At 68.8% G+C, this 110,496-nt stretch carries 113 protein-coding genes, 1 pseudogene and 1 riboswitch (2 of these 115 running past the window's edge); of the genes and pseudogenes, 66 read left to right on the top strand and 48 right to left on the bottom strand.

Features of this window, described 5'->3' with window-relative positions; genetic code table 11:
- Positions 1–586: the 5' portion of a LysE/ArgO family amino acid transporter gene (locus ACXC9Q_RS12235; protein ID WP_457056592.1), read on the bottom strand. The gene continues 11 nt to the left of window position 1, outside the view; only the first 586 of its 597 coding nucleotides appear in the window; it begins with the start codon at positions 584–586; its stop codon lies beyond the left edge, outside the window.
- 73 nt (positions 587–659) lie between these two features.
- Here ACXC9Q_RS12235 and ACXC9Q_RS12230 point away from each other — a divergent pair, with 73 nt between their 5' ends.
- Positions 660–1,547 (top strand): LysR family transcriptional regulator ArgP, encoded by an 888-nt coding sequence (locus ACXC9Q_RS12230; protein ID WP_457056591.1) that lies wholly within the window; start codon positions 660–662, stop codon positions 1,545–1,547.
- 36 nt (positions 1,548–1,583) lie between these two features.
- Here the strand turns inward: ACXC9Q_RS12230 and ACXC9Q_RS12225 are convergent, their stop codons facing one another.
- Both ACXC9Q_RS12225 and ACXC9Q_RS12220 read right to left on the bottom strand, forming a co-directional pair.
- A complete protein-coding gene (locus ACXC9Q_RS12225) occupies positions 1,584–2,429 on the bottom strand; it encodes an SCO6745 family protein (RefSeq protein ID WP_457056590.1) in 846 nt (281 codons plus the stop codon).
- The gene (locus tag ACXC9Q_RS12220; protein WP_457056589.1) at positions 2,426–2,932 is read right to left on the bottom strand and encodes an N-acetyltransferase family protein; all 507 of its coding nucleotides are present in this window, start codon (positions 2,930–2,932) and stop codon (positions 2,426–2,428) included. Before ACXC9Q_RS12220 ends, ACXC9Q_RS12225 begins: the two co-directional genes overlap by 4 nt.
- A gap of 64 nt (positions 2,933–2,996) precedes the next feature.
- Between ACXC9Q_RS12220 and ACXC9Q_RS12215 the strand changes: the two genes are divergently transcribed.
- Positions 2,997–4,103, top strand: a complete 1,107-nt coding sequence (locus tag ACXC9Q_RS12215) for a calcium:proton antiporter (RefSeq protein ID WP_457056588.1) — start codon at positions 2,997–2,999, stop codon at positions 4,101–4,103.
- On the opposite strand, the gene ACXC9Q_RS12210 is transcribed toward ACXC9Q_RS12215, so the two are convergent.
- The 3 genes from ACXC9Q_RS12210 to ACXC9Q_RS12200 all read right to left on the bottom strand — a co-directional run bounded on the left by ACXC9Q_RS12210 (position 4,078) and on the right by ACXC9Q_RS12200 (position 7,063).
- Positions 4,078–5,520: an ankyrin repeat domain-containing protein gene (locus ACXC9Q_RS12210; protein WP_457056587.1), complete on the bottom strand. Its 1,443-nt coding sequence runs from the start codon at positions 5,518–5,520 to the stop codon at positions 4,078–4,080. The genes ACXC9Q_RS12215 and ACXC9Q_RS12210 overlap by 26 nt on opposite strands.
- Before the next feature lie 145 nt (positions 5,521–5,665).
- Complete coding sequence (locus ACXC9Q_RS12205; RefSeq protein WP_457056586.1) at positions 5,666–6,022, bottom strand: YybH family protein; 357 nt, start codon at positions 6,020–6,022, stop codon at positions 5,666–5,668.
- Positions 6,023–6,025: 3 nt separating this feature from the next.
- Positions 6,026–7,063 carry an amidohydrolase family protein gene (locus ACXC9Q_RS12200; protein ID WP_457056585.1) on the bottom strand — a complete coding sequence of 346 codons (1,038 nt, stop codon included), beginning with the start codon at positions 7,061–7,063 and terminating at the stop codon, positions 6,026–6,028.
- 120 nt (positions 7,064–7,183) lie between these two features.
- Between ACXC9Q_RS12200 and ACXC9Q_RS12195 the strand changes: the two genes are divergently transcribed.
- From ACXC9Q_RS12195 to ACXC9Q_RS12185, 3 genes are read left to right on the top strand one after another with little or no spacing between them, the layout of a single operon-like run.
- On the top strand, positions 7,184–7,609 hold the full coding sequence (locus ACXC9Q_RS12195; RefSeq protein WP_457056584.1) for a hypothetical protein: 426 nt from the start codon (positions 7,184–7,186) through the stop codon (positions 7,607–7,609).
- A 3-nt stretch (positions 7,610–7,612) separates the two neighbouring features.
- Positions 7,613–8,023: a thiol-disulfide oxidoreductase DCC family protein gene (locus ACXC9Q_RS12190; protein ID WP_457056583.1), complete on the top strand. Its 411-nt coding sequence runs from the start codon at positions 7,613–7,615 to the stop codon at positions 8,021–8,023.
- Positions 7,995–8,663 (top strand): TetR family transcriptional regulator, encoded by a 669-nt coding sequence (locus tag ACXC9Q_RS12185; protein ID WP_457056582.1) that lies wholly within the window; start codon positions 7,995–7,997, stop codon positions 8,661–8,663. The genes ACXC9Q_RS12190 and ACXC9Q_RS12185 overlap by 29 nt, the downstream gene beginning before the upstream one ends.
- Before the next feature lie 3 nt (positions 8,664–8,666).
- Here ACXC9Q_RS12185 and ACXC9Q_RS12180 read toward each other — a convergent pair whose 3' ends face one another.
- The gene (locus tag ACXC9Q_RS12180) at positions 8,667–9,176 is read right to left on the bottom strand and encodes a DinB family protein (RefSeq protein ID WP_457056581.1); all 510 of its coding nucleotides are present in this window, start codon (positions 9,174–9,176) and stop codon (positions 8,667–8,669) included.
- A gap of 205 nt (positions 9,177–9,381) precedes the next feature.
- On the opposite strand from ACXC9Q_RS12180, the gene ACXC9Q_RS12175 reads away from it, so the two are divergent.
- The 4 genes from ACXC9Q_RS12175 to ACXC9Q_RS12160 all read left to right on the top strand — a co-directional run bounded on the left by ACXC9Q_RS12175 (position 9,382) and on the right by ACXC9Q_RS12160 (position 14,014).
- The gene (locus ACXC9Q_RS12175; RefSeq protein ID WP_457056580.1) at positions 9,382–11,082 is read left to right on the top strand and encodes a DEAD/DEAH box helicase; all 1,701 of its coding nucleotides are present in this window, start codon (positions 9,382–9,384) and stop codon (positions 11,080–11,082) included.
- A gap of 160 nt (positions 11,083–11,242) precedes the next feature.
- Positions 11,243–12,151: a phosphotriesterase family protein gene (locus tag ACXC9Q_RS12170; protein ID WP_457056579.1), complete on the top strand. Its 909-nt coding sequence runs from the start codon at positions 11,243–11,245 to the stop codon at positions 12,149–12,151.
- A gap of 67 nt (positions 12,152–12,218) precedes the next feature.
- Positions 12,219–12,587, top strand: a complete 369-nt coding sequence (locus ACXC9Q_RS12165; RefSeq protein WP_457056578.1) for a DUF1304 domain-containing protein — start codon at positions 12,219–12,221, stop codon at positions 12,585–12,587.
- A 44-nt stretch (positions 12,588–12,631) separates the two neighbouring features.
- The gene (locus ACXC9Q_RS12160) at positions 12,632–14,014 is read left to right on the top strand and encodes an MFS transporter (protein WP_457056577.1); all 1,383 of its coding nucleotides are present in this window, start codon (positions 12,632–12,634) and stop codon (positions 14,012–14,014) included.
- Here ACXC9Q_RS12160 and ACXC9Q_RS12155 read toward each other — a convergent pair.
- Positions 14,011–14,652 (bottom strand): LysE family translocator, encoded by a 642-nt coding sequence (locus ACXC9Q_RS12155; protein ID WP_457056576.1) that lies wholly within the window; start codon positions 14,650–14,652, stop codon positions 14,011–14,013. The two genes, ACXC9Q_RS12160 and ACXC9Q_RS12155, sit on opposite strands and share 4 nt — an antisense overlap.
- A 139-nt stretch (positions 14,653–14,791) precedes the next feature.
- Positions 14,792–14,857, top strand: a riboswitch (cobalamin riboswitch).
- Positions 14,858–14,909: 52 nt separating this feature from the next.
- Here ACXC9Q_RS12155 and ACXC9Q_RS12150 point away from each other — a divergent pair.
- From ACXC9Q_RS12150 to ACXC9Q_RS12125, 6 genes are all read left to right on the top strand, one after another.
- On the top strand, positions 14,910–15,107 hold the full coding sequence (locus tag ACXC9Q_RS12150) for a CbtB domain-containing protein (protein ID WP_328524673.1): 198 nt from the start codon (positions 14,910–14,912) through the stop codon (positions 15,105–15,107).
- Between the two features lie 6 nt (positions 15,108–15,113).
- Complete coding sequence (locus ACXC9Q_RS12145; RefSeq protein WP_457056575.1) at positions 15,114–15,866, top strand: CbtA family protein; 753 nt, start codon at positions 15,114–15,116, stop codon at positions 15,864–15,866.
- Positions 15,863–16,447 (top strand): histidine phosphatase family protein, encoded by a 585-nt coding sequence (locus tag ACXC9Q_RS12140; protein ID WP_457056574.1) that lies wholly within the window; start codon positions 15,863–15,865, stop codon positions 16,445–16,447. Before ACXC9Q_RS12145 ends, ACXC9Q_RS12140 begins: the two co-directional genes overlap by 4 nt.
- Before the next feature lie 63 nt (positions 16,448–16,510).
- Positions 16,511–17,800 (top strand): alpha/beta hydrolase, encoded by a 1,290-nt coding sequence (locus tag ACXC9Q_RS12135; protein WP_457056573.1) that lies wholly within the window; start codon positions 16,511–16,513, stop codon positions 17,798–17,800.
- A complete protein-coding gene (locus ACXC9Q_RS12130) occupies positions 17,797–18,177 on the top strand; it encodes a hypothetical protein (protein ID WP_457056572.1) in 381 nt (126 codons plus the stop codon). The genes ACXC9Q_RS12135 and ACXC9Q_RS12130 overlap by 4 nt, the downstream gene beginning before the upstream one ends.
- Positions 18,178–18,230: 53 nt before the next feature.
- Positions 18,231–18,614 carry a hypothetical protein gene (locus ACXC9Q_RS12125; RefSeq protein WP_328524668.1) on the top strand — a complete coding sequence of 128 codons (384 nt, stop codon included), beginning with the start codon at positions 18,231–18,233 and terminating at the stop codon, positions 18,612–18,614.
- A gap of 85 nt (positions 18,615–18,699) precedes the next feature.
- On the opposite strand, the gene ACXC9Q_RS12120 is transcribed toward ACXC9Q_RS12125, so the two are convergent.
- The 4 genes from ACXC9Q_RS12120 to ACXC9Q_RS12105 are packed head-to-tail and all read right to left on the bottom strand — an operon-like array spanning position 18,700 to position 21,293.
- Positions 18,700–19,077 carry a VOC family protein gene (locus ACXC9Q_RS12120; RefSeq protein WP_457056571.1) on the bottom strand — a complete coding sequence of 126 codons (378 nt, stop codon included), beginning with the start codon at positions 19,075–19,077 and terminating at the stop codon, positions 18,700–18,702.
- A 9-nt stretch (positions 19,078–19,086) separates the two neighbouring features.
- The gene (locus ACXC9Q_RS12115) at positions 19,087–19,683 is read right to left on the bottom strand and encodes a class I SAM-dependent methyltransferase (protein ID WP_457056570.1); all 597 of its coding nucleotides are present in this window, start codon (positions 19,681–19,683) and stop codon (positions 19,087–19,089) included.
- A 34-nt stretch (positions 19,684–19,717) separates the two neighbouring features.
- Positions 19,718–20,566 (bottom strand): fumarylacetoacetate hydrolase family protein, encoded by an 849-nt coding sequence (locus ACXC9Q_RS12110; RefSeq protein ID WP_457056569.1) that lies wholly within the window; start codon positions 20,564–20,566, stop codon positions 19,718–19,720.
- 31 nt (positions 20,567–20,597) lie between these two features.
- Positions 20,598–21,293, bottom strand: coding sequence for a GntR family transcriptional regulator (locus tag ACXC9Q_RS12105; RefSeq protein WP_328524664.1), 696 nt, complete (start codon positions 21,291–21,293; stop codon positions 20,598–20,600).
- 121 nt (positions 21,294–21,414) lie between these two features.
- Between ACXC9Q_RS12105 and ACXC9Q_RS12100 the strand changes: the two genes are divergently transcribed.
- Positions 21,415–22,539: a mandelate racemase/muconate lactonizing enzyme family protein gene (locus tag ACXC9Q_RS12100; protein ID WP_457056568.1), complete on the top strand. Its 1,125-nt coding sequence runs from the start codon at positions 21,415–21,417 to the stop codon at positions 22,537–22,539.
- Positions 22,540–22,544: 5 nt separating this feature from the next.
- Entirely contained in the window at positions 22,545–23,384 is an 840-nt protein-coding gene (locus tag ACXC9Q_RS12095) for an amidohydrolase family protein (protein ID WP_457056567.1), read from the top strand.
- Here the strand turns inward: ACXC9Q_RS12095 and ACXC9Q_RS12090 are convergent.
- Positions 23,381–24,277: a helix-turn-helix transcriptional regulator gene (locus ACXC9Q_RS12090; protein ID WP_457056566.1), complete on the bottom strand. Its 897-nt coding sequence runs from the start codon at positions 24,275–24,277 to the stop codon at positions 23,381–23,383. The genes ACXC9Q_RS12095 and ACXC9Q_RS12090 overlap by 4 nt on opposite strands.
- Positions 24,278–24,408: 131 nt before the next feature.
- On the opposite strand from ACXC9Q_RS12090, the gene ACXC9Q_RS12085 reads away from it, so the two are divergent.
- Positions 24,409–25,245, top strand: coding sequence for an SDR family oxidoreductase (locus ACXC9Q_RS12085; RefSeq protein ID WP_457056565.1), 837 nt, complete (start codon positions 24,409–24,411; stop codon positions 25,243–25,245).
- A 36-nt stretch (positions 25,246–25,281) separates the two neighbouring features.
- Here ACXC9Q_RS12085 and ACXC9Q_RS12080 read toward each other — a convergent pair whose 3' ends face one another.
- Positions 25,282–26,382: a DNA polymerase IV gene (locus ACXC9Q_RS12080; protein WP_457056564.1), complete on the bottom strand. Its 1,101-nt coding sequence runs from the start codon at positions 26,380–26,382 to the stop codon at positions 25,282–25,284.
- 43 nt (positions 26,383–26,425) lie between these two features.
- The gene (locus ACXC9Q_RS12075) at positions 26,426–26,890 is read right to left on the bottom strand and encodes an N-acetyltransferase family protein (RefSeq protein ID WP_457056563.1); all 465 of its coding nucleotides are present in this window, start codon (positions 26,888–26,890) and stop codon (positions 26,426–26,428) included.
- Positions 26,891–27,023: 133 nt separating this feature from the next.
- On the opposite strand from ACXC9Q_RS12075, the gene ACXC9Q_RS12070 reads away from it, so the two are divergent.
- The 3 genes from ACXC9Q_RS12070 to ACXC9Q_RS12060 are packed head-to-tail and all read left to right on the top strand — an operon-like array spanning position 27,024 to position 28,558.
- Positions 27,024–27,338, top strand: coding sequence for a WhiB family transcriptional regulator (locus tag ACXC9Q_RS12070; RefSeq protein WP_457056562.1), 315 nt, complete (start codon positions 27,024–27,026; stop codon positions 27,336–27,338).
- A 9-nt stretch (positions 27,339–27,347) separates the two neighbouring features.
- Positions 27,348–27,761, top strand: a complete 414-nt coding sequence (locus ACXC9Q_RS12065) for a PaaI family thioesterase (RefSeq protein WP_457056561.1) — start codon at positions 27,348–27,350, stop codon at positions 27,759–27,761.
- Positions 27,758–28,558 carry an NAD-dependent epimerase/dehydratase family protein gene (locus tag ACXC9Q_RS12060; protein WP_457056560.1) on the top strand — a complete coding sequence of 267 codons (801 nt, stop codon included), beginning with the start codon at positions 27,758–27,760 and terminating at the stop codon, positions 28,556–28,558. The genes ACXC9Q_RS12065 and ACXC9Q_RS12060 overlap by 4 nt, the downstream gene beginning before the upstream one ends.
- 15 nt (positions 28,559–28,573) lie before the next feature.
- Here the strand turns inward: ACXC9Q_RS12060 and ACXC9Q_RS12055 are convergent, their stop codons facing one another.
- Together ACXC9Q_RS12055 and ACXC9Q_RS12050 are read right to left on the bottom strand one after the other, a co-directional pair.
- Positions 28,574–28,888 (bottom strand): TFIIB-type zinc ribbon-containing protein, encoded by a 315-nt coding sequence (locus ACXC9Q_RS12055; RefSeq protein ID WP_457056559.1) that lies wholly within the window; start codon positions 28,886–28,888, stop codon positions 28,574–28,576.
- A gap of 80 nt (positions 28,889–28,968) precedes the next feature.
- Positions 28,969–30,876, bottom strand: coding sequence for a penicillin-binding transpeptidase domain-containing protein (locus ACXC9Q_RS12050; RefSeq protein WP_457056558.1), 1,908 nt, complete (start codon positions 30,874–30,876; stop codon positions 28,969–28,971).
- A gap of 245 nt (positions 30,877–31,121) precedes the next feature.
- Between ACXC9Q_RS12050 and ACXC9Q_RS12045 the strand changes: the two genes are divergently transcribed.
- Positions 31,122–31,451 (top strand): L-rhamnose mutarotase, encoded by a 330-nt coding sequence (locus ACXC9Q_RS12045; protein WP_457056557.1) that lies wholly within the window; start codon positions 31,122–31,124, stop codon positions 31,449–31,451.
- Here the strand turns inward: ACXC9Q_RS12045 and ACXC9Q_RS12040 are convergent.
- The 4 genes from ACXC9Q_RS12040 to ACXC9Q_RS12025 form a co-directional block, all read right to left on the bottom strand.
- Positions 31,448–32,155: a pirin family protein gene (locus ACXC9Q_RS12040; RefSeq protein ID WP_457056556.1), complete on the bottom strand. Its 708-nt coding sequence runs from the start codon at positions 32,153–32,155 to the stop codon at positions 31,448–31,450. The genes ACXC9Q_RS12045 and ACXC9Q_RS12040 overlap by 4 nt on opposite strands.
- Before the next feature lie 67 nt (positions 32,156–32,222).
- Positions 32,223–33,647: a trypsin-like peptidase domain-containing protein gene (locus ACXC9Q_RS12035; protein ID WP_457056555.1), complete on the bottom strand. Its 1,425-nt coding sequence runs from the start codon at positions 33,645–33,647 to the stop codon at positions 32,223–32,225.
- A 101-nt stretch (positions 33,648–33,748) separates the two neighbouring features.
- On the bottom strand, positions 33,749–35,383 hold the full coding sequence (locus tag ACXC9Q_RS12030) for a sensor histidine kinase (RefSeq protein WP_457056554.1): 1,635 nt from the start codon (positions 35,381–35,383) through the stop codon (positions 33,749–33,751).
- On the bottom strand, positions 35,380–36,072 hold the full coding sequence (locus ACXC9Q_RS12025) for a response regulator transcription factor (protein WP_328524647.1): 693 nt from the start codon (positions 36,070–36,072) through the stop codon (positions 35,380–35,382). Before ACXC9Q_RS12025 ends, ACXC9Q_RS12030 begins: the two co-directional genes overlap by 4 nt.
- 139 nt (positions 36,073–36,211) lie before the next feature.
- On the opposite strand from ACXC9Q_RS12025, the gene ACXC9Q_RS12020 reads away from it, so the two are divergent.
- Complete coding sequence (locus ACXC9Q_RS12020; protein WP_457056553.1) at positions 36,212–37,213, top strand: acetamidase/formamidase family protein; 1,002 nt, start codon at positions 36,212–36,214, stop codon at positions 37,211–37,213.
- On the opposite strand, the gene ACXC9Q_RS12015 is transcribed toward ACXC9Q_RS12020, so the two are convergent.
- Positions 37,206–38,180, bottom strand: coding sequence for a TIGR03560 family F420-dependent LLM class oxidoreductase (locus tag ACXC9Q_RS12015; RefSeq protein ID WP_457056552.1), 975 nt, complete (start codon positions 38,178–38,180; stop codon positions 37,206–37,208). The two genes, ACXC9Q_RS12020 and ACXC9Q_RS12015, sit on opposite strands and share 8 nt — an antisense overlap.
- On the bottom strand, positions 38,177–39,088 hold the full coding sequence (locus tag ACXC9Q_RS12010) for a DMT family transporter (protein WP_457056551.1): 912 nt from the start codon (positions 39,086–39,088) through the stop codon (positions 38,177–38,179). Before ACXC9Q_RS12010 ends, ACXC9Q_RS12015 begins: the two co-directional genes overlap by 4 nt.
- Before the next feature lie 62 nt (positions 39,089–39,150).
- Between ACXC9Q_RS12010 and ACXC9Q_RS12005 the strand changes: the two genes are divergently transcribed.
- Both ACXC9Q_RS12005 and ACXC9Q_RS12000 read left to right on the top strand, forming a co-directional pair.
- Positions 39,151–39,642 carry an Lrp/AsnC family transcriptional regulator gene (locus ACXC9Q_RS12005; protein WP_457056550.1) on the top strand — a complete coding sequence of 164 codons (492 nt, stop codon included), beginning with the start codon at positions 39,151–39,153 and terminating at the stop codon, positions 39,640–39,642.
- A gap of 90 nt (positions 39,643–39,732) precedes the next feature.
- Positions 39,733–40,944 (top strand): pyrophosphate--fructose-6-phosphate 1-phosphotransferase, encoded by a 1,212-nt coding sequence (locus ACXC9Q_RS12000; RefSeq protein WP_457056549.1) that lies wholly within the window; start codon positions 39,733–39,735, stop codon positions 40,942–40,944.
- Here ACXC9Q_RS12000 and ACXC9Q_RS11995 read toward each other — a convergent pair.
- Positions 40,941–41,363, bottom strand: a complete 423-nt coding sequence (locus ACXC9Q_RS11995) for a low molecular weight protein-tyrosine-phosphatase (protein ID WP_457056548.1) — start codon at positions 41,361–41,363, stop codon at positions 40,941–40,943. The two genes, ACXC9Q_RS12000 and ACXC9Q_RS11995, sit on opposite strands and share 4 nt — an antisense overlap.
- Position 41,364: 1 nt before the next feature.
- Positions 41,365–41,751 (bottom strand): phage holin family protein, encoded by a 387-nt coding sequence (locus ACXC9Q_RS11990; RefSeq protein WP_457056547.1) that lies wholly within the window; start codon positions 41,749–41,751, stop codon positions 41,365–41,367.
- A gap of 138 nt (positions 41,752–41,889) precedes the next feature.
- Between ACXC9Q_RS11990 and ACXC9Q_RS11985 the strand changes: the two genes are divergently transcribed.
- The 8 genes from ACXC9Q_RS11985 to ACXC9Q_RS11950 are packed head-to-tail and all read left to right on the top strand — an operon-like array spanning position 41,890 to position 50,811.
- Positions 41,890–43,062, top strand: coding sequence for a DUF4185 domain-containing protein (locus tag ACXC9Q_RS11985; protein WP_457056546.1), 1,173 nt, complete (start codon positions 41,890–41,892; stop codon positions 43,060–43,062).
- The gene (locus ACXC9Q_RS11980) at positions 43,059–43,766 is read left to right on the top strand and encodes a FadR/GntR family transcriptional regulator (RefSeq protein WP_457056545.1); all 708 of its coding nucleotides are present in this window, start codon (positions 43,059–43,061) and stop codon (positions 43,764–43,766) included. The genes ACXC9Q_RS11985 and ACXC9Q_RS11980 overlap by 4 nt, the downstream gene beginning before the upstream one ends.
- Positions 43,767–43,783: 17 nt before the next feature.
- Positions 43,784–45,073: an ABC transporter substrate-binding protein gene (locus ACXC9Q_RS11975; RefSeq protein WP_457056544.1), complete on the top strand. Its 1,290-nt coding sequence runs from the start codon at positions 43,784–43,786 to the stop codon at positions 45,071–45,073.
- A complete protein-coding gene (locus ACXC9Q_RS11970; protein WP_457056543.1) occupies positions 45,070–45,996 on the top strand; it encodes a carbohydrate ABC transporter permease in 927 nt (308 codons plus the stop codon). The genes ACXC9Q_RS11975 and ACXC9Q_RS11970 overlap by 4 nt, the downstream gene beginning before the upstream one ends.
- Positions 45,983–46,792 carry a carbohydrate ABC transporter permease gene (locus tag ACXC9Q_RS11965; protein WP_457056542.1) on the top strand — a complete coding sequence of 270 codons (810 nt, stop codon included), beginning with the start codon at positions 45,983–45,985 and terminating at the stop codon, positions 46,790–46,792. Before ACXC9Q_RS11970 ends, ACXC9Q_RS11965 begins: the two co-directional genes overlap by 14 nt.
- A 10-nt stretch (positions 46,793–46,802) precedes the next feature.
- Entirely contained in the window at positions 46,803–47,564 is a 762-nt protein-coding gene (locus tag ACXC9Q_RS11960) for an SDR family NAD(P)-dependent oxidoreductase (RefSeq protein ID WP_457056541.1), read from the top strand.
- Positions 47,561–48,775, top strand: a complete 1,215-nt coding sequence (locus ACXC9Q_RS11955) for an enolase C-terminal domain-like protein (protein ID WP_457056540.1) — start codon at positions 47,561–47,563, stop codon at positions 48,773–48,775. The genes ACXC9Q_RS11960 and ACXC9Q_RS11955 overlap by 4 nt, the downstream gene beginning before the upstream one ends.
- The gene (locus ACXC9Q_RS11950; protein WP_457056539.1) at positions 48,772–50,811 is read left to right on the top strand and encodes a hypothetical protein; all 2,040 of its coding nucleotides are present in this window, start codon (positions 48,772–48,774) and stop codon (positions 50,809–50,811) included. The genes ACXC9Q_RS11955 and ACXC9Q_RS11950 overlap by 4 nt, the downstream gene beginning before the upstream one ends.
- A 127-nt stretch (positions 50,812–50,938) precedes the next feature.
- On the opposite strand, the gene ACXC9Q_RS11945 is transcribed toward ACXC9Q_RS11950, so the two are convergent.
- On the bottom strand, positions 50,939–51,607 hold the full coding sequence (locus ACXC9Q_RS11945) for a GntR family transcriptional regulator (RefSeq protein ID WP_457056538.1): 669 nt from the start codon (positions 51,605–51,607) through the stop codon (positions 50,939–50,941).
- A 182-nt stretch (positions 51,608–51,789) separates the two neighbouring features.
- On the opposite strand from ACXC9Q_RS11945, the gene ACXC9Q_RS11940 reads away from it, so the two are divergent.
- Positions 51,790–53,394 carry a phage tail tip lysozyme gene (locus tag ACXC9Q_RS11940; protein ID WP_457056537.1) on the top strand — a complete coding sequence of 535 codons (1,605 nt, stop codon included), beginning with the start codon at positions 51,790–51,792 and terminating at the stop codon, positions 53,392–53,394.
- A gap of 13 nt (positions 53,395–53,407) precedes the next feature.
- Positions 53,408–54,025 (top strand): PEGA domain-containing protein, encoded by a 618-nt coding sequence (locus ACXC9Q_RS11935; protein WP_457056536.1) that lies wholly within the window; start codon positions 53,408–53,410, stop codon positions 54,023–54,025.
- A 1,015-nt stretch (positions 54,026–55,040) separates the two neighbouring features.
- Here the strand turns inward: ACXC9Q_RS11935 and ACXC9Q_RS11930 are convergent.
- Positions 55,041–55,913, bottom strand: a complete 873-nt coding sequence (locus ACXC9Q_RS11930; protein ID WP_457056535.1) for a dimethylarginine dimethylaminohydrolase family protein — start codon at positions 55,911–55,913, stop codon at positions 55,041–55,043.
- A 242-nt stretch (positions 55,914–56,155) separates the two neighbouring features.
- Between ACXC9Q_RS11930 and hisC the strand changes: the two genes are divergently transcribed.
- Both hisC and ACXC9Q_RS11920 read left to right on the top strand, forming a co-directional pair.
- Entirely contained in the window at positions 56,156–57,235 is a 1,080-nt protein-coding gene (gene hisC / locus ACXC9Q_RS11925) for a histidinol-phosphate transaminase (RefSeq protein WP_457056534.1), read from the top strand.
- Positions 57,232–57,954, top strand: coding sequence for an SDR family NAD(P)-dependent oxidoreductase (locus ACXC9Q_RS11920; protein ID WP_457056533.1), 723 nt, complete (start codon positions 57,232–57,234; stop codon positions 57,952–57,954). Before hisC ends, ACXC9Q_RS11920 begins: the two co-directional genes overlap by 4 nt.
- 177 nt (positions 57,955–58,131) lie before the next feature.
- Here ACXC9Q_RS11920 and ACXC9Q_RS11915 read toward each other — a convergent pair whose 3' ends face one another.
- Positions 58,132–58,722, bottom strand: a complete 591-nt coding sequence (locus ACXC9Q_RS11915) for a hypothetical protein (RefSeq protein WP_328524625.1) — start codon at positions 58,720–58,722, stop codon at positions 58,132–58,134.
- Positions 58,723–59,215: 493 nt separating this feature from the next.
- Complete coding sequence (locus ACXC9Q_RS11910) at positions 59,216–60,160, bottom strand: EamA family transporter (protein ID WP_457056532.1); 945 nt, start codon at positions 60,158–60,160, stop codon at positions 59,216–59,218.
- A 517-nt stretch (positions 60,161–60,677) separates the two neighbouring features.
- On the opposite strand from ACXC9Q_RS11910, the gene pdhA reads away from it, so the two are divergent.
- The 5 genes from pdhA (at position 60,678) to ACXC9Q_RS11885 (ending at position 65,740) form a co-directional block, all read left to right on the top strand.
- Positions 60,678–61,841: a pyruvate dehydrogenase (acetyl-transferring) E1 component subunit alpha gene (gene pdhA, locus ACXC9Q_RS11905; RefSeq protein ID WP_457056531.1), complete on the top strand. Its 1,164-nt coding sequence runs from the start codon at positions 60,678–60,680 to the stop codon at positions 61,839–61,841.
- A 3-nt stretch (positions 61,842–61,844) separates the two neighbouring features.
- On the top strand, positions 61,845–62,822 hold the full coding sequence (locus tag ACXC9Q_RS11900; protein WP_329482888.1) for an alpha-ketoacid dehydrogenase subunit beta: 978 nt from the start codon (positions 61,845–61,847) through the stop codon (positions 62,820–62,822).
- On the top strand, positions 62,822–64,249 hold the full coding sequence (locus ACXC9Q_RS11895) for a dihydrolipoamide acetyltransferase family protein (RefSeq protein ID WP_457056530.1): 1,428 nt from the start codon (positions 62,822–62,824) through the stop codon (positions 64,247–64,249). Before ACXC9Q_RS11900 ends, ACXC9Q_RS11895 begins: the two co-directional genes overlap by 1 nt.
- Before the next feature lie 91 nt (positions 64,250–64,340).
- Positions 64,341–64,778, top strand: a complete 438-nt coding sequence (locus tag ACXC9Q_RS11890) for a MerR family transcriptional regulator (RefSeq protein ID WP_457056529.1) — start codon at positions 64,341–64,343, stop codon at positions 64,776–64,778.
- Complete coding sequence (locus tag ACXC9Q_RS11885) at positions 64,775–65,740, top strand: NAD-dependent epimerase/dehydratase family protein (RefSeq protein WP_457056528.1); 966 nt, start codon at positions 64,775–64,777, stop codon at positions 65,738–65,740. Before ACXC9Q_RS11890 ends, ACXC9Q_RS11885 begins: the two co-directional genes overlap by 4 nt.
- 35 nt (positions 65,741–65,775) lie before the next feature.
- Here ACXC9Q_RS11885 and ACXC9Q_RS11880 read toward each other — a convergent pair whose 3' ends face one another.
- A complete protein-coding gene (locus ACXC9Q_RS11880) occupies positions 65,776–66,522 on the bottom strand; it encodes a DUF899 family protein (protein ID WP_457056527.1) in 747 nt (248 codons plus the stop codon).
- Between the two features lie 141 nt (positions 66,523–66,663).
- Here ACXC9Q_RS11880 and ACXC9Q_RS11875 point away from each other — a divergent pair, with 141 nt between their 5' ends.
- The gene (locus ACXC9Q_RS11875; protein ID WP_457056526.1) at positions 66,664–67,572 is read left to right on the top strand and encodes an RNA polymerase subunit sigma-70; all 909 of its coding nucleotides are present in this window, start codon (positions 66,664–66,666) and stop codon (positions 67,570–67,572) included.
- A gap of 117 nt (positions 67,573–67,689) precedes the next feature.
- Complete coding sequence (locus ACXC9Q_RS11870) at positions 67,690–68,511, top strand: EamA family transporter (RefSeq protein WP_457056770.1); 822 nt, start codon at positions 67,690–67,692, stop codon at positions 68,509–68,511.
- Here ACXC9Q_RS11870 and ACXC9Q_RS11865 read toward each other — a convergent pair.
- Positions 68,508–69,308, bottom strand: a complete 801-nt coding sequence (locus ACXC9Q_RS11865) for a methyltransferase family protein (protein ID WP_457056525.1) — start codon at positions 69,306–69,308, stop codon at positions 68,508–68,510. The genes ACXC9Q_RS11870 and ACXC9Q_RS11865 overlap by 4 nt on opposite strands.
- A gap of 49 nt (positions 69,309–69,357) precedes the next feature.
- On the bottom strand, positions 69,358–70,389 hold the full coding sequence (locus tag ACXC9Q_RS11860; RefSeq protein ID WP_457056524.1) for an alpha/beta fold hydrolase: 1,032 nt from the start codon (positions 70,387–70,389) through the stop codon (positions 69,358–69,360).
- A gap of 176 nt (positions 70,390–70,565) precedes the next feature.
- Between ACXC9Q_RS11860 and ACXC9Q_RS11855 the strand changes: the two genes are divergently transcribed.
- Positions 70,566–71,609 (top strand): hypothetical protein, encoded by a 1,044-nt coding sequence (locus ACXC9Q_RS11855; RefSeq protein ID WP_457056523.1) that lies wholly within the window; start codon positions 70,566–70,568, stop codon positions 71,607–71,609.
- A gap of 86 nt (positions 71,610–71,695) precedes the next feature.
- On the opposite strand, the gene ACXC9Q_RS11850 is transcribed toward ACXC9Q_RS11855, so the two are convergent.
- Entirely contained in the window at positions 71,696–72,481 is a 786-nt protein-coding gene (locus tag ACXC9Q_RS11850; protein ID WP_457056522.1) for an alpha/beta fold hydrolase, read from the bottom strand.
- A 175-nt stretch (positions 72,482–72,656) separates the two neighbouring features.
- On the opposite strand from ACXC9Q_RS11850, the gene ACXC9Q_RS11845 reads away from it, so the two are divergent.
- Complete coding sequence (locus ACXC9Q_RS11845) at positions 72,657–73,031, top strand: alpha-isopropylmalate synthase regulatory domain-containing protein (protein WP_457056521.1); 375 nt, start codon at positions 72,657–72,659, stop codon at positions 73,029–73,031.
- Positions 73,032–73,294: 263 nt separating this feature from the next.
- Entirely contained in the window at positions 73,295–73,861 is a 567-nt protein-coding gene (locus ACXC9Q_RS11840) for a hypothetical protein (RefSeq protein WP_457056520.1), read from the top strand.
- A gap of 78 nt (positions 73,862–73,939) precedes the next feature.
- Here ACXC9Q_RS11840 and ACXC9Q_RS11835 read toward each other — a convergent pair whose 3' ends face one another.
- Complete coding sequence (locus ACXC9Q_RS11835) at positions 73,940–75,403, bottom strand: S8 family peptidase (protein ID WP_457056519.1); 1,464 nt, start codon at positions 75,401–75,403, stop codon at positions 73,940–73,942.
- A gap of 281 nt (positions 75,404–75,684) precedes the next feature.
- Here ACXC9Q_RS11835 and ACXC9Q_RS11830 point away from each other — a divergent pair, with 281 nt between their 5' ends.
- From ACXC9Q_RS11830 to ACXC9Q_RS11810, 5 genes are all read left to right on the top strand, one after another.
- On the top strand, positions 75,685–76,422 hold the full coding sequence (locus tag ACXC9Q_RS11830) for a GntR family transcriptional regulator (RefSeq protein WP_457056518.1): 738 nt from the start codon (positions 75,685–75,687) through the stop codon (positions 76,420–76,422).
- Positions 76,419–77,735 (top strand): MFS transporter, encoded by a 1,317-nt coding sequence (locus ACXC9Q_RS11825; protein ID WP_328524610.1) that lies wholly within the window; start codon positions 76,419–76,421, stop codon positions 77,733–77,735. The genes ACXC9Q_RS11830 and ACXC9Q_RS11825 overlap by 4 nt, the downstream gene beginning before the upstream one ends.
- Before the next feature lie 99 nt (positions 77,736–77,834).
- Positions 77,835–78,824 carry an ATP-binding cassette domain-containing protein gene (locus ACXC9Q_RS11820; RefSeq protein WP_457056517.1) on the top strand — a complete coding sequence of 330 codons (990 nt, stop codon included), beginning with the start codon at positions 77,835–77,837 and terminating at the stop codon, positions 78,822–78,824.
- Positions 78,821–79,636, top strand: a complete 816-nt coding sequence (locus tag ACXC9Q_RS11815) for an ABC transporter permease (protein ID WP_457056516.1) — start codon at positions 78,821–78,823, stop codon at positions 79,634–79,636. The genes ACXC9Q_RS11820 and ACXC9Q_RS11815 overlap by 4 nt, the downstream gene beginning before the upstream one ends.
- Positions 79,637–79,706: 70 nt before the next feature.
- Positions 79,707–80,150 carry a VOC family protein gene (locus tag ACXC9Q_RS11810; protein ID WP_457056515.1) on the top strand — a complete coding sequence of 148 codons (444 nt, stop codon included), beginning with the start codon at positions 79,707–79,709 and terminating at the stop codon, positions 80,148–80,150.
- A 4-nt stretch (positions 80,151–80,154) separates the two neighbouring features.
- Here ACXC9Q_RS11810 and ACXC9Q_RS11805 read toward each other — a convergent pair whose 3' ends face one another.
- Positions 80,155–81,507, bottom strand: coding sequence for a serine hydrolase domain-containing protein (locus ACXC9Q_RS11805; protein ID WP_457056514.1), 1,353 nt, complete (start codon positions 81,505–81,507; stop codon positions 80,155–80,157).
- Positions 81,508–81,592: 85 nt separating this feature from the next.
- Here ACXC9Q_RS11805 and ACXC9Q_RS11800 point away from each other — a divergent pair, with 85 nt between their 5' ends.
- Positions 81,593–84,826 (top strand): BTAD domain-containing putative transcriptional regulator, encoded by a 3,234-nt coding sequence (locus tag ACXC9Q_RS11800; RefSeq protein ID WP_457056513.1) that lies wholly within the window; start codon positions 81,593–81,595, stop codon positions 84,824–84,826.
- 6 nt (positions 84,827–84,832) lie between these two features.
- Here ACXC9Q_RS11800 and ACXC9Q_RS11795 read toward each other — a convergent pair whose 3' ends face one another.
- The 4 genes from ACXC9Q_RS11795 to ACXC9Q_RS11780 form a co-directional block, all read right to left on the bottom strand.
- Positions 84,833–85,459: a TetR/AcrR family transcriptional regulator gene (locus tag ACXC9Q_RS11795; protein ID WP_457056512.1), complete on the bottom strand. Its 627-nt coding sequence runs from the start codon at positions 85,457–85,459 to the stop codon at positions 84,833–84,835.
- Between the two features lie 71 nt (positions 85,460–85,530).
- A complete protein-coding gene (locus tag ACXC9Q_RS11790) occupies positions 85,531–85,734 on the bottom strand; it encodes a hypothetical protein (protein ID WP_457056511.1) in 204 nt (67 codons plus the stop codon).
- Between the two features lie 49 nt (positions 85,735–85,783).
- Positions 85,784–86,296 (bottom strand): DinB family protein, encoded by a 513-nt coding sequence (locus ACXC9Q_RS11785; protein WP_457056510.1) that lies wholly within the window; start codon positions 86,294–86,296, stop codon positions 85,784–85,786.
- Positions 86,293–86,826 carry a DinB family protein gene (locus tag ACXC9Q_RS11780; protein WP_457056509.1) on the bottom strand — a complete coding sequence of 178 codons (534 nt, stop codon included), beginning with the start codon at positions 86,824–86,826 and terminating at the stop codon, positions 86,293–86,295. Before ACXC9Q_RS11780 ends, ACXC9Q_RS11785 begins: the two co-directional genes overlap by 4 nt.
- A gap of 264 nt (positions 86,827–87,090) precedes the next feature.
- Between ACXC9Q_RS11780 and ACXC9Q_RS11775 the strand changes: the two genes are divergently transcribed.
- Positions 87,091–87,780, top strand: coding sequence for a DUF433 domain-containing protein (locus ACXC9Q_RS11775; RefSeq protein WP_457056508.1), 690 nt, complete (start codon positions 87,091–87,093; stop codon positions 87,778–87,780).
- Between the two features lie 112 nt (positions 87,781–87,892).
- On the opposite strand, the gene paaK is transcribed toward ACXC9Q_RS11775, so the two are convergent.
- The 3 genes from paaK to paaI are packed head-to-tail and all read right to left on the bottom strand — an operon-like array spanning position 87,893 to position 90,832.
- The gene (paaK, locus tag ACXC9Q_RS11770; RefSeq protein ID WP_457056507.1) at positions 87,893–89,194 is read right to left on the bottom strand and encodes a phenylacetate--CoA ligase PaaK; all 1,302 of its coding nucleotides are present in this window, start codon (positions 89,192–89,194) and stop codon (positions 87,893–87,895) included.
- A gap of 10 nt (positions 89,195–89,204) precedes the next feature.
- Positions 89,205–90,407, bottom strand: a complete 1,203-nt coding sequence (pcaF, locus tag ACXC9Q_RS11765; RefSeq protein ID WP_457056506.1) for a 3-oxoadipyl-CoA thiolase — start codon at positions 90,405–90,407, stop codon at positions 89,205–89,207.
- On the bottom strand, positions 90,404–90,832 hold the full coding sequence (gene paaI, locus ACXC9Q_RS11760; protein ID WP_457056505.1) for a hydroxyphenylacetyl-CoA thioesterase PaaI: 429 nt from the start codon (positions 90,830–90,832) through the stop codon (positions 90,404–90,406). The genes pcaF and paaI overlap by 4 nt, the downstream gene beginning before the upstream one ends.
- 101 nt (positions 90,833–90,933) lie before the next feature.
- Between paaI and paaN the strand changes: the two genes are divergently transcribed.
- The 9 genes from paaN to ACXC9Q_RS11715 all read left to right on the top strand — a co-directional run bounded on the left by paaN (position 90,934) and on the right by ACXC9Q_RS11715 (position 102,496).
- Positions 90,934–92,613 (top strand): phenylacetic acid degradation protein PaaN, encoded by a 1,680-nt coding sequence (gene paaN / locus ACXC9Q_RS11755; protein WP_457056504.1) that lies wholly within the window; start codon positions 90,934–90,936, stop codon positions 92,611–92,613.
- Entirely contained in the window at positions 92,606–93,988 is a 1,383-nt protein-coding gene (locus tag ACXC9Q_RS11750) for a serine hydrolase domain-containing protein (RefSeq protein ID WP_457056503.1), read from the top strand. Before paaN ends, ACXC9Q_RS11750 begins: the two co-directional genes overlap by 8 nt.
- Positions 93,989–94,001: 13 nt before the next feature.
- On the top strand, positions 94,002–94,520 hold the full coding sequence (locus ACXC9Q_RS11745; protein WP_457056502.1) for a flavin reductase family protein: 519 nt from the start codon (positions 94,002–94,004) through the stop codon (positions 94,518–94,520).
- A gap of 27 nt (positions 94,521–94,547) precedes the next feature.
- Positions 94,548–95,579 (top strand): zinc-dependent alcohol dehydrogenase family protein, encoded by a 1,032-nt coding sequence (locus ACXC9Q_RS11740; RefSeq protein WP_457056501.1) that lies wholly within the window; start codon positions 94,548–94,550, stop codon positions 95,577–95,579.
- Between the two features lie 198 nt (positions 95,580–95,777).
- Positions 95,778–97,061 carry an ABC transporter substrate-binding protein gene (locus ACXC9Q_RS11735; protein ID WP_457056500.1) on the top strand — a complete coding sequence of 428 codons (1,284 nt, stop codon included), beginning with the start codon at positions 95,778–95,780 and terminating at the stop codon, positions 97,059–97,061.
- A 43-nt stretch (positions 97,062–97,104) separates the two neighbouring features.
- On the top strand, positions 97,105–98,004 hold the full coding sequence (locus ACXC9Q_RS11730; protein WP_457056499.1) for a carbohydrate ABC transporter permease: 900 nt from the start codon (positions 97,105–97,107) through the stop codon (positions 98,002–98,004).
- Positions 98,001–98,894, top strand: a complete 894-nt coding sequence (locus tag ACXC9Q_RS11725; protein WP_457056498.1) for a carbohydrate ABC transporter permease — start codon at positions 98,001–98,003, stop codon at positions 98,892–98,894. Before ACXC9Q_RS11730 ends, ACXC9Q_RS11725 begins: the two co-directional genes overlap by 4 nt.
- A 138-nt stretch (positions 98,895–99,032) precedes the next feature.
- On the top strand, positions 99,033–100,667 hold the full coding sequence (locus tag ACXC9Q_RS11720; protein WP_457056497.1) for a hypothetical protein: 1,635 nt from the start codon (positions 99,033–99,035) through the stop codon (positions 100,665–100,667).
- Positions 100,668–100,714: 47 nt separating this feature from the next.
- Positions 100,715–102,496 (top strand): NHL domain-containing thioredoxin family protein, encoded by a 1,782-nt coding sequence (locus tag ACXC9Q_RS11715; protein ID WP_457056496.1) that lies wholly within the window; start codon positions 100,715–100,717, stop codon positions 102,494–102,496.
- A gap of 3 nt (positions 102,497–102,499) precedes the next feature.
- On the opposite strand, the gene ACXC9Q_RS11710 is transcribed toward ACXC9Q_RS11715, so the two are convergent.
- The 3 genes from ACXC9Q_RS11710 to ACXC9Q_RS11700 all read right to left on the bottom strand — a co-directional run bounded on the left by ACXC9Q_RS11710 (position 102,500) and on the right by ACXC9Q_RS11700 (position 105,958).
- Positions 102,500–102,748, bottom strand: a complete 249-nt coding sequence (locus tag ACXC9Q_RS11710; RefSeq protein WP_457056495.1) for a DUF6458 family protein — start codon at positions 102,746–102,748, stop codon at positions 102,500–102,502.
- A 206-nt stretch (positions 102,749–102,954) separates the two neighbouring features.
- Positions 102,955–103,728: a DUF4097 family beta strand repeat-containing protein gene (locus tag ACXC9Q_RS11705; RefSeq protein WP_457056494.1), complete on the bottom strand. Its 774-nt coding sequence runs from the start codon at positions 103,726–103,728 to the stop codon at positions 102,955–102,957.
- A gap of 370 nt (positions 103,729–104,098) precedes the next feature.
- Entirely contained in the window at positions 104,099–105,958 is a 1,860-nt protein-coding gene (locus ACXC9Q_RS11700) for an acyl-CoA dehydrogenase (RefSeq protein ID WP_457056493.1), read from the bottom strand.
- A 94-nt stretch (positions 105,959–106,052) separates the two neighbouring features.
- Between ACXC9Q_RS11700 and ACXC9Q_RS11695 the strand changes: the two genes are divergently transcribed.
- Both ACXC9Q_RS11695 and ACXC9Q_RS11690 read left to right on the top strand, forming a co-directional pair.
- The gene (locus ACXC9Q_RS11695; RefSeq protein ID WP_457056492.1) at positions 106,053–106,568 is read left to right on the top strand and encodes a histidine phosphatase family protein; all 516 of its coding nucleotides are present in this window, start codon (positions 106,053–106,055) and stop codon (positions 106,566–106,568) included.
- 91 nt (positions 106,569–106,659) lie between these two features.
- Positions 106,660–106,947 carry a hypothetical protein gene (locus ACXC9Q_RS11690; RefSeq protein WP_457056491.1) on the top strand — a complete coding sequence of 96 codons (288 nt, stop codon included), beginning with the start codon at positions 106,660–106,662 and terminating at the stop codon, positions 106,945–106,947.
- Between the two features lie 106 nt (positions 106,948–107,053).
- Here ACXC9Q_RS11690 and ACXC9Q_RS11685 read toward each other — a convergent pair whose 3' ends face one another.
- The 3 genes and pseudogenes from ACXC9Q_RS11685 to ACXC9Q_RS11675 all read right to left on the bottom strand — a co-directional run.
- Positions 107,054–107,968, bottom strand: coding sequence for an endo-beta-N-acetylglucosaminidase H (locus ACXC9Q_RS11685; protein ID WP_457056490.1), 915 nt, complete (start codon positions 107,966–107,968; stop codon positions 107,054–107,056).
- 158 nt (positions 107,969–108,126) lie between these two features.
- Complete coding sequence (locus tag ACXC9Q_RS11680; RefSeq protein ID WP_457056489.1) at positions 108,127–108,933, bottom strand: hypothetical protein; 807 nt, start codon at positions 108,931–108,933, stop codon at positions 108,127–108,129.
- Positions 108,930–109,406: pseudogene (locus tag ACXC9Q_RS11675) on the bottom strand (SigE family RNA polymerase sigma factor); the annotation flags it as partial. The pseudogene ACXC9Q_RS11675 and the gene ACXC9Q_RS11680, both read right to left, overlap by 4 nt.
- Before the next feature lie 179 nt (positions 109,407–109,585).
- Between ACXC9Q_RS11675 and ACXC9Q_RS11670 the strand changes: the two are divergent.
- Positions 109,586–110,496 carry the 5' portion of an MFS transporter gene (locus tag ACXC9Q_RS11670; RefSeq protein WP_457056488.1) on the top strand. Its footprint extends 385 nt past the window's final position, so the window shows 911 of its 1,296 coding nt (coding positions 1–911); the start codon lies at positions 109,586–109,588; its stop codon lies off the right edge, out of view.

Below are 110,496 nucleotides of genomic sequence, written 5' to 3'. Positions count from 1 at the left end.
GCATCCAGGTCGCCAGGGCGGTCATGAGGAGGGCTATGGCGGAGTCGAGGAGTTGCCAGGCGCGGGGGCGGGCGAAGATCGGGGAGAGGTTGCGGGAGAAGAAGCCCAGGGAGAAGAACCAGGTGAAGCTGGCGGTGACGGCGCCGAGGCCGTAGAGCCAGCGGCCGTCGGCGCCGCGTTGGTTGGCGAGGGAGCCGAGGAGGACCACGGTGTCGAGGTAGACGTGTGGGTTGAGGTAGGTGAAGCCGAGGCAGGTCAGTACGACGCTGCGCAGTGCGGCGGGAGCGTGGTCGGCTTGGCTGATGGATCCCGGGTTGAGTGCTCGCCGAGCAGCGAAGACGGCGTACGTGTAGAGGAAGGCGGCGCCGCCGTACTTCGCGAGGTCGAGGGCCAACTGGCTGCGGGTGAGCAGCGCGCCGAGGCCGGCGATGCCGCTGGAGATGAGGAGCGCGTCGGACAGCGCGCAGGTGAGGACCACCGGCAGGACGTGTTCACGGCGCAGGCCCTGACGGAGCACGAAGGCGTTCTGGGCGCCGATCGCGACGATCAGGGTCAAGGACGTGGCAAAGCCGGCCAGGAGGGGCATGCCCCGACGGTAGGCAGTAGCAGTCCGGTCAGACCAGCTAAAGATTCTGAAGCACCATTAGGATTGCTTCATCATGCAGTTCGACTCCGCGCAGCTCGAGACGTTCGCGGCTGTCGTCGACGAAGGTAGTTTCGACGCGGCCGCGAAGCGCCTGCGGCTCACGCCGTCCGCGGTCAGTCAGCGGATCAAGGCGCTGGAGAGCCGCCTCGGCCAGGTCGCGGTGATGCGGGGCAAGCCCGCGAGACCGACCGAGGCCGGCGAGGCGCTGCTCCGGCTCGCCCGCCAGGTCTCGTTGCTCGAATTGGAGGCGATCGCGGCCGTCCGTGGCACCGTCGACGCACTCCGGCTCCCGATCGCGGTGAACGCGGACTCCCTCAACAACTGGTTCCTGCCGGCGATGCTCGACCTGTCCCAGAACCACGACGCCAGGTTCCTGGTCCACCAGGAGGACGAGGAACACTCCGCCGAGTTTCTCCGCAACGGCACTGTCCTGGCCGCGGTCACGGCCGATCCGCGGCCCGTCCGGGGCTGCCGCGTCGTACCGCTCGGCAAGATGCGGTATCTGCCGGTCGCCACCCCGGAGTACGCCGAACGCTGGCTGACCGGCAAGCCACTTCCCGACGCGCTCGCCGAGGCGCCGATGATGGTGTTCAACGCCAAGGACGTGCTCCAGCACCGCCTGATCCGCAAGATCACCCGGCGGAGGCTCGACCCGCCGACGCATGCGGTCCCGGCGCCCGGCGCGTTCCACCAGGCGGTCCGGATCGGTCTCGGCTGGGGCATGATCGAGGACGAGGTCGCCGAACCCGAGCTGGCCGCCGGCCGTCTGGTAGATGTTGCCCCAGGCAAGTACATCGATGTGCCGCTGTACTGGCAGCACTGGAAGCTAGAGTCCGGCATCCTCGACGCGCTCACGGCCGCGGTACTGCGGGCCGCTGCGGCTGGTCTTCGTACGTCCTGAGCTCGATCGCGTGGCCCACCCTCAGCGGCTCAAGGGTTAGTCCCAGCGCATTGCCATCGGGTTGTCCTGCGGGATGAAACCCGCGGACATCAGCTGGGCGCTGAGTGGGTGCACCATGTCGTGCAGCTCGGCGGTCAGGTCGTCGCCCAGAGCTCGCCAACCCTGGTCGGCCAGCCGATCCGTGGTGTCTTCGACCTCCTGCCGCAAGGCTCGTCCGGCGTCGGTGAGCGCGCCCGTGGAGTCGAGCACGCCGCGACCGCGCAGGTCGTCCTCGGCAGCGGCCCAGTCCTCGTCGCTCCACCGCCGGTTGACCTGGAAGACCTCCTTCGACGGTCCGCCGGCGGCTGAGATCGTCAGGCATGCCTGGCACGGACTGAGTCCCGCGCCGACGAGCGCCGCGACATGACCGTCGCCGCGAGACTCCCGCAGGATCGTGGTTGCCTGCCACAACACCAGATGTGGTTCGTCCGGCCACTCCAGCGCGGCGTTGGCCGCTGCCATCGGTCGCCCGCTGACGGGCGCCAGTTCGGCCGCCCGACGAGCAACATCGGCCGCGCGGTCGAACGACGTCCCTGGAAAGAGGCGTCGTACGGCGGCGTCCACCGCCTGCAATCGCGCGTCGAGCAACTGTGCGGGTGTCGCGTGGTCCCACGCGTCCGGCAGAGCGCGCGCCACCATCGCTGGATGGAAGCTGTAGAACAGGGCGGCGACGAGGTCAGGGCCGACCGGGCCGAGCGGTGCTGCCCGGCAGCCGAAGTAGCTCATCCAGCCACCCTTCAGGCCGAGCGCGTCGGTCGCCTGCTTGGTCTCCGGTGAGAAGTACGTGATCGCGTGATACGGCTCGAGCGCCTTCCACATCCGCCGAGCCCGGCTGTCCGTCATAGCAAAGGGCGGTACATCACATGGAGGCCGACGTAACCGAGTTTGGGGTGGTCGAATGCCTCGGGGACGGTGCCGGCGACGCGGAAGCCGAGTGACTGCCAGAGGTGCACGGCCGGCTCGTTCGTCTCCACCACCGCGTTGAACTGGATCGACCGAAAGCCCGAGCGCTCGGCCCACGCGATCATGTCCTCGCACAGCAGCCGCCCGACTCCCTTGCCACGGGCGGCGCCGTCGACCACGAAGCTCGCGCTCGCGACGTGCGCGCCGGGGCCTGGGCGGTTCGGGTACATGTTGGCGCTGCCGAGAACGGTGCCGTCGGCATCGACCGCGACCGTGGTCCGGCTCAGCGCCGCACTCGACGGTGACATCCAGAGCGCTCGCGCCTGCTCCTCGGTCAGCTCCGGGTCATAGGTATATGTCTCCCGCGCGGCGACGATCTCGTGGAAGAAGGGCCAGATGGCCGCCCAGTCATCGGCGGTCGCGATTCTGATCTGCACAGTCATGATGCGAGAAGCATCACCCGTGGCTCTCCGGTTGCCAAGCGCATTCCCGATAGACTGCCTGAGGATGACAAACACCGTGATCCAAGGGCTGCCGCGCTGGAGTCTGGCCGTGCCCCCGCTCGCCTTCGTCGTCCTGCTGCTGACCTGGCATCGTGACCTGGGCGTGGCGCTGCTGATCCTGGTCTGCGCCGGTCTCGGCGCGGCGGTGATCGCCGCCGTCCATCATGCCGAAGTGGTTGCCCATCGGGTCGGCGAACCGTTCGGCACGCTGATCCTCGCGCTCGCCGTGACGGTGATCGAGGTCGCACTGATCGTCACCCTGATGGTGCCCGGTGGCGTGAAGGCCGCGACCCTCGCGCGGGACACCGTGTTCGCCGCGGTGATGATCACCTGCAACGGCATCCTCGGTCTGTCTCTCGTTGTCGGCTCGCTGCGGCACGGCACCCAGGAGTTCCGCGTCCGTGCGTCCAGCAGTGCGCTCGCGGTGATGACCGCCCTGGTCACGCTGAGCCTGGTGCTGCCGACGTTCACCACGAGCGCGCCCGGTCCGCAGTTCAGTCCGGCCCAGCTGGCGTTCGCCGGGGTGACGTCCTTGGTGATGTACGGCGTGTTCGTCTTCGTGCAGACCGTTCGGCACCGGGACTACTTCCTCCCGGTCCCGTCGTCGGATGCGGTCGAGGAGGATGAGGACGGTACGCACGCGACGGCGCCGAGTGGACAGGTCGCGCTGCTCAGCCTCGGGCTGCTGTTCGTCTGCCTCATCTCGGTGGTGGGTCTGGCCAAGACGGTGTCGCCCAGCCTGGAGTCGGCGGTGGAATCGGCCGGCGCGCCGGTGGCTGTCGTCGGTGTCGCGATCGCGTTGCTGGTCCTGCTGCCGGAGACGGCTGCCGCAGTCCGCGCCGCACTGCGCAACCGCCTCCAGAACAGCTTCAACCTCGCCCTCGGGTCAGCCCTCGCGAGCATCGGCCTGACCATCCCGGCGATCGCGGTCGCGTCCATCTGGCTGAGCGGACCGCTCGTGCTGGGGCTCGGTGGCACGGAGATAGTGCTGTTCGCGCTCACGGTCGTGACCAGCATCCTCACCCTCGCCACCGGCCGGGCCACCCTGCTTCAGGGTGCCGTCCACCTGATGGTGTTCAGCGCGTTCATCTTCCTTGCGATAAGCCCCTGAGGTAGTCGGCGACCGCCTGCTGCTGACCGTGTTCGGCCCAGCCCAGCGCGTTCCCGCCGTACGACGGATCCCGCAGCTCGGGATCGGCCCCGAGCTCGACCAGCTTCTTCACCGTGTCCAGGTGGCCGTGGATCGCGGCCTGATGGATCGGTGCGGACATCGCGACGACGTTCAGGTCGAAGCCGAGGCGCTGGAGCGGCTCGAGTGCCCCCGATCGGCCGATCTCGGCGGCTCGGATCGGGAGGTACGGGTTGCGCCGGATCGCCCGTGCGACCAGCTCGGGGCCGGCCGCCGGCGTCTCCCCGCGCATGATCGCGGCGAAGAGTTCATGGACCTCGTCCACCGGCGCCGCACCACGCGCGCGGAGCAGGTCGGCGATCTCGGTGTATCCCAGAACGGTGGCGAACTCGTACGCGCGATGACCGTGGAAACCGGGATGCCTGGTACCGCGCCCGTCCGGATCGGTACCTTGGGCAAGGACCAGCTCGACCCGATGCAGCAGGCCCGCGGATGACGCGAACACCAGTTCGTCCTCCAGCAGCTCCCGTGGCGTCGGGTGGGCGGTCGTCATCCGCTCGTGCCACGGACCACCGTCGCCCCGACCCAGCCCGTACTCGAGCAGGAGCTCCAGGTGCACATCGTCGTACGGCGGGGGACACCCGGGACCGCAGTTGTACATGGTCTGGCTGTCGTTCGGATCGGCGCCGGTGTCGAGCAGGAGCCGGGCGAGCTCGACCCGGTCGCGATGCGGTGGTTGATCGCCTTCACCACGGCCGAACGCGCCGGTCAGTGCGGTGAACGGCGACGGCATGCCCTGCCACAGATAGCCCGCGTTGGGGTCGGCGCCATGCTCGAGGAACAGCCTCGCGATGTCCACTTGATGCGGCACGTCGAGTCGCCCGTACGTGATGTAGAGCAACGGCTGCCAGCGGTAGGGGCCGCCTTCTTCCCTTGCCTGCCAGGGATCCACGGCGAGCACCTCGCGGACGGTGTCCAACTCGCCGGCCACCGCCAGCGTGTAGATGTTGCTCCGGGCAACATCCGGGAACTGCTCCAGCAACTGCTCTGCGGACCGCTGCCGGGCCGGGTCGTCCTGTCCGTAATGCAGTGTCGAGAGTCGCAGGAACTCGTCGGCGCGTTGCTCCGGGGTGTCGAGCGGTCCGCCGATCTCCTGGCGGTGGGGGGAGCGGCTGTACTGGTCGACCAGCTCCAGATGGCGGACGATCCGGGGCCAGCTGGGGAAGCCGTAACTGCGGGCGATCACCAGCTGGGCGTCGGCCAGAGTCTGCACGGGATGGAACTCGGTGGCCAGCGCCACGGCGTCCGGGTCGGCATCGCGGACCTGCTTGAGCAGCGTCTTCGCCTGCTTGCGCAGGTGGTCCAGGTGCGGGTCGTTCGGAAGATTCCGGGTCGGCATCGCGACCTCCTCTCTACGAGCCTGCTGTCCGCGTCGTCAGGCGAGAAAGGAGGTGAACACAGCTCACACAGCTTCGTGAACAGGTGGGCTGAGCCCTTCCCGCGGACCGGTGGCACCCTGCGTGCCTACCCGGAAGCCTAACCGACTAAGGCTTTTCCATCCACCACTCGACGAACTCATGGGCCTGATCGTGGTCCAGCCGGATCACCCACAGGTTGCTGAACTCGCCCGGCGGATCGGTCAGGTACGTCGTCCAGCCGCGCACGAACCCGACTCCGTCGCCGAAGCCGAGCACCTCGTACTCGAACACCGTCTCGCCCGGAGCGTCCGCGACCTCCAGCCAGGCCTGCACGATCGCGTCCCGGCCCAGCACCGGCTCCTCGTCGGGTCGCCGGTACCACGCGGCGTCCTCGGTCCACAGCGCGGCGATGTCAGCCGGGTCGTTGCTCTCCCAGGCCTTCCGGTACTTCGCGACCCACTTGTCCAGGCTCTTCTCCCGCATAGGTCATCGGATCCGTCGGTGCTGGAGGACGACCGCGGCCGGCGTGGCGAGGACCTCGGGGTGCTCGCGCGGGTCCGCGTCGTACGTGACGAGGTTGCCGTCGCCGGACAGACCGAGGAAGTCCTGTGCTCCGGTGGATGCGGCCACGAGGGCCTGATCGACCGTCAGGCCGTGCTTCACCAGCAAGTCGATTTCGCCGGCTACGGTCCCGACGACGTCGGACCCGGTCAGCACACGGACGCCGTACCGATCGGCGAGCTGGAGCATGGACGTGAGGTACTCCGACCTGGCCTGGCGCCGCTTGTCCTGCTCAGGCGTGGCGTCCGGCCTTGGCCCGACGGATGCGCACAGTGTTGGCGTCCACGCACCGGCTCGGGCGCCGAGTGTCTCCAGGTCCTGTTCGGTGATCGACGTACCGTGCTCGATCGAGTCGACCCCGACGCGGACCAGGTCGCTGACGATCTCGGTGTTGGTGTGCGCCGCGACCCGGGCGCCGCGGGAGTGGGCGAGTTCGACCACGGCTTCGACCAGTGCGGTCTCGTAGGTCTGCTCCATCGGGCTGTCCCGGATCGGGCCGTCCTGGCCGACGGCCGGGAAATCGCCGATGAGCTTCAGCCAGGTCGCACCGTCGTCCAGCTCGGCGCCGACCGCTGCCAGCAGGTCCTCCGGCTGCACCGGCTCGTGCATGCGCGGAAAGTACCGCCCGCGTGGCGCGAGGAACCGCCCGGCCGCCAGGACAACCGGCCGGCTGTCGTCCTGGGTGGCCGCCAGCTTCAGAGTGACCGTCCGGTCGCCGCCGACGTCACGCACTGCGCTCACCCCGGCGGCGGCGAGTTCCTCGAGCCGCTCGCCCGCGAAGTCGGACCCGAACAACCGGGGCCCGAGGTCGTCCGTCCCGACGGTCAGGTGACAGTGCGAGTCCACCAGCCCCGGTACGCCGAACCGCCCGGGCAGCACGTCCGTGGCACCGGACCGGCCGAACTCGAGCCGGGCGGTGTCGCCGGCCGGGAGGACGGTCCCTTCGAACACCCAGGTCGTCATGGTGGTCATCCTGCCGCACCGGAGATCCACGTCACGTCGGCGGCTACTTGAACATGTTCAAAAGATCGGCGTACGCTCGCCGCGAGACAGAGTTGAACGTGTTCAAGAAGAGGGGACGAGATGACGATGACCGTGACGACGTACCTGATCTACCTGCTGATCGCGGTGCCGCTGACGATCTGGGTGGCCCGGACGCTCAGCCGGAACGGACGGATCTTCCTGGTCGACGTGTTCCACGGCAACGAGGACTTCGCCGACGCGGTGAACCGGCTGCTCGTGGTCGGCTTCTACCTGGTCAACCTGGGATTCGTGACGCTGTTCCTGCGCGCCGACAAGGTCGTCGTCGACGCCCGCGGAGTCTTCGACCAGCTGAGCGTGAAGCTCGGGTTCGTGATGCTGGTGCTCGGCGGGCTGCACCTGACGAACGTCTGGATCTTCAACAAGATCCGCAACCGCAGCCAGCTCCAGGCCATGACCACTCCGCCGGTCCCGCCGAACGACGTCGTCCAGGTCGGCGCCGAGCAGCCGACGCCGTACGGCTACTGAGCCATGCGCGAGCTGACCGTTCTGTACGACGCGCAGTGTCCACTGTGCCGCCGCTTCAAGGACTGGCTGGCGGCGCAGCGACCGGCGCCGAACGGGCAGGGAGGGGTGGTGCGTCTGCGGTTCGTCGCGGCGGGGTCGACGTACGCGCGGGCGCTCTACCCCCAACTGGACCACGAGGCGACGCTGCGCGAGGTGACGGTGGTCGCCGACGACGGGTCCGTGTACGTCGGCGACCGCGCGTGGATCGTGTGTCTGTGGGCCACGGGGGAGCACAGGCACACCGCCGTACGGCTGGCGAGTCCGGTGCTGCGGCCGGTGGCGCGGGCGATCGTCCAGGCGGCCGCGGGACTGCGGCGCTCGAGTGGAGGTGACTACGCTGACCGATGTGACGGACAGTGCGACCGCCAAGGGTGAGCAGACTCGGGAGCTGATCCTGTCCACGGCGCTGCGGTTGTTCCGCGAGCAGGGGTACGGGAAGACGACGATGCGGGCGATCGCCACCGAGGCGGGCGTCTCGGTCGGCAACGCGTACTACTACTACGGCTCCAAAGAGCATCTGATGCAGGCGTACTACGATCACCTGCAGGAGCAGCACCGCGAGGCCGTCGAGTCGATCCTGGCGTCGGAGAAGGCGTTCGTGCCGCGGATGACCGGCGTACTGCGGACCTGGCTCGACGTGGCCGCGCCGTACCACGAATTCGCCGGCACCTTCTTCAAGACGGCGGCTGATCCGAAGAGTCCGCTCTCGCCGTTCAGCGCGGAGTCCCGGCCGGCGCGGGAGGCGAGCGTCGACGTCTTCCGCCGGGTCGTCGAGGGTTCTGACCTGAAGCTGCCGGCCGACCTGAAGGCGGAACTACCCGAACTCCTATGGCTCATGGAGATGGGCATCGTGCTCTTCTGGGTCCACGACGACAGCGAGGACCTGCGCCGCACCAAAGCCCTGATCGACCGCTCAGTCCCTCTGGTCGACCGCCTGCTCCGCCTGACCCGCATCCCCGGCGTCCGCGGGGTCGTGAACGACATCGTCGGCCTGATCCGCGCAATCCGCCCGTGAGAGCTACTCGCCGGTGAGGCCGTCCAGGCGTTCGCGGAGGAGGTCGGCGTGGCCGTTGTGGCGGGCGTATTCCTCGATCATGTGGATGTAGAGGTAGCGCACCGAGTAGTCGCCCTCGTGGCCCGGGCGGACGAACGTGTCGTCGAGGGTGTAGCGGGCGGCGATCTCGTCGGAGGTCTTGACGATCTGCCGGAAATCCTCGAGGTCCCGTTCGGCCTGTGCCGGGTCGGCGAGGTCGAAGTCACCGTCGGGATGCTCGGCGGTCCAGAACTTCGGCTCGGCGGGGAATTGGGCCAGCGCGCGGTGGAACCAGTACTTCTCGACCTCGGACAGGTGCCGGACCAGTCCGATCAGCGACATGCTGGACGGATCCACACTGCGCTCCACCAGTTGTTCACTGGTCAGTCCGGAGACCTTCCACAGCAGTGTGCCGCGGTGGAAGTCGAGGAAACCCTGCAGAAGTTCGCGTTCACCCGCGGCGGTGGCCGGATCCACCCGGAACTGTGTCGTCACGAGCAGAACCTAGCGGTGTGACGAGCGTCCTGTGAATATCCATCGGGGTGTTGGCCCCCGGTGCCGTAGACTGTCGGTGACGGCCCGCCCAGTTCTGCCTCGGGCCGGTGAGCGCAAACACATTGCGCCAGCAGTCGACCACCACGCGCCGCGGCCGCAAACGGCCGCGCCGGGCAGGACGACCCCCGAACTTTTGGAGTACCAGATGGCGGTCCGCCGCCCCACGTCCACATCCACGCAATCCGCCCAACCGCAATCCACCGCCGCATCGCGTCCGCGCCGCCGGCGCCGTTCCGGTGACCGCCGCAACGGATCCTCCGCCGCGGCGCTCTTCAGTCCACCCGCTGAGACCGGCCGACAGGCGAAGGTTGCTGTCAGCAACAACACGTCGTACGACGAGGTCGACGAGATGGTTGTCCCCGACAACCTTACGTTCGCCGACCTCGGCGTGCCCGAGACGCTGGTCACCGCGCTGTCGGCGACCGGGGTGACGAAGCCGTTCCCGATCCAGGCGGCCACGCTGCCGGATTCCCTGGCCGGCAAGGACGTTCTCGGCCGCGGCCGGACGGGATCGGGGAAGACCTACGCGTTCGTCCTGCCGGTGCTGGCTCGTCTCGCATCCGGCCGCGGGAAGCGTCGGGCGAACCACCCCCGCGCGCTGATCCTCGCGCCGACTCGCGAGCTCGCGACCCAGATCCAGGCGTCGATCACGCCGCTCGCGGACGCGCTCGGCCTGCGCTCGATGACGGTCTTCGGCGGCGTCGGCCACGGCCCGCAGATCACCGGTCTGCGGAAGGGTGCCGACATCGTCGTCGCCTGCCCGGGCCGGCTCGAGGATCATGTCCAGGCCGGTCACGCGAAGCTCGACGCGGTAGAGATCACCGTGCTCGACGAGGCCGATCACATGGCCGATCTCGGCTTCCTGCCCGCCGTCCGCCGGATTCTCGAGGCGACCCCGTCCAGCGCCCAGCGGCTGCTGTTCTCGGCCACGCTGGACGCCGGCGTCAACGTCCTCGTGCAGCGATTCATGACCACGCCGGTCACGCACAGTGTCGACTCGGCGCAGTCGCCGGTCTCGCTCATGACCCATCACGTGCTGCACGTCCAGCCCGACACCCGGCTCCCGGTGCTCGTCGACCTGACCGCCGCGCCCGGGCGTTCGCTGGTCTTCACCAGGACGAAGTACGGCGCCAAGGCGCTGACCAAGAAGCTGATCGCCCAGGGCGTGCCGGCGGTCGAGCTGCACGGCAACCTCTCCCAGGGCGCCCGCACGCGAAACCTGGAGGCCTTCTCCGACGGTACGGCGAAGACCCTCGTCGCCACCGACATCGCGGCCCGCGGGATCCACGTCGACGACATCGCGCTGGTGATCCACGCCGATCCGCCGATCGAGCACAAGGCCTACCTGCACCGCTCCGGACGGACCGCCCGCGCCGGTGCCGAGGGCACGGTCGTCACGTTGATGACCGACGACCAGGTCCGCGACGTCCGCGACCTCACCCGCAAGGCCGGCATCGCCCCGAAGGTCACCAAGCTCGGCACCGGCGACCCGCTGCTGACCGAGCTGGCCCCCGGCGAGCGGACCTTCGTCGAGCCGGCCGTCAAGGCCGTCCAGCCGGAGCGACTCGCGAGCTCGACCGGTCCCGGATCGGGCCGGGGCGGCCGTCGCCGTCGCGCCTCGGGCTCCGCTCAGCCGGCAACCGAGCAGCGGCCGAACCAAGGCCGTTCTGCCCAGGCATCCCGCGCGACGGGTGGCTCGCGGGGCTCCGGCCGCGCCAAGTCCCGCGCAGGCTCGGGCGGTTCGAAGACCTACACCACGAGCACTCCGGGATCGGCCGCCCGTCCGGCCGGTGCCGCAGCGTTCTCCGCCGGCTCCCGGGCCGGCAGCTCCCGACGCGGTCGCTGACTCACCGCGTTGAGCTGACCCACTGCAGGCGTTGAAAGGCCCAGTCACTCCGACTGGGCCTTTCGCGCGCGGTGGGCCCGAACGCGGCCGCGGGTGACGCCTTAGCCCGTTACGTTGGTAACGGTTCGGCCGTTACGGCAAGTTGCGACGAGGAGGCATCGTGATTCGGACTGTGCTGGGGGATCTGCGGCCGCAGGCGCTCGGGGTGACCGACTCCCACGATCATCTCTTCTTTCGTTCGGCGGTTCTGCCCGGGCAGGAGCTGGATGACGAAGGCGCGGCGGTGGCGGAGGTGCGTGCTTTCGCAGCGGCCGGTGGGCAGGCGGTCGTGCAGTGGACGCCGCACGGACTAGGGCGCCGGGCCAAGTTGTTGCCCGGGATCTCAAGCAGCACAGGGGTTTCGCTGATTGCGGCGACCGGACTGCATCGGCGTGAGCACTACCCGGAGGGATTCGTCGACGGCGTGCGGGCTCGGCTGGCCGAGATCTTCGTCCGCGAGCTGACCGTTGGCATGGGCAACAGTTCGGTCCGCGCCGGACTGATCAAGGTGGCCGGCGGATTCCATGTCCTGGACGCGCACGCCGAGCTCGTGATGCGGGCGGCGGCCGAGGCGCATCACGCGACCGGCGCGCCGATCGCGGTCCATCACGAACTCGGATCCGCGGCGGACGCCGTACTGGATCTCCTTGTCGACAAGCTCGACGTACCTCCGTCGGCGGTGATCCTCGGGCATCTGAATCGGTTCCCGGATCTCCGTGGTCAGCTCGAATTGGCCGAGCGGGGTGCGTGGCTGGCGTTCGACGGGCCGTCGCGGGCGAATCACGCGACTGATCCTCGATTGCTGGACTGCCTGGCCGCGCTGGTCGACGCGGGGTACGCCGACCGGCTGCTGCTCGGCGGTGACACCACGACCGCCAAGGCCCGCGGCGCGACCGGTGAAGGACCCGGCATCCCTTATCTCCTCACTCACCTCCGGCCCCGGATCGCGCGCCACCTCGGCGCCGACGTCGCGCACGCGATCTTCACCGCCAACCCAGCCCGTGCCTTCGCCGCCGATTGGCGAGCCTGACCAACCCACGAGATTGCGTCGGGCGGGTTGCGGGGCCGGGCGGCCGGCTCGGCGGTACGGTTCGCGCATGAGCGTGATCGCGCAGATTTTCGTGGTTGTGGCCGGGCTGTTCCACGTCGCGGTGTTCGCCCTGGAGAGCCTGCTGTTCAGCAGGCCGAGCACGTACAAACGGTTCCTGGTGAAGGATGAGGCGGAGGCGGCGGCTGCCCGGCCGTGGGCGTTCAACCAGGGGTTCTACAACCTGTTCCTGGCGATCGGCGCGCTCGGCGGTCTGATCTGGGGTGGCGACAAAGGCCACGCGATCGCGCTGTTCGCGTGTGCCTGCATGGCGGGCGCCGGCCTCGTGCTGGTCGCCTCCGACCGCCGGATGGTCCGTGCCGCCGCCGCCCAGGCCATCCCGCCGATCCTCGCGCTGGTCCTCGCCGCCGTTGTCTGAGTGCGCTTGACTTAAAGTCCACTTGATGCCCGAGGGTTCTCGGCATGACCACCACTGCCGAACCCGAGGCCGACCAGACCACCGACTCCGGCGGCGTACTCTCGCCGAGGTACCGGGCCTTGACGGTCGGGATGGTTGCGCTGATCACCCTGGTCGCGTTCGAGTCCCTCGCGGTCACGACCGCGATGCCGACGGTCGCCGAGGCGCTCGACGGGCTCAGCCTGTACGCGCTGGCGTTCGGCGGCCCGCTGGCGTCCGGCGTCGTCGCGATGGTTGTCTCCGGCACCTGGAGTGATCTGAAGGGCCCGACTCGTCCGCTCTGGCACGGGACCGCCTGGTTCCTGGGCGGTCTGATCATCGCCGGAATCGCGCCGTCCATGGAGGTTCTGGTCGCGGGCCGCATCATCCAGGGCTTCGGCTCCGGCCTGCTGACGGTCGCCCTGTACGTCGTCGTCGGGCAGCTGTACCCGGCCCGGCTGCGCCCGCGGATCTTCGCCGCGTTCGCGACCGGCTGGGTCGTCCCGTCCCTCGTCGGGCCCGCGATCGCCGGCCTGATCGTCGAACACGCGAGTTGGCGGATCGTGTTCCTCGCCGTACCCGCGATCGCGATCCCGGCCGCGCTCGTGATGCGGCCCGGTTTGGCCCACGGAGCTGCGCACGAGGCGCGCGAGGGACGGCTGTGGGACAAGCGAGCCATGTGGGCGATCGCAGCGGCGGTCGGGGTCGGCCTTCTGCACTACGGCGGCCAACAGCGCGGCGTACTCCAGGTTGTTCTGCTGGTGATCGGCTTGGCCGGCGTGGTCGCGTTCGCCCCACGGCTTCTGCCGAGCGGGACGTTCACGCTCGGACGCGGCCTGCCATCGGTGGTCGCGCTGCGGGGTTTGGTGGCCGCTGCCGGATTCGGCGCCGAGGTGTTCCTGCCGCTGATGCTGACCCGGGAGCGCGGTCTGTCCCCCGCCCTCGCGGGTCTGGTGCTGACCGTCAGCGCCCTGAGCTGGACCGCCGCCTCCTGGTACCGCGGCCGCCCGAAGCAGCCGTTCTCCCACTCGGTGTTCCTGCAGGCCGGCATGGTCTCGATCCTGCTCGGCATCGCCACCGCGACCCTGACCCTCAACGACAACGTCCCGGTGCTGGTCGGCATCCTCGGCTGGAGCCTCACCGGCCTCGGCATGGGCACGGTCTTCCCGACCTTATCGGTGCTGACCCTGGAGTACTCCGAGCGCGACGAGCAGGGCGCCAACAGCTCCGCCGCGCAGCTGAGCGACTCGTTGTCCACAGCAACGGTCCTGGCCGTCGGCGGATCGCTGTTCGCCGCGCTCGAGCCGCACTCGGCGGTGACGGCGTACCTGGTCGCGTTCGGGCTCCCGGCGGCGCTCGCGCTGATCGGCGTCCAGGCGGGCCGGCGGACCGCGCGCGCCGCGAGCTAGTCCTTGGACCCCGTCACGGCGATGCTCACGCCGAGGCCGATGATCATCAGGCCGCCGGTGCCGCCGACCATTTCGAGCCGGCGCGGCGAGCGGGCGAACCACTCGCGGGCGGTGCCGGCGACGACCGCCCAGACGCTGTCGGAGCAGAGCGCGATCAGGATGAAGATCAGGCCGAGGACGAGGATCTGGGCCCAGGCCGGGCTGCTCGCGCCCTTGTCCACGAACTGCGGCAGCACGGCGGCGAAGAAGACCGCGGTCTTGGCGTTGGTGACCCCGACCAGGAACCCCTGCCGGAGCGTCCGGCGGGTGTTGCCCGGCTTCACGCCACTCGTCATCGCCTCGACCAGCGACTTCCGGGTCCGGAACGCGTGCACGCCGAGATAGATCAGGTACGCCGCGCCCGCCAGCTTCACCACGGTCAGGGCGATGGCGCTGGCCGCGATCAGGGTGCCGAGGCCGAGCGAGACCAGACCGAGCAGCACCGAGGCGCCGATGGTGTTGCCGACCATCGTCAGCACGGCCTCGCGGCGCCCGACCGCGAGCGCCCGGCCGACGATGAACAGCACACTCGGCCCGGGCACGACGATGATGATGAACGCGGTGATCGCGAACGCGATCAGGTGGTGAGCGGACGGCATTTCCTCAGAGTAAGTGCGACGCGGTCGCGCCGCACTACCCCTGTCCACCGGGTGGGATAGATCACCGCCACGCCGCCATCCGTTGACCGGCCAGTCCAGCGGCCTCTACGGTTCGGGGGACAACCTGCGGTGCCATGAGGGAAGCCGGTGCAAGTCCGGCACGGCCGCGCCACTGTGAGCGAGCTCTGCTCGTGAGTCAGGACGCTCGGGCACCAGCAGCCTTTCGATGGGGACGCGCACTTCCCCAGGAGGTTCAGATGGCAGCTCCTGCCCGCTCGGTCGCCGTACCGGCTCTCTCCCCCCGGCTCCTCGCCGTCGCGCTGCTCAGCGTCGGCCTGATGCTCCTGCTCGCCTACCTGGTCGGGTTCGACCAGGGCGCGGTCTCCCAGTCCGGGATGTACCTGCACGAGCTGATGCACGACGGGCGCCACCTGCTCGGCGTGCCCTGCCACTAGATCCCTATGCGCACCTTCGGATCGCTCCTGGTGCGCGGACTGATCGTCGGACTCTTCGCCGGCCTGCTGGCCGGGACCTTCGCGTACGTGATGGGTGAACCGCGTGTCGACGCGGCCATCGCGATCGAAGAGGCCGGTGCCGCGCACACTCATGACCATGGCGACGGCGCCGAGCCTGCCGCCGAAGAGAAGCCGCTCGTCAGCCGTGAAGGCCAGAAGGCCGGCTTGTTCCTCGCCACCAGCCTGTACGGCGTGGCCCTCGGCGGCATGTTCGCCGTCGGCTTCACGCTGCTCCGCCGCAAGCTCCGCACCGGGAACGACGCGTACGCCGCGCTCGGCCTGGCCGCGGCCGGCTTCGTCGGGATCGTGCTGGTCCCGTTCCTCAAATACCCACCGAACCCACCCGCGGTCGGTAATCCGGACACGATCACCCGGCGGACCGTGACCTACCTGCTGACGCTGGTGATCGGCCTCCTCGCGGTCTGGGCCGGCGTCGCCGCATCGCGCTGGGCCGCCCGGTACGGCGAACTCGCCCGGCTCGGCGGCGGGGTGATCGCGTTCCTCGTGACGATCGTGGCGGCGTACCTGATCCTGCCTCGTATCAACGAGGTTCCGGAGACGTTCCCCGCTACGCTGCTGTGGCAGTTCCGGTTCGCCTCGCTCGGTACGCAGGCGACGCTGTGGCTCCTGCTCGGCTTCGGGTACGCCGCCACGGTGGACGACCGCCGGCTGACTCGACAGAAGGTGGTCGCCGCTTGACGGAATTGAATACCTTCCCCGCCCCACCACCCCGGTCACTGACACTGATCGCGCATGCCTTGACACCCGCGCTGCGTGGACTCGTGCTCGGCGGCGACGCCGAACCGGATCCGGCGAGTGTCGAGGCTGCCCGCGGACTGAAGCTCACAGCCGATGCCGTGTACGCCGGCCCCGAGCGGGCCGCCGTACGCACCGCCGAGGCGCTCGGGCTGACCCCGGTCGTCGAGCCGGTCCTGCGGGACCGCGAGTACGGCGACTGGGCCGGCCGCGACCTCGAGGAGTTGCTCGCGGCGGATCCGGAGCGGGTGTCGGCGTGGCTCGAGCGTCCGCACACCGCGACCCCGGGTGGCGAGACCGAGAACGACGTGATCGCGCGGGTCGCGGACTGGCTCGGGGATCTCGATCAGCTGACCGGCGATCGCCGTACGGTCGTCGCCGTCCTCCACCCCGCGGTGGTGCGGGCGATCGTGCTGTACGTCCTCGATGCGCCCGCCGAGTCGCTCCGGCACGTGGACGTCCGTCCGCTGGCCACGGTCAACCTCTCCCATCACACAGGATCCTGGTCACTGGCCTTCCACTGACTTACTCTCTGCGGTTAACAGGCAACCGCTTGTGTGGATACCTCCTGGGGACCGAGGGACGCCATGACCGTGGCCGACCAACTCGACCTGCTGATCCGTCGTACCCGGGATCTGCCGCACCAAAAGGCAGTCCAGGAGGTCCGGGACTACTTCCGCGCCTTGCCGGCGGCCTCCGCTCGCGCACTCGCCGAGAACCCGCCCGAGCAGCTCAGCGCGCTGGACGGCGCCCCGCTGCAGTTACGGTACGACGCCAGCCGCGTGATCCTGCTCGCGGCGCAGCAGCGGCTACGGGACGCGGTCGAGGGCGGTGAGTCCACGCCCGAGCAGCGCAAGCGGCTCGACACCGTGAGCGAGATGCTGCGGCCGGTCCGGAAGGGCCTGGACGTCGATGCCGCCGGCAACCGCATCGAGGTGTTCGGATCGCGGCAGTTCCTGTCCGTGGACGTCGAGGGTCAGGGCCGGATGATCGAGGTCCTCGGCGACCTCGAGACCGCCCGCAACGTGGTCGTGCTGATCCCGGGACTGGGCAACGACCTGGACGGCGTACGCGCGCAGATGGACCGGGCGCAGCAGCTCAAGAACCAGGTCGGCCGGAATACGGCTGTGGTGGTGTGGAAGGGCTACGACGCACCGCTCACCCTGGAAGACGCGATGTCCAAGGAGCCCGCGCGGGCGGCCTTGCCGCGGCTGTCGCGCTTCGAAGCCGGTGTCGAGGTGGTCAAGGCGCCGTCTGCGGAGACGACGTTCATCGGGAACAGCTATGGGTCGCTCGTGCTCGGCCAGGCGCTGATGGAAGGCGTCGACGGGCGGCTGTCGGATGGGGTGAGTCCCGACCGGGCGGTGCTGGTCGGGTGTCCCGGCATCGACCCGAGCGTGACGTTGGGGGCGCAGATCACACCGCCGGGGACCAGCCTGTACGTCGCTCGCGCGAAGGGCGACTACATCTCCTACCTGCAGGAGCACGGTCCCGATCCGGCCGACTTTCCGGACGTGTTCCGGTTCGAGACCGAGCGCGGCGACGTCCACGTCCGCGGGCACATGAGCTACTTCGAGCTCAACAGCGAGTCCTTGCGGAACCTCGGCCGGATCGGCCGCGGCGAGCTGGGCGCGGTCACCGCGGCGGTTCGGACAACGGCGAAGCAGGAGAGCCGGGTGCTGCCCGGGATCTCCTGGTCGGAGCCGCTGCGTAGGGTGGCTCAGACACCGGCGGCGGTGCCGCTCGCGAAGGTGTTCGACGGCGTGATGGCGCTGAAGAAGATCAGTTCAGGACCCAAGGGCCAGCCCCCCGACGGCCCCAGGGACCGCCGGACCGGCGGTGGCCCGGCCCGCCAACCGGAAGGACCTGCTCGATGACGCTGACCCAGGCCCGGGACTTCCTCCGGGCGGAACTGCTGGCCGTGGCGGCCGTCGCCGTACCCGGTCTGGACGGAGTGGTCACGCACGACCCAGGCCCGGTGAACCCGCGGGCCATGTCGGACGGGCGCGGGCCGGCCACCATCTGCTCGATCACCGTGGAGACCGGCGATCCGGCCGTCGTCGACCCGGCGGGACAGGTCGCGGCCGCGGCCACCGCGCTGACGACGCGCGGGTGGAAGACCGAAATCGCTCCGGTGGAGGGCGGCCATCACAGCCTCGCCGCCCGGCGGGACGGGTACGAGGTCGCGGTGCACGGCTGGGACGGCGACTGGCGGCTGACGCTGGCCGGCGAGACCCCGGAGATCACGGACTAGCGAATCGCGGCAATGCGTCGCGAGAGTTGCCGCCAAGGTGTATGACGGGGGATGTGACGCTCACCGAAGCCCGCAACTTCCTCCGGTCGGAACTGCTCACGGTCGCCGCCACGGTGGTGCCTGGCCAGAAACCGGCGGTCACGCAGGACGTCGGGCCGTCGGGCCAGGGTGCGCTGTCGGACGACCGCGGACCGGAGTCGGTCTGCACGATCACGGTCGAGACCGGCGACCCGGCGACACCTGATGCGGAGGCCCAGTTCGGCTTCGCCGCCGAAACCCTCGAGGGCCGCGGCTGGAAGGTCGAGCTCACTCCGGTCGCCGACGGCCACCACCACCTCACCGCCCGCCGCAACGGCTACGACCTCACGGTCGACGCCCGCACCACCGACTGGCGCCTGACCTTCACCGGCCAGACGCCGTACGTCGACGACCTCTAGCCGTACACCCCCGGGCCGGTGGGTCGGCGAACGCCCACCGGGCCCGCGGACGGCGAGGTCCGCACGACCTCCCTGGGGATGCGGGCTAGCTGGTGGCGGCGCGTTCGGCGGCGCTGCGGAGGACGCAGAACTCGTTGCCTTCCGGGTCGTGCATGACGACGAAGCCGGTGCCGTCGGGGTTGCGGCGGTCGTGGGCGATGGTGGCGCCCAGCGTCAGCAACCACTCGACCTCGGCGTCCCGAGTTCCGTCCGGCTCGAGGTCGAGGTGGACCCGGTTCTTGGCGGCCTTCTCGTCGTTGTTCTGCTCGAACAGGAGCTTCACCGAGTCCGCGACGACCGCGGCGTACGGCTCGCCGGGATGGTCGTCGTCGGGCCGCTCGGCCTTCAGCACCTGCAGCCAGAAGCCGGCCAGCTCATAGGGGTCGTGGGCATCGAACGTCACCGTTCGCACGTGGGAAGTCATGCGCCAACCCTACTTCCGGAAGAGCAGGCGGTCCTGCGGAACTTCACCATCCAGGTACGGCGTGAAGCCGGCGGCGACCGCGATCTCGGTGAGCCCCTCGGCTTGCCACCGATGGACGTAGAGATCCATCGGGAGACCGCCGTACCCGGACGTCTTGTGGGTGGACTCGTCGCCGACGTGAAAGCCCATCAGCAGGACCCCGCCGGCGGCCAGCACGCGGTGGAACTCGGCAAACGCCTGCGGTACGACGTCGCGCGGCAGGTGGATGATCGACCACCAGGACACGACCCCGCCGAGCTCACCGTCGGCCAGTTCCAGGGCCGTCATCGAGCCGACCCGGAAGTCCAGCTCCGGGTGGTCCCGTCGGGCGACATCGATCATCCCCGGGGACAGGTCGATCCCGGTCACTTTCAGACCGCGCGCGGCCAGCAGGCCGGTCGTTCGGCCGGGCCCGCACCCGACGTCAAGCACCGGACGGCCACCGGCCAGCTCGGCGAACAGGTCGAAACCCTCGGACTCCCAGTCCGCGCCGTCCTGCACGAGGTCGGCGTACGCAGTGGCGACGGTGTCGTAGGAGCTGCGAATGTTGCCCAGGTGGTCAGTCACCCGGCCGACCCTAGAGCCGGCCGGGGACAGTTTTTCAGGCCTTGCCGAGGGTCTGCCGCTGGCGGCCGAGCCCCTGGATCTCGAGTTCCATCGTGTCGCCGGGAGCCAGGTACGGGAACCGGCCGGACAGCGCGACGCCCTCCGGGGTGCCGGTGTTCACGATGTCGCCGGGGCTGAGCACCATGTACTGCGAGAGGTCGCGGATCAGCGCCGCCGCGGAGAAGACCATGTCCCGGGTGTTCGAGTCCTGCCGCGCCTCGCCGTTCACCCAGGACTTCAGGTCGAGGTTGTCGGGGTCGACCTCATCGGCCGGGACCAGCGCCGGGCCGAGCGGGTTGAACGTCTCGCAGCACTTGCCCTTGGACCACTGCCCGCCGGACTCATCGAGCTGGAAGGCACGCTCGGACACGTCGTTCGAGACCGCGTAGCCGGCGATGCAGGCCAGCGCTTCCTCGTCGGTCTCGACGTACCGGGCCTGCTTGCCGATGATGACGGCGAGCTCGACCTCCCAGTCGGTCTTCGTCGAGCCGCGCGGGACGAGCACCTCGTCGTCCGGGCCGACGACGGTGTTCGGGTGCTTGAAGAACACGATCGGCTGCTCCGGCGGCTCGGAGCCGGACTCGGCCGCGTGGGCGGCGTAGTTCATGCCGATGCAGACCACCGCGCCCGGCCGGGCGATCGGGGCGCCGATCCGCAGGCCCTCGACGTCGGCTACCGGCAGGTCGCCGGCCTCGAGGGCGGCGCGAGCCCGGGCGACACCGTCCGCGGCGAGGAACGCCCCGTCGATGTCGGCGGTGATCGAGCTCAGGTCGTGAACGGTGCCGTCGGCGGCGCGCACGTACGGGCGCTCCTCGCCGACCGCGCCGAGGCGCAGCAGTTCCACAGATGTCTCCCTGGCGGTCTGGTGACGGTGTCTAGTCCTGGTCGAAGATGGGCCGCAGCCGGGCCCGGGAGGCCTCGATGTGCGCCCGCATCGCCGCGGCCGCGTCCTCCGGATCGCCCTTGCGGACCGCGGTCACGATCGTCTTGTGCTCCCGCAACGCCTTCGTCGCGATGCCGCCACCGTAGTACAGCCGGAACAGGTGCAGGTGGCAGTGTGTCCGCTGGAAGGACAGCCGGGCCGTCTCGTTGCGGGACAGCTCCAGCACCAGGTCGTGGAAGCGCTGGTCGTGCGCCGCCATCGCCCGGTAGCTCTCGTACGCCGGCCGGTCCGGTACGTCGGTGTAGCTCAGCATCTCCGCCTTGAGCCGGGCCAGGTCGTCGGCGCCGGCCCGCTCGGCGGCGCGGCCGGCCGCCCACGGCTCGACGTGCAGGCGGTACTCGAACAGGTCGTCGAACTCGGCCAGGGTCAACCGGGACGACACCCGGTAGCCGCGCAGCGGTTCCTTGATCACCAGCCCGTCGGACTCCAGCCGGGCCAGCGACTCCCGGATCGGGGTCTGCGAGATGCCCAGCTCACGGGTCAGCGCGTCGATGTTCAGCCGGGTGCCCGGCTCGACCACGCTGTCCATGATCAGGCCCTTGACCGTTTCGTAGACATCGTCGCTCAGCACCTGCCGCTGAGGCAGCCGGGCGAGCTGCCCCGCCAGACCCACATGCGCATCCGTCACGTGTCGCTCCTCCCAGAGCCATTCTGCCCGACCCGCATCGTTACCTGGACGAGTCTTGACGGGTCCAGTGTGAACGGGCAGCATCAGGTACGCAATATCCTATAGGATCTGGAGCCGCCCCATGACCGCGTCGCCCCTCCGGACCCCCCTTCCGGCGAGTACGGCGATTATCCGCGCCGAGGCCTACCTGGTCGACCTGGAGGTCGAGACGGTCCGCACCGACGCGGTCCAGTCGTTCCTCAAGCAGGAGACCATCTTCGTGTCGGTGGAGACCGCGGACGGGCTGACCGGCCTCGGGTACTCCTACACGATCGGCACCGGCGGCACCGCCGTACTGGCGTTGCTGCGGGACCATCTGCTGCCCCGCCTCGTCGGTGCGGACGCCCGGAACGTCGAGGCGCTCTGGTCGGACCTGTTCTGGTCGACCCACGCGACCACGGTCGGTGCGATCACGTCGCTCGCGCTCGCGGCCGTCGACACGGCGTTGTGGGATCTGCGCTGTCTGCGGGCGGGTGAACCGCTGTGGCGGTTGGCCGGTGGATATCGGCAGCGGGTGCCGCTCTACGACACCGAGGGCGGCTGGCTGCATCTGACAATTGACGAGCTGGTTGCGGGCGCGCTCGCGTCGCAGAAGGCGGGCTGGCCCGGGGTCAAGCTCAAGGTCGGCAAGCCACGGGTCCACGAGGATCTGGAGCGACTGCAGGCGGTTCGGGACGCGGTCGGGCCGGCGCTCGACATCATGGTCGATGCGAACCAGTCGATGACGTATCCGGAGGCTCGCCGGCGAGCTGCGGCGTTCGAAGCGATTGATCTGTCATGGCTCGAGGAGCCGTTGCCGGCCGACGATGTGACCGGGCACGTGCGGTTGGCGGAGTCCACCTCGATTCCGATCGCGGTGGGTGAGTCGCTGTACTCCGTCTCACAGTTCCGGGAGTACGCCGCGTCGGGCGCTGCCGGGATCGTCCAGGTGGACGTGGCCCGGGTCGGCGGGATCACGCCGTGGCTGAAGGTCGCGCATCTGGCCGAGGCGTTCAACCTCGAGGTGTGCCCGCATTTCCTGATGGAGCTGCATGTCAGCCTGACGGCCGCCGTACCCAACGGCCGGTATGTGGAGCACATCCCGCAGTTGCGGGCGATCACGTCGTCCGAGATGGCGATCGTGGACGGGCATGCGGTGGCGCCGGACTCGCCGGGGCTGGGCATCGACTGGAATCAGGACGCGATCGACGATCGGAGGGTTGGATGAGTGGCATGACTCGAGTCGACGCCCATCACCACATCTGGGACCTGACGGTCCGCGAGCAAACCTGGATGGTCGGGGCCGCGCTCGACCCGATCCGGCGCAACTACTCCATGGACGATCTGGCGCCGCGAGCCGCGGCCGCCGGTGTCACCTCCACCGTCCTGGTTCAGACCGTGGGCCTGGTCGAGGAGACCGCCGAGTTCCTGGAAGTTGCCGCCAGCAATAATCTGGTGGCGGGTGTGGTCGGCTGGGTGGACCTCACCGCGGACGACGTCGCCACCGCGCTGGACGGCCTGCGCTCGCGTCCGGACGGCGCCTATCTGAAGGCGATCCGCCACCAGGTCCACGACGAGCCGGACGTCGACTGGCTCCTGCGCCCGGACGTCCAGCGCGGCCTGGCCGCCGTCGCCGACGCCGGCCTGGCCTACGACCTGCTCACCAAGACCCCGCACCTCTCCGCCGCGATCCAGACCGCCCGCAACCTCCCCCAGCTGAACTTCGTGGTCGACCACATCTCCAAGCCCGTGATCGGCGAGCCGCTGGAGCCCTGGGCCACCCAACTCCGCGAGCTGGCCGCCCTGCCCAACGTCACCTGCAAACTCTCCGGCATGGTCACCGAAGCCTGCTGGACCGACTGGAAACCCGCCGACCTCCAGCCGTACGCCGACGTCGTCCTGGACGCCTTCGGCCCGGACCGGGTGATGTTCGGCTCCGACTGGCCCGTCTGCCTCCTGGCCGCCTCCTACGCCGAGGTGGTCGAAACAGCCGAGACCCTCACAGCCTCCTTGACCCCCACAGAACGCGAAGCAGTCTTCGCCACCACCGCCACCAACACCTACAAGCTCTAGCTGGGCTCGAGGTCGGCGGTGGTGGCGGACCAGCTGGCGAGGAGGGTGAGGGCGTCGTCGGAGGGGGAGCCGGGCTCGGCGGTGTAGGTGAGGAGGCTTTGGTTCGGGTCGGAGGCCAGGGGGAAGGACTCGAAGGGGAGGTCGAGGTCTCCGACGACGGGGTGGTGGAGGAGTTTCCTGCCGGTGGTGTGGATCCGGACGTCGTGGGCGGCCCAGCGGAGCCTGAACTCCTCGCTGCGGGTGGACAGCTCGCCGATCAGATCCGAGGTCCGGCGGTCGTACGGATCCCGGCCGACCTCGGCACGGAGTAGTGCGACGGTGTCGTTGGCGACCTGGTCCCAAGCGCGGAAGAACTCGGTCGCCTGCGGGTCGAGGAAGACGAACCGGGCGTTGTTGGGCGGCCTGACGGGTCCGGCGTACGCGGGCGAGAACAGCGCCGCCCCGAGGGCGTTGGCGGCCAGGATGTCCAGGCGTCCGCTCAGTACGAACGCCGGGGTGCCGATCATCGAGTCCAGGACGCGCTGGACGGTGGGACGGATCGGCTGGGCGGCGGGTCGGCGGCGTGGTGGTCGGGTCTTGCCGGCGGTGCGGAGCAGGTCGAGTAGGTGTGCCCGCTCGGCTTCGTCGAGCTGTAGTGCGTGTGCGAGACCGTCGATCACGCTGTCGGAGACGCCGATCGCGGTGCCGCGCTCGAGCCGGGTGTAGTACTCGGTCGAGATCCCGGCGAGCAGAGCGACCTCCTCCCGGCGCAGTCCCACGACCCGTCGGCGGGCTCCGCCGTACACCGGTAGCCCGGCCTGTTCGGGGCTGATCCGGCCTCGCCGCGTGGTCAGGAACTCCCGGATCTCCGAGCGCACGTCGCCTCGGATGTCGCGGTCGTTCCTGCCGGTCATGTTCACCACTGTACGAGCGCCTCCGCGGAGTTGGGGGTCCCTCTCAGTACCCCTCGAACAGGGTCTCCCCGCCATCCGCGCCGACTGGTTTCGTGGGGATCACTACATCAACGAGAGGGAAGTTCACGAGCATGACTGACAAGAAGGTTTGGTTCATCACCGGCGCCGGGCGCGGTCTGGGCGTGGACATCGCCACTGCCGCACTGGCCGCCGGTCATGCCGTCGTCGCCACCGGACGCAGCGCCGAGCGGGTGAGCTCCGCCCTCGGCGCGTACGACGATCTCCTCGTCGTCACGCTGGACGTGACCGATCCGGCCGGCATCCAGGACGCCGTCCGCGCGGCAACGGATCGCTTCGGCCATATCGACGTACTGGTCAACAATGCGGGCAACTTCAACGCCGGGTTCTTCGAGGAGCTCAGCGCCGAGGACTTCCGGGCGCAGATCGAGACCACGTTGTTCGGTCCGGTCGAGGTCACTCGCGCTGTCCTTCCGGTGATGCGCGCTCAGCGTTCAGGCCTGGTCGTCACGATCTCCTCGACCGCGGGGATCGCCGGCCAGGAGTTCTGTACGGCGTACGCCGCGTCGAAGTTCGGCGTCGAGGGGTGGATGGAGTCGCTGACCCCAGAGGTTGCGCCGTTCGGGATCCGCACGATGCTCGTCGAGCCCGGCTTCTTCCGGACCGAGCTGCTGAGCCCCGAGTCGACCAAGTACGCCGAGGCAACCATCGACGACTACGCCGAGCGCACCCGGGAGACCGTCGCGGGCTGGAAGAGCATGGACGGCCGGCAGGGCGGCGATCCGGCCAAGCTCGCGAACGCGCTCGTGCGGCTCGCGGACGAGGACGAGCCTCCACTGCGCTTCATGGCCGGCGCCGACGCTGTCGCGACTGTCGAGCAGAAGGCCAACACCCTTCTGGCCCAGGCCGACGCGTACCGCGAGCTGTCGAGCGATCTAGCCCACGCCTGACAGGGCCGATCCCAAGTCTCTGACCGGCCCAGCCGGCTACGCCTGATCGGCCGGCGGGGCGAACTCGACGCGGACGCCGAGGAGGCGGATGGGGCGGCGGAGTTCGAATTTGTCGAGGAGGGCCTGGGCGGTGGTGGCGACGACCTCGGGGTCCTGGGTGATTTCGGGGAGTTTGCGGCTCTTGATCGGGGTGTAGAAGCTGATGAAGCGGACCTTCACCCAGATGCGTTGGATCGTGCGGCCCTCGGCGACGACGTCCCGGGTCACGTGGATGGCGATGCGGCGGAGTTCCTTCTCCACGTCGGCTCGGTCGACCAGGTCCTCGGGGAAGGTTTCCTCACGGCTGCGGGAGACGGGCTCGCGGGGTACGTCGGTCACCTCGGTGTCGCCGAGTCCCCGGCCGAGGGCGGCGTACCAGGCGCCCATCTTCGGCCCGAAGCGCTTGCGGAGGACGTCGAGGTCGGCGGCGGCCAGGTCGGCGACGGTGAAGACGCCGAGCTCGTTGAGGTTCCGCTCCATCCGGCTGCCGATGCCCCACAGTTCCCGGACCGGCCGGTGGTCCATCACCTCCCGCCAGTTCGCGCCGGTCAGCCGATAGACGCCGGGCACCTCGATAGGTGCGTCGGTCGTACTCGCGCCCTCGAAAGGCGCGGCGTGGGAACGCGCGTGCTTCGCGAAGGTGGTGGCCAGCTTGGCGCGGGTCTTGTTGTCGCCGATGCCGACCGAACAAGTCAGGCTCGTCCGGGCCTGCACGGCCGCGCGCAGGTCGGCGGCGAGCTGCTCGGGATCGTCGGTCTCCGCGCCGACGAAGCACTCGTCCCAGCCCCAAACCTCGACTACCACGGGGAACGAGCGCAGCGTGTCCATCACCTCGGTCGACGCCGCGTCGTAGGCGGCCGGATCGGACGGCAGGAAGACCGCCTGCGGGCACTTCTTGTACGCCGCCCGCACCGGCATCCCCGAGTGCACGCCGTACTCGCGCGCCTCGTACGACGCGGTCGCGACCACCTGCCGTGGTTGCGTCGGATCGCCAGATCCACCGACCACCACCGGCAACCCGCGCAGCTCAGGTCGGCGCCGGATCTCCACAGCCGCGATGAACTGATCCATGTCCACGTGCAGGATCCACCAGCTCATCACCACTCCCCGGAGTCGACAACCCAGCGTAACGGTGGCTGCGTCAGAGTTCCTTGCGCATCTGCTGAGAGGTGACGATGTAGCCGAGGGACTCGTAGAGGTGGATGGCGGTGGAGTTGTCGCCGAAGACGTTGAGGTCCAGTTGGCTGTAGCCGAGCCGGCGGCACTCGTCCTCGCAGGCGAGCATGATCGCGCGGCCGTAGCCCTTGCCCCGGTGGTCGGCGTCGACCTCGATGCCGTAGATGAACGCGCCCCGCGTCCTGGTGTTGATCCACAAGCTCCCGACCGGCTCGTCACCGGCGCAGGCCAGCCAGATCAGGTGATTGTCGGTGCTGTGGCCCTTCGGCAGCAGCCTGTCGGTCTCGCGGTAGGCGAACTCGAGTGCCCCGGCCGGATCCAGCCCCTGGGCCGGGCCGATGCCGGACGCGAACGACGCGGCGGCGCCGTCCCTCCACCTCGCGAACTCGGAGTCGGTGATCGGGCGAAGGGTCACCAGTGGCGTGGTCACGTGCTGACGATAGTCCGCTCGAGGGGTTTGCCGACGGGTACCGGGACAAGTGGCCGCGGTTGTAGACCCAGCCGCGGTGAAATCGATCGATGCCGAGGTGCCTGACCATGACAGCACTGCCGAAATCCCAGCCATGAGGCGTCGCAAACCGCCCGCCGGCGCGGTGAGCAAGGCCCCGGCCGGCCTGCCGTCGCCCCTGATCGAGAACTGGGCCTGGCAGGATCACGCCGCCTGTGTGGACGTCGACCCTGAGCTGTTCTTCGCCGCCGAGTCCGAGCGCGGCCCCCGCAAGCACGCCCGCGAGGTGGTCGCCAAGTCACTGTGCAAGACCTGCCCGGTACGGCGCGAGTGCCGCGAGCACGCCTTTGTCGTCGGGGAGACGTACGGCGTCTGGGGCGGCACCACCGAGGAGGAACGCGAGCCCGCCCTGCAAGCCCGGCGTCAGTAATCTGTCGGCATGGAGCTGACCTTTGAGCTGGCCGAGAAAGTACTCGCGGCACAGCCGTTCAGTGTGCTGTTGGGAGCCCGGCTGACCGCGTTCGGTGCGGGCGGAGCCACGCTCGAGCTGGACATCCGCGACGACCTCCGGCAGCAGAACGGCTACCTGCACGGCGGCGTCCTCGGTTACGCGGCCGACAACGCGATCACGTTCGCGGCCGGTACGGCGCTCGGCCCCGAGGTGCTCACCGGCGGCTTCACGATTAGCTACCTCCGCCCGGCCCAGGGCACCGTCCTCCGGGCCGAGGCGATGGTCGCCCACGCGGGCAGCCGCCAGGCGACCTGCACCTGCGAGTTGTCGGTCGTCGACGAAGCCGGCGCCACCACCCTGTGCGCGATCGCGCAGGGCACAGTCATCGCCCTGCGCCGATGACGACCCGTGTCCTCGTCACGGGAGCGAGCGGGTACGTCGGCTCCCGGCTGACGCCCCACCTCCGGGCGGCTGGATGTTCGGTGATCGCGTTCGGCCGGTCCCGATCTCGCGATGCCGACGTCAGCAGGGCGGGAAGCTTCACCAGCCCCACTGACCTCGCACTGCTCGATGATCTGCCCATCGACGTCGTTGTCCATCTCGCCGGAGTGACTGGCGCAGCGACCGAGGCCGATGCCATCCAGGTCAACGTGGAGGGAACCCGTCTGCTGCTCCGGACCATGATCGACCGGGGCGTCAGGAGGTTCGTCGTGGCGAGTTCGATCGCGGCCGCGGGCTGCCTCACCGAGGACTTCCTGCCGCAGACATTGCCGATCCCCGCCGGCCATCCCTGCCAGTCCGCGAATCCCTATGGATTCTCGAAGTACCTGGTCGAGGAACTGGCCCGGTACTTCGTCCGGACCGATGACGCCCTGGAGCTCGACCTGTACCGGATCGGCGTGGTCGTCGACGAACCGCATCATCAGGTGGACCTGTCGTCCGTGCGTCTCCCGTTCTGCCAGTTGGGTACAGTCCCGGTCGGCACGGTCGTGGAACGCCTCGCCGGCGCAATCCTTGCGCCTCGGGGTCCGGGCGCTCGGGTCGAGAACCTGGTGTCCCCCGAAATCCCGTCGCAGTACCCGACGATCGAGACTCTGACCGCTGTGCTCGGAGCACGGGTCAGCAGCCTGGACCTGAGCGCGTATCGCCGCCCCGGGAATCATCGGGCCGGGCTGTGGGCCGTACCCGAGGGACGCTGAACGGCCCAACCCGTCTCAGTCGAAGAGCTCCTCGAAGAAGGACTTCTTCTTCTTGCGGCTGTGCTGATTCCCGTACCGCGGGTCGTACTTGCGGTCGTCGTCGTAGCGGCGGTCGTCGTCGTACCGGCGGTCGTCGTACCGTTGCTTCTCCTCGTATCGCGGTTGCTGCTGCGGTGGCGCGTTGTAGCGCAACTCCGCATCCACGAGTCGCTCCAGCTCACCCCGGTCGAGGAAGATCCCGCGGCACTCGCCGCATTGGTCGACGGTCACACCACTGCGCTCGTACGTCCGCATAGCGCCCCGGCACTTAGGACATGTCAGGCTCTCCATCCAGGAACCCTAAGTGACGAAATCCCCGCAATCCGGCCCTTTCAGGCAACTCTCAGGAACTTCAGAGCACAACTCTCAGGTCACTTGAAGCGGGTGAGGAAGTTCTTCACGATCGGGCCGGCTGCGTGGGAGCCGGATTCGCCGCCTTCGACGATGACCGCGAAGGCCACGTCGCCGCGATAGCCGGCCATCCACGCGTTGGTGACGACCTTGCCGCCCTGGACGAGCTCGGCGGTGCCGGTCTTGGCGGCGACGGCGCCGTTGCCGGCCAGGACCTTCGCGGTACCGTCGGTGACCGTCGTCCGCATGAACGTCCGCAGCGAGGCGACCGTTGCCGCGGGCAACGGAGAGGCGGCGGGACCGGCCGCGTCCTTGTCCGGCACCAGGACCGGCTTCATCGCCGTACCGTGGTCGACCGTGGCAGCGATCAGCGAGACGGCCAGCGGGCTCGCGGTGACAGTGCCCTGGCCGATCATCGACGCGGCCTCGGCGACGTCGTCCTTGGGTGCCGGCACCTGACCGCCGTACGCCGAGATCGACAACCCGAGGTCGCGGCCGATCCCGAACATCGCCGCGGTCTTCGTCATCGCGTCCTTCGGCAGCCGGGCGTGCTGCGAGATGAACGCGGTGTTGCAGGACTCGTTGAACGCCTTCTGCATCGTGCCCGCGCCGTACGCCGCCAGGCCGTCGTAGTTCTTGAACGTCTTGCCGAAGACGTTGATCGTGTTCGTGCACGGCAGCGCGGTCGCCGCGGTCTCACCGCTGCCCAGCAACGCGGCCGAGGTGACGATCTTGAACGTCGACCCGGGCGCGTACTGACCCTGGAAAGCGCGGTTGTAGCTGGCCACCGTCGGCCCGTTCGCGGCGGCCAGGATCTGGCCCGTCGAAGCTTGGACGGCGACCAGCGACGCCGGCAGCTTGCTTGTCGCCAGCGCGGCCTCGGCGTACCGCTGCATGTTCGCGTCGAGGGTGGTCTTGACCGGCTTCCCGGCGGTGCCCTTCTGGCTGAAGACCGTCTTGATCGTCAGCTTGGTCTTCCCGTCCCGCAAGGCGACGGTGCCGCCCGGCGTCCCGGCGAGCTGCTGCTGGAACGCGTACTGCAGCCCGGTCGTCCCGACCTGGTCCTGCGCCGAAGCGGTCGGGCCGGCGTTCTTCAGGGTGTCCGCGGTCGCCGTCTTCATGGTGCCGAGGATCGACCGGGCGAACGTCGCGGTCTCCGGCAGCGACTGCGTGCCACCCATCGTCAGCACGCCGGGCAGCTTGCCCATGGTGGTGCGCAGCGCCTCCCACTGCTCGGACCGGATCGTGATCGCGTCGACGAACTGGCCGGTCGGCGCCGCCTTCGCGCGGGCGGCGAGCTTCGCGCCGTCCACCTGGAGGTTCTTGGTGAAGGCGGCGTACGTCGCAGGCGTCGCCACGTTGCCGGAGGCGACCCCGACGATGACGACCTGGCGGTTCGCGGTCAGGGCGACGCCGTTGCGGTCCAGGATCGAGGCGCGGGCGGGCAGTGCGCGGACCCGCTTGAGGTAGTTCGCGTCACCGAGCCCGGGGTAGATGGTGTCGCCGGAGGCCTTGATCTTCCACACGTCGGCGGTCTTCACGGCGGTCGCCGTACTGGTCCACTTCATCGCGCCGATGCCGCGGAGCTGGGCCTCGACGGCGAGGTCCTGCGTGCAGTTGCTGCCGTCGCTGCACTTCGGGTCGCCCTGCGGTGCCACCGTGACGGTGCTCGCGACCAGCGCGGTGTCCACGTCGTCGAGCCGCTTGCCGAACACCGTCGGATTGTCGGTGAGCGCGCCCGCCGCGTCCGGCTTCCCGTCCGGCGCCCACGCCTTCACCCAGGCGTCGGCGAACTCCTTGATCACCGCCGCGGAGGCCTGCTTCTCGTCGTTCGGGTCCGGCTTGCCGTCGGCGCCGGCCTTCTTTCCGGAGCAACCGGCGGTGATCAGCAGACTACTCAGGCAGACGATGGCAGTGGTTCGCTTCACGTTCCCAACTCTCGCACGACGACGGATGGACACCGGGCACAGTCTTCGGCGTGTGCCTTACAGGCACGAGGGCGAAACTACTCAACGCACCCAAGTACGACGCGGGGCGGGCGGCTGGAGTTGGCATCGGATCGCGAAATCGCCTGATCAGGCAGGTGGATCGCCGCGATGAATCAGAGTCAAGAGCCTGCGCGAATCGTGGGCTCGGCAACCGATTGCTCACTCCCGGCGTATTCTGCAGCCTTGTGACCCGCCTTGCTCTGCACAGCCGCCTGATCCCCGGTACCGAAGAGGCCTACGAGATCGAGCACGCTCGTGTCTGGCCGGAACTGATCATCGCGATGCACGCCGCCGGCATCAGCGACTGGTCCATCTGGCGCAGTGGCCGAGATCTGTTCCACCTGGTCGTGTCCGACGACTTCGAGGCCGCTGTCGCGCAGTTGAAGAACGACCCGGTCGACCAGCGCTGGCAGCAGCACATGAGCCAGTTCGTCGAGGGCTTCGCCCAGAACCCGGAAGGCGTCGCCGGCCAGTCCCTGCGCCATGTCTGGACCATGAGCGAGCAGACCGACTAGCCGGACATCTCCCACACCAGCAGCTCGGCGCCATCTGCGCCGGCCGTGATACGTCGCCCGTCGGAGTCGGTCAGGCGTGCGGCGTCCGCCGTACCGAGATCGCCGGCGCCCTCGAGGCTCGCCGTCCCCAGGGCGACGAAGAGATGCACGTACGGCGCTGCCGGGAGGGCGACCGCTTGGCCGGGAGCGAGGCGGGCGACTGACATCCCGGCGGAGTGCTGGTTGATGCGGATTGCGGTACTGGCCGCGTGCTGAGGGAGGCCGGAGGCGATGGGGATGAGCTCGCCGGTGGTGAGGTCGACCTCGGCCTGCTGGTAGGAGGGTGGCAGGTCGAAGCGGTCCGGGCGGACCCACATCTGCACGTAGTGGACCGGATCGCCGGCGTCGTTCCATTCGGAGTGCTGGATGCCGGAGCCGGCGCTCATCCGCTGGGCCAGGCCAGGGTGGACGACGCCGCTGTTCCCTTCCGAATCGCGGTGCGCCAAGGCACCCCGCAGTACCCAGGTCACGATCTCAAGGTCCTGGTGCGGATGCGTCTCAAACCCGGTGCCTGGGGCAACCGTCTCGTCATTGTGCGCGAGCAGGAATCCGAACCCGATGTTCCCCGGATCGTAGTGCGGTCCGAACGAGAACGAGTGCCACGACTCCAGCCACTCACTCGACGTCCGGAACCGCTCGTCCGCCCGCTGGATGTCCATGCTCATGACACCTAGTAAAAGGGACTGCGCCGCTCGGTGGGCGGCGCAGTCCCGGATCGTGGGTGGTGGGTGGTCAGCCGGTCGGGTTGCCGTTGTCGGAGCCGAGGGTGGCGGTGATCGACTGGGTCTGGCCGTTCCGGGTGATGGTGAGCTTCACCTGATCGCCCGGGCGGTGCGAACGGACCGCGGCGACCAACGCGTCCCCTGACGCGATCGCCTTGCCGTCTACAGCGGTCACCACATCACCCGCGTGCAGACCGGCCTTGTCCGCCGCACCGCCGGACGTGACCTCGCCGAGGCGTGCCCCGTTCGAGAGCCCGTCGGAGGACTGCGCGTCGCCGACCTGGACGCCGAGCCGCGCATGCGTGGCCTTGCCCTTGGCCACCAGCTCGTCGATGATCGGCTTGGCCTGGTCGATCGGGATAGCGAAGCCCAGGCCGATGTTGCCGCCTTCGGATTGTCCCGATCCGCCGGCGGTTTTGATCGCGCTGTTGATTCCGACCACCTGGCCGGCGAGGTCGATCAGGGCGCCGCCCGAGTTGCCCGGGTTGATCGCGGCGTCCGTCTGGATTGCTGGGAAGACTGTCGTGCTGTCCTGCTGCGCGTCGCCTGACGTCACCGGACGGTTCAGCGCCGAGACGATGCCGCTCGTCACGGTCGCCTCCAGGCCGAACGGCGAGCCGATCGCGACCACGCCCTGCCCGACCGCGAGCTTGTCGCTCGAACCCAGCTTCGCCGGGGTCAGGTCGGTCGCGGAGGCGTGGATCACGGCCAGGTCGGTGAGCGGGTCGGTGCCCTTGATCGTGGCCGGTACAGTCCGGCCGTCGTTCAGCATGACCGAGATGGTCGCGCCGCTGCCGGCGCCGGCCACCACGTGGTTGTTGGTGACGATCAGGCCGTCCTTGCTGATCACGATGCCGGACCCGGTCGCCTCACCCTGCGAGGTGGCGACCGCGATCTTCACCACGCTCGGCAGCACCTTCGCGGCGGCGCTCTGCACCGAGCCGTCCGGCGCCGAGGCGGGTGCCGCCTGGTTGCCGTTCAGCGGGGCTGTCACCGACGGGGTGTTGGAGGTGGAGTCGTTGGTCGCCGAGTACACCGCGGCGCCGCCGACACCACCCGCGGTGCCGACCAGCAGGGCGGTCAGCGCCACCAGGGCGAGGCCACGCCGCTTCGGCTTCTCCGGTGCGGGGGACGCGGGCTGCGGACCATAGGGCCAGTTCGGGCCCGGCGGCGTCCCCTGATGCGCCCCCGGCCCGAACTGCGGGTAAGCACTCCCAGGTGCCGGGTGCTGTCCCGATCCCTGCGGCGGCCGCGGCTGCCCGCCCTGTGGCGCGAATTGCTGCTGCTGGTGCTGCCCGTAGCCACCCATCGGAAGCTGCTGGGTCCGCTCCTGCGGACTCGCGCCGTACGACGGGTTCTGGCTCCCCGGCGTCGAACCCTGCTCGGGATTCGACCCAGGCTGGTTCTGCGGCAGCTGCTGTGGGTTTTCGTTCATGAGGAGTACTTTGACGGCCCGACCTGAGAGGGCCCTGAAGATCCGCTCGGAGCAGTCGAAGAACTCCATGAAGATCCTCTGAAGGATCGGTCAGGAAGTCTTCAGCGAGTCTGCGTCGCGGCGTGCGGGAGCCACAGCGTGAACTGCGCTCCGGCGCCGGGGACGTTGCGGGCGTAGATCATCCCGCCGTGCTGCTCCGCCGCGTGCTTCACGATCGCGAGCCCGAGACCCGATCCGGGCCGGCTGCGCGCCTCACTGGACCGGTAGAACCGCTCGAACACGTGCGGCAGATCCGGCTCGGCGATCCCCGGTCCGGAATCGGTCACCGTGAGTACGCCGTCCTGCAGCCGGACCGTGACGTGGCCGACGGGCTGTCCGTCGCCGCGCGGCGTGACACCCTCCGGCACGCTGTACTTCGCCGCGTTGTCGAGGAGATTCATCACGGCGCGGCCGAGCAGCCGCTCGTCACCCCACACCGGGAACGGGGTCAGCTGGACGTCCCACTCCAGCCCCGGCGCGCGACGCCGTACCTTGATCACCGCGTCCTGCACGACGTTGGACAGCTCGATCAGCTCCGCGTTCCGCACCTGCGGGGTGTCGCGGGCCAGCTCGGTCAGGTCGCCGATCAGCGTGGTCAGCTCGTCCATCTGCGCCCGGACGTCGTCCAGCAACTGCTGCCGGTCCTCCGGTTTGAGGCCACCGCGCTTGTCCGCCTGGGCGAGCAGGTCGAGGTTGGTCCGGATGCTGGTGAGCGGCGTCCGCAACTCGTGTCCCGCGTCACCCACCAGTCGTCGTTGCCGGTCCTGAGAGCGCGCCAGTGCCGCGAGCATCGCATTGAATGCTTGCGCCAACCGCGAGATCTCGTCAGACCCGGTGACGGGGATCGGCTTCAGATCCTCGGTCCGCGCCACATGCTCGGCTGCCCCGGTCAGCCGGGCCAGCGGCCGGAGGCCGGACCGGGCGACGGCGTTGCCGGCCAGCGCGGCGCCGATGACACCGATCAGGCCGAAGGCCCACAGCACGATGCCGAGGTTGTGCAACGTCTGGTCGATCGGCCCCAGCGACTGCGCGACGACCAGCGCCGACGGCTGCAGGAGGCTCGGGTCGGCCTGGCAGTCGACGTTGGCGACATTGGGCGGACAGTAGCGAGCCGGTACGGCGACGACCCGGAAATGTGATCCGTTCCGGACGCCGACGGTCCGCAGGCTGGCGTCGCCGCCCTGGGACCGGGCGATGTCGATCTCGTTCTGCCCCATCGGCGGGAGCACGCTGTGCTCGGCGCCGAACGTCTGCCCGTCCGCAGTGATCATGCCGACCTGGATGTCGCTCAGTCCGAGCGCGTCGGGCGGGATCTTCTCCAGGACGGTGAGGTTGGTCAGGACGCCTTTCTGGGCGGCCTGTCCGGCCCGCAGAATCAGGCTGTCGTCCAGGTTCTGGTACATCTGCTGGCGCACGGTGACGTACGCCGCGACACTCACGATCGCCACCGCGAGGGCGACCGCGACCGCGGCGAGCAGGGTGACCCGGGCATGCAAGCTCAGCTGGTGGAGTTTTTCGTTCCACCAGCTCTGGGTCCGGGCAGCCGTCGCGGCGACCCGGTTCCCGTTGCCATTGGCAACAGGTTTGTCCGGGGCCGGTGGCTGGAGCCCGGCCGGTGCCGGTTCGTGCGGAGCCGACGCGGCCTGCTGTGGTTGGCCGGCGTACGACGGGAAGTCGTCGGGGTATTGCCTACTCACGGCGGGGTGTCCCTCAGGACGTAGCCGATGCCGCGGACGGTGTGGATCAGGCGGGGCAGGTCGTTCACCTCGGTCTTGCGGCGCAGATAGCCGATGTAGACCTCGAGGGAGTTGGCGGTGGTCGGGAAGTCGTAGCCCCAGACGGCGTCCAGGATGACCGCACGCTCGAGCACCCGGCGCGGGTTGCGGATCAGCAGCTCGAGCAGGGAGAACTCGGTCCGGGTCAGCGGGATCGCGACGTCGCCGCGGTGCACCTCGTGCGCGTCCACGTCGACCACGAGGTCGGCGTACTGCAGGACCTCGCCGCGCTGGCCGCCTTCGCCGGGCGTGCTGCTGCGGCGCAGGAGGGCGCGCAGCCGGGCGAGCAGCTCCTCGAGCGCGAACGGCTTGGTCAGGTAGTCGTCGCCGCCGGCGTCCAGGCCGTCGACCCGGTCCGCGACCGCGTCCCGCGCGGTCAGCACCAGGATCGGAATGTTGTTGCCCGCGGCCCGCAGGGCCTTGGTGGTCTCGAGGCCGTCCAGCCGGGGCATCATCACGTCCATCACCACGACATCGGGCTCGACGTTGCCGATCACCGCGAGCGCCTCGGCGCCGTCGGCCGCGGTCACGACCTCGAAGTCGTTGAACTCCAGCGAACGGCGCAGCGAATCGCGGACCGCCCGGTCGTCGTCCACCACCAGTACCCGCATCGCGCGCTCCCGCTCCACCTGAGTCCGGACAGCCCGATCTGACCATCCGCGTGTCGACATTAGGCCGTCTCTTTGAGAATCGCCTGAGAACCCGCTGATCGCTACCCAATACATCGTGGACACCTTAGGTTGAGCAGTCGTGGACGTCCTCGAGTACACCCCTGAGCCCGACGACTTCGCCTGGACCTTCGGTGGAGTCCCTCCCGTCCGCCGGGTCAAGCCCGGCACCGCGCTGCGGTTGTGGACCGAGGATGCGTACTGCGGCACCCTTCGCAGCACCGCGGATCTCGCCAGCGCCTCGCTGACGATGCCGTTCGTGAACCCCCAGACCGGCCCGTTCTACGTCGAGGGCGCGGAGCCTGGGGACACCCTGGTGCTGCACTTCGTCGAGCTCACGCCGGCCCGGACCTGGGGTGTGTCCACGACCATCCCGTTCTTCGGCGGCCTGACGAGCACCGACAAGACGGCCACGCTGCAGGATCCGCTGCCGGAGCGGACCTGGGTCTACGAGGTCGACTCCGACAAGCAGACGGTCGGGTTCCACGCCCAGAGCAGCGGGTTGGAGCTCGCGCTGCCGCTGGAGCCGATGCTGGGCACTGTCGGGCTCGCGCCCGCTGCGTTCGAGGCTCGGTCGTCGCTGGTGCCGGATGTGTTCGGCGGCAACATGGACACACCGGAGATGCGCGCGGGCGCGACCTGTTACCTCAAGGTCAACGTCGAGGGCGCGCTGTTCTCGATCGGTGACGGCCACTACCGCCAGGGCGAGGGCGAGTCCTGCGGGACCGCGGTCGAGGGCGCGATGAACGTCGTACTGATCGTCGAGCTGCTGAAGACGCCCGGACCGACGTGGCCGCGGATCGAGAACGACGACTACCTCGCCGTGGTCGGGTCGAGCCGTCCGCTCGAGGACGCGTGGCGGGCTGGTCAGGTCGACATGGTCGGCTGGCTCGGTTCGCTGTACGGACTGGACAAGCTGGACGCCTACCAGCTGTTGAGCCAGATCAGCGAGGTCCCACTGGCCAACGTCGTCGACGTCAACTACAGCGTGGTCACCAAGGTCCCGAAGCGCCTGCTACCGGCGACGACCGTGTACGACGGCATCCACGAGCACCTGCGCTCTGCGGCCGCCTCGCTCAGCTGAACGCGGGTACGACGTCCTCCGCGAACCGCTGCATTGGCTCGTGGTCGTACGCGACGCCGGGGATGTACGCGAGGACATACTCGATCCCTGCCTCGGCCAACTGCTCCACGTGCTCGGTGAGCTGCTTCGTCGTCATGACCTCGGCCAGTGCGCCAGGCGTCCCGCCGGCACCGATCTCGGCGAACTCGTCCAGGCTGTAGCGCCCCCGCGCCTTGGCGGTCGCGACGCCCGGATCCGCGCCGGCCTCGACCGGGAAGACGTTGAGACTGGTCGACTTCACGATGTCGTCGTAGTCGCGGCCGACCTCGTCGCAGTGCCGCCGGAGGATGGCGAGCTTGCGCTGGATGACGTCGACGCGACCGGTGCCGACGTTGCAGGCGTCGCCGTACCGTGCGACCAGCCGCAGCGTGACCCGCTCGCCACCGCCACCGATCCACAGCTTCGGCTTGCGACGCGGCTCGACGATCGGCTTGTCGACCGAGTGGTACGTGCCGTTGAAGACGACGTCGTCCTCGGTCCACAGCCGGTGGATCAGCTCGACCGACTCGGCGAACGACCCCATCCGGTCCTTGAGTTCGGTCCAGGGGTAGCCGTACGCCTTCCACTCGTGCTCGTACCAGCCCGCGCCGATCCCGGCGTACAGGCGGCCGTGGCTGGCGACGTCGACGGTGGACGCGATCTTCGCGTACAGCGCCGGGTTGCGGTAGCCGTTGCAGCCGACCATCTGGCCGATGTTCACCCGCTGGGTGTCGCGGGCCAGCGCGGCCGTGGCCGTCCACGCCTCGAACACCGTCTCGCGGACCGGCTCGGGAACCGTGTGGAAGTGGTCGAACAGCCAGATCGAGTCCCAGGGACCGGCATCGGCGGCGCGCGCGACAGCCGTCATCGCCTCCCACTTCTCGACCGGGTCGTCGAGCTCGACCAGGTCCATCCGCCAGCCTTGCGGAACGAACACTCCGAACCTCATCGACTGCTCCTTCGGGTACGACGGGAGATCGCCACTCCGGTGAGGCACAACGCGCCACCGGCGAGGGCGAGGAGAGCGGGGGTTTCGCCGAGGAAGAGCCAGCCGAGGACGATGGCGATCACCGGGACCGCGTACACCGTGGCGCCCATCTTGCCGGCGCTGGTCCGCCGGAGGGCGAAGGCCCAGGTGGTGAAACCGAGCGCGGTCGGGAAGGCGCCGAGGTAGATCACCCACCAGATCGTCGCGCCGTCCGCGGTCCGGAGTTCGTCGATGAGCCGCGGGGCGAACGGGAGGCACACGATCGCGCCGATCGTGCACCCGAGCCAGGTCACCTGGGCCGCGGGGAGCCGGCTGAGCAGCGGCTTCTGCGTCACCACTCCGACGGCGTACGAGATGGCGGCGGTGACGCACAGGATCACGCCCCACGTCTCGGCGCGGCCGGTGGAGGTCGCGATGCCGATCAGCAGGACGCCGCCGAACGCGACCAGGCTGCCGATCACCACCTGGCGGGGGAAGCCTTCGCCGAGGGTGAGCCCGGCGAGCAAGGCGATCAGCAGTGGGGCGATGTGGATCAGCATGGCCGCGGTGCCGGCCTCGAGACGGCGTTCGGCCTCGTTCAGGGCGAGGTTGTAGACGCCGAACCAGAGCAGACCGAAGACCAGCAGCGGCAACCAGTCCCGCTTGGCCGGCCACTGGCGTTCGGCCGGGTTCTGCCGGCGGCGGATCAGGAGGAACACGCCGAGGAGGACACTGCCGACCCCCAGACGGGCCAGCGACATGGCGCCGGCGGAGAACTCCCGGCCGCCGTGCCGGATGGCGACGAAGGAGGAGGCCCACACCAGCACAGTCACACCGGCCGCGCCGGTCGCCAGCAGGCTCTTGGCCGGAGCTTCCACGATGGTTGTCACGTGACTACCCTAGGAACCGAATCTGCGGTTTCCCATGGCGATATGAGTTGAAGAAGGTCCTGATGGTTGCCGGAACGAACGCAGAAGGCGTGCACTACCTTCAAACTGAAAAGCTTGTGCTCGACGAGCTCAACCTGCGTCTGCTGACGGAGCTGACGGCAGACCCGCGGCTGCGGACCACGGAGCTGGCTCGGCGGCTCGGGGTCTCGGCTCCGACCGTGCGCGAGCGCGTCACCCGGCTGGAGGAATCCGGGGTGATCCGCGGTTACCGGCTCGAGGTGGACCCGGCGGCGCTCGGGCTACCGGTCGCCGCGTGGGTGCGGCTGCGGCCTGGTCCGGGGCAGATCCCGAGGATCATCGCGCTGGCCGAGCGGACGCCGGAAGTCGTCGAGTGCCACCGGATCTCCGGCGAGGACTGCTTCCTGATGCGGGTCCAGGTGGCTGCCATCGCCGGCCTGGAGGAAGTCCTCGACAAGTTCCTCGTCCACGGCCAGACCACCAGCTCTTTCATCGTCTCCACCCCGGTACCCCCACGCCCGGTGCCACTGAAGTGAACCCCCCAACCACCTCCAGGAGTGGTCTGCATCACTAGTCTGGGAGCGACTTCAGTGACACTTCAGAGGACGTCTGGAAGGACCCTGCCCATGGCTGCCGACACGTCTGTCCGCAGAGTTGCCCTGCTCACCGCCGGCGGGCTCGCGCCCTGCCTGTCGTCCGCCGTCGGCGGGCTGATCGAGCGCTACACCGAGGTGGCGCCCGACGTGGAGATCATCGCGTATCTGAACGGGTACCACGGCCTGCTCAGCGGCCGGTTCCTCGAGGTGACGCCCGAGGTCCGCGCGAAGGCGTCCCTGCTGCACAAGTTCGGCGGCAGCCCGATCGGCAACAGCCGGGTCAAGCTGACCAACACCGCCGACCTGGTGAAGCGCGGTCTGATCCAGGACGGCCAGAACGCGCTCCAGGTCGCGGCCGAGCGACTGGTCGCCGACGGTGTCGACGTCCTGCACACCATCGGTGGCGACGACACCAACACCACCGCCGCGGACCTGGCGGCGTACCTGCACGAGCACGACTACGACCTGACCGTGGTCGGCCTGCCGAAGACGATCGACAACGACGTGATCCCGATCCGGCAGAGTCTCGGCGCCTGGACCGCGGCCGACCAGGGCGCGCTGTTCGCCCGCAACATCATCGGCGAGCACAGCTCGAACCCCCGGATGCTGATCGTCCACGAGGTGATGGGCCGCAACTGCGGATGGTTGACCGCGGCAACGGCCCGGTCGTACCGCGCGTGGCTGGGCGAGCAGGACTGGAACCCGGGCATCGGCCTGGACCAGGCCGGCTGGGACGTGCACGCGGTCTACGTGCCAGAGGCAACGATCGACCTGGACGCCGAGGCTGACCGGCTGCGCAAGGTGATGGACGAGAACGACTGTGTCACCATCTTCCTGTCCGAGGGCGCCGGCGTACCGTCGATCGTGGCCGAGATGGAGGCCCGCGGCGAGGAGGTCGGCCGGGACCCGTTCGGGCACGTGAAGCTGGACACGATCAACCCGGGCGCCTGGTTCGCCAAGCAGTTCGCGGAGCGGATCGGCGCGGAGAAGACGATGGTGCAGAAGAGCGGCTACTTCAGCCGCTCGGCCGCGGCAGGAGACCGCGACCTCGCGCTGATCAAGGAGTGCACCGACTACGCGGTCGACGCCGCGCTGCGCGGTGAGAGCGGCGTCGTCGGTCACGACGAGGAGCGGGGCGACGAACTGCGCGCGATCGAGTTCCCGCGGATCGCCGGCGGCAAGGAGTTCGACCCGAACGTCGACTGGTTCGTCGCACTGAAGGCCGAGATCGGCCAGAGCTAGCCGCGGAGGCGGCCGACCCACTGGTCGGCCGCCTTCTCGATCTGCGCGAGGACCTCGTCGAAGCCCTCCTCGTCGCCGTAGTACGGATCGGGTACGTCGTCCTCCGCGAACAGCTGGGCTTCGCCCGCTCCACTCAGCGCGGCCAAGTGACCCGAGTCCATCGCCAGCACGAGATCGCGCTCGGCGAACCACCCGGGCTGGAACTGACGGGCCCGATGCGTGCTCCCGTCGTACCCGCGCCGTCGCAACGCCGCCGCGGCCCGCGGGTCCATCGGGTCGCCGGTATGCCACCCGCCGGTCCCCGAACTGGTGACCTGGACATCGTCGATCCCCGCCTCGGCGAGCTTCGCGCGCAGCACGACCTCGCCGATCGGCGACCGGCAGATGTTCCCGGAGCAGACGATCTCGACCCGCCTCACGTCACTTGATCTCCGCCTTCTCCGGGAGTACGGCGTTCAGCAGGATGCCGACGACGGTGATGATCAGGGAGCCGAGCAACGCGGACCAGAAGCCGTCGACGTGGAACTGCACGTCCAGCTTGCCGGTGATCCACGACGTGAGTAGCAGCATCACCGCGTTGATGACGAAGAGGAACAGGCCCAGCGTCAGGGCGATGAACACGCACGACAACAACTGCAGGATCGGCTTCACGAAGGCGTTCACCACGCCGAAGATCGCGGCGACGACCAGCAGCGTGAGGATCCGCCGTCCGGTGGTCGCACCCTCCAGGGTGATCCCGCCGATGGCCCAGGTCGCGATCGCCAGGGCGACCGCGTTGGCGAGCAGTCTGATGACCAAGTTCTTCATGCCGCCGATCCTGCCATCCCGCCGGTAGCGTCACGCCCCCGTACGCGCCCTGATCCGACCCTGAGTCTTGACAGACTAATGACCAAGTGATCTGATCATTTTCGTTCGTGAGGTCAGTGAGTGCCGGAGGAGGCCAGGGTGGGAGCCAAGAAATCACGCCGTTGGGGTGTGGTCGTGGCGCTGGGTGCCGCGGCTGCCGTGATCGCTACAGCGCCGACGGCGTCAGCCGGTCAGCCTGCAGTTGAACCCGCGGGCGCCGCCCAGGACTGCAACACCGTCCGGACCAACTGGACCGCGACCGCCCAACCGCACGCCGCGCCCGAGGGATTGCTGAACGCCTACAGCAACACCGGCAAGGGCTGGACCGGCGCGGACAGCACGTACTCGGTCCCCCTGTCCGGTGGGCGGACCGCGTGGATCTTCTCGGACACGTTCCTCGGTCCGGTGAACCCGGACGGCAGCCGGCCGACCACGACGCCGTTCATCAACAACTCGTTCGTCATCCAGTCCGGCGGCACGCTGAAGACCGTCACCGGCGGTACGGCGACCAACCCGACAGCGCTCGTACCACCGCCGTCCAACGGCTGGTACTGGGTCGGTGCCGCGCAGACCAGTGGCGCCGGCCGCAACCTCGATGTCGTCGCCCTGCGGTTCGAGCGGACCGGCACGGGCCAGTGGGACTGGCACTGGGCCAGCAACTACCTCGCCCGGTTCGACAGCAAGACGTTCAAGCTGCGCAGCCTCAAGCCGCTCCCGTCGGCCGCCAACGTGCAATGGTCCGGCTGGTTGCTGCGCGACGGCGGCTACACCTACATCTACGGCGTCGAGGACCTGAGTGCCTCGAAGTACGAGCACGTCGCGCGAGTCCGCGGTGACGACCTGACTGCGAAGCCCTGGGAGTACTGGACCGGGTCCGGTTGGTCGGCAGACGAGACTGCCTCGGCTCGCGTGCTCGAAGGCGTCGCCAACGAGCACAGTGTGACCCGCTGGGGTGACGGCTACGTGCTGGTCACGCATGACACGACCGAGCTGTTCAGCAAGCGAGTCCTCGGGTATTTCTCCTGCTCGCCGACCGGTCCGTTCGTGAAGCCGGTCGAGCTCTACCAGACCCCGGAGACCGGCGCGACCGGCAGCTACGGCAATGCCAACATCATCACGTACAACTCCCACGACCACCCGGACCTGCGCCGCGGCAACACGCTCCTGGTCAGCTACAACGTCAACAGCCTCGACGCCAACACCGATCTGTACGCCGACGTGAGCATCTACCGCCCGCGGTTCGTCGGCGTCACCTTGACGGCCGCACCATGAGTGCGTCGGGTGGCGTCGTACGCCGGAGTCTCCTGGACGATCTGGCGACCTCGATGCTGGCTCTGATCGCCGATCGGAAGTTGTCGTCCGGCGACCAGTTCGAGTCGGTCCGGTCACTCGCCGACCGGTTCAAGGTCGCCGTACCGACAATCCGGGAAGCACTCCGGCGGCTGGAGGCCACCGGAGCTGTGGAGCTCCGGCACGGATCCGGCGTGTACGTCGGCCCGCACGTCGGCCGGCTGATTCTGGCCAACCCACTTGCCCCGGTGCCATCAGCCGACCGCCTGGTCGAGCTGCTCCAGGCGCGCGCCTTGATCGAGCCACCGGTCGCTGCACTGGCCGCACGGGTCCGCGACGAGGCCGCACTGGAGCAGATGGGCCGGGATCTCGCCACGGCGGCCGAGCTGATCGCATCCGGCGACCATGCCCAGCTCGCCGAGGTCAACATGGACTTCCACCGCTCCCTGGCGCAGGCGTCCGGGAACGCGACGCTGGCCGAGGTGGTCGAGTCCGTCACCGTCGTGAACGTCCGGGAGCAGCTGGAGATCCTGCACATCCACGGCGACCGGCAGACCGACCTGGACGAGCACCGCGCCATCTACGACGCGGTCCGTGCCGGCGACATCGAGCTGGCCGAACGACTCACGCACGAGCACCTCGACGGAGTCCTTGCCGTCATCAACGAACGAATTCAGCACCCCTGAAGCTGAAAGGACGCACCATGCAACGCATCAACCGGAAGGCGCTGACCGCCCTGGCGGTGGCCGGCGCGCTCGCATTGTCCGCCTGTGGAGGCGGAGGAGGAGCCGGTGCCGCCAAGGGCGAGGACAAGCCGGTCGACTCGCTGAAGTTCTACAACGACAAGGGTGGCTGGAAGGACGCTTTCACCCAGGTCGGCGCGGCCAGCAAGAAGGACATCGGGGTCGGCATGGAGCCGGTCGGGTACTCCGACTCCAACACCTACACCGCGTTCATCCGGTCCTCGTTCCGGACCAAGGAGAAGGCGGACCTGTTCACCTGGCACACCGGCAAGGAGCTTCAGGATCTGGTGGACCAGAAGCTCGTGGCCGAGACCACCGACCAGTGGACCAAGGCGGTTGCTGACGGCAACATCCCGGAGCAGCTCAAGCAGTACTTCACCTACGACAACAAGCAGTACTGCGTCCCGCTGAACGCCGGCTACTGGGTGATGTACTACAACAAGGCCGTCTTCAAGAAGGCCGGGATCACCCAGACCCCGAAGACCTGGCCGGAGCTGCTCGCCGTCGCCGACAAGGTGAAGGCGGCCGGGGTGAAGCCGTTCTACCAGACCAACATCCTGTTCTCGTTCGTCTGGTTCGAGACCCTGCTGGCCGGCAAGGACCCGGACCTGTACGACGCCCTCGCCACCGGCAAGGCGAAGTACACCGACCCGGGCGTGGTCGAGGTGATGAACGAGTGGAAGAAGATGATCGACGCCGGCTACTTCAGCGACCCGGGCTCGAAGACCGAGCCGCAGGCACAGCTGAAGAACGGCGACGTGGCGATGATCAACTTCGGCACCTGGTTCAGCGGCAACCTGAACACGCTGAAGATGAAGGCCGGCACCGACTACGACTTCTTCGTGATCCCGAACGTGAACGCAGGCCTGCCGAAGACCTCGATGATCTTCGAAACCGGACCGGTTTGCTCGGCCGCTGCCAGTGATCACGCCTCCACGGTGAAGAAGTGGACCGACTGGTGGGTCACGCCGCAGGCGCAGACCGCCTGGGCGAACTCGCGCGGCGACCTCTCGTTCAACCCGAAGGCCGAGGTCAAGGACCCGGGCCTGGCGACGCTGAACAAGGACGTCGGCGGTGACGGCAGTGCTAGTTACCGGCTGATCAACCGCTGGTTCGAGGCGACGCCGGTGCCGGTCGCGAACAAGGCGCTCGAGGTGTTCGGCGCGTTCGTCACCAAGCCAGGTGACCCGATGCCAGGCCTGCAGAAGATCCAGGCCGAGGCGGACGCGTACTGGGCCAAGCAGAAGTGACTTCCCTGATGGAGCGGCCGACGGCCACTCGCAAGGTGAGTGCCGAGCGGTCGGCGCGGACCGGCGCCCGGACGGCGCCGCTGTTCGGCCTGCCGGCCGCCGGCGTGGTCGCGCTGCTGCTGTACCTGCCGTTCCTGTGGACGACGTACGTCAGCTTCACCGACTACGACGGCCTCGCCTCGCCAGTGTGGTCGGGGCTGACGAACTACAAGGCAATGTTCAGTGACCCGGACCTGGTGGGGGCGCTGATCAACACGCTGCTGTGGGTCGTCGGCATGGTGACTCTGCCCGTCGTGCTTGGGCTGCTGATCGCTGTGATGACGTACGGGCACAGGTGGGGCACGTGGCTGCGGTTGCCGTTCCTGCTGCCGTACGCGATCTCCGGTGTGGCCGTCGGGGTCATCTGGGGATTCGTACTGCAGCCGGACGGCGCGCTGGGGCAGGCGCTCGGGTTCTTCGGCCTGCCTGGTGCGCACACCGGCTGGTTGCAGGCCGGTCCGGGCAACACGCTGATGATGATCGTGGCCGTCACCTGGCAGGCCGCCGGTGTGAACGCGCTGCTGTTCGTGGTCGGGCTGCAGTCCATCCCGGGCGAGCCGCTGGAGGCCGCGCGGCTGGATGGTGCGGAGGGCTTCCGGCTCTTCTGGCACCACCTGTGGCCGCAGCTCCGGCCGATCACCACAGTCGTCATCGGACTGTCCATCGTGGGAAGCCTCAAGACCTTCGACGTGGTCTGGGTGATGACGCAGGGCGGTCCTGGTACGTCGTCGGAGACGCTGGCGTTGTCGATGTACAAGGAGACCTTCGTGCTCAACGACTACGGACAGGGCGCGGCGATCGCGTTGTTCCTGAGCCTGGTCACGTTTGCCGCGTCGATCCTCTATCTGCGCTACCAACTGGGGGAGTCGCGTGAGCAGGGTTAAGACTCCGATCCTCGTCGTACTGGGGCTGATCTGGCTCGCGCCGGTCTATCTCCTGATCGTCAACGCCTCCAAGTCGGTCGACGGGTACGACGCGAAGACGGTGTGGAAGCCGGGTGGGTTCGCGCTGTTCGCCAACTTCGGGGACGCGTGGAGCAAGGCAGCGCTCGGTGACACGCTGGTGGCGACGACGATGTACAGCGTGATCGCGCCCGTGCTCGCGGTGCTGATCGGCGCCGCGGCCGGCTACGCGATCGTCGTACTGCGGCTGAAGCGCGGGTTCCTGTGGTTCGTGTTCATCTTCGGCGGGACGATCTTCCCGTTGCAGATGATCCTGATGCCGCTGTTCTCCGGGTACGCCAACTCCGGCCTCTACGACACCCGGCTCGGGATGATCATCGTGTACACGGCGATCAGCGTGCCGTTCTCGGCGTTCGTGATGCGCAACTTCTTCACCGGCATCGCCCGCAGCGTCTTCGAGGCGGCGGTGGTCGACGGAGGCGGTCCGTTCCGGATCTTCCGGAGCATCTACCTCCCGATGGCGGGGTCCGCGCTGGCCGCGATCTTCATCCTGCAGGCCACCTTCGTCTGGAACGACCTTCTGCTGGGCCTCACGCTCAGCCAGTCCGACTCGGTCCGCCCGATCATGCCCGCCCTCACTGGTCTGCAGAGCACGTACGGCGGCGCCGCGCTACCGACCGTGCTGGCGGGCGGTCTGCTGGTCTCGCTGCCCACAGTGATCTTGTTCCTCGCCGCACAACGCTTCTTCTCCCGAGGCCTCGCCTTGGGTCAGTTCTGAGAGGACTTATATGAGTAGCCGCACAGTCGTCGTCACCGGTGGCGCCGCCGGGATCGGACGAGGTGCTGTCGAACGCTTCGTGCAAGCCGGTGACGACGTAGTCGCACTTGACCGAGACGCCGATGCTTTGGCTGGGCTCGAGAAGGAGCTCGGGGTCCGTGGGATCGCTGTGGACGTCGGAGATCGGGAGGCACTTGCGTCGGCCGCGCAGGAGGTCGACCGGGTCGACGCGCTCGTCTGCGCCGCGGGGATCCAGCGGTACGGGACAGTGGTGGACACCTCGTGGTCGGTCTACGACGAGGTGATGGCGGTCAACGTCGGTGGCGTGTTCTTCGCGTGTCAGGCGTTCGTGCCGTTGATCCCGCGAGGTGGCAGCGTCGTGGTGGTCGCGTCGGTGCAGGCGTATGCGGCGCAGAAGAGTGTCGCGGCGTACTCGATGGGCAAGGGTGCGTTGCTGTCGCTCGTGCGGGCGATGGCGGTGGACCACGCTCCCGAAGGGATCCGCGTCAATGCGGTCTGCCCGGGCTCGGTGGACACCCCGATGCTGCGGACCTCGGCCGCACAGTTCGGCGGCGGGCGGTCGACTGACGAGGTCGTCGCCGAGTGGGGCCGGTCGCATCCGCTCGGCCGGGTCGCGACTCCGGGAGAAGTTGCCGAGGTCATCCACTTCCTCGCGTCGCCCGCCGCTGCGTTCGTGACCGGAGCTGATGTGAAGGTGGACGGTGGATTGACCGCCGGGCTGCCCGTCGTACTGCCGGAGGACGCGAAGTGAAGATTGTCGACATCCGCGCCACGACCGTGACGATGCCGCTCGAGGCGCCGTTGCGGCACAGCAACGGCGCGCATTGGGGCCGCTTCGTCCGGACCGTCGTCGAGGTCGAGGCCGACAACGGGCTGATCGGCCTCGGCGAGATGGGTGGCGGCGGCCAGAGCGCCGAGGCCGCGGTCACCGGGCTCAAGTCGTACCTGGTGGGCCATGATCCGGCCCGCACCGAGGCGCTGCGCTGGATGCTCGCCAACCCGACCGCGAGCCTGTACAACAACCGGACCCAGCTGCTGGCCGCGATCGAGTTCGCCTGTCTTGATCTGCAGGGCCGCGAGCTCGGGGTTCCCGTGCACGAGCTGCTCGGCGGCAAGGTCCGCGACCGCGTACCGTTCGCCAGCTACCTGTTCTTCCGCCACCCGGCCGACGACGGCACCGGTGAGATCCGGACGGCCGAGCAACTCGTCAAGCACGCTCGGGAGCTCGTCGACGAGCACGGGTTCAGCGTGCACAAGCTGAAGGGTGGCGTCTTCCCGCCGGACTACGAGCGCGAGTGCTTTCGCGCGCTGGCCGAGGCGTTCCCCGAGCACCGCGTCCGCTTCGACCCGAACGGCGCGTTCAGCGTCGAGGAGGCGATCCGGTTCGCCCGCGGTATCGAGGACCTCGACAACGACTACCTCGAGGACCCGACCTGGGGCATGAACGGGATGCGCCGGGTCCGCGAGAACACGCCGATCCCGCTCGCCACCAACACCGTGGTGGTGAACTTCGAGCAGCTCGCGGCCAACGTGCGCGACCCCGCCGTCGACGTGATCCTGCTGGACACCACGTTCTGGGGCGGCATCCGGCCGTGCATCAAGGCGGCCGGCGTCTGCGAGACCTTCCAGCTCGGGGTCGCTGTGCACTCGTCCGGCGAGCTCGGCATCCAGCTGGCCACGATGCTGCACCTGGGCGCCGTCGTACCGAACCTGTCGTTCGCCGCCGACGCGCACTACCACCACCTGCGCGACGACATCATTGCCGGCGGCAAGGTTCCGTACGTCGACGGCGCGATCGCGGTCCCGGACGGTCCCGGCCTCGGCGTCGAACTGGACCGCGACAAGCTCGCCGAGTACGCCGAACTGTTCCGCGAACTCGGCCCCTATCCCTACGACCGCGATCCGGCACGCCCGGACTGGTACCCCCTGCTCCCGAACACCGATTGGGCCGACCCTTCATGACGATCCCGCGCAGCGCCGACCTGGCGAGCGACGTCCTCACGCACACGTACGACGACATGTTCAACCCGCCCGGGCTGACGAACTTCCTGGGTACGGCGCAGGTCGACCACGACGTGTTCGCGATCCGCAGCGTGAACTTCCCGCCGTACTCGCACGGCGACTGCATCACCGGACAGTTGTACGTCGACGGGCGGCTGGCTCGCTCGTACGGCGGGACCGTCGAGGTGGTGTGGCGACCGGACCAGGTGGTCCGTTCGACCGTGGTCGACGGGCTGACCCTGCGGACGGTCACCGCATGCGCTCCCGGTCGGCCGGCTGTCGTCGTACAGCTCGACGTGGAAGGCGCACCGGGCCGCTCGGTGCGGCTCGGGTTCGCCCTGGACAGTACGGCGACCCGCTTGGGGAGCGGATGGTTGAGGCCGGAGCCACCGTCGGAGCCGAACACACTGACCGCGGTCGACGGCCGCGTTGTCGGGACAGGGGAGTCCGGGTCCGCGGTGAGTCTCCAGGGGCTCGACGTGGCCGGCGTCATCGACCGGTCGATGCTTGAGGCAACCGTCGTACTGGATGCCTCGGGCAACGGTCGGGTCTCCTACCTGCACGTCCTGGCCGGGGACCTCGCCGAGGCGACGGACCATTTCGACGCGTGTGTGGCCGACGTACCCGCGGTGTTCTCGGCGGCCGAGGGCTTGTGGGACAAGGCCCTCGCGGATGCGTTCGATCCGGCCGGCGACGGCTTCAGTGGATCCCTGCCGGTCCTCGAGACCACGAACGAGGCGCTGCGGAAGCTGTACTGGTGGGGCGTGCTCGGCGTGATCTGGTTCCGGCGGGACAACCCGGCCAGCGTGATCGGGCGGACGTACGACACGTTGATGCCGCGGTACTGGCAGACCACGACGTTCATCTGGGACTACAGCCTCTCCTCGTTGACCCACGCGTTGCTGGACCCGGAGCCGATGCGCAAGCACATCGAGCACTGGATCGACCTCGACATCCACGAGCACTTCGGCACCGAGTGGCTGACCGGCGGACCGGTCGGGCAGTGGTACTCGGTCAACGACTTCGCCATGACGCGGCTGGTGCGCGACTACGTGCGCTTCACCGGGGACTCCGGCTTCCTGGACGCTTCAGTGGGTCCCAAGCCGGTGTCGGAGCACCTGCACGACTGGGCCACCGCCTGGCGCGGCCTGCGGGGTGAGCACGCGCTGGCCGACTACGGAGGCATCGACAACCTGCTGGAGTGCGTGAGCAGCTACGTGCACGAGGTGGCGAGCTTCAACGCCGCCAACGTGTGGTGCCTGCGTGTCGCCGCGGAGGTCGCCGAGCGTTCAGGTGATGCCGATCGCGCTGTGCTGCTGCGCAAGGAGGCCGACGAGCAGGCCGGTCATGTCAACGAGCTGTACATCGAGGGCGCGGGCTTCTGGCACGCGCGGCAGCCGGACGGCTCGCTGATCCCGGTGCGGCACTGCTACGACTTCAACATCATCGGTACGACGATGGCCGCCGACCTCTCGGAGTCCCAGCGGACCGAGATGGTGTCCTTCTTCCAGCGTGAACTCCAGACGCCGGAGTGGATGCGCGCGTTGTCGCCGTACGACGCCGACGCGGCCTTCAGCGTCCGTCCCGACCACCAGTGGAACGGCGCCTACCCGGCCTGGCCAGCCGACGCCGGCCGCGCTCTCTTCGCGTTGGGGCGCGGGGATGTGGCGCTCGACTGGCTCCCGGGCCTGGCCCGCACCGCCAACCAGGGTCCCTGCGGGCAAGCCCACTTCGTCGAAGAGGCCGAGCCATTGATGTCCGGCGGCGCCCGCAAGTCCCCGCCGCAGTTCCCGTACCTGATCGACTGGGCCTGCTCGTCCTCCGGATCTTGGGTCAGCCTGGTCCTGGAGGGCATCTTCGGCGTCGAGGTCGCCCTCGACGGCACAGTCACCGCCAAACCCCAGGTGGCAGCCCTGGACCCCGACGCCCGCCTGACCGGGCTCCGCGTCGGCTCCACGACGTACGACGTCACCGCCGAAGGACTAACCAAGGCCTAGCGGATCGCCCCCACCCACCCTGCGCAAACCCCTCATCCGAGTGGGCAGCCCCCGAGACGGTGAGTTGCCCCCTCGGATTCTCGGTGGGCAACCCTCCAACTGAGGGGCTGCCCACCGAGACGCAGGGTCAGCTCGGCGGCATGGCGATGGCTTCCAGGAGGGACTCTTCGGCGCCCTCGAGGTGGTGGCGGAGCTCTTCGACGCACTCGTCGAGCTCGCCGCGTTCGAGCAGGCGGACCAGTTTCCGGTGCGAAGCGACCTGCTGGCGGGCGTCCTGGCGGAGGGCGTCGACGCGGGCCAGCGCGAGTCTCGCCTCGCCGGTGATCGAGTCGGCGGTCGCGATCAGCCGTTCGCTGCCGGTCAGCGCGACCAGGCTGCGGTGGATCGCCAGGTGCGTCTCCGTCATCGCCTCCGGATCCGCCCCGTCCTTGGCGGTCGCGGCGAACACCCGCATCGCCTCGCCCACCCGCTCGCGCGCCGCCTCGTCCGCGTCGAACCACGCCCGGATCCCGGCCGACTCCAGCACGAACCGGGCCCGGCAGATGTCCGCCACCGCGTCCGGGTGCAGGATCGCCACGCTGACACCCTTGTTCGGCTCCCGGACCGCGAGCCCCTCGGTGACCAGCAAGGTCATCGCCTCACGAACGGTGCTCCGGGCAACGCCGAGCGCCTCCGCGAGCGGTTGCTCGCGTAACGGCGTACCTGGTTCGAGGTCTCCGGCGAAGAGGGCGGCGCGCAGCGCGTCGACCACTCGGTCCACCGTGGTCGAGCGGTCCACCCGCAGCCGTTCGTACATAGGGCGATTCTCGTCCAGTCAAGCTCCGTTGTCGCGCGCGACCCGGCTCCCGGGACCGACCCGGCGGCCACCTGTGGATAACTCTCGGCACAATGACCTGGTTTTCAGGCAGGATTTTCCTCAGTGGCCGCCCCACTCCGCCGACCGGCACGGAGAGCCACCCAGCGAGCGAGGAGCACACCGTGGGTGACAGCAAAGCCCTGCCGATCGTCGGCGGTGTCATGCTGGTGCTGTTCCTGCCGCTGATCATCGTGATCGCCCTGATCGTCGGCGGCCTGGCCGGGATGGACGCTGCCGCGTCGGACTGCGGCACCACCACGGAGACCGAAGGCAAGGCGTTCGCCTGGCCGACCGACGAGCACAACGTCGACCAGGACTGGCAGGCCCCCGACCCCGACGGCTACAGCCACTCCGGTATCGACTTCGACGCCGACGAGGGCAGCAAGGTGTACGCCGTCGCGGACGGCGAGATCACCTCGATCGCGAACCACGAGATCCGGATCAGGCACGACGAGGGTGTCGAGACTCGGTACAAGTACCTCAAAGAGATCAAGGTCAAGGTCAAGGACAAGGTCAAGCGCGGCGACCAGATCGCCACCTCCGGCTCCGGCGACGAGGACCCGCCCGGCCTGACCGGCGACCACCTGCACTTCGAGTTGTGGGTCGACAAGAAGGACGACGGCAACCTCGTCAACATGAAGCCCGACAAAGACTCCTTCGGCGATGCCGGCAGCAGCGAGGACACCGGCAGCGCGGGCTGCTGTGCCGGCGGCGACCTGACCGGCAACAACAACGCCCAGAAGGCGTTCAACTACTTCGCCTCCAGCGGGTACTCGAAGGAGCAGGCCGCCGGGATCGTCGGCAACATGATCCACGAGTCCAGCGTCGAGCCCGGTCGGCTGCAGGGCACGCCGTCCGGCAAGGTCACCAACCCGTCCGACGCGGTCGAGAGCTCGGCCGGCTGGGGCATCGTCCAGTGGACGCCCGCCGGCAAGATGATCAAACCCTCCCGCGCCGCCGGGATCGACGACGCCACCATCGTCTCGCTGCAGTACCAGCTGGACTTCCTCCGTAAGCAGCTCAACGGCGAGACGCCGACCCCGGAGAAGAACGCCGGCGACCAGGTGAAGGCGGCCAAGACCGTCGAGGACGCCGCGGTCGCCTTCGGCCGGTACTACGAGCGGTTCGCCGGCTCCGACGACCTGAGCAACTCCCGCTACACCGAGCGCAAGACTGCCGCCAAGCAGGTCCTGTCCACCTTCGGAGCGGGCGCGCCGACCGGGGCCGGCGGTTGCGGCGCCGGCAGCGGCAACATCGCCGCGGTCGCGATGAGCCTGGCCTGGCCGACCCCGGGACACACCACGCAGCCCTACGCGGAGCACGCGACCGACATGTACAAGAAGAACTTCTTCCAGTACAACAAGTCGGCCAAGAGTGCCGGCGACGTGGCCTGGACCGACTGCGGCCGGTTCGTCGCGACCGTGATGCACATGAGCGGCGCCGACCCCGACTACCCCGACGTGTACACGCCGACCCAGGAGAACTACCTGCGCACGTCCGGGAAGTACGAGGTGCACGACGACTGGGACGTCTCGAAGCTGCAACCGGGCGACATCCTGATCGGGCCGGGGCACACCTACCTGTTCGTCGGACCCTGGGCCAACGGCCACAACGCGGCCTCCGCGTCGCTGGACGGCCCGAATCCAGGACCGGGCCACGTGCCGGAGGCGAGCAACGCGTACGAGGTCGGCACGACGTACGCCGTCGCGCGGCTGAAGAAGAAGTAGGGAGTAGCGCATCATGCTGGAAGAGAATCGGCGGACGTTCCTGATCGGCGTGACCGCTGTCGTGATCGCTCTCGTGGTGATTGGCGGCTATCTGCTCTTTCGCGGCGATCCGGAGTCGAAGCTGTCCGTGGACGCGGTGCCCAACGACCTCACTCTGAGCGTGGACGGGCACCAGGTCGCGAGCACCGGCGACATCAAGCTGAAGGCCGGCGAGCACACGTTGACGGGGGAGCGGAAGGGGTTCCAGACCTACAGCCAGACGGTGACCGCGCGCGGCGGCGACCCGATCGACGTGAAGATGTACCTGTACGCCAACAGCGCCGAAGGGCGCGAGTGGGCGGAGAAGCATCCCGCGGAGACCTCGAAGGCCGAGGAGGAGGCCGGGCGGCGCTTCGACGAGATCAACGAGCGGTTGCGGGAGAAGTATCCGATCATCGCGTCGCTGCCGTACCTCGGGCCTGGGTTCGAGGCGAACTACGGGGCCTCCAAGTCGGACCCGAAGAACCCCGAGGCGATCTCGATCGTGATCTCGACGTACACCCCCGACGGCAAGACCAAGGCCCTGCAATGGATCCAGGGCAACGGCTGGGACCCCGCAACCCTCGACATCATCTACACCACGACCAGCTAACCCCCGCCTTCGTCGCAGCCCACGCCGCGGCCGGCGGTGACTCGGACGGTCGGCTCTGGTGGGCTCGGACACCCCTGGAGGGCGGCAACAAGAAATAGCAGCTGTCCTGTCGCTTCCGTGGGCGCCCTGGCGACCAACCCCATCCCCGCCGACACCACAGCGCCAGCCCCGATCGCTGGTCGCCGCCAGGCCGCCCGACAGCCCCAGCTTCGCCCAGAACCGTTCGATGACATCGCTCATCGCCCTACCAGCCCCACCCGCCAGCCCCACCCGGCTGCCTGACAGCCCGCCCGGCTGCCCCGCCCGGCTGCCTGACAGCCCGCCCGGCTGCCCCGCCTGGCTGCCTGGCTACCCCGCCTGGCCGGCTCGGTCGGTCACTTTGTGCACCAGATCCGTACTCCGCCGGCCCTCCGGGTACGGATCTGGTGCACAGAGTCGATCTCTGTTGTGGCCGACACCGGTTGGGTCGGGATCCGGGCTCGAGTCCGCGGTGCTGGCGCACTCACCAAGCAACGCGGTCCTGCCCCGGTCACGCTCCGATCCGGGCCCTGGGTGAGTTGACGGTGGGGTTGGTGAGTGTCTCAGGTCCGCACCCGCACCGGTTCCCGCAACCGTGGTGTCGACACCGCCAAGGTCGGGCAGCCACCGAGACGACACACAACAGCCCGGACAACGCCTCGGCTCGGGGGGTTCTCTCCTCGGACACCAGCAGACAACCCGGCACGCATTCGGATATCGGCTCCACTGTCCGGGGTGCCGTTTGGCGGGCGGGGGCGCGGACACCATGTCGGGGCCTCGGACAACTCATGACCTGCCCCAGGTCCCGACGCCCTGTCCCTGGTCCCGACGCCCTGTCCCTGGTCCCGACGCCCTGTCCCTGGTCCCGACACCTTGTCCCAGGGCCTTCAGGCAGCGACCGACGTGGCCGATGAGAGTGGCATCTTGTCGTCCGAGGGCCTGGCATCTTGTCCCAGGTCGCTGGTCCTGAACAGGGGGCGAGCTGAAGCTTGCGCGGTCAGGCTGGGAGGATCAGGTCGCCGCCGGGGGTGGTGATGGGGTGGAGGGGGAAGTCCAGGGGGTTGGTGAGGCAACGGATGGAGCCGCCGCCCTTGTGGAACTCCGAGAGGTCGAGGACGAGCACCCGCAGACCCAGCGCAGTGAGGATGTCGTGCAGGCGGGGGGAGCAGGCCGGCATGATGATCGTCTCGTTGACCACGATCGAGTTGGCGGAGAAGGCGAAGGCTTCGTCGTCGGTGAGGACGATCGGGTCGGGGACGAGGCCGAACAGCTCCGCCTGGCCGGCCGTGTCGAAGGCCGGCGGGTAGATCATCGCGTGGGTGCTGTCCACCGGGCAGAACGGCAGGTCCAGGTGGTACATCCCCTCGTGCGCGATCCGCAGCCCGCGGACCCGGATGTTCCACTCGGTCGCGAAGTGCTTGAGCGCGTCGGCCTCGGTCCGCGGCCCGTACCCGACGACCAGGCTGTCGCCGAACACGAACGCGTCCCCGGACTCGAAGTGCGGCCCGACCCCGTCGCTCCCGGTCCGTCCCAGCGCGAAGCCGTGCCCGGTGAACCACTCGGCCGCGGTCAGCGACTCCTTCCGGCGCGGCTCGAAGCGCATGTGCGAGAGCATCGCGCGGCCGTCCGCGGTCGCCAGGCCGAGGTTCATCGCGTACACCATGTCCGGTGAGTCGGCGCGCTGCGCGAGAACCTCGACCGCACCGCCGGCGTCGACGATCGCCTGGCGCAGGGAGTCCCACTGCTTCAGCGCCAGCGCCGGATCCGGCTGGTCCTGGGTGGACATGTACGGGTTGATCACGTAATCGATCCGGAAGTGGTCCGGACGGACCATCAGATACCGGCGACCCCACTCCAGCGGCTGACCCATGACACCCTCCTGACCGTTGAGATCTATTGCCAGATCCCCTGATTGTCCGACAATCAGTCAGTGTGCAGCCAAGATTCCGTCCGCGCAACACGGTTCGTCGGGGCGCCACGGATGTGACCGCGGACGTGCGCGGAGGAGTGCTGTGGAAGTGCGCAGAGGAGCGCTGTGGGTGTGCTGAGAAGCGCCGTGGGTGTGATGTAAGCAGGGTGGTCGCGGCGTGGGGTAAGGACTAACCTGCGGGCATGACCCCTGACAGTGAGGTTCGCTTCCGCGCCTGTCTGGACGATGTGGCGGCTTACAAGCCCGGTCGTCCGCCCGCGCGCACCGACGGCCGGCCGACGTACAAGTTGTCCAGCAACGAGAACCCGTACCCGCCGCTCCCCGGCGTCCTGGCCGCCGCGACCGAGGCCGCGGGACAGATGAACCGGTACCCGGACATGGGCGCCGTCGATCTGCTCGAGGCGCTGTCGGACCGGTTCGGCGTACCGGTGAGCGATCTCGCCGTCGGCACCGGGTCGGTCGCGCTGCTATACCACCTGCTGCAGGCGACGGTCACTGACGGCGACGAGGTGATCTACGCCTGGCGCTCGTTCGAGGCGTACCCGATCGCCGTCCAGCTGACCGGCGCGACCTCGGTGCAGGTGCCGCTGACCGACGACGCCCGGCACGACTTCAAGGCGATGGAAGCGGCGATCACCGATCGGACGAAGGTCGTCCTCGTCTGTACGCCGAACAACCCGACCGGCCCCGTGGTCCGGCGTGACGAACTGCTCGCGTTCCTGGACGCCGTACCGTCGAACGTCCTGGTCGTGCTCGACGAGGCGTACCGCGAGTTCGTCCGCGAGACCGACGTGGCCGACGGCGTGGAGGTGTACCGCGACCGGCCGAACGTCGTTGTCCTGCGGACGTTCTCGAAGGCGTACGGCCTGGCTGGCTTCCGTGTCGGGTACGCGATCGGCCACCCGACGGTGATCGCGGCGATCCGCAAGTGTGCGCTTCCCTTCGGGGTCAGCCACGTCGCCCAGGCGGCCGCGATCGCGTCGCTGGCGGTGGAGGACGAGCTGCTCGAGCGCGTCGACGCATTGGTGGTCGAGCGGAGCCGGGTCGTCGACGAGCTGCGCGCGGCCGGCTGGGATGTGCCGGAGACGCAGACGAACTTCGTGTGGCTGGCACTCGGCGACGACACCGCCGCGTTCGCCGAGGCGGTGCATGCTGAAGGGGTGTCGATCCGCCCGTTCCCGGGTGACGGCGCGCGCGTCACCATCGGCGAGCCCGAGGCGAATGACCTCTTCCTCTCCGTCGCCCGCGCCTGGCGCCAGTGACAGCCAAGCCTCCGTCGCAAATCTGGATCTCGGGAGCATCGGCCGGGATCGGCGCCGCACTGGCCGCGGCCGTGCCCTTCCGCGACGCCCGCGTGATCGACCTGTCCCGCAGCGGTGGCGGTACGGCGGAACACGTCGAGGTGGACCTCTCCGACCCGGCCGGCTGGTCCCGGGTCGAGCTCCACTTCGAGGAGGAGCTCAAGGCGTATGAGGGTGATCGCGTCGTGTTCATCCACAACGCGGGCACGATCACGCCGATCGGTCCCGCGGACGCGGTCGACCGCCACGCGTACCGGCGCGCGGTCCTGCTCAACTCGGCGGCGCCACAGATCCTCGGCAGCGCGTTCCTCCGCGCCGCGGCGCACCTGACGTGTGAACGGCACCTGATCATGCTGTCCTCGGGTGCCGCCAGGACGCCGTACGCCGGATGGTCGTCGTACTCCGCGGGGAAAGCGGCGATCGAGCAATGGGTCCGCACGGTGGGGATGGAACAGGCGGGCGGTTGCCGGGTGATCGCGGTCGCGCCGGGCGTCGTCGACACCGCCATGCAGACCGAGATCCGCTCGACCGACGAGCGGGCGTTCCCCGCCGTCCAGCGCTTCAACGACCTCAAGCGCACCGGCGCCCTCAGCACACCAGCCGCCGCAGCCGCCGGCATCTGGTCCCTACTGAAGCGCGACCTCCCCAACGGCGCCTGCGTCGACCTCAGAGACCTCTAGGTAGTGCCTGGTAGTCCAGCAGACAAAGAAAAACCCGGCCCTTGCTGGGACAAAGGGCCGGGTGTGATGCGGCGCCGGGAGGAGTGAGGCTTTCTCCCGGCGCCGCGGATGGTGCTACCGAATCAGTCACCCCACCGAGGTGGCTCTTTCGGGTCCTGCATCACTGACCAGGGAGGGTCAGTTGTTCTGCTCGGAGTCCTGCTCGCAGGTCTTCAGCGTGTCAACGGAGTTGCCGTTGTTGCCCAGGCCCAGGACGCCCGACAGGTTGGTCAGCGGCACGTTCCCGCCGATGCCGGTCGCGGACAGCTCGTTGTGGCAGGCCTGCCACGGGCCGACGTTGTTGCGGCTGACCGACAGCAGACCGTTGTCGCCCATCTTGTACCACTTGTGGTTGGCCTGCGTGTTGCCCTGCTCGCAGGTCTTGACAGCGGTGACCGAGTTGCCGTTGTTCCAGAAGCCGACGACGCCGACGACATCGCTCGCCGGCACGTTGCCGCCGATGCCGGTGCCGGAACCGAACAGGTGGCAGGCCTGGAACGGGCCGACGTTGTTGTCGTCGATGGCGAGCAGCCCGCCATCGCGCTTGACGCCGTACCAGCCGTGGTTGCCGTAGGCCTTGCTGGCCAGCGACGCGGCGTCGGCCAGGCCAGTGTCCTGAGCCTTCTTCTGCGTGTCGTCGAGAACGTTCGCGCTCACAACGGTGGCCAGGCCCAGCGTGGCGACGGTCGCCACAGCCGCGGCAGCGGCGATCTTGCGAGTTACCTGCATTATGCCAGGTTTCCTTTCGGGTTTGACGGATTCGTCTTAGTGCTAACGACACCTGGCTACGCCGGTTACAAACTTTTTTGTCAGATATTCGGGCGGTCCCGGCACTCATAGCCGGCCGGTGATGAGTTCACTGACAGCGCAGCCAAATCCGTGCTGACCAGGCAACTTCCCGGTGATCAGGTGGTCGCCGGAGCGAGCGGAAGTTGAGATGGAACGGCCCGTAACGGATGCCGCGGTAGGTCGTTGAGTCAGCGCGGGTGACGGATGAAACCCGGTGAATCGGAAGATTGTTCTCGGTGGGCTCGGTGGTCGCCGAATAGGCAATACCACGATGAATCGGAATGTCGTTGCAACCATTGCCGGAGTTTCGCGCCGTGTTTTTTCGGGGCAGGGCGCCGGTCGGCAAACCAAGGCCCGCTGCCGCGCGCATCGGCAGCGGTGGGAGACCCGGGTCCCTCGTGGGCCCGGGTCTTTCCATTCCGCCGAGGGCCGGTCAGGTAGTGCTGCGCCGGCGTTCGGCCGTGACGACCAGCGCGACGCCGATGATGATCACCGCACCGCCGACCAGGATCTGCCAGGTGATGTGCTCGTCGAGGATCAGCCACCCGAGGAGTACGGCGACCGCCGGGTTCACGTACGCGTACGTCCCGATCAGCGAGATCGGCGCGTTCGCCAAGAGATATGAGTACGCCGAGTACGCGAGCAGCGAGCCGAACACGACCAGGTAACCGAGCGCGAACCACCCGGATCCGTCGATCCGCCCGAGGTGCAGCCGCCCGGGCTCACCCCGCAGTACGCCGATCAGCAGCATCGCCGTACCGCCGAAGACCATCTCGTACAGCGCGGTCACCAGCGGGTCGCGCGGCAGCCCGAGTCGCGGCGCGAACCGGGAACCGATTGCCCAGCTGATCGTGCCGACCACCAGGATCGCGACCGACAGCGGCTTCGCGCTCGTGTTGCCACCGGACAGCGAGAGCAGGGCGGCACCGCCGAAGCCGATCAGTACGCCGACCCACGTCAGCGCGCGGGGTCGCTCGCCACCTCCGACCCGCAGCAGGATCAGCCAGAGGGGAACCGCGGCCACCAGCAACGCGGCCAGGCCGGACGGAACGGTCTGCTCCGCGATCGCGACCGCACCGTTGCCGAAGGCAAGCAGCAGGAGGCCGACCGTGGCCGCGCCGAGCGCCTCGCGCCGGGTGATCCGCAGCCGCCGCCAGCCCGACTTCAGGCTCAGCGCCGCAGCCAGCAGCACCGCCGCGGTGAGGAACCGGGTAGCCATCCCGAGCATCGGCGGGATCTTCGCGTCCACGACCACCCGGATGGCCAGGTAGGTCGAACCCCAGACGACGTACACCACCGCGAGCGCCGTCCAGATCATCGCCCCCGACGCCGGCCGGGCGCCGGTCTCGGGCAGTGCGGCCGGAGCGGACGCGGCCATCCGGGTCTCCTCAGCGTGTCAGGGGTGTCATGCGTTAATGATCATTACGCTAGGCGTGCGCGATCCGCCGCGCAAGCCGGTATCCGGCCAGCAATCCGCTGTTTCCCGCCAGGCCATCAGTGCCGGGCAAGGTGCCGCTACGACCCCGAGGGTGAGGAGAGCTGGATGCGGATCGCCGCGACCGGTCGTGACAGATTTGTGACACATGCTGTCGAGGTCGGCCGATCTCTGTAATATGAGCGCGGTGATGGGACCAGTGGATGGACTGGTGTCTCACTCCAGGACCCGTTTCCGTACCGCCGTACCCGCTCGCGTCCAGACAGTTAGCGGATCAGGCACCCGCTGGGTACGGTGTCCGGCAAGATGGGAGTGAGACCAGTGAGGAGGTCCACTGCCCAACAGTGCATCAACCCTGGATCCCACGCGGTCCTGCCTGCGAAGCCTCATCCGGCGCAACGGGCCGGCCCGTGCAACGTTGCGGTCGCGGCGATCCCGCGCTCGAACCCGAGGAGTGCATGTGAGTGAGTCGGTGCCGGGGATCACCCCGGAAGTGTTCGCGCCCGTCGAGGCGCCGGTCAGTCCACCCCAGGCCTCCGAAGAGGTCGAGTTCGTCCAACTGCTGACGCCCGAAGGTGAGCGCGTCGAGCACCCGGACTACGCATTCGAGCTGGACGACGACGCCATCAAGGGTTTCTACCGGGACATGACCCTGGTCCGCCGGATCGACACCGAGGCGACCGCCCTGCAACGCCAGGGTGAGCTCGGCCTGTGGGCGTCGCTGCTCGGCCAAGAGGCCGCGCAGATCGGCTCCGGCCGCGCCCTGAACGCCAAGGACATGGTCTTCCCGACCTACCGTGAGCACGGTGTCGCCTGGTGCCAGGGCGTCGACCCGCTGCGGCTGCTCGGCCTGTTCCGCGGCGTCGATCAGGGCGGCTGGGACCCGAAGGACAACAACTTCCATCTCTACACGATCGTGATCGGCGCCCAGACGCTGCACGCGACCGGGTACGCAATGGGTCAGCAGCGCGACCACGCGATCGGCGACGCCGAGAACGGCGAGGCCACGATCGCGTACTTCGGCGACGGCGCCAGCAGCCAGGGCGACGTGAACGAGGCCTTCATCTGGGCCTCGGTCTTCAACGCACCGGTCGTGTTCTTCTGCCAGAACAACCAGTGGGCCATCTCCGAGCCGATCGACCGGCAGACCCGGATCCCGCTGTACCAGCGCGCGGCCGGCTTCGGTTTCCCCGGCGTTCGTGTCGACGGTAACGACGTACTCGCGACCTACGCCGTCACCCAGCAGGCGCTGAAGCGGGCGCGGGAGGGCAGCGGTCCGACGCTGATCGAGGCCTACACCTATCGGATGGGCGCCCACACCACCTCCGACGACCCGACGAAGTACCGGCTCAACGAGGACCTCGAGCACTGGAAGCTGAAGGACCCGATCGAGCGGGTGCACGCCTACCTGGCCCGCACCGCCGGGGTCGAGCACGACTTCTTCGACGAGGTCGAGGCCGAGGCCGACAAGATCGCCGCCGAACTGCGGGCCGGCTGCCTCTCGATGCCGGACCCGGTGCTGACCGACTTCTTCGACCAGGTGTACGTCGAGCAGACGGCCCAGCTGGTCGAGCAGAAGCAACAGTTCGCCGCGTACGCCGCGTCGTTCGAAGGCGAGGGCTGAGCGATGACGAAGATCAGTCTCGGCAAGGGCATCAACGCCGGCCTGCGGGCCGCGATGGAGGCCGACCCCAAGGTCGTCGTGATGGGTGAGGACATCGGCAAGCTCGGCGGGGTCTTCCGAGTGACCGAAGGTCTGCAGAAGGACTTCGGCGAGGACCGGGTGATCGACACCCCGCTGGCCGAGTCCGGCATCATCGGGACCGCGGTCGGCCTCGCGCTGCGCGGGTACCGGCCGGTCTGCGAGATCCAGTTCGACGGCTTCGTGTTCCCGGCGTACGACCAGATCATCAACCAGGTCGCGAAGATGCACTACCGGTCGGCCGGCCGGATCAAGATGCCGGTGGTGATCCGGATCCCGTTCGGCGGCGGCATCGGCGCGGTCGAGCACCACTCGGAGTCGCCGGAGACGCTGTTCGCGCACGTCCCCGGTCTGAAGGTCGTCGCCTGCGGCGACCCGGTCGACGCGTACTGGATGATCCAGCAGGCGATCGCCTCGGACGACCCGGTGGTCTTCTTCGAGCCGAAGCGGCGGTACCACGAGAAGGCGGAGCTGGACGAGTCCGTCCCGCCGGCGTTGCCGCTGCACCAGGCGAAGGTGGTCCGCGAGGGCACCGACGCGACACTGTTCTGTTACGGCCCGATGGTGAAGACCTGCGTGCAGGCCGCCGAGGCCGCGGTCGAGGACGGCCGGCAGCTCGAGGTCGTCGACCTGCGGACGATCTCGCCGCTGGACCTGGCGACGATCTTCGCCTCGGTCAAGAAGACCCGGCGGGCGGTCGTGGTGCACGAGGCGCCGTTCACGCTCGGCCCGGGTGCGGAGATCGCGGCGCGGGTCACCGAGGAGTGCTTCTACCACCTGGAGGCGCCGGTCCTGCGCGTCACCGGGTACGACCTGCCCTACCCGGCGTCGCGGACGGAAGAGGACTACCTCCCCGACCTGGACCGGGTGCTCGACGGGGTCGACCGGGTGATGGGGTACTGATGGGCATCCAGCATTTCCGCCTCCCCGATGTGGGTGAGGGCCTGGTCGAGGCCGAGATCGTCAGCTGGAAGGTCAAGCCTGGCGACACGGTCAAACTCAACGACACGGTGGTCGAGATCGAGACCGCCAAGTCCCTGGTAGAACTCCCCGTCCCCTTCGCCGGCACCATCACCGAACTCCTGGTCCCGGAGGGCGAAACAGTCCCCGTCGGTACGCCGATCATCGCCGTGGAAACCGAGTCCGCGGACGAGGTGGCGGCTGCTGTCGAGGACCTCGTCCCGTCGATCCCCGAAGAGGACAAGACCGGCGGCCGGACCGCGGTTCTCGTCGGCTACGGGCCGAAGACAACCGAAGCCAAGCGGCGGGCTCGCAAGGCGCCCGCAGCCTCCGCCGGCTCGGCGCCGGCTCCGGCTGCGGGCGGTGCTGCCCCGGCTACCACCGCCGCCCCGGCGGCCGCCGCGCCGGCTCCCATAGCCGCCGCGTCTGCGCCGGCTGTGTCAGCGCCTGCCGGCGTGCCGATTGAAGTTGCCGGAGGCAACGGCGTGCATGTGCTGGCCAAGCCGCCGGTGCGGAAGCTGGCCAAGGATCTCGGCGTCGATCTGGCGACCGTGACGGCGACCGGGCCGGGTGGGATCATCACCCGGCAGGACGTCGAGGGGCATGTCACGGCTCCGGTCGAGGCGGCTCCGGTCGCGCCGGCCTACGAGCCTGCTCCTGTGGTGAGTGGGCGCGAAGACACCCGCGTACCGGTCAAGGGCGTGCAGAAGGTGATGGCGCAGGCGATGGTTGCCAGCGCGTTCACGGCGCCGCACGTCACCGAGTGGATCACCGTCGACGTCAGCGCCACGATGGAGCTCGTCGACCGGCTCAAGGCCGACAAGGCGTTCCGGGAGCTCAAGGTGTCGCCGTTGCTGATCGTCGCGAAGGCGGTCACGCTGGCGGCTCGCCGTACGCCGATCATCAACGCGGCGTGGGACGAGCAGGCGCAGGAGATCGTCTACAAGGGCGCGGTCAACCTCGGCATCGCCGCGGCCACCCCGCGCGGACTGATCGTCCCGAACATCAAGAACGCGGACGCCCTCACCCTGCCCGAGCTCTGCGCGGCGCTGAACGACCTGGTCGCCACCGCCCGCGAGGGCAAAACCCAACCGGCCGACCAGGCCGGCGGCTCGTTCACGATCACCAACGTCGGCGTCTTCGGCGTCGACGCCGGCACCCCGATCATCAACCCGGGCGAGGCCGCGATCCTCGCCTTCGGCGCGGTCCGCAAGCAGCCGTGGGTGGTGGACGACGAAATCGTCCCGCGCTGGATCACCACCCTCGCCCTGTCCTTCGACCACCGCCTGATCGACGGCGAGAAGGGCTCGATCTTCCTCGCCGATGTCGCAAGCATCCTCGAGGACCCGGCGCGAGCGCTGATGTTCTAGGGGTACGACGTACGCCACGAAAGGCCCGGGGTCATCACCCCGGGCCTTTCTGTTTGACCTCAAGCACTTGAGGTGTGTGACGGTGGACCGCATGACAGCTTTCACCATCCAGGAGGTGTCGCGGCGGAGCGGGCTGAGCGAGCCGACGCTGCGGTACTACGAGGAGGCCGGGCTGGTCGGCCCGATCGGCCGCGACCAGCGCAGCGGACATCGGCGGTACCGCACCGAGGATCTCGACGTACTCGAGGCGTTGGCCTGCCTGCGCGCGGCCGGCGTCGGCATCGAGGACATGCGCACCTACCTGGCCAACCGTGCCCGCGGGCGCGAGGCCGCGGCCGAACAGCGTGATCTGCTGCTCCGTCACGCCGAGCGGATCGAGGCCGAGATCGTCGCCCAACAGGTCCGGCTGGAATACCTGCGCGAGAAGGCGGCCCTGTGGGACGCCCGCGACCGCGCCGACTCCACCGCGGAGGCTCACGCGATCCACCGGGTGATGGACGTCGTCGGCGACCTGGCGGCACTCCGATGACCCCGGTCCTGGTCACTGGCGGCTCGGGCTACCTCGGGACCCAGCTGATCGCGGCCCTGTTGAAGTCCGGACGTTCGGTCCGTACGACGATCCGCTCCACGGCTCGCGGACCCGAACTGCGCGCGGCCGTGCGACGCGGCGGTGCGGACGACGCCGGCCTGGAGATCGTCGCGGCCGACCTCATGACCGACGACGGTTGGCCGGCCGCGGTAGCCGGGTGCGACGAGGTCCACCACGTGGCATCGCCGATCCCGATCGCCCAGCCCGACGATCCCGACGAGCTGATCGTCCCCGCCCGCGACGGAGCGCTCCGCGTGCTGCGTGCCGCTCGGGACGCGAGTGCGCGGCGCGTCGTACTGACCTCGTCCTTCGCCGCGGTCGGGTACTCCCGCAAGCCGGGGGCCGAGTACACCGAGGACGACTGGACAGATCCCGATACGCCGGGCCTGGCGCCGTACCCGCGCTCGAAGGCGATCGCCGAGCGGGCCGCGTGGGACCTGATGAACGGCGAGGGTGGCGGCACCGAGCTCGTCGTGCTCAACCCGACTGGCATCTTCGGGCCCACGCTCACGACCGAGCTGCGCTCGTCGACGCAGCTGATCAAGATGATGCTCGACGGCACGATGTCCGTCGCGCCCCGGCAGCGCTTCGGCATCGTCGACGTCCGCGACGTCGCCGATCTCCACCTCCGCGCCATGGCCGAGCCCACGGCCGCCGGCAAGCGCTACCTGGCAGTCGCCGACGGGCCCACACTCAGCTTCCTCGAGATCGCCGACATCCTCCGCCGCCGACTCGGACCGCTCGCCGCGCTCGCACCGACGCAGGAGGCGCCGGGCGAGGACCCGCCCCGGCCGATCATCCACAACGAGCGGGCAGTCACGGAGCTCGGATGGCACCCGCGCCCGGCCGAGACCACCATCGTCGAAACTGCCGAGAGTCTGCGGGAGCTCGGGCTGCTGTAAGCACCCCCGTTGGTCGGGGCCGATGTGCCGGCACCTCATCCGCAGCAATGTCCAGCCGAAGCTGCGGATTCGTCCTGTGGTGCGGCGCCCGGCCTGGTCCATTGCGGGACGGGGCGGCCGTCTTTCTTCCACCAGGTGTGGGTCCGATCCTGCGGCCAGCCCGCCGGCGAGTCCTCCCAGGCCTCCTGGCGGCCGTAGACCGTCAGATCGAGCAGGTGGGCCTGCACCATGGTGGCTTCGACGCCGCGACCGACCGTCTCGTTGGTGAGGAACACCCGGTCGCCGATGCGCAGGTAGCAGGCGATGTAGCCCGGCTCGTCGATGAGCCCGGTCCCGACGCCGCGATCTTCGACCTCGAGCATCGAGTACCACGGCACCGTGTAGCCCATGAATTCGCGGAACGGCGCGATTTCCTCCCACGGCCCCTCGCAGAAGACCGCGAAGGACACTCCGCGGTGGTTCAGGTAGCTGGCGTCGTGCACGTCGAAGATGCTTGCGGTGCACCCCTCGCACTGGCCTTCGATCCCTGCCCCGGTGTGCCACATGTGCTTGTACGCGACGAGTTGGTCGCGCCCGTCGAAGACGTCCAGGAACGCGACAGGTCCGTCCGGCCCGACCAGTGTGGCCGCGGCGTCGACCTCGGTCATCGGTAGCCGGCGCCGGGCCGCCGCGATCGCGTCGCCCGCCCGGGTGTGGGCCTTCTCCCGGACCAGGAGGGCCTGGCGTTCACGACTCCAGGTCTCACGGTCGACGATCTGCGGCGATGCGGTCGCTTCGGTCATGGGGGTCTCCTCGTCGGTCTGGGTGGTGTTATGAATATCGACGAGCGGCCGGTCGGGTCGTCATCGCACTTTCTCGGCGAGGGCGCCGGGGTAGGGCGTACGAGCGGGCACGATCAGCAGGATCCGGGAGGACCTGAGCGCATGACGAGTGCGGCGGACGACGCGTGGTTCCAGGACGCGTTCGAGGAGCACCGGCGCCCGTTGCATGCGCACTGCTACCGACTCGCCGGGAATGTCGCCGACGCCGACGACCTGGTCCAGGAGACCTTCCTGCGCGGCTGGCGCTCCCGGACGCAGTACGCGGGGAGGGCGTCGATCCGGGCGTGGCTCTACCGGATCGCCACCAATGTCTACCTTGATCACCGCAAGGCTGCGGCGCGGCGGACCATACCGGTCGGTGACCCGATGGAATGGAGCACCGAGATCGGCCCGTACCCCGACGCGCTGCTGGGGGAGGACCCGCCATCAGATCTGGTAGCACGGGAGACCGTCGAACTCGCGCTGATCGCCGCGCTGATGTATCTGCCGCCACGGCAACGGGCGGCGTTCGTGCTGCGCGACGTCTCCGGTTGGACAGCGGCCGAGATCGCCGACGCCCTCGGACTCGCGGTGCCCGCGGTGAACAGCTTGATCCAGCGGGCCCGCAAGACGCTCCGGCACTATGCGCCCGGTGACTCCCGGCACTGGCGCAGGCCGGCGCTGACCAGCGAGGACGAGGAAATCCTGCGTCGTTATGCCGCAGCTACCGATCCCGCGAGCTTCCGGGAGTTGCTGGCCGAAGACGTGCGCATCACCATGCCGCCGGATCCACCAGTCTTCGGAAGCGAGGCGGCGGCCGAGTTCCTGGCGAGGCCGCTGGACTGGCGCACGTTCCCGTCCGCTGCCAACGGCCGGCCTGCCCTGATCTGCTATCTCCGACGCCCCGGCAGCGACCGGTACGACGCATTGGTCGTCGACGTTCTCACCGTCGAGAACGGCAAGATCGTGACGAGCAACGCCTTCGTCGGGTCCCACCACGTTGCTGCGTTCGGCATGCCCGCGAGCATCTGATCCGGCACTCGGCGAGGCCGGCGGATCGGCGCGACGGGATCGCGTGTGCGGGGTCCACTCGGTGAAAAATCACCTCGGCGGATGCTGGACCGGTGAGAGGGTGTAGCGGTGCTGGTGATGATCGTGGTGCTGGGGGCGGCGGTGCTGCACGCCACGTGGAACGCGATGGCGCATGGGGCACCGGATCGGGTGGCTGGGCTGGCGTTGTTCGAGGTGGCGGCCGGGGTCATCGGGCTGGTCGCGGTGCTCGTGATGGGCCTGCCGCCGGCGGGCACCTGGGGATACATCATCGCGTCGGCGTTGCTGCATGTGGCGTATCTGGGTGGGCTGCTGGCGTCGTACCAGCTCGGTCAGTTCAGTCAGATGTATCCGTTGGCCCGCGGGACGTCGCCCTGGGTGGTGGCGGTGGTGTCGATCGTCGTACTGCATCAGGCGCTGGCCGTGCTCGAGCTGGCGGGCGTGCTGCTGGTCTCGGCGGGGCTCATCGCGCTGGTGTTCATCGGGCGGCCCGGTCGGCGACAGGCGCCGGCGCTGCTGGCCGCGTTCGGCACCGGGCTGATGATCGCGGCATACACGGTCGTGGACGGGGTGGCGGTCCACAAGATGCCGGTCGCGACGTACATGGGCTGGGTCTTCATGCTCCAGGGCTTCGCGGTCCCCCTGGTCGTGATCTGGTGGCGCGGCCCTCGCGTCTTCAACCTCCCCCGCGGCGCGATCCTGTCCGGCCTCACCGGCGGCGTCGTGTCGATGGCCGCCTACGGGCTGGTCCTGTGGGCGCAGACCCGGGGCACCCTGGCCGCCATCGCGGCCCTCCGCGAAACCAGCATCATCTTCGGCGCGATCATCGGCGCCATCTTCTTCGGCGAACGCTTCGGCCCCAGGCGCGCGATCGCCGCAGCGGTAGTCGTCGCCGGCATCATCCTCATCACCACGGCCTAATCTTCAGTGGCAGCGGTTCGCCGACGCGTCGCACGACGCGAAGGGTCTGGTCTGTGCATCGAGCCTCGCCGGATGGGGAATCCTGGCAGGAGGGCGGGGACGCGGGCGGCGTAGTCGTCGTACGACGCTCCGAACGTGTTGCGGAGGTCGCGCTCCTCGAACCTGATCCCGACGGCGATGTAGCCGGTCGCGGCGAGGGCGAAGAGAAGATGCGATGCGCCCATCCGTGGTGTCGCCCAGAAGGCCAGCACCACCCCCGTCATCAACGGGTGCCGCACGACGGCGTAGAGACCGCCGACGTAGAGGTCAGAGGTGAGGCCGGGGTCTCGGGCGGCCACCCATCCGGCCTGCCGCAGCCCCATGAGTTCGAGGTGATCGATCGCGAACGTTGCGGTGATCGCCAGCGCCCAACCGGCGGCGAAGAGTGTCCAGGCGATGACCGTGACCGGGTCCTCGGTGTGCCAGATCTGGACACCCCAGGGTTGCCAGAGCATCAGCAGCAGCGCGAGGCAGATGTCGGTGGCGAGCACGTAGGAAGTGCGTTCGAGCGCCGGCGGGATCCGCCGACTCAGCCATGACTTCACCTGACGCCGTGCCATCACCGAGTGCTGGACGGCGAAGAGCAGCAGGAGCGCCAGGTCGATGGCCACGGCGCGAGCGGTGGTCGTGCGGTCGGGCCCGTCGACGGTCCGGGGGACGACCACGCCGGCGAGGAAGGCCATCGTCCACACGGTGACAACGACGAACCCCAACCAGGCGGTGGCCGAGAGGATGAGATGGGCAGGGCGTCGGGACATGGTCTTCATGCTGCGGGGTGACCGTCCCCGGCGCAGCCGTGGAACTACCTCACTTGTGCGGGTGTCGCGCGACGTACCAGGCTGCGACCTGGGAACGAGATCTGAACCCGAGCCGCAGCCGGATCCGCTCGAGGTGCGACTCGGCGGATCGTTCGGTGATGCCCAGGCGGTCGGCCAACTGGCGGTTCGTGAGGCCGTCTGCCACGAGGGCCGCGACTTCTGTCTGGCGGGCGGTGAGTCCGGTGGGAACGGTCCTTCGTAGCCGTGGCAGTCCGAGGAAGCGTCGTACCTGTTCGACCAGCGACTCCACATCCCCGATGGCAGGAAGGTGCGAGCGACCCGCGAGCTCCACCAGCTGGGCGCCCGGGATCGCGTCGGCGAGCACCCTGCTCTGGTCGAGCGGAGCGGCTCGGTCTCCGCTGCGGTGCAGCACCAGCGTCGGTGCCTGCACCCGTGCGAGGCTCGGACGCACGTCCAGGGTGTACGCGAGACGCAGCAAGGCGACCGCCGTCTCGGGCGAGGAGGCTGCGCGCTGGTAGCGGGCGAGCGCGAGGCGGGTGCCGGCATCGGCCTCGGGTGCGAACAGATCGGTGAGCAGGTCTGATCCCAGACCCCAATGAGAGGCAAGCAGCCCGAGCACGTGCCGCCTGCTGTCCTCGTCGCCGATGGCGTCACCGCTCGCCCAACCGCCGTACAGGACCAGACGCGAAACCCTCTCCGGATGATCGGCGGCCCACTGCGCGGCCACCGCCGCCCCAAGCGACCAGCCCAGGACGTCACAGCGGCTAACGCCGAGCGCTTCGGTCACCGCGGCGATCGCGGCAAGCTCCAGCGTCATCGTGCGAGGGCCGTCGTAGGCGTCGGAGAGACCACAACCAGGGCGGTCGTAGCGCACCAACGTGCGGCCCGACGACAGCGAGTCGTGGAACATGCGCTCGGCGGGGATGGCCCATCCGAGCTCGAGATGACTGAGCCATCCCGGCGCAACCAGCAGGAACGGCCCGCTTCCCGTCAGGGCATAGGCGACCCGCCCGCCGTCGGCCAAGTGCGCCATCCCGAGGCGCTGGTCCTGCGCAACCACGACACCAGTGAACAGCAGTGAGGTCGCGGTTGGCTCAAGGGTCTTCGCCGGCGCCGCCCCTACCGCAGCTCATCGGCATCTGCGCGGGTCGCGCCAAATGAGTAAATTGCCCGAAGCATCTGGGACGGAAGCGGACGGCCTCCTCAACGGGCAGCGGCGGGTCTAGAGTCGCGAGAGTGACTGCGACATCGACCCCGCTGCCGATCCTGCCGACCTCGCTGGTGGGCAGCTACGCCCAGCCGGACTGGCTGATCGACCGGGCCAAGCTCGCCGGCCGCTTCCCCCCGCGGGTGCGGGCGAAAGAGCTGTGGCGGGTCAAGGCGGAGTACCTCGAGCAGGCGCAGGACGACGCCACTTTGCTGGCCATCCGCGCCCAGGAAGAGGCGGGACTCGACATCATCACCGACGGTGAGATGCGGCGCGAGTCGTACAGCAACCACTTCGCCACCGCCCTCGAGGGCGTCGACATCGACAACCCTGGGACGGCCCTCGATCGCAGCGGGCATCCCAACCCGGTGCCGCGGATCGCCGGCCCGATCGTGCGGCCGCACTCCGTCGGCGTCCGCGACGTGGAGTTCCTGAAGGCGAACACCGATCACAGGGTCAAGATGACCGTGCCCGGCCCGTTCACGATGTCGCAGCAGGCACAGAACGACCACTACCCCGACCTCGCGTCGGCGGCTCTGGCGTACGCCGCCGCGGTCAACGCCGAGATCAAGGACCTGCACGCCGCCGGCGCCGACCTGGTCCAGATCGACGAGCCGTACATGCAGGCACGGCCGGCGGCGGCCCGCGAGTACGGCCTCGCCGCGCTCAACGCCGCGCTCGACGGCGTCACCGGCCGTACCGCCGTCCACATCTGCTTCGGGTACGCCGCGATCATCCACGAACGGCCCGAGGGGTACTCGTTCCTGCCCGAGCTGGCCGGCTGCTCGGCCGACCAGATCTCGATCGAGACCGCACAGTCGGGTCTCGATCTCGGCGTCCTGAAGGACCTCAGCGACAAGACCATCATCCTCGGCGTCATCGACCTGTCCGACCCCGAGGTCGAGTCCGCCGAGCTGGTCGCCGATCGGGTACGCCGAGCCTTCCCCTACACCTCACCGAACCGGATCACCATCGCCACCGACTGCGGGATGAAGTATCTGCCTCGCGCGAGTGCGGAGGGAAAGATGCGTGCCATGGCCGGCGCGGCGTCGATCCTGCGCGCCGAGCTCTGACGGGAGCCGTGCAGCCCGCCGCCTAGGACCCAACCCGACGATCAAGCAGGTCCGGGCGCTCTTGGCGTCGGTCTCCGGTTCTGGAATCACGCGTTGACCGCGGCGACGGCATCGTTGATGACAGAAGCGATCTGGTCGGGCACCTCGTTCGGCAGGAAGAACACGCTGCCCGGAATCGTCACGATCTTGACCGTCGGACACGCCTCGAGTGTGCGCCGCTCGGCGTCGGTGAGCCCGCCGTCGCCCTTCTCCGCGTGGACGACCCACGTCGGTACGCCTGAGCGGCACAGTATCGCGGCGTGGTCCTCGCCGCTCTCCAGCCACTTCAGGTATTCGCGAAGTCCGAGGCGCATGTCCCGCGTGCTGGTCCTGCGGAAGTCCGCGGCAAGCTCGGCCTGCCGCTCCGGTGCTACCGGGATGGTCTTCACCATCGACCCGACGGCCTGCTTCATCAGCGCCAGCGGCAAGCCGCCGAGCACCTTGGACAGTCGGACGACGTTGATGAAGGACGCCGACTCGTCCGGCAACGACAAGCTGATGCCGAGCAGCACCGTCGGGCCGGTGAAGAGCTTCTTCTCCGCCATCTCCAACGCCACGTTGGCGCCCATGCTGAACCCGACGACGACATCCGCACCCGTCTCGGCCACGAGGAACGCTGTCATTCGGCCGTAGGCCTCGTGGCTGTAGTCGTACGGGGACGGCGCGCCCGCGTGTCCGGGCAGCGTCGCCGCCACCAGCCGCAGCCCGGACAGACTGGATTGCTGCGTCAACTCCAGGTACGAGCGCGCGCTGCACATGCCGCCGGGAAGCAACAGCACGGTGTGTTCGGCGTCCGCCGGACCTGACTCGAACAGCTGCCACTCAACGCCCACATCGCACCCCGGGTCGCCCGATCCTGGTCAAAACTGTACGCCGGGCCGTCCGTGCCATCACAGTTCAGGAGAGGAGCCTGCGACTACCACCTGCTGTGGCGATTCTGTCTCGCCGGGGTTCATACTTTCGAGGACCGTACCGACCCTGGCTTTGCTGGACATCAAGGGGGATCGCATGACGGAGCCATCCACCAGCTGGCAGCTCGACGCCATCACGTACTCCGGGGGCACGCAGGACGGGCCGCACGCCCACGTGAAGCTCTCCCGGGCTGAGGAACAGGTGCACGCCGAGGGTTCTGGCGCCGGGCTCATCGACGCCGCGTGCCAGTCGATCTCGCAGGCGACAGGCGTGGAGGCGCGGGTAGTCGCGTTCCGGGCCTACTCGGTCGGCCCGGGCAGCGAGGCGGTCGGAGAGGTCGAGCTCGAGGTGGAGCTGCCGGGCCGCAGGGTCGCGGTCCGGGCATCGTCCAAGGACGTCGTCGAGGCCGCCGGGCTAGCCCTCGTCGCGGCCCTCAACCAGTACAACGCGAAGCGGCCGGCACGAGGCTGAGTCCAGTGCCATGACCGTGGTTCGCAGATGGGTCCAGCCGGCCGCGTGAACACGTCGATGGTTCGGCCCGCGAAGTAGCGCCTGACGTGTTCCTCAAGTGCGCCGCAGACGTCATCGCAAGGCGGGTAGTCAGGCAATGGATCACTCTCTGCGGCGGACCGGCGGGAGGCAGCCCATCGGCTGATCGTCGCGCGGATCGCAGCAGATGCGGATGTTCGAATCTGCTCTCGTTTGGCGAGGCTGCGACCCATAGACTCCTAGCCATGCTGGAGGTCCGCAGAGCCACGGCGCAGGACCGGACTGCCATCAGCAAGGTCTTGGCCACTGCGTTCGTCGCCGATCCCGTGGTCCGCTGGCTCATGCCGAAGGCAGGTGGCGACGTTCAGATGTTTCGAGCCTTTGCCGCTCACCTGCATGCCGCTCCCGGTTGCGCCGACATCGCGTTGGACGACGGTCAACCAGTGGGGGCTGCCTTGTGGGATCCACCGGGCCACAGCGTGTCACTTCGACAAGGGCTGATGGGGTTGTCGAGGTTGCTTCTTGGGATGGGCTCGGGTTTCCGCCGCGGCGTTCTGCTGGAGCGCGCCTTCACGCGAGCGAGGCCCGCCGGACAGTTCTGGTATCTCGCGGCGCTCGGCGCCTCGACGCCGGGAAGAGGCGTCGGGTCGGCGTTGCTGGAGCGCCGCCTGGCAAGCATCGACGGGCCTGCCTATACGGAGAGCAGCAATCTGAGGAACGTGCCGCTCTACCAGCGATTCGGCTTCGCCGTGATCCAGGAGATCTCACTCCCAGAAGACGGCCCGACACTCTGGACAATGCTCCGTAAGTAGCCGTGGCACGAGGCGCTTGGGGCGGACTGCGGGTGGAGGAGTGGGGGTCCCGGGCGGGGGACCCCCACTCAGCTTGGGTTAGCGGTGGACTGCGTCGAGGGCGTCGGCGATACCTTCACCGAAGAAGGAGTTGTTCGCGGTGGTGCCGGTGCAGCGGGCGTCCGGGGTGACCGGGCAGGCCTTGTCGTCGGCTTCCTTGCGCAGCGCTGACTCGAGCTCACGTGGGCCCCACGACGGGTGGGTCGACTTCATCAGGGCCGCGACGCCGGTCACATGTGGCGATGCCATCGACGTACCGCTCATCAGGCCGTAGCCGCCGCCAGGGTAAATGGTCGAGAGGATCGAGCTGCCGGGGGCGGCGACGTCGATCTTGTTGAGGCCGAAGTTCGAGAAGCTGCTGCGGGCGCCGGCCTGGGTGGTGCTGGCGACGGTGATCACGCCGGGCAGCTCGGTCGGCATGTCCAGGCAGCTGTTGTTGATCTGCCGGGGGACCGGGGTCGTGTCGTTCGGGCTGCCGTTGTCGGTGGTCTTGTTGGCCAGGTCGTAGTTCGAGTTGCCGGCCGCCGCAACGGACAGGGTGCCGCGATCCGCGGCCCACTCGTACGCGCGCCGCACCGCCTCCTGGACCGCGCCCTGGTCGCCGTTGTCCTTGCACCAGAACTCGAACGGGTCGATGAAGTAGCTGTGGTTGGTGACGTCCATGTGGTGCTCGGCGGCCCAGACGATGCCGCAGATCGAGTACTCCGGGTAGATGAAGCCGTCGTCGTTGACCACCTTGACCGACGCGATCCGGACACCCGGGGCCACTCCGACGATGCCGACGCCGTTACGGGCCGCGGCGACCGTGCCGGCGACATGCGTGCCGTGCGAGCTGGTCGTCGGGCGCCAGGCGCCGGGGGTCGTGTTGGGTACGCCGTTGTCCACACAGTTGACCGAGTCCTTCGCGTCGAAGTTCGGCGCGAGGTCCGGGTGGGTGTCGTCGACACCGCTGTCGTTGATGCCGACCAGCACCTGCCGGGAGCCGTCGGTGATCTGGTGGGCCTGATCCGCCTTGATCTGGACCATGTCCCACTGCTCGCCCTCGCGCGGGTCGAGGACCGGGGTCGCCTGGGCCTCGTCGACCGCCTTCAGCCCCGCGGCGGACGAGGCACCGGCGGCGGACGCCGTACCGGCGCCGGCTGGGCCTTCGCTGACCGCGGCGGTGCGGGTGGCGCCGACGGACTGGACCTCACGTCCGTTGTGCCCGGCGCGGACGGCGGTGCGGAAGTCCGGGTTGGTCGACTGCGCGACCACCACGCCCAGCTGGGTGTACGAGCTGAGCACCGTGCCGCCGGCTGCCTTGACCGCCTGCTCCACCTTGCGGACGTGCCCCGGGGTGGCCTTCGTGTTGACCACGTAGTTCATCAGCGGCCCGGGCGTGGCCGCTGCTGAAGAGTCGGAGCTGGGTACGGCGTGCGCGGTCGCGGCACCGAGTGTCGTCAGGGCCAATGCGGCCGCGGCCAGGCCGGCAGTCAATCGGCGGGGACGGGAACTTCGGGACACGGTGCCTCCTCGGTGCAGGGCCTGGGCGGACGGGCCCAAGCTCGGTACCCCGGACTTTAGAGCGGATTCCGGACCGGCGGAGTTGTTCATCCACAACGCAGGGGAAACCCTCCACTTGTCACTACCTAGCGTCTATCCGTTCACCCTCAGTTGCCCACATGCTGTGGATCTGCCTGTGGATAACTCGTGGACAAGCTGGGGAATACTGGCCCAGGCCAGTGGATTAGATGTGTGTGTAGGATAGATACAACAAAGATACGAGTCGTATGGGTGGGAGTTCAGTGACCAGCGGGGTGCCGGAGTACGAGCCGGCGAGGGCGGCAATGGAGTTGGGCGACCAGACCGCGGAGATCGCGCGGGTGGTGGTCGAGGCCGCGCCGGGGGTGGAGAAGATCCCCGCGGCGGAGCGGGTCTACGCGTACGTGAAGGCCGCGATCCTGGACCGGACGTACCCGGGCGGCGAGCTGCTCACCGAGGGCGAGTTGGCCACCGCGGTCGGGGTCTCACGCACCCCGGTGCGGGAGGCGCTGCTCCGGCTGGAGGAGTCCGGCCTGGTGAAGCTGTACCCGAAGAAGGGCGCCCTCGTCCTGCCGGTGCTGCCGCAGGAGATCGACGACGTCCTGGAGGCGCGCGAGCTGATCGAGACGCACGCGGCCGCCAAGGTGTGGCCGCGCCGCAAGCAGCTGATCGAGATCCTCACCCAGCGCGTCGACGAGATGCGCGCGCACCGCAAGGCCGGGGACGCGAAGACCTTCCTCGAGGCCGACCGGGCCTTCCACGAGGCCATCGTCGGTGCCGCCGGCAACGAAATCCTCTCCAAGCTCTACAACAGCCTGCGCGACCGCCAGGTCCGGATGGGGGTGCCCGGCATCGAGATGCAGCCGGCCCGGATGGATAAGTCGATCACTGCGCACCAGGAGATGATCGACGCCCTCGGTGGGAACAGCGTGAAGCGGTTCCGCGAGCTCGTGGTCTCCCACATCGACACCGCCGCGGCGGACCTGCGGAGCACTCGGTGACCGAACTCCTCTTCCCCCTGGGCGGACGGCGCGCCTGGGCGGTGTGGGCCACTGCTGTCTTCACCTACCTCGTGACCGTGCTGCACCGCGGCTCGATGAGCGTGGCCGGGCTGCAGGCCGCGGAGCGCTTCCACATCTCCGCATCCGCGCTGGCCAGCTTCACCGTCGTCCAGTTGACCGTGTACGCCGCGATGCAGGTGCCTGTCGGCATATTGCTCGATCGGTACGGCTCGAAGCGGCTGCTGATCGCTGCGTCCGGACTGCTCTTCGTAGCGCAGTCCGCGTTCAGTCTGGTCGACTCCTACCCGGCCGCCCTCGCGGCGCGCGCCGTACTGGGTGTCGGAGACGCACTGGTGTTCATCAGCGTGCTGCGGGTCGTCATGTCCTGGTTCCCGGCGCTGCGGCAGCCGGTGATGTCGCAGGCGACCGGCATGCTGGGTGGTCTGGGCGCGATCATGTCGACCGTGCCGATGGCTGCCGCCTTCCACGCCTTCGGCTGGACCAGCACCTTCGCCGGTGCCAGCGTCCTGAGCCTGGTGACGGGTGTGGCCGTCCTGTTCCTGATCAAGGACACTCCGTACGACGAGCCGCTGCGACGGGCCAAGCAGTCGCTCGGTGAGGTGCGGAACAACCTGCGCAGAGCCTGGAAGGAGCCTGGCACCAGGCTGGGGCTGTGGACGCATTTCACCACGAGCTTCTCCGGCAGCACGTTCGGTCTGCTCTGGGGGTACCCGTTCCTGGTGCAGGGCCAAGGCCTGGCTCCGACGACCGCTGCGGCGATGCTCATTCTCCCCGTGCTCGCAGGGCTCTGTTATGGCCCGCTGGTCGGGCGGTACGCAGCCCGCTTCCCGTTCTACCGGTCCTGGATCGTGCTGGCGGTGATCTCGGGTTCGGTACTCATGTGGACCGTCGTACTGCTCTGGCCGGGGCAGGCGCCGATGCCGGTGCTCTTGCTGCTGATCGTCGTGCAGGCCGCTGGTGGCCCGGGTTCGATGCTCGGGCTTGACTACGCGCGGACGTTCAACCCGTCCACTCGGTTCGGTGCGGCCAACGGAATGGTCAACACTGGCGGATTCATCGCCACGCTGATCTGTATCGGCATGGTCGGCATCCTGCTCGACGCGTCGTCGGGTGGGGCGCCGCAGACCATCACCGACTTCAAGTGGGCGCTGGCCTTCCAGTACGTGCTGTGGGCGATCGGCACCCGCCAGATCCTCAAGTACCGCCGCAAGGCCCGCGGTCACCTCGCCCGCTACAACCCCGAGGCCTACCAGGCCTTGATCGCCAACCAAATCGTCCCGGTGAAGGGCTGATACCAGCGCGCTGAGATGCGCTGACAGTCGAGTGCCAGGGCGGTGCCAGGGCGGTGCAGCACGGTAGTCCCAGTGAAGTGAGTCCACTGGGAGGAACCGATGACCACAACGAACCAGGTCGCCATCGAGGCAACCGGCTTGGTCAAGAAATATGGCAACACCACCGCCCTGGCCGGCGTCGACCTGAGTGTGCCGACCGGCACCGTCCTCGGCGTCCTCGGCCCCAACGGCGCCGGCAAGACCACGGTGGTCCGCATCCTCGGCACCTTGCTCCGGCCCGACGCCGGCCACGCCACGGTCGGCGGGTACGACGTCGTCCGGGACGCGGGCAAGGTGCGCGGGATCATCGGTCTGACCGGGCAGTACGCCTCGGTCGACGAGGACATGTCCGGCCGCCGGAACCTGATCATGATCGGCCGGCTGCTCGGGTACTCGCGGGAGCAGTCCCGGGCCCGCGCCGCCGAACTGCTCGAGCGGTTCGAGCTGACCGACGCCGGTGACCGGATCGCCAAGACGTACTCCGGCGGTATGCGCCGGCGCCTCGACCTGGCCGCCAGCCTGGTCGGCCACCCGAGCATCCTGTACCTGGACGAGCCCACCACGGGTCTCGACCCGCACGCCCGCAACGGCGTCTGGGAGACCATCCGCAACCTGGTGCTCGACGGAACCACGGTGCTCCTCACCACGCAGTACCTGGAGGAGGCCGACGCGCTGGCCGACTCGATCGTGGTGTTCGACAAGGGCTCGGTGGTCGCCTCCGGCCGGCCGGCCGAGCTGAAGGCCCAGGCGGGCAAGCAGTCGCTGGACGTCCGCCCGGCCGAGCCCGCGCACATCGAGCGGGTCGCCGCAATCGTCGCCGAGTCCGTCGGCACGCGGCCGACCGTCGACGTCGTGAACACGCTGGTCAGTGTGCCGGTGACGGACGGCAGTTCGATGCCGGTCGTCGTACGGCGCCTCGACGAGGCCGGGATCGCCGTCACCGAACTGTCCCTGCGGCTGCCGAGTCTGGACGAGGTCTTCCTCGCCCTGACCGGTCACGCCGCCGAAGCGCGTCCGCAGGACGCCGTCCTGGAAGGAGCGGGCCGATGACCGCTGCGACACTCGAGACCCCGGCCCACGCGGCCCGCCGTACCCGGCCGTTCGCCTGGGCGACGCAGAGCCTGACGCTGGCCTGGCGCAACATCGTCCGGATCCGGCAGAACCCCGAAGCCCTGGCGGACGTGACGTTCCAGCCGATCATCTTCCTGGTGCTGTTCCTGTTCGTCTTCGGCGGCGCGATCGCCCAGGGTGGGGACTGGCACGACTATCTGCCCTACCTGCTGCCGGGCCTGCTCGTGCAGACCGTGGTGTTCTCCACGATGGGCACCGGGGTGGCGCTGAACGACGACTTCGCCAAGGGCGTGTTCGACCGGTTCCGGTCGCTCCCGATCGCCCGGGTGGCGCCGCTGATCGGTGCGGTCCTCGGGGATGCGGTGCGGTACTCGCTGTCGATCGTGATCTTGATGACCACCGGGTTCGCGCTCGGGTTCCGGTTCCAGAACGGGCTCGGCAACGGGCTGCTGGCGCTCGTGATCGTGCTGCTGTTCGCGCTGTCGATGTGCTGGATCTGGGTGTGGCTCGGGCTGTCGCTGAAGACCGCGCAGGGCGTGCAGGGCGTCGCGTTCCTGGTGATGTTCCCGCTCACCTTCGGCAGCAACGTGTTCGTCCAGACCAGCACGCTGCCGGGCTTCCTGCAGGCGTTCGTGAAGGTGAACCCGGTGAAGTACCTGGTCGACACGATGCGGGCCCTGATGCTGGGCGGCGATGTGCAGAAGCCGCTGCTCATCACGCTCGCCTGGATGGTCGGCCTGGTCGCGGTCTTCGCCCCGCTGGCGATCCGCGCCTACCGCCGCCGTACCTGACCGATCCTGGGGGCGCCGGGGAACTTCCCCGGCGCCCTTTTTGTCTGTGCCGTCCGCGAGAGTGGGCGGCATGACGACGAAGTGGACGATCACGATCGACTGCGCCGACCCGGCGCTGGTGGCGCGGTTCTGGTGTACGGCGCTCGGCTATGTGGACGCGGATCCGCCGAAGGGCTGGGACAGCTGGGAAGCGTTCCTCACCGACCAGAACGTCCCCGCGAACGAGTGGAACGACGGCGCGAGCATCACCGATCCGGCCGGCGTACTCCCTGCCCTCTCCTTCCTCAAGGTCCCCGAGCCGCGTACGGCGAAGAACCGCCTCCACCTCGACCTCCAGGTCAGCGGCGGCCGCGCCGAACCCCAGCACCTCCGCGAACAACGCATCCGCGCCACCGCCGAGTCCCTCCTCACCGCCGGCGCCACCCTCGTCCGCGAGGTCCCCGTCGACAACACCACCACCCTCGACCACCTCTGGATGCACGACCCAGAAGGCAACGACTTCTGCGTCGTCTGACTCCTCAGGTGGTGGTGAGGTCGGCGAAGGCGAGGGGTTGGCGGGTGCAGAGGTAGGTTGCCCAGTGCAACTTTTCGGGGGTGCCGTCGGGGGTGCGGGTGATGCGGAGGAGTTCGCCGCGTTCACGGCCGGAGATGGTGCGGTAGACGTCCTCGGAGATGCGTTCGAAGACGGCCGGTGCCTGGTACTCGGCTGCTGCCGGGGACTTGGCCTGGAGGGTGCCGTTCTTGACCGAGAAGACGAACGGGCTGCCTTCGGAGAACCAGGTGCCGAGGACGCCGGCGAGCTCGGGCGGGACGGCGGTGCCGGGGACCCACGGCTCGGTCGGCAGCGGGTCGTCCTCGAGGACCTTGATGACCAGGTCCGTGGCCAGCGCGCTCGGTGCGGGGGACGAGGTGGCGCCGAACAGCGCGATCCCCGCCGTACCCGACTCGCGGTGCACGAACGTCGACGTGATGTGACCCGGCATCCCGCCGTCATGACCGACGAACAAGCGGTCGCCGCGGCGCAGGATCATGAACCCGAGCCCGAAGGCGAGCTGCCACCGGTCCACGTCGGCCATGATCTGCACCTGGCACATCTCGTCCAGCGTGTCCTTCGACAGCACCTCGTCGATCGGGTTGGCGACGAACATGGCCCACTTCGCCAGATCCGCAGCCGTCGACGCGAGCCCGCCACACGCGTCCATCGCGCCGAGGTTCAACAGCGGCTCCTGCACCGGTACGTCGGAGAACGGCGGCACGTAGTACCCGGTGGCGGCCGGTCCGCCGTCCATCCCGACCGTGGTCCGGCGCATCTCCAGCGGGTCGAGGATCCGGGCCTTGATCGCGTCGTACCAGGGCCGTCCGTCGAGCCGGGCGACGATCTCGCCGAGCAGCGAGAAGACGAGGTTCGAGTAGTGGAACCGGTGGTGCGGCTTGCCGACCCGCTCGGCCTCGTTCCAGCCCGAGACCAGCTCGGCGCGGTCCGGGAACTCCATCAGGTCCCAGACGTCGCCGACCGGCTCGCGCTGCATGCCGCTGGCATGGCTGAGCATCTGCCGGACGGTGATGCCCTCGTGCTTGCTCTCCGGGATCAGCTTCTCGACGGTGTCGTCGAGGCTGAGCTTGCCCTCGTCGCGCAGCGCCATCACCGCGACCGCGGTCAGCGTCTTGCTCTGCGACGCGATCAGGAACTGCGAGTCGGCTGTCGGTGGTACGCCCGGATTCTCCAGGTCGGCCGACCCGACGCCGGCCGACCAGGCCAGCGACCCCGCGCGGGCGACGGCGCCCACCACTCCGGGGACCCGGCCGTTGGCCTGACGGTCGGCAACGATGCGAGAAAGTGCGGTCTGCGTCTGCGCGGCGATATCTGTCACGAACCCTGACCTTAAGGGAACCAAATGACAAAAGGCAGGGGTGTTGGGACGGGTCATGTGCGACGCTGGTGGAGTGCGCATAGCGGTGCTTGGGCCTCTCGCGATGTGGGCGGCTGACGGGACTCCGCTGGACGTCCGCGGAGTCCGGCTGCGCGGCTTGCTCGCACGGCTCGCGTTGAGCGCCGGCCGCCCGGTGAGCGTCGAGACGCTGGTCGACGGTCTGTGGGGCAGCGAGGCCCCGAGCGCGAACGCACTGCAGTCGCTGGTGTCCCGTCTGCGCGCGAGCCTCCCGGTGACCGAGTCGAGCATCTCGGTCCAGTCCGGCCCAGCCGGCTACACGCTGACCATCGGTCCGGACTGTGTCGACGCCCTCCAGTTCGAGGACCTCGTACGGCGTGGTCGCGGGCTGCTCGCGTCCGACCCGGAGCAAGCGCACACACTGCTCACCCAGGCCGAGCGGCTCTGGCGTGGTGAGGCGCTCACCGACCTGCGCGACCTGCCGTTCGCCGCAATCGAGGCGGACCGCCTGGCCGAGCTCAGGCTCGCCGCGGCGGAGGATCTGGCCGAAGCTGCCGTCACCTGCGGCCACGCCCGCGAAGTGATCACCGAGCTCGAACACCTGGCCGCCGCCCACCCGCTCCGCGAGCGCCTCCACGAACTCCTGATCAGAGCCCTGTACGCCGATGGCCGGCAAGCCGAGGCGTTGGCGGCGTACGAACGTGTCCGGACCACTCTCGCCGACGAGCTCGGTGCAGATCCGGGCACTCGCCTCCGCGACCTGCATGTCGCCGTACTGCGCGGGGACTCGCTCGACCCGGTAGCCAAGGCGACCGCCGTACCCGTCGCAGCGCCGTCGGCGCCGCGCAGCAACCTCAGAGCACCGATGACCAGCTTCGTCGGGCGGCGCGACGACGTAGCCGAGCTGACGCGGCTGCTCAGCAACGGGACCCGTCTGGTCACCATGGTCGGCCCCGGTGGCGCTGGGAAGACCAGACTGGCGACAGAGACCGGCCGGACCCTGGTGGACCACAGTGGCGACGGCATCTGGTTCGTGGAACTCGCACCACTCGGTGACGCCGCCGATGTGGCGCCCGCGGTGCTGTCCACGCTGGGCGCGAGTGAGTACGTCGACCTGCCGCCGAGGACGTTCAGCAAGCCGTTCCCGACCAGCCGGGCCGCGACGCTGCGATTGGTCGAGGTGATCGGCGACCGCCGGATCCTGCTCGTCCTCGACAATTGCGAACACCTGGTGGCGGAGGTCGCCGGACTCGTCGACTCCCTGCTCGCGGCGTGTCCGCGGCTTCGGGTACTGACGACCAGCCGTGAGCCGCTCAGCATTCAAGGCGAGCACCTGCACCCGGTCGGTCCGCTCGGCTTGCCGCCGGAGCACAGCCTGGACGACGAGTACCCGGCGATGCAGCTGTTCGTCGACCGCGCCCGCGCGGTTCGGCCCGACTTCGAGCTCACCGACAGCAACCGCGAGGCGGTCGCCGAGATCTGCCGACGGCTGGACGGGATGCCGCTCGCGATCGAGTTGGCGGCGGCGCGGCTCCGGGCGCTCACTCCGCTCGCGATCGTCGATCGGCTGACCGACCGGTTCCGCTTGCTGACCAGCGGTTCGCGGACCGCGCTGCCCCGGCACCAGACCCTGCGAGCGGTGGTCGAATGGAGCTGGGACCTGCTCGATCGGGACGAGCAGGCGGTCGCCCGGCGGCTGTCGCTGTTCTCCGGCGGCGCCACTTTGGACGCGGCCGAGCAGGTCTGCAGCGACGACGACCTCCCGGCCGAGGCCATCCTCGGTGTGCTCGCGTCACTTGTCGACAAATCGCTCGTCGAGGCCGCGGCCGACGACCGGTCGGTGCGTTACCGGATGCTCGAGACAGTCCGCGCGTACGGCGCTGAGCAGTTGAAGAACTCGGGTGAGTACGACCCGTTCCGGCACGCGCATACGACGTACTTCAGCCGGATGCTGCGGCGGGCCCGGCCGAAGCTGTTCACCGGCGAACAGATCCACTGGATCGCCCGGCTGACCGCCGACAACGAGAACCTGCTCGACGCGCTCCGGACCGCGATCGACAGCGGCTCGGCGCGGAGCGCGGTCCAGATGGTCGCCGCGCTCGGTGAGTACTGGAACATGAGTGGCCGTCCGGCCGAGGCGGTCAACTGGATGCAGGCGGCTCTCGCCGTACCTGGTCCGAGTTCTCCGATCGACCGGGCGATGGCGGTGATGCTGCTCTCGCTCGGCACCTTGTCCAGTGGTGACGACCAGGCCGGGTCGTTCCCCCGGGTGATCCGCGGACTGGCCGAGGTCCGCTGGCTCAGCCGGCGACACACGCAGGTCGCGGAGTCCGGCGTCGGCCTGTTCACCAATGCGGTGTGGGCGGCGATCCGGCGGGACAAGGCCGGGTGTTTCCGGGCGCTCGAGGCGGCGCGCGAGCACGACGACCCGTGGACCCGGAACATGGGCGTGATGATGACGGCGATGTTCCGCGAGAACGACGGCGAGGTCGAGCAGATGGCGGCCGACCTGGCGATCGCGCTCGAGGGTTTCCGGGCGATCGGCGACCGGTTCGGTACGTCGCTGGCGCTGCGCGGGCAGGCCAGCTACCAAGGCAATCTCGGCGACCACGAGGGCGCACTCGCCTCACTGCACGAGGCGATCCGACTGGTCGAGGAGCTCGGCACCACCGAGGGCCTCGCGCAACTGCTCGGCTCCTGCGCGGCCAGCCGGATCGAGCTCGGTGACCTCGACGGCGCCCGCGCGGACCTGGAGCGCGCCATGCAGTTGTCCGAGGAGACGGGTTCCCGGGCCGGCCAGGCGCTCGGCTACCTGGGGATGTCGCGGATCGCCCGCCGGACCGGCCGGCTGGACGAGGCCAAGGACCTCGCGGAACGCGCGTACTCGATGCTCGACCTCGAGGCAGAGCGGATGGCGCCGCACGGTCAGGCGATGCTGCTGGCCAACCTGAGCCGGGTGCACGTCGCCAGGGACGAGCTCGAGACGGCCCAGCGCTACGACCGGCATGCGGTCGAACTCGCCCTCACCACCGAGGACATGCCGCTGGCCTCGATCATCATCGAGGCCTCCGCGGACGTGCAATTGCGGGCCGGAGAGACCGAGCAGGCCGCGCGCACGCTGGGGCTCGCGGCGGCGATGCGCGGCATGCGGACGGTCCCGGACGCCGACGTCCGGAGCACCTACGACCGGCTGCATGATGCCTTGGGCAACGAAGCGTTCGACGCCGCGTACGACGCCGGCGCGGCGCTGACCACGGACGAGGCCGTGGCGGAACTCCGCAAGCGCCTCAGCTCGTCGTGACGCCGGTTAGCTGGTGATCAGCTGGACCGCCAGCTCGCGCAACGAGTCCTGCACGTTCTGCTCGGGTGGTCGCGGATCGGCCAGCATCCAGTCGTAGACCACGGTGTTGACCGCACCGAAGAACGCCAGCCCGAGGAACCGGAAGTCCTTGCGCTTGATCTCTCCCCGCTCCACCGCCGTGTCGCCTAGGTCGCGCACGCTCCCGATCAGCAGTTCCCGAAACGCGATCCGCTGCTCCTCGACCGCGGGGCTCGTGCCGACCACCTCGACGAACGAGATCCGGGCCCGGCGCAGGTCGGTCATGATCGTCCGCAGGTAGCCGTCGACGGCGGCGGTGATCCGCTCCCGGACCGGCCGGTCGGCGGTCCGGCGCAACGCGTCGCCGGTGGTCCGGACGGCCAGCTCGATCACCTGCGCGTGCACCGCGAGCAGCACGGCCTCCTTGTTCTGGAACTCGTGGTAGAAGTGCCGGGTGGACACTTTCGCCTGTGTGCACAGGCGTTCCACGGAGGTGGCCGGATAGCCCTCGGTCCCGAACAACTCCAGTGCCGCGGCCAGCAACCGTTCCCGGCGCGCGGCCTTCCACTCCTCGACGGATCGCCCGGAATAACGGCGTACGGAGGGTTCCCTCATCACACCTCTTGTCGCTACCCCGTGCCAGATGCCGGACATCCTATCCACCCTTCGGCGCGGGTGTAACCGGGTTAGCCGATCAGGGGGTTCAGGGTCCGGGTGAGGGTGGTGCTGTTGACCGAGGTGAAGAAGTCCGCGTCGACGGCCTCGACCGCGGCGACCGCCCTCCCGGCCGGCGAGCGGCCGGCGGCGGTCGGGTGCACGGTCTTGGCGCGGGCGTCGGTGGATGACGCCTGGTGTGCGAGGAGTCCCTTGTTTTCCAGGGTTTTGAGCACCGGATAGTCTTCGCAGAGACTAGCTCCGCGAAGACTATTCGGGCAGCGCTCAGTTCATCCGCTCGTAGCCGGTCGCGCCGTCCAGGAGCTCCCGGATGATGTCGAGGTGGCCGAGATGACGGGCGGTCTCCTCGATCATGTGACACAGGATGTAGCGCGTCGACGCCGCGCCGGACTCGCGGAAGGAGACCCGCTCCACGTCGTCGAGCGAGACGCCGGCGAGGATCTCGTTGGATCGCGCGCACTCGGCGTCGTACTCGTCGAGCAGTTGGGCAAGCGGTACGTCGTCGACGAACATCTCCGCGTCGACGTGGCCGCCCTCGGTCCACGGGGTCTCGCCGTGGTCCGGCGTACCCAGGAGGTTCTGGGTGAACCAGGAGTACTCGACCCAGCGCATATGGGAGACCAGACCTGCCACCGTCATCAGCGGTGAGGTCGGCAGCACCTTCCGGTGCGCGTCCGCTTCGCTCAGGCCCTCGCACTTCGTCCGGACGAGCGACCGGAGGTGGTCGAGCCAGCCGGTCAACTGGGTCCGCTCGTCGGCGGTCAGTGGCGGCCTCATGCTTCGCTCATCGTCGTGTAGCCGGTCTTGCCGTCGACGAGCTCTCTGATGATGTCCATGTGCCCCAGGTGGCGCGCGGTCTCCTCGAGCATGTGGCAGAGGATGTAGCGGAGTGAGGCGGCCTCGCCCTTGGCGGCGTACGGGCCCTGTTCCACGGCGTCGAGCGGGAGCGCGGCGATGGTCTCGTTGGATCGCTTGCACTCGGCGTCGTACTCGTCGAGCAACTGGGCGAGCGGGATGTCGTCGACGAACATCTCGGCGTCGTCGTGACCGCCCTCGGTCCACGGGGTCTGTCCGGTGTTCGGGACGCCCATGAGGTTGAGCTGGAACCACGAGTACTCGTTCCAGCGCAGGTGCGCCACGAGTCCCGCCATCGTCATCAACGGCGAGGTCTCCAGAACCTTGCGGTGGGCATCTTCTTCACTGAGCCCTTCGCACTTCATCCGGACGAACGAACGCTGCAGGTCGAGCCATCCGATCAGCTGGACCCGCTCGTCGGCGGTCAGCGGCGGACGTTGTACTTCGGTCATTCGAAAGCTCCTGTACTGATGAGGAGCCACCCGGTCTCAGCCGCGGGTACGGCGGACGGGCAGCACGACACTGTGACTCGACATCGCGCTCACCTCCTCTCCGCCGCCGGGGGTGTCGAGCCCACCGGCACGAGAAACGTACACCCACCTTGAGCACCCACCAACCACTTTCGCCCCGCGAATCGGTTGGTGGGTGCCCAAAGTGGATCCAGGGGGATGGCATGCTCGGGGGGAAGGCGCCCGCACCGCGCGAAGAGGTGAGACGTGGACCCACGGTTCGACCTGCCGCTCTACACGCGTGCCGAGGTGGCGCTCCAGCTCGGGCTACCTCCGACCACGCTCGGCGACTGGTTGCGGTCGGGCGCGCTGGAGGCCCGCAACGGTGGACGTGGCGAGCCGACGATCACCTTCGCCGGGCTGGTCGAGACCCACATGCTCCGGCAGCTGCGGCACGCCGGCCTCTCCCTGCAGGCGATCGGCGAAGCGGCAGTCGCGTTGCGATCACGCGCCGGGCGGCGCTATCCACTGGCCTGGTCCGGTCTGGCCCACGACGGGCGCGACCTGCTGATCGAGATCGCCGCCGAGGGCCGCGAGCAGGGCTGGGAACGCATCCGCGACAGCCAAGGCGGCCTCCCCGGCGTCCTGCTACGTGGCTCAGCCGCGGTCGGCTGGTCCGACGACGGATACGCCGGGACCCTCCGGCTTGTCATCTACCACGACATCGACGTGATCGTGGACCCCGAACGAGCCCACGGCCAACCCCTCGTCGAACGCTCCGACGTCCCCGTCGAAGACGTCGTCGACCACGTCCGCACGGGTTCGTCGTACCGCGAGATAGCCACCAAGTTCGCCCTCGAGGACTACGAGGTCGAGGCCTTGGTCCGCCCCCACATCCGCCCACCCGCCCACCGCAAAGCCCGCCACGCCCCAGCCCGGGCGCAACCTCTCCTCTAGCGGGTTCCGTGCAGGTGAACAGGTAGTACGGGGTGACTACCTAGTGCACCTCTGCCTGTGATTGAGATGCGTACGGCGTTCGGGCAGTGCACTACCTGTCGATCTGGCACGGCTAGGTCTTGCGGTTGTCCTTGATGCGTTTGGCCTTGCCGAGGGAGCGTTCCAGGGCGTGGGGGTCGACGACCTCGACGGACACCGTAACGCCGACGCGCTCCTTCACACGCTGCGCCAGGTGGGCGGCGGCCGCTGAACGGCCGGTGAGGCCGGGGGCGGCTTCGACCTGGACGGTGAGCTCGTCGAGGCGGCCTGGGCGGGTCAAGACGCACAGATAGTGCGGGGTCAGGCCGTCGACCAGGAGGATTTGTTCTTCGATCTGGGTGGGGAAGACGTTGACGCCGCGGACGATCATCATGTCGTCGGTGCGGCCGGTGATCTTCTCCATCCGGCGCATGCCAGGGCGGGCGGTGCCTGGGAGGAGACGGGTCAGGTCGCGGGTGCGGTAGCGGATGACCGGGAAGGCTTCCTTGGTCAGCGTGGTGAAGACGAGCTCGCCCTCGGAGCCTTCGGGCAGGACCTCGCCGGTGACCGGGTCGATGATCTCCGGGTAGAAGTGGTCCTCCCAGATGTGCAGCCCGTCCTTGGTTTCCACGCATTCCTGCGCGACGCCCGGACCCATCACCTCGGACAGACCGTAGATGTCGACGGCATGGATGCCGGTCCGCTGCTCCACCTCGGTGCGCATCTGCTCGGTCCACGGCTCGGCGCCGAAGATGCCGATCCGCAACGACGTGTCCCGTGGGTCGAGTCCGCGCGCCTCCATCTCGTCCACGATGGCCAGGAAGTACGACGGGGTGACCATGATGATCCGCGCCCCGAAGTCCCGGATCAGGTCGACCTGCCGCTCGGTCATCCCGCCAGACACGGGTACGACGGTGCACCCGAGCCGCTCGGCTCCGTAATGCGCGCCGAGTCCGCCGGTGAACAGACCGTAGCCATAGGCAACATGACACACATCGCCCGCACGCCCGCCGGCCGCCCGGATCGACCGGGCCATCAGGTCGGCCCAGTTGTCCAGATCCCGCTTGGTGTACCCGACCACGGTCGGCCGTCCCGTCGTACCCGACGACGCATGCACGCGCGCCACCTCGGACTGCGGTACGGCGAACATCCCGAACGGATAGTTGTCCCGCAGATCGTTCTTCGCGGTGAACGGCAACCGGCTCAGATCCGAAAAGCCACGAAAGTCGTCGGGCGCGAATCCCACGCTGTCCAACGCGGCCCGGTAGTGCGGCACCCGCGAGTACGCCGTCCTGATCGTTGACTGCAGCAACGACAGCTGACGGGACCGGAGCTCGTCGACGGACAGCCGTTCGCCGGCGTCACGAAGTTCCTCGGGCAACGCCTCACCGAGCATTGGAACTCTCCTAGGGACGGGCGAGCAGGGTCGCGATGCCCTGGCCTACGCCGATGCACATGGTGGCCAGCGCATACCCGGCGTCGCGGTGGCGAAGCTCCAGGGCGGCGGTGAGAGCGAGGCGGGCGCCGGACATCCCCAGTGGGTGGCCGAGGGCGATGGCGCCGCCGTTCGGGTTGACGTGGTCGGCGTCGTCGGGCAGCCCGAGCTCGCGCAGTACGGCGAGGGACTGCGAGGCGAACGCCTCGTTCAGCTCGATCACGCCGATATCGGACAGTGCGACACCGGTGCGGTCGAGGAGTTTACGGGTGGCGGGTGCCGGGCCGATGCCCATGATCCGCGGCGGCACACCGGCAGCCGCCGTACCGACGATCCGGGCCAGCGGTGTCATACCGTGCCGCTCGACCGCGTCGCCGCTCATCACGAGCAGCGCGGCCGCGCCGTCGTTCACCCCGGACGCGTTGCCGGCAGTGACTGTCCCAGGAGAGCGGAACGGAGTCTTCAACGCCGCCAGAGCCTCCAAGGACGTCTCGCGCGGGTGCTCGTCGGTGTCGACGACGGTGATCGCGCCGCGCTTGCCCGGCACGTCGACCGCCACGATCTCTTCGGACAGTCGCCCGTTCGCCTGCGCTTTGGCCGCTCGCTGCTGACTCCGCAGCGCGAAGAGATCTTGGTCCTCGCGGGAGACTCCATAATCCGCAGCGACGTTCTCAGCAGTCTCCGGCATCGAGTCGATCCCGTACTGCGCCTTGAGCGCCGGATTCACGAACCGCCAGCCGATCGTGGTGTCGAAGACCTCGGCCTGCCGCGAGAACGCGGTCGTTGCCTTCGGCATCACAAAAGGTGCCCTCGACATCGACTCGACTCCGCCGGCGATGACGATGTCGTTGTCCCCGGCAATGATCGACCGGGCCGCCGAGGCGACCGCGTCCAGACCCGATCCACACAGCCGGTTGATCGTCGTACCGGGCACCGAGACCGGCAGCCCTGACAGCAGCACCGCCATCCGGGCCACGTTCCGGTTGTCCTCGCCGGCCTGGTTCGCGCAGCCGAGGATCACGTCGTCGATGAGGTCGGGGTCGACGGCCTGCCGGTTCAGCAACGACGAGACGACGTGCGCCGCCAGGTCGTCGGGGCGCACCGCGGACAGCGCACCGCCGTACCGGCCGATCGGCGTACGGACGCCGTCCACCAGAAACGCCTCACGGCTCATGATTCCTCCGGGGGGATGATCGTGCCGGACAACTGGCGGCTGCGGCCGCGGAACTCGGCGATCACGTCGTCGCCGCGGCGGACCGTCACGTCGTAGATCGCGTTCCGGCCGAACGACGTCCGCTCCTGAGCCTCGGCGACCAGCAGGTCCCCGCGCAGGGCCGGGGCGACGAAGACGATGTCGCAGGCCTGCGCGACGGTGACCTGGTTGCGCGAGTTGCAGGCGAAGGCGAACGCCGAGTCGGCGAGACTGAACACGAACCCACCATGCGCGATTCCGTGGCCGTTGACCATGTCCTCGCGAACCGGCATCTCGACCCGCGCCGTACCCTCACCGACATCCACCAGCCGCATGCCCAGGCCGGCGCTGGCGGTGTCCTCCGCCCACATCGCCGCGGCCACGCGGGCCGCCAGTTCGTCACCCACAGAATTGCCCCATCGAGGAGAAGGCTTGTGACACTCTACCGCCGCTTGCGCCCTCGACTGTAACATCATCAGTGAGACCCCGAGGCTTGGAGCGCAAACCCATGACCACGACCGGCACCGACCTGCTCGCCACCCACCGCGAGCGACTCGACGATGCCCTGAAAGCGATCCACGGGCGCGGCTACTTCTCCGCCTTCCCCGAGTCGCCCAGCCCACGGGTGTACGGCGAGACCGCGGCCGCGGACGGTAAGACCGCGTTCGAGGCTCATCTGGGTACGACGTACGCCGTCGAGACACCGGGTTCCCGGGGCACGGTCGTCACCGAGCAGTCGCCGTACGGGATCACCATGGACGTCTCCTACCCGCGGACGGTCGAGGACGGGCTGGACGACCTGCTCGCGGCGGCCCAGCAGGGTCTCGCGGACTGGCGCCGGGCCGGCATCGACGCCCGTACCGGGGTCACGCTGGAGATCCTCGACCGGCTGCACAAGCGGGTGTTCGAGCTGGCCAACGCGGTCCAGCACACCAGCGGTCAAGCGTTTGTAATGGCGTTCCAGGCCGGCGGCGCGCACGCGCTGGACCGGGCCCTCGAGGCCGTTGCGTACGCGTACGAGGAGATGAACCGCTACCCGGCCGAGGCCGTCTGGGAGAAGCCCGCCAAGGGTGACCCGATCCGGATGGAGAAGACGTTCACGGTCACCGGCCGCGGCGTCGCGCTGGTCATCGGCTGCAACACCTTCCCGACCTGGAACTCCTGGCCCGGCCTGTTCGCCTCCCTCGTCACGGGCAATGCCGTGGTGGTCAAGCCGCATCCGCTCGCGGTCCTGCCGCTGGCGATCACGGTCGACGTCTGCCGCGAGGTGCTCGCCGAGGCCGGCTTCGACCCGAACCTGGTCACCCTCGCCGTCGAGCGGGCCGGCGACGGCCTGGCCAAGCCGCTGGCGACTTGGCCCGAGGTGAAGCTGATCGACTTCACCGGCGGGACCGAGTTCGGCGAGTGGCTGGAGCAGAACGCGACCCAGGCGACCGTGTTCACCGAGAAGGCCGGCGTCAACGCGGTCATCATCGACTCCACCGACGCCTTCAAAGCCTTGACCGGGAACCTGGCCTTCACCCTGTCCCTCTACTCGGGCCAGATGTGCACCACCACCCAGAACCTCTTCGTCCCGGCCGGCGGGATCGAGACCGACGAGGGACACAAGTCCTTCGAGGAGGTCGGCGCCGGGATCGCCACAGCGATGAGCAAGCTGCTCGGCGACGACGCGCGCGCGGTCGAGATCCTCGGCGGCATCGTGAACCAGGCCGTGATCAGCCGGCTCGAGCTCGCCCCGGAGTACGGCGATGTCGTCCTGGAGTCGCGGGCGATCCAGCACCCCGCCTTCCCGGACGCGGTGGTCCGCACGCCGCTGCTGGTCGCGATCGACGCCAAGGACGCCGAGGTGTACGGGCGCGAGTGCTTCGGGCCGGTCTCATTCCTGGTCAAGACGGCCGATACCAACGAGTCGATCGAACTGTTCCGGACCACGGTCACCGAGGGCGGCGCGATGACGGCCGGGATCTACTCGACCGACGCGAAGGTGCTCGACGAGACCCGCGAGGCCGCACTCGACGCCGGCGTCGCCCTGTCGGAGAACCTGACCGGCCAGGTGTTCGTCAATCAATCGGCTGCTTTCAGCGATTTCCACGGCACCGGCGCGAATCCGGCCGCCAATGCGACATACACCGACGGCGCTTACGTTGCGAGTCGCTTCCGCGTCATTCAATCTAGGCGTCATGTCTGAGGCCTTGGATCCGGAGAACCTGCGCGAAGCGCTCACCTACTACGACAGCTGGCTGGCGTTCAACCAGCGCTATCAGCGGATCCCCGGGATCCAGGTCGCTGTGTACGCCGGAGAGGGCATCGCCTTCTCCGGCGCCTACGGTCTCGCCGACGTCGAGAACGCCGTACCGCTGACCGAGCAGCACCTGTTCCGGATCGCGTCGCACTCGAAGACGTTCACGGCGACGGCCGTGTTCCAACTGATCGAGCGGGGCCGGTTGCGGCTGGACGACAAGGCGGAGCAGCACGTCACCGAGATCGTCGGTACGCCGCTCGGCGAGCGGACCGTCCGTGAGCTGCTGGCCCACGCCGGCGGTGTCACCCGGGACGGCCTCGAAGCCGACTGGTGGCAGCTGGCGACGAGCTTCCCGGACCGGGACCAGCTGCTCGAGATACTGCGGCACGAGACCTCGGCCGTGATCGCGGAGAACGACCGCTTCAAGTACTCGAACATCGGCTACGGCCTGCTCGGTCTCGTCGTCGAGGCGGCGGCCGGGACGTCGTACAACGCGTATGTCCAGACCGCGATCGTGGACAAGCTCGGGCTCTCGGGCCTCGGCCCGGAGCTGGATCCGGACCGGCTGGACGAGTACGCCGCCGGGTACAGCGCCCTGACGTACGCCGACACCCGCGTGCCGATCGAGCACGTCGACACGCACGCACTGGCCTCGGCGACCGGGTTCTTCGGCAACGCCCGTGACCTCGTGGCGTACTTCTCCGCGCATCTGCCGGGTGACGACCGACTGCTGTCGGACCGGTCGAAGCGGGAGATGCGGCACCCGCTGTGGACGACCAGCGAGGACGGCAAGGCGCGGTACGGGCTCGGTCTGTCCGTGACGAAGGTCGGCGACCGGGATGTGTTCGGTCACGGCGGCGGGTACCCGGGCCACGCGACCAGGACGCTCGTCGACGGTGAGCGCCGGCTGGTCGTGTCTGCGTTGACCAACGCGATCGACGGTCAGCCGAGCCAGCTGGCCGAGGCCGCGCTGAAGCTCATCGACCTGGCCGAGTCGAAGGACCGGGGTGAGTCCGAGGGTCTCGAGCGGTTCACCGGCCGGTACGCGAACCTGTGGGGTGTCGCCGACATCGCGCTGCTCGGCGGCCGCCTGTACGTGCTCGACCCGGCCGCTGGGGACCCGGCCGCCGAGCCCACCCCGCTCGAGGCCGACGGCGACGAACTCCGCGTCGCGGGCGGCTCCGGCTACGGGTCGTACGGCGAGACCTACCGCTTCACGTTCGGCCCAGCCGGCCGGGTCGAGTCCGTCCGCGGCTCCAGCGGTCTCCTGTCCCACCCTCTCGACCGCTTCACCCTCCCGGATCGCGTCACGGTCACCTAAGTACGGTGCGGGTATGACGATCCACGGCGATCACCCGTTCTTGCCGCCCGAGTCCGAGCGGAGTCCGGTACGGCGGTTCCGCGGGCGGCTGCCGTCACCGGTCGGCCTGTGGACGACGGCGTACGACGGGGAGCGCGCCGGGCTCACCGTGTCGTCGATGCTGGTCGCCGACGGCGAGCCCGGGTTCGTGATCGGGTTGATCGACGCGGAGTCGGACCTGTGGGAAACGTTGCGTCAGGCAAGGACCGCGGTGGTGTCCTTGCTCGGCGCACCACATCAACAGCTCGCGGACGCCTTCGGGTACGTGGCCCCCGCACCGGGTGGACCGTTCCGCCTGATCGACTGGACCGACACCGCGTGGGGTCCCGCGCCGGTCGGTGTCAGCACCTGGGCCGGCTGCACGCTGGTCACACCCGATCCGCCCGAAGTCGGCTGGGCGCTCCAGGTCCAACTGGAGATCGCCCACGTCGAACTCAGCCCCGACGAGATCCCACCCCTGGTCCACCGCCGAGGCCGCTACGTCACGATCTGAGCCGCGTCTGGTGGCTAAGGTGACCTCATGCGTGCCACCACAATTCATGCGCCGTACGACATCCGGCTGGAAGACGTCCCGGATCCGACAATCGACGGGCCGACCGACGCACTGGTGAAAGTCGTTGCCTCGTGCATCTGTGGGTCCGACCTGTGGCCGTACCGCGGGGAGAACAAGGTCACCCCGGGCCGGCGGATCGGGCACGAGTTCGTCGGCATCGTCGAGGAGGTCGGCGCCGACGTACGCACGGTCAAGCCCGGCGACTTCGTCATCGCGCCGTTCGTGGTGAGCGACGGCACCTGCCCGCACTGCCTGGCCGGCTACCAGACCGCCTGCCAGAACATGGTCGGCTACGGCAGCGACCAGGCCGACGGCGGCCAGGGTGAGTACGTCAAGCTCCCGTACGCCGATGGCACGCTGGTGGCAACGCCCGAGGTGCCGGACGATTCGCTCGTGCCGTCACTGCTCACACTCTCCGACGTGATGGGCACCGGCTGGCACGCCGCCCGGGCTGCTCGCGTGAAGGCGGGCGACACGGTCGTCGTGGTCGGCGACGGTGCGGTCGGGCTGTGCGGCGTACTCGCGGCTGCGCGGATGGGTGCCGAGCGGGTGGTCGCGATGTCGCGGCACGAACCCCGGCAGAAGCTTGCGGTGGAATTCGGTGCCACGGACATCATTTCCGAACGTGGTGATGCCGCGCGGGACGCCGTACTGGAACTGACTGATGGTGTCGGGGCGGACGCCGTACTGGAATGTGTCGGGACCGGACAGGCGATGACGACCGCGTTCGACGTCGCCCGGGCCGGGGCCACGGTCGGCTTCGTGGGCGTGCCGCACGGGGTCGAGGCGCCGATCCCGACGATGTTCCGGCGCAATGTCGGACTGGCCGGTGGAGCGGCGCCGGTGCGGGCCTATCTGCCGGATCTGATGGCTGACGTGCTGGCCGGCGAGATCAACCCCGGAAGGGTGTTCGACTCGGAGTTGCCGCTGGCAGAAGTGGCCGAGGGCTACAAAGCCATGCACGAACGGCGGGCCATCAAGGTTCTGCTGCGTCCCTGAATGAACAGCGCGACTGCGCGCGGTGCTCGATCGCGCGTCGAATGTGCGCGCTCTCACAGGTTCGATGGGCTCGGGGTCACGTCTGCGCAACGCGCCTGCGCGGAGCGTTGACACTCGGCGCGCGGCGTGCCCAGAGTTGCACCGTCAAGGGGGCATCGTTGTCACAGGCGGCTCCATCCAATGATCGGAGAGTGAATCATGCGTGGTGGTCTGAGTAAGACCCTGGCGCTGGTGGGTGCAGCGGGTCTTCTCGCAGTCAGCGCCTGCGGGAACAGCGACGACAGCAGCAGCGGCGGCGGGGACTCGTCCGCGAGTAAGGACGTCACTGTCTTCACCTGGTGGGCCGACGGTGGCGAGAAGGCCGGTCTGGACGGTCTGGTCTCGGTGTTCAACACCGATTGCAAGGACTTCAAGTTCGTCAACTCCGCGGTCGCCGGTGGCGCCGGGTCGAACGCCAAGCAGGTGCTGGCCAACGACCTGCAGGCGGGCAAGCCGCCGTCCACGTTCCAGGCGCACGCCGGTGCGGAGCTGAAGGACTACATCAACGCCGGCCAGGTCGACGACGTCAGTCAGCTGTACAAGGACTACGGGCTGGACAAAGCCTTCCCGCAGAACCTGGTCGACAACCTGACCGTCGACGGCAAGATCTATTCGATCCCGGCCAACATCCACCGGGCGAACGTGGTCTGGGCCAACCCGGCGGTGCTGAAGAAGGCGAACATCGACGGCGCCACCGCGCCGGCCAGCGTGGACGCGTGGATCGCGGACCTGGAGAAGCTGAAGGCTGCCGGCGTGAAGGCGCCGCTGGCGATCTCCAAGGGCTTCGCCCAGGAGATGCTGGTCGAGGCCGTGCTGCTGGCCGAGCTCAAGCCGGAGGCGTTCAAGGGTCTGTGGGACGGCAAGACCGACTGGAACGGCGCCAACGTGACCGCGGCGCTGAACAAGTACAAGACGCTGCTGTCCTACACCAACGCCGACCGCGAGGCGATCGACTGGCCGGACGCGCTGGGCTACGTGAACAAGGGCCAGGCCGGCTACACGCTGATGGGTGACTGGGTCGCCGCGCAGCAGCTGGCCGACAAGATCCCGGACACGGCGTACACCTACTGGCCGGCGCCGGGTACCGCGGGCAACTTCCAGTTCCTGGCGGACTCGTTCACGCTGCCGACCAACGGCGCGGACCCCGACGGGGCGAAGTGCTGGCTGAAGACCGTCGGCTCGGCCGAGGGCCAGAAGGCGTTCAACACCAAGAAGGGCTCGATCCCGGCCCGCTCGGACGCCGACCCGGCGGACTACCCGAAGTACCAGCAGTCGGCGATGGCGGACTGGAAGAAGGACACGATCGTCCCGTCCTGCGCCCACGGTGCAGCCTGCTCGGTCGGTCAGAACAACGACATCCTGTCGGCGATCAGTCAGTTCAGTGGTAGCCCGGACGTCGCCAAGCTGCAGACGGCGCTCGGCAACGCGATGAAGACGAGCTGATGCAGGTCGAGTTGAGGACCGGCCCTCGGGCGGTGAGCTGAGCATGCACGGAAGAATTCGCACATGGGGTCCTGGAGCCCTGGTGCTGCTGCCGACTGTGCTGCTGCTCGGGTACTTCGTGTACGTGCTGATCGCCTGGTCGTTCAACACCTCGCTGACCGATCGGCACACCGCGCGCAAGGGCTCGGCGAACTACGTCGGGTTCGAGAACTACACGAACCTGTTCCATGAGGACCGGTTCCTCAACTCGCTGAAGAATCTCGGCGTGCTCACGGTGCTGTTCATCGTGGGCACGCTGATCTTCGGCCTGGTCTGGGCGCTGCTGCTGGAGAAGGGGGTCACCGGCGAGGGCGTGTTCCGGTCGATCTTCCTCTTCCCGATGGCGATCTCGATGATCGCCTCGGGTGTCGTCTGGGGCTGGTTGCTGAACCCGTCCCAGGGTGACGACGCGCGCGGGCTGAACCGGCTGTTCGAGCTTCTCCAGCTGCATTTCCTGGAGAACGCGTGGTGGACCGCCGGGAGCAGATGGACGACGATGGCTTCCATCGCCCTGCCCGCGGTCTGGCAGCTGTCCGGGTACATCATGGCGCTGTTCCTGGCCGGTTTCCGGGGCATCCCGCCGGAGCTGCGCGAGGCGGCGCGGGTCGACGGTGCGTCGGAGTTCAAGCTGTACCGGCACGTGCTGTTCCCGCAGCTGTCGCCGATCGCCCTGTCGGCCCTGATCATCCTCGGCCACATGTCGCTGAAGTTGTTCGACCTGATCTACGCGATCACCGGGCCGAACCAGTTCCGCACCGAGGTGCCCTCGATCCTGATGTGGAACACCTTGCTGCGCGGCGACCAGGCCAAGGCGGCCGCGATCGCGATCGTGATGCTCGCGGTCGTCGCCGTCCTCGTCATCCCGTACGTCGCGTACACCGTCCGGCAGGAGAGCAACGAATGACCGCCGTCGAGGCCGCCACCGGCACCACCGCGACAGCGATTCGCCAGAAGCCGCGGGCCGGCGCTGACGGGACGACCCGGCTGAGCCGGTCGGTCAAGTACCTCCTGCTGCTGCTCTTCCTGCTGTTCGTCCTCATCCCGGTGTACGTCGTGGTGGTCGGCAGCTTCAAGACGTCCAGCGACACCACCGCCGCCGCGCAGTGGAACCTGCCGCAGATCTGGACGCTGGAGCCGTGGCGTAAGGCGTGGGACGTACTGCAGCCGTACATGATCCGGTCGCTGCTGCTCGCGATCCCGGCCGCGATCATCTCCTCCATGATCGGGTCCGTGAACGGGTTCGTGCTGGCCCGCTGGCGGTTCCCGGGCGCGAACATCGTGTTCGCGTTCATCCTGTTCGGGATGTTCATCCCCTATCAGGCGGTGATGCTGCCGCTGCGGACGACCTTCACCGAGCTGGACGTAACCCGCGGCGTACCGACCCTGATCATCGCGCACGTCATCTACGGCATCCCGATCTGCACGCTGATCTTCCGGAACTACTACGCCACCATCGTGCCGAACGAGATCATCGAGTCGGCCCGGGTGGACGGCGCCGGACTGGTCCAGACGTACGCGCGGATCATCCTGCCGATCTCGATCTCCGGGTTCGTGGTGACGCTGATCTGGCAGTTCACCTCGGTCTGGAACGACTTCCTGTTCGCACTGTTCCTGACCCAGCAGAACAACGGCCCGGTGACGCTTGGCCTGGCGGCGCTGGCAGGCGGCCAGAAGGTCGACTACGCGGCCAGCATGGCGGGTGCGCTGATCTCGTCGTTCCCGACCCTGCTGGTCTACATCCTGCTGGGCCGCTGGTTCATCGGCGGCCTGATGGCGGGCGCCCTCAAGGGCTGAGCGGTCAGGTGTGGTCATGGGGCCGGGAGTTAAGGCCCCATGACCCGCCGTGCCGGAGGCGCGGCCAAAGGCACAGTTGTCCACAGGACGCGCGCACGGGCCTGCGGGGGACTGTCGCCGGACGGTAACCTCACGAACGTGACCAAGTCTCCCCGCGGCCGGGACGGACGACGCAGCCATCTGCGGCTGGTCGGCTCCACGCCTGGCTCACCCCACGGACCGACGGCAGGTGTCGATGTCGACATCACGCCCAGCGTCGCCGTGCTGGAGACCCTGCAGGAAACGCTCTCCCTCGATCTCGCCGCCGCGCCCCGCGCGCTGCACCCGGTGATCGCCGAGGCCTCGGTCGCGCGCTCGGCCGCGATGCTCGCGGACCAGCTGTGGCCGGCCGGGCGTCCGGACGAGATCGGCGAGGTGGAGCGGTTCTTCTGGGCCGACGCCGCCCGGGTGCTCGGCGAGCGCCGCGATGTGGACTCCTTCGTGCTGTTGACGAGCCTGGCCCGCACGGTCGGTCCGGCCGGGCGGCTGCCGCTGCAGCGGGCCCATCTGTCCCGTTTGCGCACGCAGGCCGAGGTGCCGGAGTGGGTGACCCGGATCGCGGGGTTCCGGCTGACCAGCGCGATCGTGTCGGAGGACATCACCGGCGACGGACTGAGCGTGGTGCTCGACTACGACGACGAGCAGCATCCGCACACTGTGGTGGTCTTCATCGACAACAACCTCGGCGCGATCGTGAAGGACGTGTTCATCGGGCCGCCGGTGGATCGGGTGCTGGAGGCGTATCAGCGGGGCGGCCGGGTGACGATCCGGACCGTGCGCCCGTCGACCGCGGCCGGGATCATCCTGCAGGCGCTCGGCGAGACCGACGACTACGACGATCCGCCGGTCAGCGAGGACTTCGAGTTCTTCTCCGGACTGCTGGTGAACCGGCTGACCCAGCTGCCGGAGCGCCCGATCAGGCCGCCGATCCGGCCGGTGCTGTCACCTCGGCAGCGGGACCATCTGGTCGACGAGTTCCTCGAGTCGCGGCACGCCATGGGGCTGTCGGAGGACGCCGCGGACATCATCCGGTTGTGGATCGACCACGCGGTGGATCACACCGTCGGCGGTCCGTTGCGGGTGAGCGCCGTACTGGTCGAGCTCTTCCTGGCGCACTGGTTGCCGCGCAAGGTGCTCGCCGACAGCACTTATTTCGAAGCGGTTCCGGTGGCGGTGAAGGTGTGGCTGGAGTTCGCCGGGGAGCGGACCCACCTGCCGCTGGACGCCATCGACGAGGCGGTCGACGCGGTGGACGTCTGGACGCCGGCGCTGGAGGCTGCCGCGATGATCGACCCGGTCGGCTCCAAGCCGGGCGAGCGGGTCTTCCTCGACGACACCACCAACGACCTGGAAGACGCCTACCGAGCGCTGTCCGGCCTGGGTTCACCGCCGCAGCCGGACCTGCACGGCCTGGACAAGTCCCAGGCCGCCACCCTCTCCGTCCTAGCCCCACACGCCTGGCTGATGGCCGGCGAGACGTTGGGCAACGCCTACGCCCCCGACGCCTTCGACATCGCCGAACGCCTGGTTCGCGACGCCCCCGACCTCCTCACCAAGGCCCGCCTCTCGACCTGGCCACGGGCCATCGTCTGGCTCCTGGCCCACCGCCACCGCCTGGTCGGCCCCGGCGAGACCCTGACCCCCTACGCCCTGGCCGCCGACCTCTCCTCGTCCCCCGCCACCCTCCGCAAAACCGCCAAACTCCTCACCGACACCCTCATCCTCCCCCGCTAACCGTCCCCCGGGGGTTGGGTGGTTGGGGCCCTGCGGACAATGGGGGCATGCATGTGCGTGCGCCGGAGCTCAAGGGTCGTGGGTGGCTGAACACCGGGGGACGGGAGCTGAAGCTCTCGGACTTCCGGGGCCGCTTTCTGTTGCTGGATTTCTGGGCGTTCTGCTGCATCAACTGTCTGCATGTGCTGGACGAGTTGCGACCGCTGGAGGAGAAGTACGGCGATGCGCTGGTGATCGTCGGCGTACATTCGCCGAAGTTCGCGCATGAGGGGGAGGAAGCCGCGGTCCGCGCTGCCGTGGAGCGGTACGAGGTGGGTCACCCGGTCCTGGACGATCCGGAGCTGATCACCTGGCAGAACTACACGGCCCGCGCCTGGCCGACGCTCGTACTGGTGGATCCGAACGGCTATATCGTTGCGCAGTACTCGGGCGAGGGCCACGCGCACGCCCTCGACGCGCTGCTGACCGAGCTGATCGCCGAGCACGAGCAGGCCGGCACGCTGACCCGAGGCAACTCGCCGTACGTCGCTCCCACTCCGGAGCCCACGGATCTGCGCTTCCCGGCGAAGATCGTTGCGCTGGACAACGGATTCCTGGTCGCGGACGCCGGGAACCACAGCCTCGTCGAGCTGGCTGCTGACGCGGAGACCGTCGTACGGCGGATCGGCACCGGTGAGCGTGGGTTCGTCGACGGCGGCGCGTCCGAGGCGCGATTCTCTGAGCCGAACGGGTTGACCCTGCTGCCGGACGAAGTGGCGGCGAGGGTCGGGTACGACGTGGTGGTCGCGGACACGGTGAACCACGCGCTGCGCGGGATCACCTTGTACACCGGCGAGGTGACGACACTCGTTGGCACCGGCAAGCAATGGATGGACGGCGACGGCACGGACGTCCTGAGTTCACCGTGGGATGTCGCGTGGTGGCAGGACAAGGTGTGGATCGCGATGGCCGGCGTCCATCAGTTGTGGACGTACGATCCGTTTCGCAAGGTCACAGAAGTTGCCGCGGGCACCACGAACGAGGGGCTGAAGGACGGCCCGCTCGCCGAGGCGTGGTTCGCGCAGACGAGTGGTCTCGCGGTGGACGGGGACCGGCTCTGGCTGGCCGACTCCGAGATCTCCGCGCTGCGCTGGATCGACACCGAGGTGCACACCGCGGTCGGCACCGGTCTGTTCGACTTCGGGCTGCGTGACGGCAAGGCGAGCGAGGCACTGCTCCAGCATCCGCTCGGCGTGACCTTGCTTCGGGATGGTTCGATCGCGATCGCCGACACCTACAACGGCGCCGTACGTCGCTATGACCCGCGCACCGACGTGGTCGACACGATGGCGACCGGGCTGGCTGAGCCGAGCGGTGCTGTTGTCGTGGGCAACGAACTGCTGGTGGTCGAGTCGGCCGCGCACCGGCTGACCCGGGTCCCGCTGGGCGCGTCGGCGAACGTGGACGAGTTCAGCACCCGGACGCAACGGCCGCCGATGGATCTCGCGGGCGGCGAGGTGACGTTGGAGGTCGTGTTCACGCCGCCGCCCGGGCAGAAGCTGGACAACCGGTACGGCCCGTCGACGCGGTTACTGGTGTCGTCCACGCCGGAGGGCCTGCTCCGTGAGGGTGCGGGCGACTCGACCGACCTGACGCGCCGGCTCGTCATCGATGAGCGGGTCGGGGACGGGGTGCTGCATGTCGCCGTACAGGCTGCTTCCTGCGACGACTCGGCCGAGGTCGAGTTCCCGGCGTGTCACATGCACCGGCAGGACTGGGGCGTGCCGATCCGCGTCACGGCGGACGGCCCCGACCGGCTGGAACTGGTGCTGTCAGGCGCGACCGCCTGAGCTCTACTCCTGGACGTCGCGGTGGTGCTCCTCGACGACGCGGTACTCCTCCTCGACCGCGGGGTCGATCGCGTCGGTGTCGACGCGACGGCGCCGGTTGGTGATGTAGAAGGACAGCCCTATGCCGGCCAGACCGGCCAGGATCAGGATGTATCCCACCACCTGCAGGTTGACGGCGTCCCACGAGTCCCGGACGGCGAACGCCAGAATGGCGCCGACGACCATCAGAAAGATCCCCACACCGATGCTCATGCACGTCCTCGCTTCGCTCCGGGCGCGCATGAGACACAAGGCGCGCGGTGCTTGATGATGAGCTCGCTCCGCTCGCTCATGCGAGCCTCCTAGTGACGTCCCCTACACCAGTGACGCTACTCCGTCACGGCGGCGTTATCCATCAACACCGGGTGTCTTGTGCACCACCTGGCACCAAATCGGTACCCGCCGTCAAACCTGGTCGATCAGTTGGTGCGGAGGTCGATGTCGCCGCTCACGGTGCTGGCGTCGATGGTGTGTGAGCCGTTCGGGTCGTCGCCCAGCTCGTTGTCGACGTCCCCGCTGCGGGTGTCAGTGCTGACGTTGTAGCCGCCGGACGGAGCGGTCACCTCGATGTCGCTGCTGGTGCCCTTGGCGCGTACGTCGTTCGCCTCGGCCAGCTCGAGTTCGATGTCCCCGGAGCTGGTCTGGACGTTCACCGGACCGCCCTTCAGGCCGGAGGCTGTGATGTCGCCGGAGTTCGCCGTCACGTCCAGCTTGCCGGTCAGGTCGCCGATCTCGACGTCGCCCGAGGTGAGGTCGAGCTTCACGTCGCCGCTGACATCATCGAGCTCGATCTTGCCGGACCGCGACTTCGCGTCCACTCCGCTCACCCCGGAGATCGACAGGTCGCCGCTGGCGTTGTCGCCGGTCACCTTGGTGCCGCGCGGGACCGTCACGACGAAGTCGGACCTGCACTGCCAGCCGCAGTCGCCGTCGAGCTTGAGTACGCCGTCCTTCACGGAGTACGCGTCGCCGTGCTTCCAGAGCCAGTACGTGCGCTTCTCCTGGACCGTGGTCTTGTCGTCATCGGACACCTTGATGGTGATATCGGCGCTCTCGGCGGCCAGCTGGACCGTGCTGATCCGCTCGTCGACCTGGTGAGTGTCGTCGGAGTCCCGGTCCCCGAACTGCCAGAACGCCAGCCCGGCCGCAGCCACCAGAAGGATCGCCCCGAGCTGCTTGGTCTCCGCCATCATCCGCCTCTTCTCGTACCGCGCCCACCCTTGTCGGCTCGACAGTAGGCGCGGGCGCGGTGGCGCAGGATCCGGCAGACCCCCGGAGGCTTCCCTGAGCGGATCCTCAGGGAAGCCTGAGTCAGCGGTGCAGCTCGCCCCGGACGCGGGACGTGGACAGGCGGTTCCCTCGGGCGGAGGTCGCCGGACGTGACGCGACCCTGGCTCGGACAGGGGAAGCCAAGCCAGGGTCGTGGTGTTGCCACCGACAGAAACGTTGCTACACCAGCCACGTCCCCACCAGGGCAGATCGTGGGGCAGACCGGGGCAGATCAATCTGCCCCGAGCCTCCGGCTCGACCCGCGCAAGTGGTCGAGCCGGAGGGGCTGGAAACTCAGAAGGCGGACTCGGGCAGGTCCATGACGTCGAGGTCGGTGAGCTCGGCCTTGATGCGCTCGGCCCGGACCGTCGGCATCGTGGAGCGGACGAACCACTGGGCCGCCGCGACCTTGCCGGAGTAGAAGTCCTGGTCGGCGGGGGAGAGCTCGCCGCCGAGAGCGTTCAGCGCGACCTCGGCCTGTCGCAGCATCAGCCAGGAGCAGACCACGTCACCGAGGACGTACAGCAGCCGGGACGTGTTCAGGCCGACCTTGTAGATGTTGCGCGGGTCGCCGTTCTCGGCCTGCGGGTTGCTCGCCATCAGCGCCTGGCCCATCACGCCCAGAATCTTCTGGGTGTCCTCCAGGCCCTTCGCCAGCAGCGCCCGCTCCTCCTTCAGCCGGCCGTTGCCCGCCTCCGAGGCGACGAAGCCCTGGATCAGGTCGGCCAGGTGGCCCAGCGCCTTGCCCTGGTCCTTGATGATCTTGCGGAAGAACAGGTCCTGGCCCTGGATCGCGGTTGTGCCTTCGTAGAGCGTGTCGATCTTCGCGTCCCGCACGTACTGCTCGATCGGGTAGTCCTGCAGGAAGCCGGAACCACCGAAGGTCTGCAGCGACTCGGTCCCGAGCAGCGTCCACGACTTCTCCGAGCCGTAGCCCTTGACCAGCGGCAGCAGCAGGTCGTTCACACCTTCGGCGACCGCGTCGTGCTCACCGGCGTACCGGGCCTGCTCCGCGCGATCCTGGTACGTCGCGGTGAACAACACCAGCGCCCGCAGGGCCTCGGCGTACGCCTTCTGCGTCATCAGCGAACGGCGGACGTCGGGGTGGTGCGTGATCGTCACCCGCGGCGCGTCCTTGGCCTGCTGGGTCAGGTCGGCACCCTGGACCCTCTCCTTCGCGTACTCGAGCGCGTTCAGGTAGCCGGTGGACAGGGTGGCGATCGCCTTCGTGCCGACCATCATCCGCGCGTACTCGATCACCTGGAACATCTGCGCGATGCCGTCGTGCACCTCGCCGAGCAGCCAGCCCTTGGCCGGTACGCCGTCGCCGAAGGTGATCTCGCAGGTCGTCGAGACCTTGATGCCCATCTTCTTCTCGACGTTCGTGACGAAGGCGCCGTTGCGCTCCCCGGTCAGCTCGCCGGTCTCCAGGTCGAAGTCGTACTTCGGGACGACGAAGAGGCTCAGGCCCTTGGTCCCCGGGCCACCGACACCGTCGATGCCCTGCGGCCGCGCGAGGACGAGGTGGATGATGTTCTCGGTCAGGTCGTGCTCGCCCGAGGTGATGAACCGCTTGACGCCCTCGATGTGCCAGCTGCCGTCCTCCTGCAGCGTCGCCTTGGTCCGCCCGGCGCCCACGTCCGAACCGGCGTCCGGCTCGGTCAGCACCATGGTGGCGCCCCAGCCGCGCTCGATGATGTGGTGCGCGATCTTCTGGTCCCGCTCGGTGCCGTTGCGCCAGAGCACGTGCGCGAAGTTGGGGCCGGCGGCGTACATGTGCACCGGCGGGTTGGCGCCCAGCACCAGCTCGGCGGCGGCCCAGCGCAGCGACGGCGGGGTCGGCTGGCCGCCCAGCTCGGCGGGCAGCTCGAGCTTGAACCACTCGGCGTCCATGTAGGCGTGGTAGCTCTTCTTGAACGCCTCGGGCATCCGGACCTCGTGCGTGTCCGGGTCGAAGACCGGCGGGTTGCGGTCGGCCTCGGCGAAGGACTCGGCCAGCTCGTGCTTGGCCAGGCGGTCGATCTCCGCCAGCACCTCGCGCGCGGTGTCGACGTCCATGTCGGCGTACGGGCCCTGCCCGAGCACCTCGTCACGGCCCAGAACCTCGAGCAGGTTGAACTCGATGTCCCGCAGATTCGACTTGTAGTGGCTCACTGGGGCTCCCCTACCTCTTCGCAGCATTGTACTCACGAGTAACTTAAGTATATACCCGCCGGTAACGAAGGCAAAGTGCGATTGGGTGTGAGGTATGAAGCTGATTTACGAGACTCACGCCACCACTGTCGACAACGAGAACGGAGTCGCGACCGGCTGGCTGCCGGGAGAGTTGTCCGCGCGCGGGCGCGATGAGGCGCGCGAGCTGGGCCGGCGGCGCAGCGACGTCGATGTGGTCTTCAGCTCCGACCTGAGGCGTGCGGTCCAGACGGTCGAGCTGGCTGGGCTGGCGGCGCCGCACTTCCAGGACTGGCGATTGCGGGAGTGTGACTACGGCGAGTTCAACGGGGTCTCGCGGGACCTGCGCGTTCCGCCGGCCCAGCACGTCGAGCGCCCGTTCCCCGGCGGCCAGAGTTACAACGACGTGGTCGAGCTGACTCGCTCGTTCCTGGCCGACGTGAAGCGCTGGTACGACGACCAGGTGGTGCTCGTGGTCGCCCACTCGGCGAACCAGTGGTCCCTCGAACACCTGCTCGGCAGTCGGAAGCCGATGGGCGAACTGATCGTTGCCTCGTTCAACTGGCAGCCGGGGTGGGAGTACGAGTTCTAGCCCCCGGCAACAAAACTCGGGGCTGAGACCTTGTCGAGACCTAGGATGCTGCGGTGTCAGCACGAGGTCACACACGACCTCACGTCGAATCGTGCAGGAGATGAATATGCCCTGGGGAAAGACACCGAGCAACGCGAGCAGCAACGACCCCAAGGACCAGAAAGCGACCGAACAGGCGGGGAAGGACGCCAACCTCTACGCCGGGGTGTCCGACGGGCTCAACAAGCGCCTTGAGGTGACAGGAGACTCCGTGTTTGCTGTGGCGGATCAGAAACTCACCGAAGCAAAGGGCCGGTTCGACTCACCGGAAACAAAGGCCGATGCCAGGGCAGCACGCGAGCAGTCCAAGAAAGGCAAGGGCGGTCAGGGGCGCAGCTAGTCTCCACGACGCATCACGGTCAGGTGACCGCAGCGTTGGGAGCAGGAGCTGAAGGGTTGGCCGGCCGGTGTTTCGGCCGGCCGTCCCTTTGCTGCCATGGGGATAGTCAGGGCGTGTAGATCGTCGCGCTGCCGTAGAGCTTCTGGGTGAAGGCGGTCATGTACGACGAGGTGTCCGACTCGGTGAGGTTGTAGGTGAGGAAGACGCCGTACCCCTCGCTGACCGTGCGTTGGGCGAGGCTGGCCGCGGTGGCCGAGCTCGTCGCGGTGTACGACACGGCGGCCGGCGAGAGGCGGGACTTCGAGGTCGGGCCGCTCGGGACGCCCCAGGTGCCGTAGTACGGGTTCCAGGCGTAGTCGAACGTGTTGGCGATGCTCTGGCCGTTGTAGGTGAGGCGGTCCGCGGCGGGGCCGATGTCGTAGAGCGTGATCAGCTTGTTCGGGAGCTTGGCGCGGAGCGCCTGGACCAGGTAGACGAACGAGAAGTCGTTGGGCTGGCCGGTGCCGTTGTTGCCGTACTCGGCGTACTCGTCGTCGAAGTCGATGCCGTCCAGGCCGTACTGGTTGACCGCGTCGGCGAGCTGCTGGGCGAAGGCATCGGCCGCGGCCTGGGACGGGAAGTTCGCGAAGCCGGCGCCCTGGTGGTTGCCGAGGATCGACAGCAGGACCTTGATGCCCTTCTGCTGCAGCGGCCGGACCTGGGTCGCGACGTTGTCGAGCACGCTCTGCACCTGCTGGTTGAAGGACAGGTACGCGTTCGAGCCGTCGTAGTTGATGTTCGCCGCGAAGATCACCGCGACGTCGATCACCTGGGCGCCGCCGTTCGCCAGCGTGTACTTGCCGGCGCTCAGCATGCTGTGGTCGTTGACCTCGATGTAGGCGACCGTGACCGGGCCGGTCTTCGCCGCGCGGCAGTGCTTCCGTTGCGCCTGGGCGGGCAGCGCGACACCGGTGGTGGCCGCGGCGGCGCCGGCGGCCAGGGCTGACAACAGGGTCCTTCTGCGCATGGGTTGTGGACTCATACGATCGACTCCTCGTCAAAGGCGGGCGGTGTGCTATATCGGTTAAGCAGCCGTCACCGCCCGGCCGAGAACCCCAGGCGGTGACGGGAGATAAACCGGTATAGCGACACCGATCATCGATCGGCCCTCACGCGGTGTCAAGGGCTCACTACGGCGGACTACCTGGTGCGGAGCAGCTTGAAGTCGACGTCGAGGGGTTGGGTGTGGGATGGGAGCTCGGTGATGCTGATGCCGTCCTTGAACGGCCGCAGCGGTATCGCCTCTCCGTCCATGCTCCACTGACCGGATGAGGTGCCGGCGGTCAGGACGATCAGCACGCTGGTACTGCCCTTCGCCAGGATGGCCCAGTAGATCCCGTGCCCGCCGGGCCAGATCCCGCCGTTGATTTCCAGCCTGCCGCTGTCGCTCTCGCCGATGAAGGTGCCGCCGACGGGGTGACTCTTGGCGTACGTCCGCGGCTCGAACCAAGTCATCGGCTGCACGACGAGCGCGGCCTTGCCGGCCGGGGTGTTCCCCGCCCAGTAGACCTTGGGGGTGCCGGGGTACGGGTCGTCCCCGGTCGTCATGTGGGTCCGGTCCGTGATGTCCTTCCAAGTTGCGAGGGCCTGCCCCAGAAAGACGCTGTCGCCGGCGAGGTCGCCCCGGGTCTTCCCTCTCAGCAGGGCCGCGAACGGATCCCCGGACTGCGCCCGCGACGGCGGCGACGTCAGTGCCCTCATCGGTGTCGACGTCGGCGATGGTGCTGCCATCCCGGCGGTCGGAGTGTCGGTGGTGTGCCTGTGGAGGGTCGGGATGGTGATCGCGCCGGCGACCGCGACGACCGCGGTTGCGGTCGCGGTCAGGCGGGCCAGGCGACGCCGGGCGCGGCGGGCGCCACCGCGGCGGGCGCGCTCGAGCAGGTCCGTTGGCGCCACGATGTGCTCGAGATCGCGGTCCATCCGCTCTTTGAGGTCTAGCTCGGTCATCGCACTCCTTCCAGGATCGCGGGTTCGGTGATCAGACGGAGCCGGTCAAGGGCGCGCGAGGCCTGGCTCTTGACGGTCCCGACCGAGCAGCCCAGGACCTCCGCGGTCTGGGCCTCGGTGAGGTCCTCGTAGTACCGCAGGACGATCACGGCGCGCTGCCGCGGCGGCAGCGACTGCAGTGCGCTGACCATGTGGTCGCGGACGGCGTACTGCTCGGAACCGTCCGGACTGGGGCGCTCGTAGTCGTCGGCGAGGGCGACCTCGGCCGGCCGCCGGCGCCTGGTTCGCCACCGGTTGGCGGCCAGGTTGGCCAGCGTCTTGCGGGCGTAGGCCTCGGGGACGCCGGTCCGGATCCGCGGCCAGTGGACGTAGATCCGCTCGTACGTCTCCTGGACAAGGTCCTCGGCCGCGGCTCGGTCGCCGGCGAGCAGTACTGCGGTCCGCAGCAGCCGGGTCGCGCTGCCGCGAACGACTCGTCGAAATCGTCTCCCGGGGAGACCATTCGCCCCTCCTCGATCAGTTGGCCGTTACCGAGAATGACACCGGCGGCGCGGGGAAGGTTGCCTCCGGGGTCGCGGGAACGGGAACAAATAGACGAAGATGGGTCGTGGGGCGGGAGGAATTTACCGACGCCGAGTGGAAGAGGATTCCGATGAGCGCACCAACGACGCCCGTCGTCGACACCCCGCGGATCCGGCGGTCGCTGGTCGCCGGGACGGTCGGCAACTTCGTCGAGTGGTACGAGTTCGGGGCGTACGGGTTCTTCGCGACCGTGATCGCGGCGAACTTCTTCAGCAGTACGTCGACCAGCGATGCGGAGAGTCTGATCAAGACGTACGCGTCGTTCGCGCTGGCGTTCTTCTTCCGGCCGATCGGAGCCGCGGTGTTCGGGCGGCTGGGCGACCGGATCGGGCGGCGGCCGACGCTGATCCTCGTGCTGCTGCTGATGACTGCGTCGACCACGCTGATCGGACTGCTGCCGACGTACGCGACAGTGGGGGCGGCCGCGCCGTGGATGCTGACGCTGGTGCGGGCCCTGCAGGGGCTGTCGGCGGGTGGTGAGTTCGGCGGTGCGGTGTCGATCATGACCGAGTTCGCGCCGAAGACGAAGCGCGGCCTGTACGGCGCTTGGCAGTCGTTCACGGTCGCGCTCGGACTGCTCGCGGGGGCCGGGCTGGCGGCGATCCTGGCCACGTCGCTGAGCCAGGAGGCGCTGTCGGACTGGGGCTGGCGGGTGCCGTTCCTGGTCGCGTTGCCGCTCGGCCTGGTGGCGTTGTGGCTGCGGCTCAAGCTCGACGAGACGCCGAACTTCACCCGCGCCGCCCAGGAGGAGCCACGACCGGCGGCGCCGCGAGAGGTCGCGAAGGCGATTGTCCTGGGCATCGGTCGGTTGATGGGGTGGTCCGCGGCCGGCTACACGTTCCTCGTCGTGATGCCGTCGTACCTGCAGGCGACGTTGCACGCGACCTTCCAGCAGGCGCTGGTCGCCACCGTGCTGGCGAACACCGGGTTCGCGGTGTCGATCATTCCGGCCGGCTGGCTGAGCGACCGGATCGGGCGGCG

The organism is Kribbella sp. CWNU-51, assembly GCF_054073265.1.
This window is presented reverse-complemented; position numbering and strand designations above follow the sequence as displayed.

Excerpts from the sequence above, each read along its gene's own strand:
- ACXC9Q_RS12230 (WP_457056591.1), top strand. The coding sequence starts at position 660 with ATGCAGTTCGACTCCGCGCAGCTCGAGACGTTCGCGGCTGTCGTCGAC.
- ACXC9Q_RS12225 (WP_457056590.1), bottom strand. The coding sequence starts at position 2,429 with ATGACGGACAGCCGGGCTCGGCGGATGTGGAAGGCGCTCGAGCCGTAT.
- ACXC9Q_RS12220 (WP_457056589.1), bottom strand. The coding sequence starts at position 2,932 with ATGACTGTGCAGATCAGAATCGCGACCGCCGATGACTGGGCGGCCATC.
- ACXC9Q_RS12215 (WP_457056588.1), top strand. The coding sequence starts at position 2,997 with ATGACAAACACCGTGATCCAAGGGCTGCCGCGCTGGAGTCTGGCCGTG.
- ACXC9Q_RS12210 (WP_457056587.1), bottom strand. The coding sequence starts at position 5,520 with ATGCCGACCCGGAATCTTCCGAACGACCCGCACCTGGACCACCTGCGC.
- ACXC9Q_RS12205 (WP_457056586.1), bottom strand. The coding sequence starts at position 6,022 with ATGCGGGAGAAGAGCCTGGACAAGTGGGTCGCGAAGTACCGGAAGGCC.
- ACXC9Q_RS12200 (WP_457056585.1), bottom strand. The coding sequence starts at position 7,063 with ATGACGACCTGGGTGTTCGAAGGGACCGTCCTCCCGGCCGGCGACACC.
- ACXC9Q_RS12195 (WP_457056584.1), top strand. The coding sequence starts at position 7,184 with ATGACGATGACCGTGACGACGTACCTGATCTACCTGCTGATCGCGGTG.
- ACXC9Q_RS12190 (WP_457056583.1), top strand. The coding sequence starts at position 7,613 with ATGCGCGAGCTGACCGTTCTGTACGACGCGCAGTGTCCACTGTGCCGC.
- ACXC9Q_RS12175 (WP_457056580.1), top strand. The coding sequence starts at position 9,382 with ATGGCGGTCCGCCGCCCCACGTCCACATCCACGCAATCCGCCCAACCG.
- ACXC9Q_RS12165 (WP_457056578.1), top strand. The coding sequence starts at position 12,219 with ATGAGCGTGATCGCGCAGATTTTCGTGGTTGTGGCCGGGCTGTTCCAC.
- ACXC9Q_RS12160 (WP_457056577.1), top strand. The coding sequence starts at position 12,632 with ATGACCACCACTGCCGAACCCGAGGCCGACCAGACCACCGACTCCGGC.
- ACXC9Q_RS12155 (WP_457056576.1), bottom strand. The coding sequence starts at position 14,652 with ATGCCGTCCGCTCACCACCTGATCGCGTTCGCGATCACCGCGTTCATC.
- ACXC9Q_RS12150 (WP_328524673.1), top strand. The coding sequence starts at position 14,910 with ATGGCAGCTCCTGCCCGCTCGGTCGCCGTACCGGCTCTCTCCCCCCGG.
- ACXC9Q_RS12145 (WP_457056575.1), top strand. The coding sequence starts at position 15,114 with ATGCGCACCTTCGGATCGCTCCTGGTGCGCGGACTGATCGTCGGACTC.
- ACXC9Q_RS12135 (WP_457056573.1), top strand. The coding sequence starts at position 16,511 with ATGACCGTGGCCGACCAACTCGACCTGCTGATCCGTCGTACCCGGGAT.
- ACXC9Q_RS12130 (WP_457056572.1), top strand. The coding sequence starts at position 17,797 with ATGACGCTGACCCAGGCCCGGGACTTCCTCCGGGCGGAACTGCTGGCC.
- ACXC9Q_RS12120 (WP_457056571.1), bottom strand. The coding sequence starts at position 19,077 with ATGACTTCCCACGTGCGAACGGTGACGTTCGATGCCCACGACCCCTAT.
- ACXC9Q_RS12100 (WP_457056568.1), top strand. The coding sequence starts at position 21,415 with ATGACCGCGTCGCCCCTCCGGACCCCCCTTCCGGCGAGTACGGCGATT.
- ACXC9Q_RS12095 (WP_457056567.1), top strand. The coding sequence starts at position 22,545 with ATGACTCGAGTCGACGCCCATCACCACATCTGGGACCTGACGGTCCGC.
- ACXC9Q_RS12090 (WP_457056566.1), bottom strand. The coding sequence starts at position 24,277 with ATGACCGGCAGGAACGACCGCGACATCCGAGGCGACGTGCGCTCGGAG.
- ACXC9Q_RS12085 (WP_457056565.1), top strand. The coding sequence starts at position 24,409 with ATGACTGACAAGAAGGTTTGGTTCATCACCGGCGCCGGGCGCGGTCTG.
- ACXC9Q_RS12080 (WP_457056564.1), bottom strand. The coding sequence starts at position 26,382 with ATGAGCTGGTGGATCCTGCACGTGGACATGGATCAGTTCATCGCGGCT.
- ACXC9Q_RS12070 (WP_457056562.1), top strand. The coding sequence starts at position 27,024 with ATGAGGCGTCGCAAACCGCCCGCCGGCGCGGTGAGCAAGGCCCCGGCC.
- ACXC9Q_RS12065 (WP_457056561.1), top strand. The coding sequence starts at position 27,348 with ATGGAGCTGACCTTTGAGCTGGCCGAGAAAGTACTCGCGGCACAGCCG.
- ACXC9Q_RS12060 (WP_457056560.1), top strand. The coding sequence starts at position 27,758 with ATGACGACCCGTGTCCTCGTCACGGGAGCGAGCGGGTACGTCGGCTCC.
- ACXC9Q_RS12055 (WP_457056559.1), bottom strand. The coding sequence starts at position 28,888 with ATGGAGAGCCTGACATGTCCTAAGTGCCGGGGCGCTATGCGGACGTAC.
- ACXC9Q_RS12040 (WP_457056556.1), bottom strand. The coding sequence starts at position 32,155 with ATGAGCATGGACATCCAGCGGGCGGACGAGCGGTTCCGGACGTCGAGT.
- ACXC9Q_RS12035 (WP_457056555.1), bottom strand. The coding sequence starts at position 33,647 with ATGAACGAAAACCCACAGCAGCTGCCGCAGAACCAGCCTGGGTCGAAT.
- ACXC9Q_RS12025 (WP_328524647.1), bottom strand. The coding sequence starts at position 36,072 with ATGCGGGTACTGGTGGTGGACGACGACCGGGCGGTCCGCGATTCGCTG.
- ACXC9Q_RS12015 (WP_457056552.1), bottom strand. The coding sequence starts at position 38,180 with ATGAGGTTCGGAGTGTTCGTTCCGCAAGGCTGGCGGATGGACCTGGTC.
- ACXC9Q_RS12005 (WP_457056550.1), top strand. The coding sequence starts at position 39,151 with ATGGTTGCCGGAACGAACGCAGAAGGCGTGCACTACCTTCAAACTGAA.
- ACXC9Q_RS12000 (WP_457056549.1), top strand. The coding sequence starts at position 39,733 with ATGGCTGCCGACACGTCTGTCCGCAGAGTTGCCCTGCTCACCGCCGGC.
- ACXC9Q_RS11990 (WP_457056547.1), bottom strand. The coding sequence starts at position 41,751 with ATGAAGAACTTGGTCATCAGACTGCTCGCCAACGCGGTCGCCCTGGCG.
- ACXC9Q_RS11980 (WP_457056545.1), top strand. The coding sequence starts at position 43,059 with ATGAGTGCGTCGGGTGGCGTCGTACGCCGGAGTCTCCTGGACGATCTG.
- ACXC9Q_RS11975 (WP_457056544.1), top strand. The coding sequence starts at position 43,784 with ATGCAACGCATCAACCGGAAGGCGCTGACCGCCCTGGCGGTGGCCGGC.
- ACXC9Q_RS11960 (WP_457056541.1), top strand. The coding sequence starts at position 46,803 with ATGAGTAGCCGCACAGTCGTCGTCACCGGTGGCGCCGCCGGGATCGGA.
- ACXC9Q_RS11950 (WP_457056539.1), top strand. The coding sequence starts at position 48,772 with ATGACGATCCCGCGCAGCGCCGACCTGGCGAGCGACGTCCTCACGCAC.
- ACXC9Q_RS11945 (WP_457056538.1), bottom strand. The coding sequence starts at position 51,607 with ATGTACGAACGGCTGCGGGTGGACCGCTCGACCACGGTGGACCGAGTG.
- ACXC9Q_RS11935 (WP_457056536.1), top strand. The coding sequence starts at position 53,408 with ATGCTGGAAGAGAATCGGCGGACGTTCCTGATCGGCGTGACCGCTGTC.
- ACXC9Q_RS11930 (WP_457056535.1), bottom strand. The coding sequence starts at position 55,913 with ATGGGTCAGCCGCTGGAGTGGGGTCGCCGGTATCTGATGGTCCGTCCG.
- hisC (WP_457056534.1), top strand. The coding sequence starts at position 56,156 with ATGACCCCTGACAGTGAGGTTCGCTTCCGCGCCTGTCTGGACGATGTG.
- ACXC9Q_RS11915 (WP_328524625.1), bottom strand. The coding sequence starts at position 58,722 with ATGCAGGTAACTCGCAAGATCGCCGCTGCCGCGGCTGTGGCGACCGTC.
- ACXC9Q_RS11910 (WP_457056532.1), bottom strand. The coding sequence starts at position 60,160 with ATGGCCGCGTCCGCTCCGGCCGCACTGCCCGAGACCGGCGCCCGGCCG.
- ACXC9Q_RS11900 (WP_329482888.1), top strand. The coding sequence starts at position 61,845 with ATGACGAAGATCAGTCTCGGCAAGGGCATCAACGCCGGCCTGCGGGCC.
- ACXC9Q_RS11895 (WP_457056530.1), top strand. The coding sequence starts at position 62,822 with ATGGGCATCCAGCATTTCCGCCTCCCCGATGTGGGTGAGGGCCTGGTC.
- ACXC9Q_RS11890 (WP_457056529.1), top strand. The coding sequence starts at position 64,341 with ATGACAGCTTTCACCATCCAGGAGGTGTCGCGGCGGAGCGGGCTGAGC.
- ACXC9Q_RS11885 (WP_457056528.1), top strand. The coding sequence starts at position 64,775 with ATGACCCCGGTCCTGGTCACTGGCGGCTCGGGCTACCTCGGGACCCAG.
- ACXC9Q_RS11880 (WP_457056527.1), bottom strand. The coding sequence starts at position 66,522 with ATGACCGAAGCGACCGCATCGCCGCAGATCGTCGACCGTGAGACCTGG.
- ACXC9Q_RS11875 (WP_457056526.1), top strand. The coding sequence starts at position 66,664 with ATGACGAGTGCGGCGGACGACGCGTGGTTCCAGGACGCGTTCGAGGAG.
- ACXC9Q_RS11870 (WP_457056770.1), top strand. The coding sequence starts at position 67,690 with ATGATCGTGGTGCTGGGGGCGGCGGTGCTGCACGCCACGTGGAACGCG.
- ACXC9Q_RS11865 (WP_457056525.1), bottom strand. The coding sequence starts at position 69,308 with ATGTCCCGACGCCCTGCCCATCTCATCCTCTCGGCCACCGCCTGGTTG.
- ACXC9Q_RS11845 (WP_457056521.1), top strand. The coding sequence starts at position 72,657 with ATGACGGAGCCATCCACCAGCTGGCAGCTCGACGCCATCACGTACTCC.
- ACXC9Q_RS11840 (WP_457056520.1), top strand. The coding sequence starts at position 73,295 with ATGCTGGAGGTCCGCAGAGCCACGGCGCAGGACCGGACTGCCATCAGC.
- ACXC9Q_RS11820 (WP_457056517.1), top strand. The coding sequence starts at position 77,835 with ATGACCACAACGAACCAGGTCGCCATCGAGGCAACCGGCTTGGTCAAG.
- ACXC9Q_RS11815 (WP_457056516.1), top strand. The coding sequence starts at position 78,821 with ATGACCGCTGCGACACTCGAGACCCCGGCCCACGCGGCCCGCCGTACC.
- ACXC9Q_RS11810 (WP_457056515.1), top strand. The coding sequence starts at position 79,707 with ATGACGACGAAGTGGACGATCACGATCGACTGCGCCGACCCGGCGCTG.
- ACXC9Q_RS11795 (WP_457056512.1), bottom strand. The coding sequence starts at position 85,459 with ATGAGGGAACCCTCCGTACGCCGTTATTCCGGGCGATCCGTCGAGGAG.
- ACXC9Q_RS11785 (WP_457056510.1), bottom strand. The coding sequence starts at position 86,296 with ATGAGGCCGCCACTGACCGCCGACGAGCGGACCCAGTTGACCGGCTGG.
- ACXC9Q_RS11780 (WP_457056509.1), bottom strand. The coding sequence starts at position 86,826 with ATGACCGAAGTACAACGTCCGCCGCTGACCGCCGACGAGCGGGTCCAG.
- paaK (WP_457056507.1), bottom strand. The coding sequence starts at position 89,194 with ATGCTCGGTGAGGCGTTGCCCGAGGAACTTCGTGACGCCGGCGAACGG.
- pcaF (WP_457056506.1), bottom strand. The coding sequence starts at position 90,407 with ATGAGCCGTGAGGCGTTTCTGGTGGACGGCGTCCGTACGCCGATCGGC.
- paaN (WP_457056504.1), top strand. The coding sequence starts at position 90,934 with ATGACCACGACCGGCACCGACCTGCTCGCCACCCACCGCGAGCGACTC.
- ACXC9Q_RS11750 (WP_457056503.1), top strand. The coding sequence starts at position 92,606 with ATGTCTGAGGCCTTGGATCCGGAGAACCTGCGCGAAGCGCTCACCTAC.
- ACXC9Q_RS11745 (WP_457056502.1), top strand. The coding sequence starts at position 94,002 with ATGACGATCCACGGCGATCACCCGTTCTTGCCGCCCGAGTCCGAGCGG.
- ACXC9Q_RS11740 (WP_457056501.1), top strand. The coding sequence starts at position 94,548 with ATGCGTGCCACCACAATTCATGCGCCGTACGACATCCGGCTGGAAGAC.
- ACXC9Q_RS11735 (WP_457056500.1), top strand. The coding sequence starts at position 95,778 with ATGCGTGGTGGTCTGAGTAAGACCCTGGCGCTGGTGGGTGCAGCGGGT.
- ACXC9Q_RS11730 (WP_457056499.1), top strand. The coding sequence starts at position 97,105 with ATGCACGGAAGAATTCGCACATGGGGTCCTGGAGCCCTGGTGCTGCTG.
- ACXC9Q_RS11725 (WP_457056498.1), top strand. The coding sequence starts at position 98,001 with ATGACCGCCGTCGAGGCCGCCACCGGCACCACCGCGACAGCGATTCGC.
- ACXC9Q_RS11715 (WP_457056496.1), top strand. The coding sequence starts at position 100,715 with ATGCATGTGCGTGCGCCGGAGCTCAAGGGTCGTGGGTGGCTGAACACC.
- ACXC9Q_RS11710 (WP_457056495.1), bottom strand. The coding sequence starts at position 102,748 with ATGAGCATCGGTGTGGGGATCTTTCTGATGGTCGTCGGCGCCATTCTG.
- ACXC9Q_RS11705 (WP_457056494.1), bottom strand. The coding sequence starts at position 103,728 with ATGATGGCGGAGACCAAGCAGCTCGGGGCGATCCTTCTGGTGGCTGCG.
- ACXC9Q_RS11695 (WP_457056492.1), top strand. The coding sequence starts at position 106,053 with ATGAAGCTGATTTACGAGACTCACGCCACCACTGTCGACAACGAGAAC.
- ACXC9Q_RS11685 (WP_457056490.1), bottom strand. The coding sequence starts at position 107,968 with ATGAGTCCACAACCCATGCGCAGAAGGACCCTGTTGTCAGCCCTGGCC.
- ACXC9Q_RS11680 (WP_457056489.1), bottom strand. The coding sequence starts at position 108,933 with ATGACCGAGCTAGACCTCAAAGAGCGGATGGACCGCGATCTCGAGCAC.